The sequence below is a fragment of the Nocardia sp. NPDC003482 genome (assembly GCF_053588115.1).
Genome location: NZ_JBSFPI010000013.1, coordinates 54467 through 167599, shown reverse-complemented (window position 1 = coordinate 167599; position 113133 = coordinate 54467). Strand labels below are relative to the sequence as shown.

Below are 113133 nucleotides of genomic sequence, written 5' to 3'. Positions count from 1 at the left end.
GCTCATCGGACCTCCTCTTCGACGCAAGTACTTTTGTTGCAAAAGTATGTGCGCCGGGCGCGGATCGCAAGGCCGTGGTTTATGGTCGCCCCATGACCACCGCGATCATGATCCTGCTGGCGGTGATCGCCGTGGCCGAGGCGGTGGCCCTGGTCGTGGTCGGGATCCTGCTGGCGCACGCGCGCCGCCGGTTGCGCTCGCTGCGGCGGCGGACGGATCCGGGGCGGGTGCTCGTCGCGCGCGGACGGCAGGCGGTCAAGACGGTCTGGGAGACCGCGAACCTGGTGCGCGAGAAGGGTTTTCGCGGCGCGGTGCTCACCTCGGTGGAGGAACTCGCCGCCTGGGCCCGGGTGGAACGGCCCGATCTGGCCCGGCTCGCGCCCGACGGGAACGTCGTGATCGTCTTCTCCGACATCGAGGGTTCCACCGCGCTGAACGAGCAACTCGGCGACCGCGCCTGGGTCAAACTGCTCACCCGCCACGACCGCCTCGTGCACGGTCTGGTCGACACCCACCACGGCCACATCGTGAAGAGTCAGGGCGACGGCTTCATGATCGCCTTCGGCGAACCCCGGCACGCGGTCGAGTGCTGCCTCGACATCCAGGACGCGCTCGCCCGCGACGACCGATCACCGACCGTCCTGGTCCGGATCGGCGTCCACATGGGCCCCTCGGTCCGCCGCGGCGACGACCTCTACGGTCGCAACGTCGCCCTGGCCGCCCGCGTCGCCGCCCGTGCCGCCGGCGGCGAGGTCCTGGTCAGCGAGACCGTCCGCGACGCCCTGTCCGACGACCCCGCGATCATCTTCGGCCCCGACCGCGAGGTCGAACTCAAGGGCTTCGAGGGCACCCATCGCCTCTACCCGGCCGAACGCGACGCTCACGTCCCGAGCTGACGAAGGTGCGCGCGCACCTTCTCCGCGAGACGCACCAGGGTGTCGACCTCGTCGGGCGTGAGCGGATCCAGGAGGGCCTCGCGAATGTGGCGGGCCCGGTGGTGCTGGGCGCGCCGGAACCGGGTCAGGCCCTCGGGGGTGAGGCTCACGACGGTGCCGCGGCCGTCGTCGGGGGCGGGTTCGCGGTGCAGGAGGCCGCGGCCGACCATGCGGGTGACGTGCTGGTGCAGGCGGCTCTTGCCGAACGCGATGCGGGCGGCGAGTTCGTGGGCGCGCAGGCGGTGGCCCGCGGTGTTGCCCAGGGCGTCGAGGACGCGCCAATCCGCTTCGGACAGTTCGGCATCCGCGCGCAGGCGGCGGCCGAGCCATTGCCACAGTTCGGCCTCCATTGGAAAGAAGGAGTGCCACAGCGCCCGCTCGCGCGGGGTGGGCCGGGGCGGCCGGACCTCGTTCACGGGGCGACCGGCGTCGCGCACGGTTCGGGCCGCGCGTCCCAGACCGTCGTGGGTATCTCGGCGCGCAGCACCGGGGCGACCTCGGCGAAGAACCGTTCGAGGTAGCCCTTGGTGGTCGCGATGTCGGTGGTGTAGGTGGAGAAGAAGCCCTCCACACCGACCCCGAAGACCTGATTGCCGAACCGCGCGTGCAGGTCCAGGAGCTTCTCGACGATCTGGTCGGGCGTGCCGACCAGCGCCGAACCGTGGGCGAGGAAATCCTCCAACGAGTCGAAGGGGAACCGCCCCCGGTCCGGAAAGTGTTGCCGCACCGAGGCTTCGAAGATGGGCCGGGCGATGGCCAGCGCGTCCTGGGAGCGATCGGTGATGATCGGGGAGTGCACGCCGACCGCGACGAGCGCCGCGTCCGCGTCGTGCCCGTGGTGGGCGAGCCGTTCGCGGTAGTGGCGCACCAGCTCGAGATAGCTCTCGGTGCGGCCGAGGCCGTTGGCCGAGTAGAGCGGATCCCCCCAGCGGGCGGCCAATTCGGTGGACCGGCGGCTGGTGGCCGACCCGTGCCAGACCCGCGGCGCGGGTTGTTGCAGCGGATGCGGCTCGATCGTGGCGTCGGTCAGCGGCGGCCGGAACCGGCCCCGCCAGCTCACCCGCTCCTCCCGCCACAACCGGCGGATCAGCTCGTAACCCTCCTCGAGCCGATCCCACAGTTGCTCCTCCGCCACCCCGAACACCGACGGGGCGATCGCGTCGCCGCCCTTGCCGATGATCAGATCGAGGCGTCCGTCGCTGAGATGGTCGAGGGTGGCGTAGTCCTCGGCGGCCCGCACCGGATCGGTCAGCGACAGCACCGCGACCGTGGTCACCAGCCGGATGCGGCGGGTCCGCGCCGCGAGGTGGGACAGGATCACCGCGGGCGAGGACGACAGCAGCGACGGATTGTGCCGTTCGCCGACGCCGAACGCGTCGTAGCCGACGTCCTCGGCCCAGCGGGCCAGGGCGACGAGTTCGGTGAACCGGTCGCGCTGACTCAACGGCCGCCGATCGAGCCCGGTGCTGTGTTTGGGAACGAGCGTGCTCGCGAGAAATCTCATGCCCGCCTCATCCCGCCGAGTTGGTAAACATGTGAACCATAGTGGCCCGCCGCCGCGGCGCCGTCAATCCCGCGCGGGAACGGGCGCTGGCGCAGGGTGATTGGATGTCCTCGTGCCGGAACGGATTGCGCCGCCCCGGAATCGGCGCGGGCTCGTCGGTCAGCTGGTGCCGAAGCGGCGCTGGAAGTCGGCGGCGAGGGTGGTCCCGGCCGCGTCGACGAGGCGACCGACGATCGGGTGGACGATGAGGGTGGTGACCGCGCCCGCCAGCCGGGGGAGTTTGCGGGCGAACCACTTTCGGACATAGTCCATCGTGGACGGATCGGGTTCCGGCCCGGTGATGGTCTCCTCGAGTTCGTCGAGGCGCTCGCGGGCCTGCTCGGCGATTGCGCCCTCGGTGGGCAGCTGGGCGCGCAGGCGGTCGAATTCCGCACGGAGGGAGGCGATTTCGTGTTCGGTCACCGCCCCGGCGTCGTGTCCGGCCTGCACCCGGCTCACGGTGTTGGCGTGGCCGATCGTCACCTGTCCGTCGACGCTGCCGCCGATGTGCACGTTGTAGCGGTCTGGTGGTGTCTCGGTCATGGGGCTTCCTCAGGAGGTGGGCGGTGCGGTGGTGGCGGGCGGGGTGCTCGACGGGGGTGGGGTGCTGTTGCGGATCGTCGTCGTCGGCACCGGCATCGTGGTGGACGAACTCTGCTGCGGGGTGCTCGACGTCGACGAGCCCGCGGCGGTGCCGGACAGGGCGATGGTCACGTCCTTCTTGTTGCCGTAGACGTCGGGGACGACCAGCGTCGCGGTGTGCGAACCGGGTGAGGTCGGCGCGAAAGTCACTCGGAACACGCAGGTTCCGTCGCTGCCCGGCGGACAGGAGGTACGCACGGCGGTGAACGCGGGATCGCCCTGGACGGCGGCCGCGGTCACGTCGTCGCACGCGAGCTGGAGGAACGACGCGTCCTGCCCGACGGCCGTCCCGACGGTCACGGTGCCGAAGTCGAGGCTGTCGGAGATCGGCGGGCAGGCGCCCGCGGGATCGGTGCCGTCGCCGGGTATCGGGGGGTGCCGCGGCTTCGACACCGGCGAGGTCGGCGGCGTGGTGTGGTCGGGGGTGGTGGTCGGCTGGACGACCGTCGTCGTCTGGAAGGTCACCGTTTCCGGTGCCGCGATCCGGGTGAGCGGCGACTGCGATCCGACCGGGGCGGGCTGGCCGGTCATGAGGGTGGCCCCCGCGACCCCGGCGGCCACGACGGCGGCCGCGGCCGCTCCGATGGCGATCGGGTGCGAGGACAGCATGCCCCGCGCGGTGTGGCGGGCGGTGTGCGCGGCGACGGCGTGTCCGGCGGCCAGTCCGCCGCCGACCCCGGCGCTTCCCGCGGCCAGCGTGGTCGCGGCCGACAACGCGCGCCCGCGAATGCGCTCCTCGTGTTCGAAATAGGCGCGGTCCCCGGCGGATCCGATGGCGAGGGCGGCCTGCTCGCCGAGTTTCAGGACGCTGCGCCAGCTCCCCCAGCGCAGCGCGGTGGCGAGGACGGGCGAAACCTTGCGTGCCAGAGCGCATGCCGTCGTGTGGTGACCGGTCTCGACGGCGGCGTGCAGCACCCGGACCAGGACCGGTGCGGCGGCGGCGAGTTCGCCCGGTGTCGCGGTCCGGGTCACCCAGTCCAGCAACGGTTCGGCGTACCCGGCGGGGTGCGGCACGGGCTCGGCCCATGCGCCGGTGACGGCGTTCGGGTCGGCGGCCAGTTGCCAGTCGGTGCCCGAATTGTCGACCAGCCCAGACTCGTTCAGCGTCTCCAGCGCCGTCCGCACGTCCGGATCGGCGGTGAGCACCCGGCACAGCCCGATCGGAACCGCGATCCCCGACAGCGCGGTCAGCACCGTCAGGGCCTGTCGCGGCCGGGCGTCGAGCCCCGCGATGAGCGCCCGCTGGAGTACCGCGGGATCGGCCACCACCGCGGCCGTCCTGTCGGTGCGCAACCAGGACGCGGCCTGCACGAGGGCGCGCGGGTGCCCGGCCGCCGCCCGGCACAGCTCGCGCGCCACCGGTTCGTCGGCCCCGAGGCGGCGACCGAGTTCCCGGGTGAGCAGCGCGAGGGCCGCGGGCTCGTCCAATCCGCGCAAGTGCAGCGAACGGGCTTGGCTCCCAGCGATTCTGCGGGTCGTGGACACCACCAGATCGCTCGACGGCACCGCGTCGGCCAGCGTGGTCAGATCCTCCGCCGAGCCCTCGAAGTCGTCCACCACGATCAGCGCCTGGATCGACCCCATCAGGCGGCGCAGCCGCACCGGCTCCGGCAGATAACCGGGCGCGTCGTAACACGCCTCGAACAACTCCTGGATCACATCGGCGACCGCCAGCCCCGCCGCGTGCAGGAACACGACATCCCGCCCCGCCCGCGCCCGATCCGCGGCGAACCGCCGCAGCAACGCCGACTTCCCCACCCCCGGCGACCCGCAAACCTCGACCGGCACCCCCTCCTCCACCCACTGCCCCACCAACGCCGATTCCGTTGCCCTGCCGAACAATTCACCCCCCGCCCGCGGCAACGGCCGCCCCACCGGCCGAACCCGCCGCGTCACCGCCGGAGGCGGCCCATCCCGCACGACGACATGCGACCCGTGCGCATTGATGACCACATTGTGATCACCCACGACCACCTGCCCGAACACATCCCCACCGACGTGCGACGAAATCCCGGCTCCCCCGTCCATGCTGCCTCCCCTCGGCGACGCAGCGAGTATATCCAGGGGGTGGTGTTTATCGAAGGGAATGTGCGGAATGGTTATCGGCCCCTAGGGGGGTTCGTGTTCGTTTGTTTCGGTCGCGAAATTCATTGCGCGCGTTGGTCGATGGGGCGAACGTCCTCTGTGGGGTGCGTGAGGATAGCGGGAGACGGTTTGCGGCTCCAGGGGTATGAACCCCCGAATTCGCCGCGCCTGTGATTGTTTCGGCCTGGGAATCCTTGCCATTTTCACATTGGCAGCTTTCGTCTATTGCAACAACTTCCACATGAACTATTTCCGGAAAGAGAATGACGACTAGTCGGTTATTTTCTGAACCCCGACATTACTTTCGAGTAGATGCTGCGGAGTATCCGATCGCGCTGTAGCGTGTGCTTCGATTCGACGGGACAACCCTGTTCTGCTCTCGCATTTGCGAGACGCGTCGGCGACGACGCACTTTTCTTCAAGGAGTACGAGATGACCGAGCCGTCCCCCGCCTCGCGGCAGCGCCACCCGTCGACCGCGCCGAAGACGCAGAAGAAATGGACTCGACTGCTCGGCATCTCGATACTGGCTCTCGCCGTGGCGACGCCCGTCTGCAACAGCGCTCTGGCGGCGGCCGACGTCGCTCGGCCGGAGGCGGTCGAATTCTCCCAAGTCAAGCGAGACATCACGCCCAGCCAGCGCAACGCCATCCAATCCGCCCAGCAGTACCTCAGCTTCAGTGCCTTCTCCCGCAGCGGCCTGATTCACCAGTTGGAGTACGAGAAATTCTCCACCGAAGATGCCACGTTCGCGGTGGACAGTCTGAATGTGGACTGGAACGAACAGGCGGTACGCTGCGCCAAGCAGTACCTCGATTACACCTCGTTCTCTCGGTCCGGATTGATCGATCAGCTGGTGTACGAAGGGTTCACCCGGGCGCAGGCCGAGTACGGAGCCAACGCCGCCTATTGATCGGTCATCGGTGTCGGCGCGCCCACCCGCTCCGCGCCCACCGCGACCCCCACGATCACACAAGGCTCCGTCCCATGATTACGCCACCCATGCCGCGTCCCGTTCTGAACAACCACATCCCCCGCACGCAGAACCGTCCGCTCACCGTCGTCGAGTTCGAGGGTGACCTCGCCGGAGACGACCATGACGTAATCGATCGTGTCGGTGGTGTGCATGCCGTTGCCGCCCGGCTCCTGAACGGCCATGGCCCCCGGCATCTTTCGCTCGAGGTCGGCAAGGGCCGCGGGGAGGTCGAGGTCGGCGGGTGGGGTCGGGGTGCCAGGGGGGATCTCGTTGATCATGAAACGGGAGCCGTTGCGCGGGGGGAACCAGGTGGGGGCGTGGTGGGGTGAGCCGTCGTCGGGGAAGGTCGGGTGGTCGTCGCGGCCCCAGAGGCGGTAGGCGGCGACGCCGGGGATCAGGTCGGTGGTGAGGGGCTCGACCATGGCGTCGTCGACCACGCGCGCCTTGCCCTCGGCGTCGTGGCCGGTCACCACGCGGCGAATCCTGGTGTGTACCATCGGATTTCCTTAATACGGTAGCGTATGGATACGCCACCGTATCTCGCGCTCCTCGGTCCCGTCAATACCCTGGCGTATCCTCCTTGCGTGGCCACCGAGTCGACCCGTCTGTCCGCCCGAGACTGGGCGCTCGCCGCGCTGCGAGCCATCGCGGACGGGGGACTGGCCGCGGTCGCGGTCGAACCGCTCGCCCGCACCCTCGGCGTGACCAAGGGCAGCTTCTACGCGCACTACCGCACGCGGGACGAACTCATCGACGCCGCCCTCGCGGAGTGGGTGCGCACGCACGGGGACGGCGGCCTCGCCGAGTTCGCGGCGATCGCGGACCCCGAACGACGACTGCGCGAATTGCTCACCACCGTCGTGGAATCCGTGCGTCCGCTGGCGCCGTCGGTGCATCTGAGCCTGCTCGGCGACCGCAACGACGCGCGCGTCGCCGACGCGGTACGCGAGGTGAACCACGCCCGGCTGGAATTCCTCACCCGCACCTATCGCGACCTCGGCCTGCCCCCGGATCGAGCCGAACAGCGGGCCCACATCGCCTACGCCGCCATCCTCGGCCTGCTGCACCTGGCCCAGACCGACGACGAAACCCGCCGTCCCGCAACGCTTTCCGACGAGGCGATCGCGATCTTCCTGCCGTGACCGAAAGGGGGTGTGCCGCACCCCCGAATCCCGCGCCCTGCCACCGCGCCGCGCACGCGCCCACACTCGACCCATGCTGACCACTTCGATCCCCACGCCGGTCACGCCCGCGCACCGGACCTCGACGGTGCTGATCCCCGCGCTGTTCGGCAGTTTCCTGATCATCCTCGACGCCTCGGTCGTGAACGTCGCCCTGCCCGACCTTGGGCGGCAACTGGGCGCGAATATGGCCGGGCTGCAATGGGTCGTCGACGGCTACACGCTGATGTTCGCGGCGCTGCTGTTGTCGGCGGGCGCGCTGGCCGACCGGATCGGGGCCGGGCGCGCGTTCTGCCTCGGCCTCGGCGGATTCGCGCTGGCCTCGGCGGCATGCGGGGCCGCGCCGACGCTGGGGTTGCTCGTGGCCGCCCGGTTCGCCCAGGGCGTGACGGCCGCGCTGGTATTGCCGTCCTCGCTGGCGCTGGTCCGCCAGGGCTACGACGATCCCGCGAAAAGGGCGTGGGCCGTGTCGATCTGGGCCGTCGCGGGGTCGTCGGCGATCGCGGCCGGGCCGGTGCTCGGCGGGCTGCTGACGGCGTGGAGCTGGCGGACCATCTTCCTGATCAACGTCCCCGTCGCGGCCGTGGCGCTGTGGCGGGCGCGCCGCCTCGCGCCGTCGCCGCGGCGGGCCACGCCCCTGGACCCGGCGGGGCAGATCGCCGCCGTGCTGGCCCTGGCGGGGCTGACCTTCGCGTTGATCGAGGGCGGCCGGATCGGCTACGCGGCGTGGCCCGTGCTGATCGCGTTCGGCATGGCCGTGCTCGCCGGGACGGCGTTCGCCGTCATCGAATCGCGGGTGCGCCGCCCGATCGTGCCGCCCGGACTCGTGGCACAGCGCACGGTCGCCATCATCCTGGGCGTCGGGTTCACCTTCAACGCCGCCTTCTACGGCATCGTGTTCGTGCTCAGCCTGTATCTGCAACAGACACGCCAGCTTTCGCCCCTCGCCACCGGCCTCGTCTTCGCCCCGACCATGCTGCTCATCATCGTCGCCAACCTCGCCTCCCCCCGCCTCGCCGGACGATTCGGCCCCCGCGTGCCGATCGTGACCGGTCAACTGATCGTCGTCACCGGCCTGCTCCTGCTGCTGGCCGCCGGCCCCACCACCCCCGCCCCGCTGATCGCCGCGCTCGCCATCCCGATCGGCCTCGGCGGCGGCATCGCCGTCCCCACCCTGATGACCGTCCTCCTCGACAGCGTCGCCCCCGAACGCGCGGGCATGGCCGGCGGCATCTTCAACGCCGTCCGCCAGGTCGGCGGCGCCACCGCCGTCGCGATCTTCGGCTCCCTCCTCGCGGGCACAACCGACCCCCGCTCCGGCATGACCCTGAGCCTGCTGGTCGCGGCCGTCCCACTGCTCGTCACCGCGGGCGTGTCGATGGGGCTACGCCGCACGCGGTGACTCTCGACGCCGGGGGCTGCCGCTCATCCCTCCCATGAACACGCCGGTGACACGAGGCGGCCGCTCATCCCGGCCCACGGGCACGCCGGTGACACGCGGGCTGGCGGTGGCCCGGAAACATGCGCGCGGCGGCTGCCCTAGGATCGCGTCGTGCTGAGAGAACTCGCGGGGTCCGCCGCCGTCCTGGGTGTCGCGCTGTACGGTCCGGCCGTGGCCGGTCCGGCGCACGCCGTCGAATCCGCTTCCGGCACAGCGGGATTGGATCCCGCGCTGGCCGCCGCCTACACCCTCGCCGAGCAGGAGGCGCATGCGCAGGGGGTGCCGCTGTCGATCACCTCGGGGTACCGCACCCCGGCCGAGCAGCAGCGGCTGTGGGAGGACGGGATCGCCGAGTACGGCAGCCCGGAGGCCGCGCGGCGATGGGTGCTGCCGCCGGAGGAGTCGACCCACGTCCAGGGCAAGGCGGTCGACGTCGGACCGGAGGAGGGGGCGCACTGGCTCGAGGTGAACGGGAACCGGTGGGGGCTGTGCCGGACCTTCGACAACGAGTACTGGCATTTCGAAATGACCACCACCCCCGGCGGTGTGTGCCCGCCCCGGGTGGCCGACGCCAGCGAGCGCTGACCTTCCAGCAAACTCGGGCGGACAGCGCATTGTCCGCCCGATTCGTATGCGCGCGATCGCGCCGTTCGGCATCCTGTCGAACTGGCGGTGCTCGGCGAACGGCCGGGCGAGACGAAGACGGAGGGCCGAGTGGGACGGCGGATCTCGGGCGCGATCGAATGGTCGGTGCCGATGGACACGACGCGCGCGGAGCGCACGCGCAAACCGGCGGCGACCGGATGGGGCTCGTATTGTCCGCCGGTCTGGCTGCTGGTGGAACTACCCACCGCGCTGCTGCTGGCCGTCTTCGTCGGCACCGGCTGGCTCGGCTATGCGGGGACAGGTGATCCCGCACCCGTTCCCGCGGAGGTCGTGGTGGCGCCCGCCGACGCTCCCCACGGACCGCGCTGAGCGACCGCGCAAATCGGATGTGCCACAATCGCTTCCGTACCCCAGCCCCTCGTGGAACGGAGCCCCATGCGTGTCGGCGGATTTCTCGATGTGGTCGGCAGTCGCCGGATGGCCGTCACGGTGCTCGCGGCGATCACGGGCCTGTACTACCTGATCGTCGCGATCACCAATTGCACCGACACCGACACCAATCGGCGAGGTGTGGACGCCGTGCTATCGATGCGGCGCACCATCCATCACGGTTCGACCGACTGGCACGCGATCACCGACAGCACCGTGATCCTCATCGTCTACATCCTCATCGTCGCCTGGGAATTCCTCATCGCGCTGGTGCTGCTGTCGGCCGCGGTCGCGTGGATCCGCACCCTGCTCGGCCGCCCCGCCCAGGCACTGGCCATGAAACTGGCCACCCTCGGCTGGACCATGGTCGTGCTGCTGTTCCTCGGCGGCTTCCTCACCATCGCGGGCGAATGGTTCCGGATGTGGGCCAACAAGGAGGTCAACGCGTCGTCCGCGGCCTTGCAGAACTTCCTCGTCGCCGCCGTCGGCCTCATCCTGGTCCACCTGCCCGACCGCGACCTTCCCCCGCCGCCGAACTGAGCGCGTCCATGGGGGATCGGTCCTGTTGCCATGGCACGGCACGATGGCCGCACGATCGCGCTCAAACTGATCGCTCTCGCCGGACGTCAGCCCGAAGTGGTCCTCAATCCGAAACGTTCCAACCGGGAATCGGGATATCGACATACTCTCGCCCCGGTACCTTCGTGCTGAGAATGCCTCCGTCGTAATGAAGCGTATATCTCAGTATCGGCGATCCGAACGCCTCCCGGGGCACGCTGACGAGAAGACCCTTTTCAACCAGCGCCCGAAGCGGAACCGCGATGTCCTCGAATTCGAACGGATCGTCGATCGGAATCGCTAGCACAAGTCCGAGTCCGAGGTGGACCAGAATCGCGTCGTCCTCCTCCGTCAGGGTCAGCAGAGGAGCGATGGTGTCTGCCGGGAGCCCGACGATTGTTCCGGATTCCTCGTCGAGTAGGAAGCGCCCACGGGCCGAGAACTCCGCTCGGAGCCATCGGTGCAAATCATTCAAGACTTTGCCATGCTCGTGCATCAGTCGACGACCTCTCTCTTTCAACACTTGACAGAAGACAGGGGTCCGTAACCATTCTGGTAATTCTTCCAGGTTCGGCCGCCGACAGTAATGTACCCCTCCGCGATACCTATGTAGTCACCGGGTACGCACGGAGTGCCCTGGGCCGACATGACGGTATATTTCTTCCCAGTCTCCGGGCTCTGGACGGTGCGCTGCGCGATGCTGGAATCGACCTGTGTCACCTTGTCTCCATCTATCTTTGCGAAATAGATGATGACGTCAGCCCGGTCGATCGTACCCTGGCAGATCATTGTTCCCTTGACGTCCATCAGCTGAGGTGAACCTTTCGACTGATGCACGTTGTGCACCTGCACATCGCACGATCCCCCAGGGTCCGCGCTGGCTTGGCCGGGCCACAGTGGCGCTGAAACAATCTCGAGCGAGATAATCAAAGCGCCAGCGAAAGGCAACACCTTCATCTGATCCCCCATTAACACCGGCTCGACCGGAATGCTCGTCAGCCGCATCGAGCGACTGTGCTCGTAGGCTACCTCGAGAACGAAACCCTCGCCAGTGCTTATCACGCGGAGTATTCAGCTCCCGACTTTGATGGAAGGCTGGGAGCCGGGAGGTAGTGTAAAAGAGACCGCCCGCTCAGATATCGACCACCTTCCCAGGATTCAACAGATTCCCGGGATCCAACGCCCGCTTGATCACTTTCATGATCTCCGCGGCCGTCCCGTGCTCCTCGGTCAGATATCGCTTCTTGGCCAGCCCGATGCCGTGCTCACCGGTCGCGGTGCCGCCGACATCGAGCGCGTGCCGCACCACCAGATCCGAGAACCGTTGCGCCGCTTCGGCTGTCGCGTCGCGATACGGGACCACGACGTGGACGTTGCCGTCGCCGATGTGCCCGGCCACGCTCACCGCGAGCCCGAGTTCGGCGCCGAAGCGGGTGGCGGCGGCGACCGCGCCCGGGATCCGGGACAGCGGGACGGCGGTGTCGGTGACCAGGAAGCGGTTGCCGGGGTGGGCCGCCTTCAGCGCGAAGAACAGCGTGTGCCGGTCCTCCCAGAGGCCGTGGCGCGCGGAATGGTCACGGGCCGTGGCGATGTCGAGGGCGTCGTGGGCCCGGCACACCCGCAGGATCTCGGACTCGTCGGCGCTCGCGGCGGCCCCCGACGCCGCCTCGAGATCGATGAACAGCGCGGGCGACACCGGATACGACGTGCCCCGGAACGCGTTGATCGCGGCCATACTCGCGGCGTCGACCAGTTCCAGGCGGCTCACCGGCAGCGCCAGCCCCAGCATGTCCACGGCCGCGGCCACGGCGGCGGTGACCGTCGGGAACGAGATCCGCAGCGCGCGAAGCCATTCCGGGATCGGATGCAGGCGCACGGTCAGTTCGGTGATGACGCCGAGCGTCCCGGCCGAGCCGATGAGCAGATCCCGCAAATCGTATCCGCTGGCCGACTTGCGCACCGCCCGCCCCAGTCGCGCCACCGAACCGTCGGCGAAAACCGCTTGCAGCGCAAGCACATTCGAGCGCATTCCGCCGTACCGCACCGAGGTGGTGCCGCTGGCGTTGGTGGCCGCCATCCCGCCGAGCGACGCGTCCGCGCCGGGATCGACGGTGAACTGCAAACCGTGCTCGGCCGCGGCGGCATTGAGCCGGGTCCGGGTGACCCCCGGCTGCACGGTCGCGGTGAAATCGCCGGGCGCGAGGTCGAGAATCCGGTCGGCGGGGGAGAGGTCCACCACCAGTTCGTCCCCGCGGGCGAGCAGATGCCCCTCCAGACTCGTTCCCGCCCCGCGCGGAATCAGTGGCGTTCCCGTATCGCGCGCCCACTCCACGATCGCGCGCACCTCCTCGACACCGGCCGCCGCGGCGACGCCCACCGGGCGGCGACCCGAGCGGCCGGTCTCGTCGAGCAGATACTGGTCGAGCACCGCGCCGCGGGTGTCGACCGGGACCGGCACGGTCCTCACTCGCGCTCCAGGATGGTGGTGACCAGCATGGTGTGGTCCTCCATCCGCCGCGCCACGCTCCACCCGAGATCGGCGAAGGCGCCCTCGTACTCCTCCCGCGTCCACAGCCGCACCCCGGTGATGGAGTGGTAGATCTCGTAGGTCGGGGAGAACCACGGCTGCCCGGTCCAGTGTGGCGCCTCGAGCAGGTACCCGTCGCCGATCACCAGGCGGCGCACATTGGGGAACCAGTCCATCCAGCCGCGCAGCACGGCCGCGATGCCCTCCCCGTCGCTGGCGAGCTGATGCAGCAGGAAGAACGACATGGCCGTGGTCACCGACTCCCGGTCGACCGAGTCCAGCCACGCGGGCGGTTCGGCCTCCGGCTGCACCGATCCGGCCAGCAGCGTGACCCGGTCGGACAGCCCCATGCGCGCGAATTCCGCTGTGGCCGTGTCGATCACCTCCGCCTCGATGTCCACGCCGACGAATGTCTCCTCCGGCGCGGATTCGGTCAGCGCCATGATGCGCCCGGCGTCGGCGCACCCCAGATCGATGGTCCGGCCCGGGGTGTCCGCCGCGATCGTCCGGCCGATGGCCGCGAAGATCTCCGGCCGCCGCCGCGCGATATCGGTGCAGCCGCGCGCGACCTCCCCGGGTTCGGTTGCGGCGGGGATGTATTCGCGATGGGCGCTGTCGGACAGCTGCCGGAACGTCGGCTCCCAGCCGCGCACCGCGACCCGGACGAAGCCGCGGTTCTTGCCGACGTCGTGGCCGGTGTGGGTGAGGTGGTAGCGGTGTCCGCGCCGGGTGAGGAAGCCCGCGCGGACCAGACCGTCGGCGACGGTCTGCTGGATGCCGGTGGTGGGCGCGATGGTGTCACCGCCCAGAAGCGTTGTCCACCAGCCCCAGTCGTCGGCGGCGACGATGAGTTGCCCGGCGGTCTGACCCTCGATGACATCCCGGATGGTGAAGTCGCCGACGGCCGAGGAATGCTGGAAAAGCGGAGTCGCTGCGGTCATGATCGTTCTTCCTGATGCGGGGCGAGCGCGATCGCCTTGATTTCGATGAGCAGCCCGTCGATGGGCAGGGTCACGACGGTGGTCGTCCGCGCCGGTGCGGCCGTCGTGAAGAAGGCGGCGAACGCGGCATTCCATTCGGAAAACCAGCGCCGCTCGGCGAGAAAGCAATCCAGAGCGAGCACATCGGCCCGCGAAGCACCCGCATCCGCGAGCACCTTGTCCAACTGCCCCAACACGGCATCGACCTGTTCGCCGAAGCTCCGCGCGGAGACGGTGAGCGTATCGGGATCGACGGCCGCGAGCCCGGAGGTGAACACCAACCCCCCGCCCGCCCGCGCCGCGGGAAACGATGCGCCGCTCACGATTCGGCCCTCGTATCCCGCGCCACCCGCGTCCTACGAGGCCGCCCCCTCACGATCACGGCCTCGTGCGTCATGTGGCGTCGGTCGGGGTGTCCGCTCGTGATCAGGCCCTCGTGTACTGCACGGCGTCGGTCCGGGTCGGAGGGTCCGCTCGTGATTAGGCCCTCGTGTGCCGCGCGGCGTCGGTCCGGGTCGGGGTGGCCGCTCATGATCGGGCCCTCGTGTGCCGCGCGGCGTCGCTTCGGATCGGGGTGGACGCTCATGATCAGGCCCCCGTGTGCCGCGTGGTGCCGGTCGCCATGGCCGCTCATAGTTCGGCCGTTGTCTGCCGCGTGGCGTCGCGCCGGGTGCGAGAGCCCCCTCATGATTCGGCCCTCGTCACCCGTGCGGCATCGATGTCGGCGATGGTGTTCGCCCCGGCGAGGATCATGAGCGTGCGCAGTTCCTCGGTGAGCAGTTCCAGGACGCGGGATACGCCGGACTCTCCGGCGGCGGCGAGGCCGTAGATGGCGGAGCGGCCGATGATCACCGCGTCCGCGCCCAGGGCGAGGGCGAGGAAGATGTCGGCTCCCGTACGGATCCCGCTGTCGAGCAGTATCGGCAGTTCCGGGCCGACCGCGGCGCGGATGCGGGGGAGCATGTCCAGGCTCGCGGGGGCCGGATCCAGTTGGCGGCCACCGTGATTGGAGACCACCAGGGCCGACGCGCCGACGGAGACGGCGCGTTCGGCGGCGGCGGGGGTGAGCACGCCCTTGGCGATCCACGGCAATCCGAAGCCGGTGGCGGCCTCGGCCAGCGCCGACCAATCCCATACGGTGCCACCGTGTTTGAGCAACTGCCCGAACACCTCCGCGACGCCGGGCGCCCCGTTCTCGCCGGTCAGATTGCCCGCGAAGTGCCGCAGATCCGGATCGAACCGGTTGGCCATATTGCGGGTGCGGAATCCGCCGACCGGACAGTCGACCGTCACGCACAGCGCCTCGAACCCGCGCTGGGCCAGCCGCCGCGCGATCGCCCCGGCATGGGCGAACGGATGCAGTTGCGCGATGCGGGCGGCGCGCGGGGCGGCCGCGCGCACCCTGTCGTAGGAGTACGCGCCCGCCTCCGGCACGATCGCCAGCGCCCCGTGCCGCTCCGCGGCCCGCGCGACGGCCTGGTGCCCTTCGGGATGGAACAGCGTGTCCCCGCCGAACGGCGCGGTGAGAATCGGTGTGGCCAAGGGCATTCCGAGGAATTCGGTGCCGGTGTCGGGAGCGCCGACCCCGCTCATCGGCTCGGGCAGGATCCGCCAGCGGCCGAACGCCGCCCGATTGCCGCGCAGGGTCACCTCCTGGCCCGCGCCGCCCTCAAGGAAGTCGAACACGTCGGCGGGCAGGGCCGCGGCCGCGGCGCGATGGATCTCGTCGAGCGTGCCGTAGTCGACACGGGTGGGGTAGAAGCTGTCGAGCTGGGCGGTCATGCGACGACACCTCCGGTCGGAACCACACGATGACGACGGCCGTAGCCGAGATACAGCGCCGCGCCCGCCGCGCTCCAGATCACGAACCGCAACCAGGTCAGCGCCTCGAAAGTGGTTGCCAGCCACGCGCATCCGGCGATCGCGAGCACCGGCACGACCGGCACCAGCGGGACCCGGAACGGCCGCGGCCGGACAGGATCGGTGCGGCGCAGTACCAGCACGCCCAGCGCCACCACGACGAAGGCGAACAGCGCGCCGATATTCACCAGTTCGGCGACGGTGTCGATCGGCAGCAGCCCCGCCACGACCGCGATGACCGCGCCCATGAGCAGGCTCAGCCGCACCGGCACCCCGCGCGCGGTGAGCTGGCACAACGACTTCGGCATCAGTCCGTCGCGGCTCATAGCGAACACCAGCCGCGTCTGCCCGTAGCAGACCATGAGCAGACCCTTGGTCAGGGCCACGACCGAGGCGACCAGGATGACCTTACCGGTCCAGCCCGCGCCGATGGCCGCCAGCGCCGTCGCGACGGGCGCGGCATTGTTCAGCTCGGAGTACGGCGACACGCCCGTGAGCACGGCGCTCACCGCGACGTAGAGGGCGGTCGCGATGACGACCGAACCGATGATGCCCCACGGCAGATCGCGGCGCGGTTCGCGGGTCTCCTCGGCCGAGGTGGCGACGATGTCGAAGCCGAGATAGGCGAAGAAGGCGAGCGCCGCGCCCGCCGCGATGCCGTTGACGCCGAACGGCATGAACGGCGTCCAATTATGGGCCTGAATATGCGGTGACCCGATGGCGATGACGAGCACGAGAACACCGATCGTCAACGCGACGAGCGTTTTCACCACGCGCGCGGCTATTTTCACCTCGAATACCAGCACGCCCACCAGGGCGACGACGATCAGCACCGCGGGCAGATTCACCACCCCGCCCGCGCTCGGCCCGGCGGTGATGGCGGTCGGGAGGGTCACCCCGAACAGTGAATTCAGGGTCGCGCCGAACAGTCCGGACCAGCCGATGGCGATGGCCGCGGCGGCGACCGCGTATTCGAGCAGGAGATTCCAGCCCACGAAGAATGCGGGCGCCTCGCCGAGCGTGGCGGCCGTATAGGTATAGGCACTGCCCGATTGCGGTGTCATGGAGGCCAATTCGCTGTAACACAGCGCGACCAGGACGCAGATGCCCCCGGCCAGCACGAACGACAGCATGATGGCGGGTCCGGCCTTGGTGGCCGCGGCGATGCCGGTGGTGACGAAAATGCCCGCGCCGACGATGGCGCCGACGCCCATCGCGATCAGGTCGACGCGGCCGAGGCTGCGTTCGAGACCGCGGGATGTGGCGACCGATGTGGTTGTTGCCATGGGAGGAATCCATTCGCTGGGAATGTATTTCGGGTGGTTCGTATTCAGTGAACCAATCGCAGTTTGTGGAACGATGAACTCAAGTAACGGCTTCGTTTCGTATTCCAATGTGGCGCAATGGATTCGGAAAAAGGGCAGGCTCGAATTCCGGCGGCCCGTGTATCGGGTGCCGGAATTCGAGCCTGAATATCGTGTTGCGGCTGGTGCTGCGCCGGTCGGAAAGCTATTACGTGATGAGGGCCTTCGGCGTTGTGACGTGAATTCGAATCGGGCTGCCTTCGGGCAGTGACCGATGTGAGCAGAACGGGATGGATTTCGCTGTCGTGGAGCCGATTTCGGAACGAGTCGCTGATTACATGGTGCTGACCTTCGAGACGGCGGAATCGACAGAACGGTGCCCGGCGGGCGAGCGCCGAGCCAGCGTGGTCGCCACGGCCAGGGCGAGCAGCACCGCTGCCGCGGCGACGACCGCGTCGCGCATGGACGCCACTGTGGCGATCACGCCGAGCCCGATGGTGCCGACCGCGGCGCACAGGTAGGCGAGCGCGGCGAACCGGGCCGAGACCCGGGCGTGCTGATCCGGAGGCGTCGCGGCGCTGACGATCCGCAGCCCCGCGCGATACGCGATGCCCTGCCCGAACCCCGCGATCGCGCCGCCCAGCAACAGCAGCGGCAGACTCGGCCACCACGACACCGCGGCGGCGACCCCGACCCCGGCGATGATGATCAGCTGCGCCGAAACCGGTTCGGCCGCAAGCCTGTTCGGGGCCAGCACGCGCTGGGCGGCCCACGCGGAGATCAGATACAACGTCACCGGCGCGGCCAGCAACGCGAGGTTGGTCGTGGCCAGCAGCTCCGCGCCGTAGGACGGCAGCAGCGCCACCACGAGCCCCGCCGACATCCACGCGGCGATCCCGCTCAGATAGCCCGCGAGGGGCGACTCCGGGCGCGATACGGGGACGGTACGGGCCGAGGCCGCGGCCGCCGGGCGGACCGCGCGATCGGCCACCACGATCGCGGCGACGGCCCCGAGCAGTGTCGCGTGCACGACATACACCGTCACCCCGGGCGCGGGCAGGTACTGCGCGATCGCCGCCGCCGCGAGCGTGCCCAGCGCCGAACCCGATACGGTCGCGCTGGCCATGGCGGTGCGGCCCCCTTCGCCGCGCCGCTCCAGGATCAACCCGGCCAGCGACCCGGTCACCAGCCCGACCGACAGTCCCGCGCAGATCCGCGCCACGCACGCGAGCCACGCCGAATCCGCTTGCGCCATACAGACATCCGCGGCCACCCCGAACAGACTCCCCACCCCGATCCGCCACCACCACGCCGCGCGCGAGCCGGGCGTGCCCACCAGCACCAGGGCCGGGGTCAGGGCGAACAGGTACGCGGCGAAGATGACGGTGACCGCCAGCGGCGCCAGCGCCCAGGCATGCCGATAGAACGGCATCATGCCGGTCGCCAGATTGGGCTGCGCCATGATCAGTACCAGAAGCGCACCCGGGGCCGCTGTCCGCATCCGTCCCCCTAACCGAGGAGATCTTCTCGACTGAGCATAAGCAATTGAGAAGAAGTTCTCTACTCGAACACGGTCTCGGCCCTCTCGCTCCGCGAACGCCGTCGTTTATGCAGGATGGAGTGGTGCCCGTGAACACCCGCAGTGACGCGCAGCGCAGCCGGATGCTGTTGGTAGACGCGGTCGGCAGCCTGTTGCGCGCCGGCCGCGTCGGATTCTCGATCCCGGAACTGGCCGCCGAGGCCGGGGTCGGCGTCGCGACCGCCTACCGACATTTCGGCACCCCGCAGGACGCCATGCAGGCGTTCCACCGCCGCGCGATCGAGCGGCTGCTCGAGGCGTTCGGCACGGTCGCGGTCGATCTGGACCCGGTCGAGCGCTTCCACCGCTTCTGCCGCGTGTGGGTCGAGGACGCCATGCAGTGGGGCCCGGCCGTCCGCTACATCCGCAGCAGCAAGGGCTTCATCGAACGCCTCTCCACCGGCGACGAATTCATCACCGCCCTGCACGACATCCTCGCCGACGTCCTCACCGCCCTCGCCCGCGCGGGCAAATCCACCGAGGGCGACACCACCTACGCCGTCCTCATGTGGATCACGGTCTTCGACGAACGCGTCGTCTACGACCTCACCGAACACCGCGGGTGGTCGGCGGCCGAAACGACCGACCACCTCACGCGTGCGGTGGCGGGGGCGTTGGGTATTTCGGTGTGAAAGACGTTGCCGCTCAGGCGGAATGACCCGGGTCCAGGTGTGCGACCGCGGCGAAGCGCAGGACGCCGCCGCTCTCGGCGCGCATGTGTCCCGCCGTCGGTTCGAGGACCACGCCGACATGGTCGCCGAGGTCATAGCGGTCGATGATGCGGCCGGTGAACCAGCCCGGGGTCGCGGCCAGGATGGGTAGGCCGTCGGGGCCGGAGTACCACTCGCAGTGCGCGAATTTGTCGATGCGGTCGCCGCTTTCGGAGCCGAACAGCCGCGCCAGCGGCAGTTGCTGGGCGCCGAGCAGATGGACCGCGAGCCCCTCGGCCTCGGCCGCGACCCGGAAGGTGTTGTTGGTCTTGGACAATCCCACCAGGAAGCGGCGCGGGTTGATGCTCACCTGCGTGGTGAAACCGACCAGGCACCCCGCTCGCCGTCCGGCCGCCTCCGTGGTGACCACGACCATGGGGTTGTCCGCGGTCGCGACGAACTCGTCGAAGTACGCGTGGATCGTGTCGGTATCGCCGGACATCACTTCTCCTGCGGGGTTCGGTGCGAGTCTGCCGACGGGCAACCCGCATCATGATGCCCGGTTTGCCCGGCGGGGGAAAGCCGACGGCCGCCTCGCATGGACGCGACCTTCCGGGGTATGTCGCGACCTGCGAGGAGAGGAGTACACCGATGCGACTGCGGCGTGTCACACCCTACGGCTGCGGCCTGAGCCGGGTACGGCGGGGACGCGGGTTCTCCTACGTCGACGACGCGGGCGATCCGATCACCGATGATGAAGTCACACAGCGCATTCATGATCTGGCCATACCCCCGGCGTGGCGAAAAGTGTGGATCTGTCCGCATTCCAACGGACACATCCAGGCCGTGGGTGTCGACGCCGCTGGGCGACGCCAGTACCTGTACCACGAGCAGTGGCGACGCGACCGCGACGAGGAGAAATTCGACCGCGTGCTCGAGGTCGCCGCGAGGTTACCGGCGCTGCGCGAGCAGGTGTGCCGGGATCTGAGCCGCCCCGGCCTGGACCGCCGGCGCGTGGAGGCGGTCGCGCTGGGCCTGCTCGATCGCGGCGTGTTCCGCGTCGGCGGCGAGGAGTACGCCGAGGAGCACGGCACCCGCGGCGTGGCCACCCTGCTGCGCGAACAGGTCCGCGTCTCCGGCGACGAGATGCTGTTCGACTATGTCGCCAAGGGCGGCATCCGCCGCCGCGTCCGCATCGCCGAACCCGAACTGGCCCGCGCCGTGCGCGCCCTGCGCCGCAACCGCCACCCCAGCGGCCGCCTGCTCGTCTACGGCAAGGGCGAGGACCTGCACGAACTGCATTCCGGCGACATCAACACCCGCTTCAAGGAACTCGTCGGAGAAGACCACAGCGCCAAGGACTTCCGCACCTGGCAGGCCACCGTCCTCGCCGCCGCGGGCCTGGCCGCCGTCGACTGTCCGCCGTCCCAACGCCGCCGCAACAGCACAATCCGCCAGGTCATGGTCGAGGTATCCGAGGCCCTCGGCAACACCCCCACCGTCGCCCGCAACTCCTACGTCGACCCCCGAGTCATCGAGGCCTGGGAGCACGGCCACACCATCGAACCCGCCCTCCGCCGAGCCCGCCGCGCCCCCACCGACGACGACCGCCAAGCCATCATCGAACGCGCCGTCCTCCGCCTCCTCCGCCCCAAGTCCCGCTGACACCCCAAGCCGGGCGAACGCCCCCAGGCCCACCAACCCAGCCGCACCCTTTATTCGAATCCGCACCCCTTGTATGGCCCTGCAACGGGTGCGGATTCGAAGAAGGGGTGCGGCTGGGGTGGCCGAGCAAGGGGTGCGGAACCGCACAGAGGGTGCGGCTGGGGTGCCGGGCAATGGATGCGGATTCCGATAAGGGGTGCGGCTGGGGTCGGGGACGTTTGGGGCAACCTGCCCGGGTAATCAGGGACCATGACCGAGATCGACAACGCACCCCGGACCGAGGGCGGCTCGGTGACCGGAGACGCCGATTTGGTGGACATCCTGAGCAATGCGCGTGCGGCGCAGGCGGGGTGGGCGCGGACGCCCGCCGCCGAGCGGGCCGCGGCGCTGCACGCGGCGGCGGAGACGCTGCGGGAGCGTGCGGGGGAACTCGCGGCCGTGCTGGAGAGCGAGACCGGGAAACCGGCCGAATCGGGCCGGGAGGGGGTGCTGGCCGGGGCGGGGACGTTCGATCAGTACGCCGAACTCGGCCCGGTGCACGGCGGTCGGACATTGCAAGGAGGTTGGGGCGCAACCGATTTCATGATCCCGCAACCCCGGGGCGTGGTGGTGGCGCTGACGCCGTGGAACGACCCGGTCGCGATCGCCGCGGGCCTGGTGGGCGCGGCGCTCGTCACGGGGAACACGGTGGTGCACAAGCCGAGTGAGCGGTGTCCGCGCACGGGCGAGTTGCTGGGTCGGCTGCTCGCCGAGCACGTTCCGGCGGGCGTGGTGCAGACCGTCTCCGGTGACGGCCGCGTCGGCGCGGCGCTGGCGGGTTCGTCGGACGTGGATGTGATCGCGCACGTCGGCGGTTCGGCGACCGGACGCGCCATCGCGGCCGCCGCCGCGCGAACCGGCGCGAAGGTGCTGCTGGAGAACGGCGGAAACGATCCACTGCTCGTCGACGCCGACGTCGATCCGGTATGGGCGGCCGAGCAGGCCGCGATCGGGGCGTTCGCCAACGCCGGGCAGATCTGTGTGTCGGTGGAGCGCGTGTACGTCCATCGCGGCGTGGCCGAGGAGTTCACCCGAGCCCTGTGCGAGCAGGCCGAGCGCTGGAATCGCGACCCGCAGCCGCTGGTCGACGAGCGGCTGCGGCAGGAGGTCCACGCCCAGGTGAGCGAGGCCGTGGCGGACGGCGCGAAAGCCGTTGTGGGCGGGGTCATCTCGGGAAGCGCGCCGATCTATCCGGCCACCGTCCTCACCGGCTGCACACCCGCCATGCGGATCATGCGCGAGGAGACGTTCGGGCCGATCGCCCCGGTGCGGGTGGTGGACGACTTCGAGTCCGGGCTCGAGGAGGCGTGTGCCGACGAATACGGTTTGGCGGCAACGGTTCTCACCAATTCCATGGAACACGCCCAGGAAGCCTGGCGCGCGCTGCCGGTCGGTACGGTGAAGATCAACGCGGTCTTCGGCGGCGCGCCGGGCGGCGCCGCGCAGCCTCGGCGCAATTCCGGGAGCGGATACGGATACGGGCCCGAACTGCTCGACGAGATGACGACCACCAAGGTGGTCCACTGGGAGCCCGCGCCGGGCCGACGCTGATCGGCGGGGCGCCCTCCCCGGCGTCGCTCAGAAGTCGAGCGAGGGCACCCGCGCGTACACGCCGGGATACCCTTCCCGCGCGGCCCCCTTACCCCACGAGGTGAGACCCGCGATCTTCCCGTCGATCAAAAGCGGTCCGCCACTGTCGAATTCGGCGCTGTCGGCGGCGGGGGAGCCCGCGCAGAACGCCTCGGCGGGGTCGTAGGCCGAGTCGTAGGCCGCGGCGCAGTCGGCGTCGGAGCGGAGCGGAATCGTGGCCCGGCGCAGGACCGCGTTGGACCAGTCGTCCTCCTGGGTGACGCCCCAGCCCACCACCGTGCCCGAATCCCCGTGCGGCGTGGTCAATTCCGCGGTCGGCAGGTCGACCGGGTGGGCGAGCGTCAGGAGGGCGACGTCGTGATGGTTGGCCATATCGCCCTCGAACAGCGTGATGCCGAAATCGGGATGCAGATGCACCGACCGCACCCCGACCGTGATCCCCTCCCCGGTCCGAAGATCGGTGCGGCCGAACGTGACCCGCATGGCGGATGGGGCGACCCCCGCGACGACCGCGCAGTGTCCGGCCGTCAACACCTGGTCCGGCGCGACGAGCGCACCCGCACAGAACTGTCCGCCGGGCCGTAGCGGGAACGCCGGGGAGCCGATGGCGGCCAGCCACGGGTACGCCGACGCCGACGTCTCGGTCCCGCCGACCACGCCCTCGGCGGGCGACGCCACACCGACGGCGACGAACAGGGCCGCCGCCACGGCGGCAATACGACGCGGATGCATGATCTCGGCCTCTCTGTCGATGCTCCGCCTTACGGTACGACACATGACCACCTGGACCGAGTTCGCGGCGGCGGCCCCGCGCATCGCCGCCACCTTCCTCCGCCGCCACGCCGCCACCACCGGCCTGTGCCTGCTGGCCACCACCCGCGCCGACGGCTACCCCCGCATCTGCCCCCTCGAACCCCGCGTCTTCGAGGGCGAACTCTGGATCGGCGGCATGCCCGGCACCCGAAAATTCGCCGACCTGGCCCGCGACCCCCGCTTCTGCCTCCACACCGCCACCGTCGACACCCACGTCACCGACGGCGACGCCAAACTCTGGGGCGCCGTCCACCACGTCCCCGACCCCGCCCTCCACCAGCGCTACGCCGAATGGCTCTACGCCACAACAGGTTTCGACCTCCGAGGCCGGACCTTCGACACGTTCTACGCCGCCGACATAACCTCCGCCTCCGCCGTCGAGATCAACGAGGGCCACATGGACGTCGTCATCTGGAAACCCAGCAAGGGCGAGTACGTCGTGCGGAAGCATTGAGGGCCCACCACTTCTCTCCGCCGAGTCGCCGGACCGCATGACCTCGACCCGGCGCTGGCGCGCCGGGCCGAGGTACAGGGGTGATGCCGGGCCTGGTGCAGTGGGCTGATGCTGGCCCGGGGTGCGGGTGCAGTGGTGCCGGGGCGGGGTGTGGGTGGGCTGATGTCGGACGGCGGCGCGGGTGGGGCGATGCCGAACCAGGGGTGCGGTGAATGATTCCGGGCCGCAATGTGCGTGGGCTGATGTCAAGCCGGGTGCGGGTGGAGCGTGCGGGGTCGGGTGCGGGTGGGCTGGCGCTGGGCCAGGTGTGGATGGGTTAGCGCCGGGCCGGGGTAGGGGGTGAGGCCCCCGCCGAGGGCCTCCGCTCTGTCCCCACCGACCGGCCTTCACTCTGTCCCCGCCGACCGGCCTCCACCCTGTCCCCGCCGAGCGAAGCGAGGCTGGGGTCACACGCTGGCCGCGTGCACCGCCGCCAACCGAGCCGTCCGAATCGCGTTCCACAACGGCCGGAACAATGTCTCCTGAGCCTGCATCGCGCTCGCCGACGCGGGCGAGGACGTCGGCGTCCGCTGCGCGACGGTGAGAATGGCCGCCACATGGTCGGCCGAGTCGAGGATGCGCCGGGCGCGCAGGGGAGCCGAATCGGGGTACTGGTGGCGGGAGTAGGCGGCCAGTTCGTCCTCGATCAGTTCCCGGGGGTCGTCGTCGCCCGTGCCGATACCGGTGGTCTGGAGGCGCATGAGGGCGTCGGCGGCGTCGCGGACGGCCTCGCGCATGGCGTATTCGGCCTCGCCCAGGGCGACGTCGGGGACGGGGGTGGGGATCGCGGTGCGGTAGACGGTCCATTGCAGGGTGTCCTCGTCGACCCACTGCGGGACCAGGCCGGTGCCGTCGGAGCCGGGTGTGCCGATGAGGATGCCCTCCTCGGCTTCCATTGCGGCCGTGGCGAATTCGGAGCCGACGGGCAGGCCGCGGGGGTCGCCGGGGACCGGGAGCACCAAGCGCAGATGCGCGCCGGGCGCGCGCACGGCCTCACGAATCACCTTGAGCAGCACCATGATTCCCGAACCGGCGTCGAGCGGTTCGGCGGCGGGCCAGGGCAGGCCGGTGTGGCCGCCGGTCACCGGATCGCCCGCCGCGAGGCTCTGCCGGGAAGCCCACGCCCGCAGCGCGTCCAGCACGTCGTCGGGCGCGCTGCGGCCCGCGAGCCACGAGCCCGCCCACAACGTCAGCGTCGCACTGGGGGAACACATGTGTTCGAGCATAACTGGGTCGTTGCGTACGCACCCGCCGTGGCGAAACCCGGCTACCGCGGCTCGGTGACGAAATCGATCAGCCGTTCCACCGCCCCGATGAGCGGCGATTCCAGATCCCGGAACGAGTCGACCGCTTCGTAGACCCGCCGCCACCCGTCGCGCGGCGTGCCCCAGCCCAGCCGCGCGCACACCCCGGTCTTCCAGTCCTCCCCGCGCGGCACCTCGGGCCACGCCGCGATGCCGACGGCCGCGGGCCGCACCGCCTGCCACACATCGATGTAGGGATGTCCGGTCACCAGCACGTGCGGGCCGAGCCCGGTGGTGAGCGAGGTCTCCTTCGATCCGGTGACCAGATGATCGACCAGCACCCCCACCCGCCGCCCGGGACCCGGCTCGAACTCGGTGAGCCGTTCGGCCAGATTGTCCAGTCCCTCCAGATGTTCCACGACCACGCCCTCCACCCGGAGGTCGTGTCCCCATACGCGTTCCACCAGCGCCGCGTCGTGCACGCCCTCCACCCAGATCCGGCTCGCCCGCGCCACCCGCGCCCGCAGCCCCTCGACGCGCGTCGATCCGGAGGCCGAACGGGTGGGCTGGCGGGGCGCGGCAACCTTCGGGCGGACCAGTGTCACGGGCCGCCCGTCGATCAGAAACGCCGCCTCCCGCAACGCGAACAGCCGCACGGCGCCGTGCCGGTCCTCGAGTTTGACGAACTCCCCGTCGTAGGTGCGCTCGAAACCGACCACGGCGCCGCAGAACCCGCTCGCCGCGTCCTCGGCCACCACCTCCGCGGTCGCCTCCACCTGTGGCACCGCCCGTTTGCGGGTTCTGGCGTGTCCCGAAAAGATGTCTCCGTACTCGCGCGCACTCACCCGCACGAAAATACCTGGGGTCGTGTGTTTCCCGCCGGTCACGACACGGACACCGGCGCGCGCAACACGGCAGCGACACGGCCGCCGAATTCGGGCGAAGCGGGTACGGTAAGGGGCGTGGCCGCAATCGTGTGGCTGGTCGCGGGGATCCTGCTCGCGGCGGCCGAGATGCTCACCGGTGATTTCACGCTGCTCATGCTGGGCGGCGCCGCGCTGGTGACGGCGGGTGTCGCCGGGGTGGCGCACACCTCGCTGCTGATCGACGCCGTCGTGTTCGGGGTGTCCGCGCTCGGCCTGATCCTGCTCGTGCGGCCGATGTTGTTGCGCCGCTTCGCGACTCCGCCGCCCACGCTCACCAATGTGCACGCGCTGCCCGGCAAGACGGCCAAGGTGCTCGAGACGATCGACGGGGACCAGGGCCGGGTGAAGATCGACGGCGAGGTGTGGAGCGCTCGCCCGTTCGACCCGACGGAGGTGTACCCGGCGGGAGAGACCGTCTACATCATGAAGATCGACGGCGCGCACGCCGTCGTGTGGAAGGGACCGTAATGGCCGTACTGATCGTCGCCGTCGTCCTCATCCTGTTGGTCGCGGTGGTGGTGTTCAAGTCGATCGCGCTGGTGCCGCAGGCCGAGGCGGCGGTCATCGAACGCCTGGGCCGGTACTCGCGCACCGTGTCCGGGCAGCTGACGTTCCTGGTGCCGTTCGCCGACAGAGTGCGCGCCAAGGTCGATCTGCGCGAGCGGGTGGTGTCGTTCCCGCCGCAGCCGGTGATCACCCAGGACAACCTCACCGTGCAGATCGACTCGGTGGTGTACTTCCAGGTCACCAGCCCGCAGGCCGCGGTCTACGAGATCAGCAACTACATCGCCGCGGTCGAGCAGCTCACCATCACCACACTGCGCAACGTGGTCGGCGGCATGACCCTGGAGGAGACGCTGACCTCCCGCGACCAGATCAACTCGCAGCTGCGCGGCGTGCTCGACGAGGCGACCGGCCGTTGGGGACTGCGGGTTTCGCGCGTCGAGCTCAAGGCCATCGATCCGCCGCCGTCGATCCAGGAGTCGATGGAGAAGCAGATGAAGGCCGACCGCGAGAAGCGCGCGATGATCCTCACCGCCGAGGGTCAGCGCGAGGCGCAGATCAAGAGCGCCGAGGGCGCCAAGCAGGCGTCGATCCTGTCGGCCGAGGGTTCCAAGCAGTCGGCGATCCTGTCCGCGGAAGGTGAACGCCAGAGCCGCATCCTGCGCGCCCAGGGTGAACGCGCCGCCGCCTACCTCCAGGCCCAGGGCCAGGCCAAGGCCATCGAAAAGGTCTTCGCCGCAATCAAATCCGGCAAACCGACCCCCGAACTGCTGGCGTACCAGTACATGCAGACCCTCCCGCAGGTCGCCAAGGGCGACGCCAACAAGGTCTGGGTGGTGCCCAGCGATTTCGGCAAGGCCCTCGAGGGCTTCGCCAAGCAGTTCGGCGAGCGCGGCGACGACGGGGTGTTCCGCTACGAGTCGGCCCCCGACGGCGAGGTCGACTCCCGCCCCGAGGACGACTCGGACGAGGTCGCCGACTGGTTCGACGTCAAGACCGATCCCGCCGCCGAACGCGCCGTCCGCGCCGCCGAGGCCGCCGCCGCCACCCCCGTGGAATCCCCCCTCACCGCCCCCATCGTCCCGCGAAACCTGGCCGGCCAGACCGGAATCGCCCAGGCCCAGCCCCCGCAATACCAACCCCCCCAGCCCCCCTTCCAACAACAACCCGACCCCCAACCCCGCCCCGAACCCCAACAGCCCCCGCAACAACAACCCCGCAGCGACGTCGAGGGCCGCCCCTGGCAACCCCCGGAGTTCCCCCGCCGCTGACCACCCCCGGTCCCACCAACCCAGCCGCACCCCTTATTCGGATCCGCACACGTTGTATAGCCCTGTAGGGGGTGCGGATTCGAACAAGGGGTGCGGCTGTGTTCGTGCGCGGGGGGAGGCGGTTCGGGGGTGGTGGGGTGGGGGGATGGGTGATGATGGGGGTGATGGGGATGACGACGACGCGACGGGCGGTGCTGCGGGCGGGGGTGTTGCTGCCGGTGACGGCGGCGTGTGCGACGGGGACGGTCGGGCGGGGGGATCCGTTGCGGGTTGCCGTGTCCTGGAGTGGGTCTGAACTGGCGGCGTTTCGGGCGGTGCTCGCGGGGGTGCGGGCGCCGGGGGCGGGGGTGCCGGGGTACGCGGATCCGGTGGAGGTCGTGCCGTTGGGGGACGATATCGATATCGCGTTGAACGCGCGGGGGCGCAACGCGCCCGACATCGTGATGCTGCCCGACGCGGGGCGGGTGCAGGAGCTGGCGGGGACGAAGCTGCGGGCGGTGGGGGATTCGCTGTGGGAGTGGCAGGGGCGGCCGCGGTATCCGGGGCCGTGGTGGGATCTGTTGCGGCACGGCGCGTTCGGTGCGGTCAGCCAGTACGGGGTGCCGTTCAAGTCCGCCAACAAGTCCCTGGTCTGGTACGACCGCACCGCCTTCCTGGACGCGCGGACCGATCTCGGCCGCACCGATCCCGCGACCGATCCGCCCCGCTCCTGGACCCTCGACGAATGGCCCACGCGCATGCGCGAATTCGCCACCGACGAGCGGCGGCTGCTCGCGCTGGGCGCCGCGGACGGCTGGGTGCTGGCCGACATGTTCGCCAATGTGCTGCGCTCGGTCACCCCGGGCGACTACGAGGAGCTGGCCCGCCCGCCCGGAAACGATTCCGCCGCAAGCGTTCTCCGCCGCGACTGGCATCGCGACGGTGTCCGCGACGCGCTGACCGTGCTCGGCGAACTCTGGGGCGAGCCGACCGCGTTCCCCGGCGGCGTCGCCGCGACCCTGCGCTCCCAGCTCGCCGACTCCGTGCGCGAGGTGTTCCAGCACCGCCGCGCCATGCTGGTGGTCGCCCCGGACTTCGCGGAACCCATTGTGCGCCGGTGTCTTCGCGCGACCGGCCGCTCCGACGTGACCGTGGGCGTCATGCCCTTCCCGGCCGTGGACCGCGGCTACCGGGCGCCCAATATCGGCGGCGGCGACGTCATGGTGATCACCGCCGCCGCCAGCGAACGCGCCGAACGGCTGGTCGCCGCGCTCGCCGAGCCGACCGCGCCGCTGCCGTGGACGACCCGCTACGGCGGCTTCGTCGCCCCCAGCGACCAGACCCCGCGCCCGGCCTCCTACCAGGGCGTCTTCCGCACCGTGGCCGATCGGCTGAACGCCTGGGACATCTTCGATTTCGCCGATCTCATCGGACCCATCGGCCGGCGCAACGGCCTGTGGCGGGTGCTCACCGATTTCCTCGTCGACGTCGGCTACCGCCGCCGCGGCCGGGTCGGCGAATCCGTCGACCTGGCCTTGGCCGCGTTGGATCGGAGCGCGTCGTGAAATCCTGGCACCTCGAGGCGGACGGCCTCACCCTGGAACTCGCCCCGCGCCGCCCGGCGGGCCCGCTCGTGCGCGGCTGGTATCTGAACCGGCTGGCCGCCGCCGCGCTGCAACTGCCCGCCGCCGTGCTGATCGCGCTGCTGCTCGTCGCTCCCGGCGCGGCCACGATCGTCGTCGCGGCCCGAAATCGTTCCGGCGCGGTGCTGCTGCTGTCGTGCGCGATCGTGCTCGCCGCCGGGGCGGTGATCGACGGACTGCGCCGACGCGGCTGGCAACCCGGCCGGGCCGGGCGCTGGGCCCCGGTCCCGCTGCTCGCGGCGGCCGCGGCGACGGTCCTGCTCATCGGATATCCGTCCGGGGTGAACGGGCCCGGCGAGTGGTCCCCGCCCACCGCGTGGGCGGCCGCCGCGATCCTGCTGGCCGCGGCGGTGCTCGGCCCGCGCTGGTCCCGCGTGCCGTCGCAGTGGCGGCTGCCGGTCGCCGCCGTGCTGCTGGTGGTGCCGATGGAGTTGCTGTTCACGGCCCGGCACCGGCCGGGGATCATGGCCGCGATGACCGTATTGCTCTGTGCCGCAGTGATTTTCGCGTGGCTGTGGCGGCGGATCGCGCCGAGCCGGTCCGAACTCCCGCTCGCCGCGGTCCCGGCGCTCGCGGCGGCGCTCGCCGCGGTCGGAGTGGTGGCCGTGGTGCTCGACGACGCGGGGCGACAGGCCTACGCGGTCACGATCGTGTGGGTCCTGGTGGCGCTGGGAGTGATTCTGCCCGTGGCGGTCTGGGCCGCGCGCGGGGTGGGGAAGCGGCGCTGGTGGCCGTGGTGGCCGCTGGTCGTCCCGTTCGGGATCTCGGCGTTCGTGGCGGGTCTGGCGTTCCGGCTGATCTTCGAACCGCCCGTGCACGCCGCGGGCGACGTGCGCGTGCAGGTGCTGCTCTACGCGGCGATGCTCGCGGCGGCGTTCGTGTGGACCTGGTTCGGCGCGCTGTTCGTCCTGCTGCGCGCGGCCGTCGACAGCATCGAGGCGGATCCGGTGCGCAGCGCCTATCTGCACGACGCGGACGACGCGCGAATGTGGTTGCGGCTCATCCGATTACTGAATCCGGTGCTGCTCACCCTCGGGCTCGTGGTGGCGGTCGCCGCGGCCCGCGTCTTCGACGTGATCCTGGTCGCGGTTCCCGGACCGCAGCAGTACGTGCTCGACAGCGCGACCGTGCACTGGTGGCAGCTGACCACCGATCCGGGCGGCAGTCCGGTCGGGCCGGAGGCGTACGCCCTGCCCCTGGCCGTCGTCGTCGGCCTGGGCGCGTGGCTGCTGCAATCGGGCACCCCGTGGCATCGCACCCGCTGGCCGCGACCCGACCCGCAGCCGGTCCCGGTGCGCCTGCGGCTGCTGCGCCCGGACTGGGCGGACGAGCGCGCGGCCCGCCGCCGCGCCGAGCGGTCGAGCGCGGCCGTCGAGAGCCGCGCCCGCGTGCTCGGCGCGACGACCGCCGCCCGGCTCGGGCGGGCGACGCGCTGGCTGATCACCCGCGGCCTCACCCCGCTCGCCCTCGCCGTCCGCGCCGGGGGATTGTGGGCGCGCGTGGGAGTCGTTGCGCTGCTGATGCTTTCGCCGCTGCTGGTGCTGGCGGGGGTGAGCAGGCTCGGCCTGGACGACACGATCCTGTCCGGAACCCAGTCGGTGTGGCAGGACGGCGAACTGTGGCACGCGCTGCTGCAAACGGCGTGGGTCGCGGGCCTGTCGACGCTGCTGACGCTCACCGCCGCCCTGCCGCCCGCCTACTACGCCGCCGCGCTGGAACCCGACAGCCGCCGGTCACGGGTGCTCGTGGTGTCGCTGGTGGTGCTGGCCGTCATGCCCGCGCAGATGTACGTCGGCCGCCTCCGCGCGGTCATCGACCACTACAGCCTCGCCGGCTCGTCCTGGCCGCTGGTGCTCACCCACGCCGCGCTCGGGCTGCCGATCGCGATCCTCATCCTGCGCGGCGCGCTGCTGGCCCCGGCCGACGCGCCGACCGCCGACGCCGGGCGCGGCCCGATCGATCTGCCGCTGGCGCTGCGGCGCACGGCGGCGGCCGCCGGACCGGCCCTGGTCACCGTCGCGGTCCTGCAACTGGTGCAGGTGTGGAACGACTTCTTCGTCGGCCTGCTCGTCAGCGGCGCCGACGCCAGCCCGTGGTCGCTGCTGCTGTGGAGCGAGGCCCGCCAATTGCACGAGAACATCGGCCATCTCGCGGCCGGGGCGCTGCTGTCGGCGATCCCGCCGGTGGTGCTGTTGCTGGTGACCTGGCGGCGTTTCCTGGTGCCCGGCCTGACCGGGGGAGTGTTGCGATGACGGAGCCGAATCGGAGCGGCGAGCCCGACGCCGGGTCGGCGCTGGACGTCGTCGCGAAATCGTCCGCGTGGCAAGGCTTTCTGAGCGGCGCGTCGGTCATCGCCACCTCACTGCTGCTCGAGATCGTGAGCAAACTGCTCGAGAGCTGGGTCGGCGAGAGCCAGGTGCTGTCGTCGCTGTCGTACTGGCTGAGCCGGATCGCCGCGCTGGTCGTGCTGGCCGCCGCCGGATACGTGCTGTGGCGCAGGCTCGCCACCGTGCGCGACCGGGCCCGCGCCGAACGACGACTGCGGCTGATGGCGGAGCTGATCCCGCCCGGCCCGCGAACCGAACTCGGGGACGAGACCGAACCCTTTGCGCCGCAGGTCGATTCGAGCCTCGACGGGAACATGGTGGCGGCGATCCTGCGCGATCTGCCGTTCCGGCGCTACGAGGCCGCGGCCCTGTACGAGATGGTCACGGCCGTGCTCGCGGCGCGGCGGCGCGTGCCCGACCTCGAACGCCCCCGGCAGGAGCGCGCCACGGCCGCGGTCCTCGACGAGCTGCGCGCCGCCGGGGTGCTCGATTTCGGGCGGCAGGACCGCCGGGTGCTGGTGCGTGTCCCGCGGATCCCGACGCCGGACACCGTGCGCGCGAGCCTGGAATGGGAGGCGGCGCTCCCGGCGCTGCTCCGCCATCACGCCGACCGCGCGACGCGCTGGGCGGCGGCCCTCGATTCCCCGTCCCTGGCGTCGGGCGCGCGCCGCTGGTTCGAACAGGAACAGACGTATCTGCGCGAACTGATCATCCGAACCGCCGAGCACAGGGCCGACTTCGGCCCCTCGGACGACACGACCGCCGCCCCGCGCGCCGTGCTCGACGCGGCCGTCCCCGAACTCGTCCGCATCGCCGAGGCGCTCGACCTCTGGTCCGCCCGTGACGACCATCCCGACGCGAATACGCCTGTGTTCCAAGCGATCTCCGAGCTGACCTCGCCCGGCCGCTATCCCGTCGAACACGAACTGGCCCGCATCCGATCCGGCCGCGTCCCGCACCGGTCCGAGATCTCCTGGCTGCACCCCTACAAGGCCGCCCTCGTCGCGCGCGCCGACATCCACCGGGCGCTCGCGCTGGTGTCCGGGCGGGCGACGAGGAGGCGCTCGCGGGCCGCCGCGTGGCTGCTGGAGCGGGCGTGGCGGCGGGTGCCGCGCAAGGACGTCGCCGGGGAAGTGGCCGCGCTGATAGATCTCGGTTTGGTGTACGTGCGGGAGGGGCGGCTCGAGGCCGCGCGCGAACGCCTGGACGCCGCCCGGTCCCTGGCCGACTCCGGGCGCGATCCCGCCGGTGCCGCGCACGCGATCGAGAGCCTCGGCGTGCTGTGGTGGGCGCGCGGGGAACGCCGCCGCGCGCTGCGGTCGTGGCAGCGCGCGCTCGGCCGATATCACGATTTGGATCATCACCGCGGCGTCGCGCGCTGTCTGCAACATCTCGGTTCGGCCATGGTGGTCGCCCCCGAGTACGGCGGTCAGCTGCTGCCCGAGGCGTTCGACGCCGACGAGGTCCGCGCCCAGGCCGCGGGCTGGCTCGCCGAGGCCGAGCGCCTGCGCGGCCATCCGCTCGACCACCCCACGCCCGCCTGCCTGGCCACCCACTACCGCGACCGGGCGCGTGCCGCGCTGCCGGAACGGCCGCTACCAGCCGAGATCGACCGTTGGCCGGTGTCCGCTCCCGCGGATCGACACGCCTGACGGGGCTCAGGTACCCGGATTCGTGCGACGCGAATCACTATATATCAGTGATCTCGGCCACATAACGAACCTATAACTACAATTATGTAGTCCGCGTTTCCTCCCGTACGAACTGCGCAAACGGTGACACCCTCAGCTATCGGTCGAGGATGAGCAAAAGTTATCACCACGTGATCTGTCGTGATTCTTTCGTTACCGTCGTCTCCGGCGCCGCAGAAGCGGGCCGCGCCTCGAATCGCTGAACACCGGCAACCCTGTCCCACGATTCGAGTTCGACCCCGACACACCTGGGGACAGGGACCCGAGCGAATCTCTCGCCGGGCCGTGTGGGCGCAGGCAGGAATCGCATATGTCTCGCAACCGCAAGTTCAGCACCCGCGCATTCGGATTCGCCGCTGTCGCCAGCGCGCTCGTCGCCGTTCCGTTCGGTCTGTCGGCCACCGCCTCGGCCGAGGGCGGCCACGACTGGGACGCCGTCGCGCAGTGCGAGTCCAGCGGCAACTGGGGTGCCAACACCGGCAACGGCTTCTACGGCGGCCTGCAGTTCACCCAGAGCACCTGGAACGCCTACGGCGGCTCCGGCAACGCCGCCGACGCCAGCCGCTCCGAGCAGATCCGCGTCGCGGAGAACGTGCTCGCGGGCCAGGGCGCGGGCGCGTGGCCGGTCTGCGGCGCGTACCTGTAAGGACCGCCGCCCGGCCCGATGACGGGCCGACCACGGACGTGACGGGCCGCCCCGAACAGGGGCGGCCCGTAACCTATTCTCCGGCGGCCGAATTCAGGCGCTCACCGCCGAATTCGATGCCGCGAACCGGCTTTCCACCGGCTCGAGGCCGTAATGGCCGCGCAGCGTGTCGGCGGTGTACTCGGTCCGGAACAGGCCACGCTCCTGGAGGATCGGCACCACCCGATCGACGAAATCCGTCAGCCCGCCCGGCAGATACGGCGGCATGATGTTGAACCCGTCGGCCGCACCCGCCTCGAACCAGGTCTGCAATTCATCGGCTACCTGTTCCGGCGTACCCGCGAACGTCCGATGTCCGCGTCCGCCACCGAGTTTGGCGATCAGCCCGCGAACCGTCAGGTTCTCCTGTTCGGCCAATTCCTTCACCAGCGTGAAGCGGCTCTTACCGCCCTGGATCTCGTGTTCGGCGGGCAGCGGCGGCAGGGGCGCGTCGAGGGCGTGCTCGGTGAGGTCCACCCCCAGCATCGACGACAGCTGCCGCAGCGCGTAGTCGGGGGAGATCAGGTCGGTGAACTCCCGCTCCAGCGCCCGCGCCTGCTCGGGCGTGTCCGCGATGAACGGCACCAGGCCCGGCAGCACCTTGAGCTCGTCGGCCGCGCGGCCGTAGCCTGCCAGCCGCGCCTTGAGATCGCGATAGAACCGCTGCCCCTCCGCGAGCGTGCGCTGCGCGGTGAACACCGCCTCGGCGTAACGCGCCGCGAACTCCTTGCCGCTCTCCGAGGATCCGGCCTGCACCAGCAGCGGCCGCCCCTGCGGGCTGCGCGGGGAGTTCAACGGCCCGCGCACCTTGAACCGCTCGCCGTGATGGTCGAGGGTGTGCACCTTGGCCGGATCGGCGAAGGTGCCCCGCTCGGTGTCCAGCACGATCGCCGAGGACTCCCAGGTGTCCCACAAGCCGAGCGCGACCTGCACGAACTCCGTCGCCCGCTCGTAGCGGCGCGCGTGTTCGGGGATGGCGTCGTAGCCGAAGTTGAACGCCTCGTCCTCGTTGCCCGAGGTGACGATGTTCCACCCGGCCCGCCCGCCGCTGATGTGATCGAGCGAGGCGATTTTGCGGGCGAGGTTGAACGGCTCGTTGTAGGTGGTCGAGGCGGTCGCGATGAGCCCGACGTGCTCGGTGACCGCCGCGATCGCGCTGAGCAGCGTGACCGGTTCGAACACCGCGAGGGTGTTGCGTTCGATGCGCGGTCCCACCGCCAGGTTGTCGGCGAAGAACACCGAATCGAGCTTGCCGCGTTCGGCGATGCGGCCCAACTCCTGAAAGTGCTTGACGTCGAGCACATTCCGTTCGTCGGTGCGGGGATGCCGCCACGCCGCCTCGTGATGCCCCACGCCCATCAGGAACGCGTTGAGGTGAAAGGTTCTGCGAGACATGGCTTTCCTTCTATTGCGCGCGCCAGCGCGACAGCCGTCGTTCGGCGGTGACGAGCACCCCGTTGAACACGAGCCCGACCAGCGAGATGGCGACGATGCCCGCGTACATGTCCGGAATGGCGAAGTTCTGCTGCGCGGCGGTGATCAGATAACCCAAACCCGCACGCGCGCCGACCATTTCGGCGGCGATGAGCACCAGGATCGAGGCCGACGCCGCCATCCGCAGCCCGGTGAAGATCGACGGCACCGCGGCGGGCAGCACCACCTTCTGGAACAGCCGCACCGGCGAGAAGCCCAGGGAGGTGGCCGATTTGATCAGCAGCGGATCGACCGTGCGGACGCCGGTGATGGTGTTGAGCAGGATCGGGAAGAAGCTCGCGTACACCACCAGCGAGATCTTGGAGGTCTCGCCGATGCCCAGGATCAGGATGAACACCGGCAGCAGGGCCAGCGCCGCGGTATTGCGGAACAACTCCAGGATCGGGCTGAGGAATTCGGCGACCGGCCGGTACCAGGCGATGGCGACACCCACCGGCACCGCCGCCACCAGCGCGATCACGAAACCGACCAGCGAGCGGGTCAGGCTCGTCGAAACGTGCTCCCACATCTGGCCGTTGCGGATCAGCTCCACGCCCGCCTGGAACACCGTGGAGAACGGCGGCAGGAAGACCTCGTCGACCAGCCCGACCCGCGGTGCGATCTCCCACAGCGCCAGGAACAACGCGATCGCGACGGTGGGTTTGAACACTCGCCACGCGATCCGGCCCGCGCCCCGCAGCACCCGCAACGGCAGATCCGTTGCGGCGGGGGCGAATCGGACGCGGTCGGCGGCGACCTGCACTGCGCTAGCCATGGCTGGACCTCCTGTCGGTGGCGGCGAGGGCGGCCTGTTCGAGGGTCTGCGCCCGCTCGACCTCGTCGTGCAGCAGCGACCAGATGTGGTGGCGCAGTTCGCGGAACGGCTCGCTGGATCGGATGTCGGCGGCGGTGTGCCGGTCGAGGTCGATGTCCACCACGGCCTTGACCCGGCCCGGCCGCGAGGTGAGCACCGCGACCCGCTGCCCGAGATACACGGCCTCGTCGATGCCGTGGGTGATGAACAGGATCGTCTTGCGGGTGGTCTCCCAGATGCGCAGCAGCTCGTCCTGCAACGACTCGCGGGTCTGGGCGTCGAGCGCGGCGAACGGCTCGTCCATCAGCAGCACCTCCGGATCGAAGGCCAGGCTGCGGGCGATGGCCACGCGCTGCTTCATCCCGCCGGACAGCTCGTGCGGATACCGGTCGCCGAACCCGCCCAGCCCGACCAGGTCGAGGTAGTCGTCGGCCAGCCGCCGCCGTTCCCGGCGCTTGACTCCCTTTGCCTCCAAACCGAATTCGATATTGCCGCGCGCGGTGCGCCACGGCAGCAGCGCGTACTGCTGGAAGACGATCCCGCGGTCCAGGCCGGGACCGGTGATGGGGGCGCCGTCGAGCAGCAGCTGTCCGCCGCTCGGCCGTTCGAGGCCGCCCAGCAGATCCAGCAGCGTGGACTTGCCCGAACCGCTGGGGCCGACCAGGACCAGGAACTCGCCGTCGCGCACGTCGACGGTGACGTCCTCGAGGGCGGTGAACGACTCGCGTTCCCCGCGCACCCGGAACTCCTTGCGCACGCCCGACAGGGACAGTTTCACCGGTGTGCTCATTTGTTCACCGCCTCGCCGTTGGGCCCGCTCGTCGCGGGATAGGTACCGTTCGCGTACGGGTTGTCCTTGTTGGTGAAGACGTCCTTGGCGACGACCTTGCCCGCGGGCAGCTCGCCGTTGCGGACCAGCCAGTCGATCCAGATCTGCAATTCCCGCTCCTCGATCGCGGCGCCGGGAACCGGAATGCCCGAACTGCGGTAATAGGCGAGCAGATTCGTGTTCTCGTTGCGGCCGCGCTTGGCGATGATGTCGGCGAACCGGGCCACCACCTGATCGCGCGGGGTCACCTGCAACCACCGGGTGGCGCGGGCCGTGCCCTGCACGAAGTCGGCCACCGCGTCGCCGTGCTGCTTGATGTAGTCGTTGCGGAAAACGTATGTGCCGTAATCGAATTGGCCGAACAGATCCTTGTCGGTGTACAGCGGGTGCAGGCCGCCGCGGGCGAGCGCGGTGTCGCGGAACACCCCGCCCAGGGCCGCCACATCGATCTGCGCGTTGCGCAAGGCGTCCTCGGTGCTGGCCGGGGGCAGCACGACCAGCTGCACCTGCTTGATCTCCGCGTCCGACAGGCCCTGCCGGTGCAGCCACTCCCGGGTCACGAATTCGTGGTGCGCGCCCAGGGTGTTGACGCCGACCTTCTTGCCGATCAGGTCGCGCGCGGACTTGATGGGCGCGTCGTCGCGGACGTAGTACCCGGTGAACGACTGCTCGTCGGCGCCGTAGGAGCTGAGCACCGAGGTCACGGGCGCGCCTCCGGCGATCAGTTTGACCACGGCCCCGTTGAACGCGCTGCCGAATTCGATCTGCTTGGTCGCCGCGGCCTGGATATTGGCCGGGCCGCTGGTGGTGTCGCCCTCCCAATGGAGTTGCACCTTGGTGAAATAGCCGAGATCCGCGGCCAATTCGACGGGCGTGACCTGACCGGTCTGGCCCTGGTAACGCAGCACGGTCCGGCCGTCGGCGGTGGTGCCCGGCTGGGAGGAGCCGCACGCGGCCACGAGCGTCGCGGCGAGGGGTACGGCGAGAACGACGGCGACGCGGGGCAATCGCCGTCGGAGATACGACAACATTCTGGTGGAACTTTCGCTGATGACACGGACGGGGGCGCGGTGGCCGGTCGCCGGACCGGCGGTCAGGCGCGACAGATGCCGTGCGGGACGCGCATGAGATCGACCGTGCGGCGGCGCGTCAACGGGCGGGGACTGATCATGTCGGGGCCTTGTGTCGGTGGAGCGGGCGGAGACCAATGTTTCCCGGGGCGCGGATCTTTCCCCAGGGTGGGAATCACCGTGATCCGAATGCGACCGTGACCGGGCCGATTGACCGATATGTCGGCGAACTCGTATGGTGATGAGGCGATGAGCAGAGGAATCCGGTGAGAATCCGGAGCGGTCGCGCCACTGTGATCACCCCGCGGGGTGTGAGTCAGACCCTCGCATCGCACTGTTCTGTAGCCGACGGGGACGCGAAATCCCCCCCGCAGATAGGAGTTCTCGTGGCCACGTCCTACGCTCCGCGCTCCGGCGCCCGCGCCGTCTCGCTGTCGATTTCCGGTCGCGCGCTGTGGTTGATCGGCACGACCGTGCTGGCGCTGCTGGCCCTGTATTTCATCGGTATCGATCAGGGTGCGGTGTCGGTGTTCGGCAGCGATATGCACGTCCACGAGTTCGTGCACGACGGGCGGCACTTCCTCGGCTTCCCCTGCCACTGAGCACGGGAATCCCACACGCACAATGGAAAAGCGAATCATCGGGCTCGGCGTGCTGTTCGGCGCGCTGGGCGGACTGCTGGCGTTCCTGTTCGCCCGCGTACTGGCCGAACCGATCATCGATCGGGCCATCGACTACGAGGAGGCCCGCGGGCACGCCGAGGCCGAACTCGACCGCGCCGCCGGGCATTCGGTGCCGCACGTGCACGACGCGGAGCTGTTCACCCGGTCCGTGCAGGCCAATACGGGTCTGGGTTTCGGCGTGATCGTGTTCGGCGCGGCCATGGGCGCGCTGTTCGCGGTCGTGTACGCGCTCGCGGTGGGGCGGGTCGGCAGGCTCGCGCCGCGGCCGTTGGCGCTGCTGGTGGCCGGGGGGATGTTCCTGGTCGTGTACGCGGTGCCGTTTTTGAAGTATCCGGCCAACCCGCCCTCGGTCGGCAACGCGGACACCATCGAGGAGCGCACCGGTCTGTATCTCGGGACGGTCGTCCTCACGGCGGTGCTGCTGTTCGCCGCGATCTGGTTGGGGCGCAAACTGTCCGCCCGCTGGGGCGCCTGGTCCGCGACCGTCGCCGCGGGCGCGGCCTTCGTCGTCGTGACCGGCATCGCGCTGGCCCTGCTGCCCGCCCTCGGCGACCTGTCGGCCAACGCCGCCACCGGCACCGAGACCCCCCAGCCCCTCACCGACCCCACGGGCCGCATCGTCTTCCCCGGCTTCCCCGCCGACGACCTCTACCACTTCCGCGTGTATTCCCTTGCCGCACAAGCGATCCTGTGGACGGTCATCGGCGTCGGCGTAGCCTCGGCGACCACCCGCCTGTTCGGCCGCGAGGCCGCCCGCGGCGACACCACCCCCGCCCCCCTCGTATGACCGAGCCCACCCGCCTCACCCTGATCACCCACGCCCTCACCCCCGCCGTCCGAGCCGCCCGCTTCCCCCGAGACGAACCCCTCGACCCCCACGGCGAGCGCACAGTCTCCACCGTCCGACCCATCCCTGCCGACCTCATCCTCACCGCTCCAGAACTCCGCACCCGCCAGACGGCCGCGGCCTTCGCCCTCGGCCGCGCGCCCGCGGACCCCGCGTCGGGCGCCTTCGAGGATCCGACTCTCGCGGCTCCCAGCGCGCCCCAGGGTCTCGCGTCCACCGGTTGCGGGCCTACCGCAATCACGGGTCCCGCCCCCGCTGATCGCGCGCCCGCCGGTCCGAATCAGGGCCTCGCGAATCCCACGCCCGCTGATTCGGCGTCCGGCGCACTCATCGATCCCGCCCTCGCTGACCTGAACCACGGGGACTGGTCCGGAAAGACCATGGATGAGCTTCCGCCCGACGCGCTCATGGCCTGGCTCACCGACCCGAGTTTCGAACCGCCTGGCGGCGAATCCATTACGGCCCTCCTCGACCGCGTGGCCGCGTGGCTCATGACCCGCGCCGCGACCCCGCAACGCGTCATCGCGGTCACGCACCCCGCCGTCGTCCGCGCCGCCGTCCTCGGCACCCTCGACGCGCCACCGAAATCCCTCTGGCGCATCGACATTCCGCCCGCCACCGCGACCACTCTCCACGCCCGAGGCGCGACCTGGACCCTGCGCGCCACCGCCGTCCCCCTGTGAGAGCCCGCCGTACGGTACGGTGAGCCGGGGTGCGTCGGGATCCGTGGCCTTCGTGTCGCGTCGTCTCTCTCCCGATGTCGAATGATGATCGTGCCGTCCGGTGACACCGAAGTAATTCATGTTTCCGTCTCGTCGTGGGAGTACGGGTGTTGTGGGGAGGTTCCGCGTGTCGGCGGGATGCTGCGGGCGCGGGTGAGCGCGTTCCCGGCGGAGGAGGGGGAGGCGTTCGCCGCGCCGCCGGTGCTCGAGTGGGACCGGGAGCTGGAGGTGGTGCGGTTCGGGGTGGTGTCGGCGCGGTGGACGGGCGAATTCGGCGATCCCGAGGGACGAGCGGTGCGATTGGTCGCGTCGTGGCACGACCAGGGGCCGGTGGCTCCGGATGTCGTCGCCGATATCGTCGAGGTGTATCGGGAGTCGGTGCTGTATCGGCTTTCCGGCGGTGCCTGGCGTCCGATCGGTGGGACGGCGGAGCACACGAGAGTGCCTGTGGTGGAACGGTTCTCGGAATCGGGTGCCTTCGACCAGCCGGGCGACGGGCCGGTACGGCAGGTGTGCGGTGCCGTCCTGGGCCTGCGGGTGCGGTCGTGCGCGGAGGCGTCGGCCGCGGTCGTCGCCGAGTATCGCGCCCGGCGCGAGCGGGACGCTCGAACCGTGCATCTCACCGCGCCCGCGGCGACCTTCGGGCCGCTGGTCCCCGGGCGCGGCGAGCGGCTCACCATCGATCTGTCGGATCCTCGAATCAGCTTGTCCGGCAGGGCGATCCGCCGCTCCGGTGTGGTGAGCGGCGAGGTCGGTCAGGCAAGCGTCGTGTCCGACAGCGGGCGCGGCTGGACCACCCTCGGCGACATAGCCCCCGGCACCCCGGCCGACACGGTCGACGCACCACTGTTCGTCGCCCTCATCCTCGACCCCGACGACCCGCACCATCCCTCTGACCGGATCCCAAGGTAAGGCAGCCCCAGCCGCACCCTTTATTCGCCGTCGCACCCCCTGCAAGGTGTGCGGATCCCGATAAGGGGTGCGGCTGGGGTGCCGGGCCTGGGGGTTGTCAGGAGGCCAGGGGGTCGGCGGGTTCGGGGGAGTCGGGGTCCAGGAGGGGTTCGGGGAGGAGGGGGTCGGCGAATTCCGGTGCGGCCCAGCGGGCGTCGATGATGAGGCCGAGGATGCCGAGGGTGATGCAGATGCCGGAGAGGGCGAGGAGGGCGGGGTTGGTGCGGCCGGTGAGGGCGTCGCCGAGGACGACTATGCCGATGGTGCCGGGGATGACGCCGATGAGGGTGGCCAGGGCGTAGGGGAGCAGGCGGACCGAGGACAGGCCCGCGCAGTAGTTGATGACCGAGAAGGGGACGGGGGCGATCAGGCGCAGCGAGCCGACGGCGAGCCAGCCGCGTTTCTCCAGGCGGCGGTTCACCGCGCGCACCGCGGGGTGGGTGAGCCGGGCCGCGATCTGTTCGCGATCGAGGGCGCGGACCAGCAGCAGCGCCAGCAGCGCGCTGACCGTCGTCGCGGCGACCGCGAGACCGATGCCGAGCACCGGGCCGAACAACAGCCCGGCGCTGAGCGTGAACACGGTTCGCGGGAACGGCGCGACCGTCACGATCGTGTGCACGAGGAAGAACACCACCGGGAACAGCGGCCCCACCGACTGCGCCCAGTCGCGGATCTGCTGCGGGGTGGGATGAGGTGCCAGCGCCGCCACCACGATCAAGATCACTGCGAGCGCGAGCAACCCCAGCACGCGCGGATCGCGGAATCTCCTCAGCACGGCCCCGAGGCTACCGGGACCGGCCCGCGAGCAGGGAACGGCGTTCGGAACATCCATCGAACTCCCCGCGAAACACCCACCCTGCCACCCGAACCGCCGCTGTGGTGTGCGTAACATCGAGGGACGAGAGCGAATGAACGTTCACTTAGAGCGGTTCCGACCTGCTCGAACACCTCCGCTGCCCCACTGTGAACGACTCGCACAGCGGACTGCGAAGTCGCTGCGAAGGGTTGGGGGTGGGCGCGGGTATCCGGTAGAGCTGGAATATCGGACACAGGAGAAGAGGTAACAGCAGCGATGCCGAACGATTCGGATCCGGGCGCGGACTCCGTTCCCGGGTACGCCGCGTGGCGCCAGAGCGTGGCCGGGGTGCTGGCCAAGTCGCGCAAGGTGGAACCGGCCGAACTCGGTGACGAGCCGGAACGGCTGCTCGCGGCCACGACCTACGACGGCCTGACCGTCGCCCCGCTCTACACCCGCCGCGACGAACTCCCCGAACAGCCGTTGCCCGGCGAGTTCCCCTTCGTCCGCGGCACCGACGCCACCCGCGACGTGCACCGCGGCTGGCACGTGAGCGCTCGCTTCGGCGGCCCCGACGCCGCCGAGACCAACCGCGAGATCCTCGCGGCCCTGGAGAACGGCGTGAGCGCGGTATGGCTCACCGCCGGACAGCGGGGCGTCCCCGTGGCCGACCTCCCCGCCGCCCTGCGCGGACTGCTGTTCGAACTGGCCCCGCTGACCGTGGAGGCCGTAACCGAGACCGCGGCCGCCGCCGAGCGGGTGTTCGCGGCCCTCGACGGCTACGACGCCGCCGCCCGCCGCGCCGACATCCACGTCGTGCTCGGCGCGGCCCCCCTGACCAACCGCTTCGCGCACGTCGACGACATCGACCTCGACGCCACCGTCGAGCTCGCCCGCACCGCCGCGCGGCGCGCGGAAACCGTTCGCGCCGTGGTGGTTTCGGGCGACGTGTTCCACAACGCCGGGGCCTCGGACGCGCAGGAACTGGGCGCGTCGATCGCCGCGGGCCTCGAGTACCTGCGGGCGCTGACCGCCGCCGGAGTGGACGCGCCGACCGCGTTGCGGCAGTTGGCCTTCCGCTTCGCCGCCACCGACGACCAGTTCGCCACCATCGCGAAATTCCGTGCGGCCCGGCGCTTGTGGGCCCGCGTCGCGCACGAGCTGGGCGCGCCCTCGCTGGGCAACGCGCCGCAGCACGCGGTCACCTCGGCGGCCATGATCAGCCAGCGCGACCCCTGGGTGAACATGCTGCGCACCACCCTCGCCGCCTTCGGCGCGGGCGTCGGCGGGGCGGATCAGGTGACGGTACTGCCGTTCGACGCGGCGCTGCCGCCCGGCGAACTCGGTGTCTCCCAAGCCTTCTCCGAGCGCATGGCGCGCAACACCCAGCTGCTGCTGCTCGAGGAATCGCACCTGGGCTTCGTGCAGGACCCGGCCGCGGGCTCCTGGTACGTCGAGAGCCACACCGACGCGCTGGCCGCCGCGGGCTGGGCGTTCATGCAGGATCTCGAGCGCGCGGGCGGATATCTCGCGGCGCTGAAATCGGGCCTGCTCGCCGAGCGCGTCGCCGCCACCAAGGCGCGGCGCGATTCCGATGTGGCGCACCGCAAGACAGCGGTCACCGGTGTCAACGAGTTCCCCAACCTGGCCGAGAAGCCGTTGTCCGCGGCCGCCCGCACCCCGGGCGACGTGGCCCGCTACGGGGCGGCCTTCGAAGCGCTGCGGGACCGTAGCGATGTGTACCTCGAGCAGCACGGCGCCCGGCCCGAGGCGCTGCTGGTGCCGCTCGGCCCGATCGCCGAACACAATGTGCGGGTCACCTTCGCGGCCAACCTGCTCGCCTCCGGCGGCATCCACACCACCAACCCGGGCGCGGCCACCGTCGAGGCCATCGCCGCGACCGCCCGCGAGAGCGGGGTGCGCATGGCGGTGCTGTGCGGCACCGACGCCCGCTACGCCGCGGAAGCCGGTGCGGCCGTGGAACTTCTGCGCGCCGCCGGGGTCACCACGGTGCTGCTGGCCGGTCCGGAGAAGGCCGTCGCCGAACTCACCGGCACGCAACGCCCGGACGGATTCCTCACCCTGCGCATGGACGCGGTCGCGGCCCTGTCCGATCTGCTCGAGAAACTGGGAGCATAGATGACGACACGCGAATTCCGGCATGTCATCGGCAGTTTCGCCGAGGTGCCGCTGGACCGTCCCCGGCCCGCGGACGTCGACGCCGACCGGATCGAGGCGCACCTGCGCGCCGCCGCCGAGGCGAATCACTACGCGCCCGAGGAACTGCTGTGGTCCACGCCCGAGGGCATCGACGTGCGGCCGGTGTTCACCAAGGCCGACCGCGACGCCGTGGCGGCCGAGGGCTATCCGCTCGACAGCCTGCCCGGTCTCGCGCCGTTCGTGCGCGGACCGTACCCGACCATGTACGTGAACCAGCCGTGGACGATCCGCCAGTACGCGGGCTTCTCCACCGCCGCGGACTCCAACGCCTTCTACCGCCGCAACCTCGCCGCGGGCCAGAAGGGCCTGTCGGTGGCGTTCGACCTGGCCACCCACCGCGGCTACGACTCCGATCACCCGCGCGTCACCGGTGACGTCGGCATGGCCGGGGTGGCCATCGACTCCATCCTCGACATGCGGGAGTTGTTCGATCAGATTCCGCTGGACCAGGTTTCGGTGTCGATGACCATGAACGGCGCGGTGCTGCCGATCCTGGCGCTGTACGTGGTCGCCGCCGAGGAGCAGGGCGTCAAGCCCGAGCAGCTGGCCGGAACGATTCAGAACGACATTCTGAAGGAGTTCATGGTCCGCAACACCTACATCTACCCGCCCAAGCCCTCGATGCGGATCATCTCCGACATCTTCGCCTACACCTCCGCGAAGATGCCGAAGTTCAACTCGATCTCCATCTCCGGCTACCACATCCAGGAGGCGGGCGCGACCGCCGATCTGGAACTGGCCTACACCCTCGCCGACGGCGTGGAGTACATCAAGGCGGGCCTGGACGCGGGCATGGAGGTGGACCGGTTCGCGCCGCGGCTGTCGTTCTTCTGGGCGATCGGGATGAACTTCTTCATGGAGGTCGCCAAGCTGCGCGCCGGGCGGCTGCTGTGGAGCGAGCTGGTCGCGAAATTCGATCCCAAGAGCCCGAAATCCCTTGCGCTGCGGACGCATTCGCAGACCTCGGGCTGGTCGCTGACCGCGCAGGACGTGTTCAACAATGTCGCGCGCACCTGTGTGGAGGCCATGGCCGCCACCCAGGGTCACACCCAGTCGCTGCACACCAACGCCCTCGACGAGGCGCTGGCGCTGCCCACCGACTTCTCCGCCCGCATCGCGCGCAACACCCAGCTGCTGATCCAGCAGGAGTCGGCCACCACCCGGCCCGCCGATCCGTGGGGCGGCAGCTACTACGTGGAATGGCTCACCCATCAACTCGCCCAGCGCGCCCGCGCGCACATCGCCGAGGTCGAGGCGCACGGCGGGATGGCGCAGGCGATCTCCGAGGGCATCCCGAAACTGCGCATCGAGGAGGCCGCGGCCCGTACCCAGGCCCGTATCGACACCGGACAGCAGCCGGTGATCGGGGTCAACAAGTACCAGGTCGACGAGGATCAGCAGATCGAGGTCCTCAAGGTCGAGAACTCGCGGGTGCGCGCCGAGCAGGCCGAGAAGCTGCGGCGGCTGCGCGCCGAGCGGGACGCGACCGAGGTCGAGCGCGCGCTGGCCGAATTGACCAGGGCCGCCGCGTCTTCCGGCGGCGGCATGGCCGACAACCTGCTGGCGCTGGCCATCGACGCCGCGCGCGCCAAGGCGACCGTCGGGGAGATCTCCGACGCGCTGGAGAAGGTGTACGGGCGGCATCAGGCCGAGATCCGCACGCTGTCCGGTGTCTACCGCGAGGAGGCCGGGAAGGTGACCAACATCAGCCGGGCGATCGATCTGGTCGAGGAGTTCGCCGAGGCCGAGGGGCGGCGGCCCCGCATCCTGATCGCCAAGATGGGCCAGGACGGCCACGACCGCGGCCAGAAGGTGATCGCCACCGCCTTCGCCGACCTCGGCTTCGACGTCGACGTGGGCCCGCTGTTCCAGACCCCGGAGGAGGTGGCGCAGCAGGCCGCCGACAACGATGTGCACGTCGTGGGCGTGTCGTCGCTGGCGGCGGGCCACCTCACGCTGGTGCCCGCGCTGCGGCAGGCACTGGCCGAGGTCGGACGGCCCGACATCATGGTCATCGTCGGCGGCGTCATCCCGCCCGGCGACTTCGAGGAGTTGCGCGCGGCGGGTGCGGCAGCCATCTTCCCGCCGGGCACCGTCATCGCCGACGCGGCGCTGGACCTGTTGCGCAAGCTCGGCGCCGAACTCGGTCACGACCTCGGCGCCGCGCACGACGCCGAATGAGCGGGGGCGCGGCGAATCGCCGGGCAGTGAACGTCGACGATCTGGCCGAGCGGGTCCGCAAGGGGGAGCGGGCCGCGCTCGCGCGGGCCATCACGCTGGTGGAGTCGACGCGGGCCGATCATCGTGAGGCGGCACAGCGGCTGCTGCTGGCGGTGACGCCGGACTCCGAGGCGGTCGACTCGAATCGGGTGGGCATCACCGGCGTTCCGGGCGTGGGCAAGTCGACGTTCATCGACGCGCTCGGCATGTATCTGATCGGGCAGGGTCATCGGGTGGCCGTTCTGGCGGTGGACCCGTCCTCCACCCGTACCGGCGGCTCGATCCTCGGCGACAAGACCCGCATGGCCCGGCTCTCGGTGGAACGCGACGCCTACATCCGGCCCTCGCCCACCGCGGGCACGCTCGGCGGCGTCGCCAAGGCCACCCGGGAGACGATCGTGCTGCTCGAGGCCGCCGGATACGACGTCATCCTGGTGGAGACCGTCGGCGTCGGCCAGTCGGAGGTGACCGTCGCCAATATGGTCGACGTGTTCTGCTTCCTCACCCTGGCCCGCACCGGCGACCAGTTGCAGGGCATCAAGAAGGGTGTGCTGGAACTGGCGGATCTGGTCGCGGTCAACAAGGCCGACGGCCGCCACGAGGTCGAGGCCCGCTCGGCCGCCCGCGAACTCCAGGGGGCGATGCGGCTCATCCATCCGCGCGAATCCCTGTGGCGCCCACCGGTTCTCACCATGAGCGGCCTGAACGGCACCGGCCTGGACACGTTCTGGGACACCGTCCTCGAACACCGCCGAGTCCTCACCGAGGCAGGCGAATTCGCCGAGAAACGCCGCCGCCAGCAGGTCGACTGGACCTGGACCATGGTGCACGACCAGCTGCTGCGCCGCCTCGCCGAGAACGCCCGCGTCAAATCCCTGCGCGCGGACGTGGAGTCGCGGGTGCGCGACGGTTCGCTCACCCCGGCGCTGGCCGCCGAGGAGATCCTGCGCGCGTTCGACGAACGCTGACGACGGCCGCGGCGGCGCACCACATACGCTGCACCCATGGTCGACGATGAGGTGACGCCCGAGGCGTTGGGTCCGGTGCCGTGGGGATCGCGGTTGCTGGGCCCCGCGGACGAGGGATCGTTGCGGCGGCGAATCCGGGTGCAGGCGTTGCTGACCGCGCCGTTGATCCTGGGCAATGTGGTGGGGATCGCGGTGGCGATCGTGTTGATCGCGTTCGTGCTGCCGGGGCCGTCGGTGCTCACCTGGAAACTGGTGTTGCTGAATTTCGTGGCCGCGCCGGTGTACATCGCGCTGGCGTTGGTGGCGGGGCTGGTGTGGGGTACGACGTGGGGGTTGCGCACGCTGCGATGGGCGATCGATCCCGACCATGTGCCCACCGAGCGGGAGCAGATCGCGGCGACGGCGGTGCCGCGGCGGCTGGTGGTGCAGCAGGCGGTGCTGTGGCTGGGCGGGATGGCGCTACTGACGCCGCTGTACGCGAGCGTCGATCCGGCGTTCGTGCCGAAGTTCGTGCTGGGCGGGGCGTTCAGCGCGATCGTGGTGTGCGCCAACAGTTATCTGATCGCGGAGTTCGCGCTGCGGGTGGTGACCGCGCGGGTGCTCGACGCCGCGCCCTCCCGGCGGCGGCGCGGCATCGGCGTGTTCGGGCGGTCGGCGCTGATGTGGGTGGTGGGGTCGGCGACCCCGATCGCGCTGCTGATGGTGGTGGCGGTGCTGGCCCTGTCCGGGATGGATGTCAGCACGGCGCGGCTGGCGGTGTGCGTGCTGTCGCTGGGCGGGGCCACGCTGGTGTTCGGTTCGCTGTTGATGGCGCAGGCGCTCTCGGCCACGGTCGCCCCGATCCGCGGGGTGCGCGGCGCGTTGCGGCGGGTCGAGGACGGCGCGCTGGACGTGGCGGTCCCCGTCTACGACGGCACCGAATTGGGTGAGCTGCAAAGCGGTTTCAACCGGATGGTGGCGGGTCTGCGCGAGCGCGAACAGCTGCGTGACCTGTTCGGCCGCCACGTCGGCCGGGATGTGGCGGCCGCGGCCCTGGCCCGCAACCCCGGCCTGGGCGGTGAGGAACTCGAGGCCGCGGCGCTGTTCATCGACATCATCGGCTCGACCACCATGGCCGCCACCCGGCCGGCCCCCGAGATCGTGGCGATCCTCAATCGCTTCTTCGCCATCGTCGTCGACGAGGTCGAACGGCACGGCGGCCTGGTCAACAAGTTCGAGGGCGACGCGGCCCTGGCCGTGTTCGGGGCCCCCGCCCCCATCGCCGATCCCGCCGCCGCGGCGCTGGCCGCCGCCCGCGCCATCCGCGAACGGGTCCGCGCCACAACGGAATTCGACGCGGGTATCGGCGTCGCGGCGGGGCGCGTGGTCGCGGGCAATGTCGGCGCGCACCGCCGCTACGAGTTCACCGTCATCGGCGACGCGGTCAACGAGGCCGCCCGCCTCTGCGAACTCGCCAAACAGGATTCGGCGCGCCTGCTCGCCTCGGCCGGCACGGTCGCGGCCGCGAATCCGGAGGAGGGCGAGCTCTGGACGGTGGGGGAGGCGGTGACGCTGCGCGGCCGGGTGGAGCCCACGCGCCTGGCGCGGCCGTGAGCGCCGAGGTCTCGTTCACCCCAGGCCGAACAACCGAACGGCGTTGTCGTGACAGACCTTTCGCAACCACTCGGCCCCGAGCTCGAGGCGTTCGAGGGCATGCAGGGCGTGCGGGTACGGGTAGGGGATGTTGGGGAAGTCGCTGCCGAACAGGACGCGGTCGCCCAGGGACGCGAGGCGGGGGAGGGCCGAGCGGGGGAAGGGGGCGTCGGATTCGAAGAAGTCCGTGAAGTTCATCGTGGTGTCGAGGTGGACACCGTCGTATTCCTCTGCCAGAGCGAGGAATTCGATGTATTCGGGCGCGCCCAGATGCGCGACGATCGGGCGCAGGCGCGGGAAGCGGCGCAGGACCGCGCGCAGGGGTTCCGGCCCGGTGTGACGGCCGGGAACGGGGCCGGAACCGCAGTGGATCACGGCCGGAACCCCGGTGTCGGACAACATGTCCCAGACCGGGTCGAGCCGCGGATCGGCGGGATCGAAGCCGCCGACCTGGACGTGCACCTTGAACACCCGCGCCCCGGCCTCGATCGCGCCCGCCACGTACTTCCCCACCTCCGGCTCCGGAAAGAACGTCGCGGTGTGCAGGCAGTCCGGCGTGCGCGCCGCGAACTCCGCCGCCCACCCGTTCAGCCACGCCGCCATCCCCGGCTTGTGCGGATACAGCAGCCCCGTGAACGCGCGAACCCCGAACGCGCGCAACGTATCCAGCCGCACCCGCTCCTCGTCCCGATAGGCGATCGGCCACGGTCGCCGAGTGAGCGGCCCCGCCGAATCGAAGTACGCCCACACCTTGCGCAACACCCGCTCCGGCATGAAATGGGTGTGCACATCGACCAGCCCCGCCAACCCGACCCGCCTCCGGAACGCGGCCACCGCATCGACCTCGGCGTTCCGTGTGTCCGGCGCGCTCATCGCGCCACCGCCTCGGCGTTCCGTGCGTGCGGCGCGTTCATCGCGCTACCGCCTCCGCCTTGGCCTTGCATGCGTGCGGCGCTCATCGCGCCTCCCCGTCGTACACGGACCGCGCGTAGTCGCCCACGCGGTCGACGAGCCGGTCGAAGAAGTAGGCCGGGTCGGTCGCGATCACGATGTCCGCGTTGGGTTCTCGGCCCCACATGCCCGCCCAGTCGGCGACCGTTGTGCCGCGGGTGATGGTGCCGGTGAGTTCCACGTCCACCGTGGCGGGCCGGGTGGTGGCGAGGGCCGGGTCGAGCGCGACCGCCGCCGCGAACGGGTCGTGCATGTGCGCCAGATAGCCCTGATTCCAGGTTCGGTGGAACTCGAAGTAGAACCGGACCGCGTCGGTCACGAACCGGACGATCGGATTGCTGGCCCGTGATCGGACACCCGGCGGGTCGTCCGCCGAAACCTCCAGTGCCGGAACGCTGTTCGCCCGCTCGGCCAGCCGGACCAGATGCTCGGGCCGCATCTCGATCGTCTCGGTGACGTCCAGTCCGCACACCAGCGGCCGCCGATCCGGCGGGGCCGCGGCGAAGGCGTCGGCGACCTCCTTCCACGCCTCCGGGTCGACGTGCACGTTCCACTCGGTGGTGGGGGTGGTGTTGCCCGGATGGTTGAACGCCCCGCCCATCACCACCAGCCGTCGAAGCAGCCGCGGCAATCGCGGCTCGAGGCGCAGCGCCAGCGCGAGATTCGTCAGCGGCCCGGTGCACAGCCCCACGATCTCGCCCGGATGCGCGCGCGCCGACTCCACCCACAACTCCGCCGCCGAACGCTCCGACAGCGCCCGCGCCGACGGCGGCAGTTCGGCGTAGCCCACCCCCTGCGGCCCGTGGGTGTCCTCGGTGGTCCGCAACGGAATCGCCAGCGGCGCGGCAGAACCCAGCGCCACCTCGATCTCCGGCGCCCGGCACAGATCCAGCAGCGCCAGATTGTTCGCGGCGACCCGCGCGGCCGGAACGTTGCCCGCGGTGGCGGCGATCCCCACGATCTCCGCCTCCGGACTGGCCAGCAGATAGAGCAGGGCCAGCGCGTCGTCGATCCCGGTATCGACATCGGTCATGATCTTCTGCCGCACCGGACGAGCCTAGCGAGCCTTCGGTGCGGGTCAGTAGCTCGGCAGTACGTAATCGTCGGTCTTGCCCGCGACCATCTTCTCCATCAGCGGCCGGAACGCGCGAGAGGTCATGAGCCGCATGCTCACCCGGCCCAGCCGCACCCCGGTCCTCGACTTCGGGCACATCATCTTGATGCCGCCGCCGGGCAGCTCCTTGGCCTTGTCCAGGAACGGGGTGATCCTCTCCTCGTAGCGGGCCAGCGCGCCGGGCACATCGCCCGGGGTGGTCGCGAGCTCACCCGCGAGCACGTACGCGCCGACGATGGCCATGGCCGTGCCCATGCCGGTCATCGGGGAACCGCAGAAGCCGGCGTCGCCGAGCAGCGTCACCCGGCCCGCCGACAGGGACGGCATATCGATGCGGGCGAGTTCGTCGAAGTAGAAGTCCGGCGCGTGATCCATCGCCGCCACGATGTCATCGGCCTTCCACGGCGCGCCCGTCAACCGCTCCCGGATGAACCGCTGCTGGGCGGCGGTGTCGCGGTGCAGCGCCGGATCGGCGTCCGCGCGCAGCGTGATGATCGCCTTGGCGCTGGCCGGATCCCGATCGGGCCGAATCCCGAAGAACCCGCTGGGAATTCCGACCCCGGACATCCAGCCCGGTTCCAGATCCGCCGGGGTCGGCAAGGTGAAGAAGGCCATGTACCCGCCGAGATGGGTGGCGAACCGGTCCTCGGGACCGAACACAAGCCGCCGCGTCGCCGAATGCACGCCGTCCGCCCCGACCAGCATGTCGAACCGCTCGGTGCGCCCGGACGCGAAGGTGACGTCGACGCCGTCGGCGTCCTGGGCGATGGCCTCGATCCACTCGCCGTAGCGGTAGTCCAACTCGCCGCCCTGCTCGCGCAGCAACTCGAGCAGCACGTCGTTGAGGTCGCCGCGCTGGATCTCGATCTCCGCGGCCGGGCCCTCGCCGCCGAACATCTCCGCGCTCATCCGGGCGTAGGTCCGGCCCTTGTCGTCGAGGTACTTCCAGCCCACCTCGTGCAGCTGCAGCTTGCGGATGCCCGGCATCAGACCCATCCGCTCGGCGACCTCGCGGCTCGGCCCCCGCAGATCCACCGCCTGCCCTCCCGGGCGCGGGGTGGCGGCCCGCTCGACCACGGTGACCCGGATACCGGCCCGAAGCAGTTGCAGCGCAAGGGAATTCCCGGCGATGCCGCCACCGGAGATCAGCACGTGCGTGGTGTTCATGATGTGTCCCGTCTTGGTTCGAATGTCTTAGACAAATGTGTAACACACGGCTGGCACGAGTGTCTAGAACAAATGTCTAAGACGCTGGTAGGGTGGTGGACATGGGAAACCGAGAAGACCTTCTGGCCGGGGCCCGCAAGGCGGTGCTCGAGCGCGGGCTCGCCAAGGTGACCGCCCGGGACATCGCCGCCGCCGCTGGTGTCAGCCTCGCCGCCATCGGCTATCACTTCGGCTCGAAGGACCGGTTGATCGCCGAGGCCGTCACCGAGGCGACCGGCACCACGATCGGCGACGCCATGGAGGCGGCCATGCGCGACGCGGGGGAGGGGCGGTCGCTGTGGGAGGCGCTCGCCCCGACCTGGTACGGGATGCTCGACGTGGTGCAGAACCACCGCGAGGAGTTGCTGCTCAGTTTCGAGAACAGCGCCAATGTGATTCGTTCCCCGGAGTTGCAGACCTATCTCGCCGAGGCGAGCGACGGCGCCTACGCCGATCTGGCCGCGATCCTGCGCGAGACCCACCCCGACCTGTCCGCCGCCGAGGCGCGCGCGGTGGCCAAGTTCTATTTCGTGCTCTTCCAGGGCTATGCCATGATGTGGCTGCTCGCGCCCGCCTCGGAGCTGCTGACCGGTGACGATGTGGCGCTGGCGGTGAAGACGTTGCGCGGCAAGTGAATTCGCGCGGCAGGCGACGGACGGGAGGCGCGACGATGGTGGCGGAGAGCAGCGGAACGACCTGGCTGCGCGAACTGCGCGGCGCGCCCGCGCCCCGGGCGATACTGATCTGCTTCCCGCCCGGCGGCGGTTCGGCCGCGGCCTACCGCGCCCTCGCCCAGCACATCGACCCCGCCGTCGCCGTGCACGCCGTGCAGTACCCCGGCCGCCAGGACCGCCTCGGCGACCCGCTGATCCCCGACCTGCCCCGCATGGCCGACCTCATCGCCGCCGACCTCCCGACCTGGCCGCCGTCGGCGCGCATCGCCCTGTTCGGCCACAGCATGGGCGCCACCGTCGCCTTCGAAACCGCCCGCCGCCTGGCCGCGTCCGGCCGCACCCCCGACCACCTGTTCGTCTCCGGCCGCGTCGCCCCCGACGCCCCCTACGAGGGCGCCCTCCACAAGGGCCCCGACGAGGCCCTCATCGCCGAACTCCAACGCCTCGCCAACGACCCCGCCTCGGTCGAAATCCTCCGCACCGAACCCAGCCTCGCCGAACTGGTCCTCCCCGCCGTCCGCGGCGACTACGAGGCCGTCGAAACCTACACCTACACCCCCGCCGACCCATTGACCTGCCCGATCTCCGCCCTCCTCGGCGACGACGACCCCACGGTGAACGCCGACGACATGCGCCGCTGGCACTCCCACACCACCGCCCCCTTCGACCTCACCACCTTCCCCGGCCGCCACTTCTACCTGGACGAAACCCCTACGGCGGTGGCCCAACTCATCTCCACCCGCCTGGGCTGAACAGATTTCGATCGGTAATTCCCTTTTCGGAAGATCAATTCGGGCAGTCGGTTCTGTACCGGGGATTCAATCCACCACTTCTCGGAACACCCCGCTGAATCGCGATCGCCGACTGTATGCTTCCCCGGTATTGCCCGGCGCGGCCGGGATTCACCGAAGCAAGAGGACCGATCATGGCAGAAGTATGCCCGGATTGCGGCAAGAAGACCGGCATGGACATCGGCGAGAAGGACAGCCAGGGTTGGCAGAAGTATCAATGCCAATTGTGCAAATTCGAGTGGAAAGCGCCGAGGCCGTAGGATCGTCATGCGTCTGGTGATCAACCGCAGCCAAGCGGCCGTCAAGGGAATGCTCGGCGGCCACAAGGGCATGCAATTCACGCTGGCCTACCAATTGCAGCTGACCAGCGAGGAGCACGCGCTGGTCGAGCAGTACAAACTGCTGGAGTATCCGCTGACCTGGCAGACGTTCAACGGTACGAAGATTCCTCGCGACACCATCGGATCGTTGCTGAAAGGCGCGAGCCAAACGGTCGCGGACGTCAAGACCCTGCTGAACAACGAGGATGTGATCAAGGACGCGATCGACGAACTGCCGCCGTTGTTCGCGGTATGTCGCAGTTTCGGCGGAAACGAGGTCGTCGACTATCCCCGCGAAAAGGATTGACGCCGTAGCGCGCACCGAATCCTTCAGCAGGAATTGGTATTTCACGTGGGCCGGGGCGGCCGATGGTGCGCTGTGCGCGGCAGCCCCGGCTCGCGCCGCACCTCGGAACCACCGCACGAACGGCAGAACGGCCAGGAAGTTTTCGTGCCCCAACGCCCCCGCGTCCCCCGGCCCCGCGCGGTCACTCCTCTACGTGCACACCTGGGCTTACTACACGCGTATTATGCGAGTGTGGGGTTCGAGTGGCCGGACTGGGCGTTGGCGCATCTGACCGGTGTCGAACCCTGGGAGGTCCGCCAAGTTCTCGCGGGTGAGCGGCGCTGGCCCAGGCTCGCCGATGACGGCAGCGTGGTCGCGTTGTCGATCTGGGGACGCACGAGTGGTGGGCGTCCGCTGATCGTGGTCACGCGACGGTTCGATCAGTGGACCTGGATGATCCTCGGCGCGCGTGCGATGCGGGCCGACGAGCTGACGATCTTCGAGCAGTGGGAGCAGGAGAACCGATGAGCGACAAGGACTTTCCCTCCGACCCGGAGGAAGTGGGCGCCTTCCTGGACCGGTTGACCTTCCGTGACGATCCGGTCCCCGCGGACCAGGTTCCGCCTCGCCTGCAACCCGGCGACGACATCATGGTCACCACGTCCATCCGGCTGCCGATGCGCCTGCACAGCCGCATCAAGGAGCTCGCCGACGAGCGCGGGGTGGGGGTGTCGACCCTGGTGCGGGAGTGGGCGGAGGCGGCCGTCGCCGATCTGGACGACCGCGACGAGCTCATCTCCCGCGCCGACGCCATGCGTGCGCTGGCGCGCATCCACACAGTCCGTCACGCCAGCTGAATCACCCTGGGACACAGGCGAATCGAGGTCCGGCTATCTTTGTTCATTCCTTTACTCCGATATGCGCATCTATGCATTGAAAGCCGCACGTGTCGTACCCAAGAGAACTACAAGCGTCACCTCACAAACAGCAAAGAGGGAGAGGGCAACCCAAGCCCCGCCCCGTCACCAGTCGGCAGGCGCGTAATCCTTGAGGAAGCACCCGAACACATCGTCCCCACTCTCACCCCGCACGATCGGGTCGTACACCCGAGCCGCCCCGTCGACAAGATCGAGCGGAGCGTGAAAGCCCTCCTCGGCCAAGCGCAGTTTGGTGAAATGCGGCCGTTCGTCGGTGATCCAGCCGGTGTCGACGGAGGTCATGAGAATGCCGTCGCTGTCGAACATCTCGCGGGCGCTGGTGCGGGTGAGCATATTGAGTGCGGCCTTGGCCATATTCGTGTGCGGGTGACCAGGCCCCTTGTAGCCGCGGGCGAACACGCCTTCCATGGCGGAGACGTTGACGACGTACTTGCGGCGGGCGGGGGAGGCGGCGAGGGCGGGGCGCAGCCGGGAGATGAGGATGAACGGGGCGACCGAATTGCACAGCTGGACCTCGAGCAGTTCGGTGGCGTCGACCTCGCCGACGGTCTGCACCCAGCTGTTGGTGTGCGCGATATCGGGCACCAGGCCGCCCGCGTCGATGGCGACGCCGCGCGAAAGTCGTTCGGGGGTGGCCGAACCCGCGACGAGGGCGAGTTCGGTGACGTCGGCGGCGGACAGGGTGGGGGTGAGCGAGGCGGTCAGCGCGGTCGGGTGGGCCTGCATGGTCTTGCCGAAGCTGACGGTGTCGGGGAGTTCGCCCGCGGGCAGCGGACCATGTTCGGCCTCGACGAGCGCGCTGTAGGCGCCGGGGGAGCGCCGCACGGTCTGGGCGGCGTTGTTGATGAGGATGTCCAGCGGGCCCGCGGCGGCGACATCGTCGGCGAGGGCGACGACCTGGGCCGGGTCGCGCAGATCGATGCCGACGATGCGCAGCCGGTGGATCCAGTCGGCGCTGTCGGGCTGGGCGACGAAGCGGCGGATGGCGTCGTTGGGGAAGCGGGTGGTGACCGTGGTGTGGGCGCCGTCGCGCAGCAGGCGCAGCGCGATGTACATGCCGATCTTGGCGCGGCCGCCGGTGAGCAGCGCGCGGCGGCCGGTGAGATCGGTGCGGGCGTCGCGTTTGGCGTGATTCTGGGCGGCGCAGTCGGGGCACAGCTGGTGGTAGAAGGCGTCGACGCGGGTGTAGCGCTGTTTGCAGATGTAGCACGGCCGGGCCCGCAGCAGGCTGCCCGCGCTGGCCCCGGAGGCGTTGGAGGACAACGGGATTCCGGCGGTCTCGTCGTCGATGCGGTTCGGGGAGCCGGTCGCGGTAGCGGCGACGACGGCCTTGTCGGCGGCGGAGATCGCGTCGCGCGCCTCGGCCCGCTTGCGCTTCTTGAGCTTCTTGAACATGTGCCCGACCGCGCGTTGCACCGCGATCGAGTCGGGGTGCTCCTTGTCCAACTGCCCGGCCTGGTCCAGCACCCGCAGACACACCTCGAGGTCGGCGCGGTCGATGACCGGCTCCGGTGCGATGGTCGTCGAATCGTGGTCGGACATGGCTGTGCGCTGCGGTCTTTCGGGAGTCGGGTCGTTTGCAGCGCTCATTGTCGCATCACCCTTCCTGTGACCCCGCCCACGCCGTACGGTGGGGCGAGCGATCGGAGGATGCGGGCCATGGCCATTCGCCACATCATCACCATTCGCGTCGCGCCCGGGTGCGCGGCGGAGTTCGAGGCCGCGTTCGCGGCGCTGGCGGAGGTCGTGCGCCGGGAGCCGGGGTGCGAGCAGTACGAATTGTTCCGGGGCACAGGCGATCCCGACACTTTCGTGATGCTCGAGCGGTGGACGGACCGGGACCTGCTCGCCGCCCATCAGCGCGTCGAGCGGGCGGACAATGCCCCGCTCGTCGAGGCGCTCATGGCGCTGTGGGCGCCGGGGTCGACGCCGACGGTCGAAGCCTACGAGAGCTGATCGGTCCGCCTAGCTCGATCGGGCGAGCCCGTCCGCGTGCTCGGGTCGATCGAGTCGGCGGGCACGGTCGGCGAGGCGGGTGCGGAGCGGGTGCGGGATCTCCGCGCGGACCTCGACCAAGGCGTCCCAGACGACATCGGGGGTCTCCGGGGTGAGGGCGGTGAGGAAGTCGTCGAGATCGTCCATGCCACAAATGATTTCGAGGACTCGGGCGCGACCGGGTGGGTCCTGGGCGAGGGCGATCTCGACCAGGACGGGCAGGTCGGCGCTGCGGGCGGCGGTTCGGACGGCCGAGAGGAGTTGGGCGCGGTCGAGGTCGCCGAGGCAGGAGGCGATCGTGGGTTTCGCCGCGTCGGGCAGGGCGTCGACCAGGGGGAGGACCTCGGCCCACAGGTCGTGAGCGGCGGCGGTGTCGATGACCGCGCGCAGGATGTCGCGGTCGGCGAAGACGGGCAGACCCGCGAGGCGGCGGCGGTTGGGGTCGGACATGGCGAGGGCGATCGGGATGAGCGCGTGCCACAGGCGGGCGGCGTGGGCCTCGCGGACGAGGGCGGTGAGCTGTTGGTCGGTGCGTCCGGCGATCCGCGTGGCGACGAATCGTGTTCGTGCCGAGGGAAATTCGGCGGTGAGCGGGAGCAGGTCGAGCCAGAGGCCTTCGTCGACGGCCAGGTCGACCAGGACGCCGAAGTCGTCGCTGTCGGCGGCGGCGAGGACCGCGGCGCGGCGTTGCTCGTCGGTGAGTTCGGCGAGGCAGAGCCCGAGGGTGTGTTTGGCGGGGTCGGGCAGGGCGTCGATCAACGGCAGGACCTGCGACCACAGCTCGTGCCGGGCGCAGGTGGCGGTGATGGCGCGCAGCACCGCGGGTTCGGCCAAGACGGGCAGGCCCGCCATGCGGCGGCGGTCGGGGTCGGACATGGCCAGCGCCACGGGGATCATGGCGTCCCACAGCTCGGCCGCGTCGGCGGCGTGGACGAGGTCGGCCAGTTCGGCGTCGGGCTTGGCGGCGACGCGGGTGGCGATGAAGGCCAGGGGCTCGGCGGGGAGGTGGGGTGCGAGGGGTAGGAGGTCGAGCCAGAGGCCGTGGTCGAGGGCGACGTCCATGATCGCGGTGAGGACGGGTTCGGTGTGCACGGTCGGGCGGGCCGCGAACAGGGCGAGGCTGTCGGGGCTCATGGCGGCGGTGACCGGGAGCAGGGTGGTCCACGCGTCGAGTTCGTGGGCGGCGCGGACCAGGCCGTCGAGGACGTCGCCGCCGGAGCGCGCCGCGAGATCTCCGATCCGGGAACGGTTTTCGGGGCTGACGGTGGCGAGCAGGTCGATGCCCTCGGCCCACATGGCGTGTTCGTGGGCCGCGCGCACCACGCCGGGCAGCCGGTCGGCGACGAGTTCGAGCAGGGCGTCCATCGCGGACTTGTCCTCGATCAGGTACCCGACCCGTAGCAGATCCGCATCCGACATGGTGTGTGCGACCGCCCGCATCATCTCCTCCGACGCCACGCCCACGAACCGTCCCAGCGTGACGTGCTCACCCCTCGAGAGCAGTTCACGCGCGACGGCCACGACCAGGGGCACGGGCACCCGGGGAATGATGTCGGCGGTGCGGCGCGGATCCAGCCGGATGGTCGCCTCGGCCAGGAACGGCGCGGGCAGGGCCTTGGCGATGTCGATCGCGCGGGCGGGCTCGACCTGGGCGGCCACCGCCGCGCACAGATCCGGGCCGAAGGCGTGTTCGGCGGCCTTGGCGGCGATGGGCGTGGGCACCAGCTTCGCGGCCTGGGCGACGCGGCGCAGTTTCGCGACATCGGCGTCGAAAAGGGCGTCGGTGGCGCGTTCGCGGAAGGCGCGGATCGCCTCGGGCGGGAGCTCGGTGAGAAAGTCCAGCGCCGACGGGTCCGGAATATCCAGCAGCCGAGCGAGTTTGGTGGTCTCGGCGTGGGCGAGCAGGCGATCGGTCACAGGCCCAGCGCCTTGCGCAGGGTGGGGCGCAGCAGGCGCGGGACGTAGCGCATCGACGAATCCACCGCCTCGGCAAGGTGTTTCGCGCGGCGGGTGCGGGCCGCGCGCAGCAGGCGGTCCAGTTCGCCCAGTTCGGTATCGGACAGCCGGGTGAACTCCTCGGGCAGCGGCGCGCCGAGGGTGTCGGTGAGCGGATGAGCGGACATGATGCCTCCGGGCGGTCGGGCGGTCGGGCGGTCGGGCGGTCGGGCGGTCGGGCGGTCGGGCGGTCGGGCGGTCGGGCGGTCGGGCGGTCGGTCGGGCGGGCGGTCGGGCGGTCGGGCGAGCGGGCGAGCGGGCGAGCAGGCGAGCAGGCGAGCAGGCGAGCGAGCAGGCGAGCAGGCGGGCGGGCGGGCGAGCAGGCGGGCAGGCGAGCAGGCGAGCAGGCGGGCGGGCGAGCAGGCGGGGGCGGTCAGCGCGGGGAGTGCTCGAGGGGGCGGTTGTCGGCGCGCAGGTCGTCGACGAAGTTGGCGATGGCCTCCACGACCAGTAGCGGTTCCGTGACGGGTAGCGCGTAGTCGGCGGGTAGGCGGTAACACCACAGCCGGTCGGTCGCGTGGCGGACGTGGCGGTCGGCGGCGGGCAGTGCGGCCGCGTCGGCGCGGTCGACGATCAGCTGCACCGGGACGGTGATGTGGTGATCGCACGGATGACGCAGGCGGGGAACGAGATTCGCGGACAGGATGCGTGCGGCCGCGCGCAGGTCTGCCGGGGCGACGCGCAGTGCCGAGCGCGGGGCGCGGCGCAGCCGGGGCCAGCGCAGCAGGCGGCGTCCGAGGACCAGCCAGCCCAGGCCGGGCAGCCGCCACCACCGGATACGGGGCGGGTGCGGATCGCGTACGGCCGCGAGCAGCGGATCGAGGCCGGGGACGCCGAGCGCGGTGATCGAGGCGATGCGGGTGGCGGCGCGCGGATCGGCGGCGGCCTCCCACACCTGGATCGCGCCCCAGCCGTGTCCGGCCAAATGCGCGGGGCGGCCGGTACTGGTCGCGTCGAGGATCGCGTAAAGGTCCTCGACGAGCGCGGCGAGCCGATAATCCTGCCGCCCAGCGGGTTTCGCGGAGCGGCCGTGGCCGCGCACATCGTAGGCGACGACGTGGAAGCCGTCGGCGAGCAGCGGCGCGACCCGCTCCCACACGCGGTGGGTGTCGGTGAGGCCGTGCACGAGCACGAGGGTGTCGGCGGCGGGATCGCCGTATTCGCGGACGGCCAGGCCCCGCACGCGGCGGCGGGTGGGCAGTGGGGTCATGGGGGTTCACCTCGGGGTGCGTGGTCCGCACCGAACGTACCGGCAGTACGAATAGTGATACTGACAGTACGGCCGCCGGAAGGCAATGCCCGCGCGACCGGAAGGTCTGTGCGCTAGCTCACAGAAATGGCGGCAGCGGTGCGATCGATGTTTCCGGTAGGCGAGCGCATGCCGTGCCGTACCAGCGGTACAGGTATCCTCGCGGGAACCACGCAACCCGTATCGGAGTCGAATCCCGTGCCCCGTGCCACCAGCAGGACCACTGCGCGGATCACGCGCGACGACATCGTCGACGCCGCGTTCCGGGTGATCGATCGCGCGGGCCCGCGCCCCAGCATGGACGACATCGCCCGCGAGGCCGGGATCACCAAGCCGCGGCTGTATCGGCAGTTCGCCGACAAGGCGGATCTCTACACCGAGATCGCGAATCGGGTGTCGCGCAACGCTTTCGCCGCGACCGGCGAGGACATGACGCTCATGCTGCACCCGCCGCGGGCGGCGCTGCGGCGGGTGTTCGCGGGGTACGCCGAGGGAATCCTGGCCCATCCCAACGTGTTTCGGTTCCTGGCGCAGGCGCCGGTGGCGCAGGGCGCCGACGACCAGGTGTTGCAGTTCGATCTGGGCCGCGAGGCCGCGCGGCGGTTCACCAAGCTCGCCCGGTCGGTGGCCGAGGCGGTGCCGCTCGACACCGCGGGGATCGACTATCTGTCGCGCGCGGTCGTCGGGGTGGTGGTGGCCATCACCGATCTGTGGCTCGAGGGCGCGCCCGCCCCGGCGGCCGACGAATTCGTCGACCGGGCCACCGAACTGGTCTGGGGGCTGATCGACGGATTCCTGCGGCGGCAGGGCATCGACGCCGATCCGGAACTGCCGATCTTCACCACCTTGGCCGAGGTCAACCAGGCGCGCGGCGCCGACTGACCGATGTTGTTGACATTACGCCAATAGAGCTGCCACGCTGGTGCTCACGAAGCCGGGCACGAGACGAAGGATGCAGACGATGGCGCGCGCCGCGTGGAGCGATGACGAGGTCGAGGCCGTACGGGAACTGGCGAGGAACTTCTTCGACAAGGAGGTCGTCCCGCACGAGGAGAGGTTCGTCGCCCAGGGCCACCCGGATCGCGGACTGTACAACCGGGCCGGGGAACTCGGACTGCTGTGCGCCTCGATCCCCACCGAATACGGCGGCGGCGGTGGCACTTTCGCGCACGAGGCCGCCATCATCGAGGAACAGACCTTCGCGGGCGACGGCTCGCTGGGCATGTCGGTGCACTCATCGATCATCGCGCCCTACCTCCACCACTTCGGCTCCGAGGAGCTCAAGCGCCGCGTGCTGCCCAAGGCGGCCAGCGGTGAGATGGTGCTGTCGATCGGCATGACCGAACCCGGCACCGGATCGGACCTGCAGAACATCAAGACCCGCGCGGTGCGCGAGGGCGACGAGTACGTCATCACCGGCTCGAAGATCTTCATCTCCAACGGCTGGCTGTGCGACGGCATCATCATCGCCGCCAAGACCGATCCGACCAAGGGCGCGGCGGGCGTGTCGCTGATCTTCGCCGAAGTCTCCGACGACACACCGGGATTCACCCGCGGCCGCATCCTGTCCAAGATCGGCGGCAAGGGTCAGGACACCGCGGAGCTGTTCTTCGACGGCCTGCGGGTGCCCGCGTCGAATCTGCTGGGCGAGGCCGAGGGGCAGGGCTTCTACCAGATGATGCAGCTGCTCGCGCAGGAGCGGCTGGTCACCGCGATCCTGGCGGTGGCGATGATGGAGAAGGCGGTCGAGATCACCGTCGAGTACACCAAGGGTCGCGAGGCGTTCGGCAAACCGTTGTTCGCGATGCAGAACACCAAGTTCGAACTGGCCGAGTGCGCGACGATCGCGCGGGTGAGCCGGACCTTCCTCGACGACGCGATCGCCAAGCATCTGCGCGGCGAACTCGACATCCCGACCGCGGCCATGTCGAAATACTGGCTCACCGATCAGTTGGGTATCGTGGTGGATCGTTGTCTGCAACTCTTCGGTGGTTATGGATACATGACGGAATACCCGATCTCCCAGCTGTACACGGGCGCGCGCGTGCTGCGCATCCTGGCCGGGTCGAACGAGGTGATGAAGGATCTCATTGCCCGCTCACTCTGACACCGCGCTGACCGACGCCGACGCCTCCGCGCGCCGGCGCCGGCTCGAACCCGACGAACGGCGCGCGCAGATCCTCGACTGCGCCATCGCCATGTTCGGCGAACGCCCCTACGCCGCGGTCTCCACCGCCGAACTGGCCCAGCGCGCGGGCGTCGCCCGCGGCCTGATCAACCACTACTTCGGCAACAAACGCGACCTCTACCTGGCCGTCGTCCGCCGCATGGTCACCCTCCCCAGACCCGACCACATGACCACCCCCACCGGCACCGTCCGCGAACGCGTCGACGCCAGCGTCGCCTGGCTGCTCGACACCATCGGCGAACACGGCAGCACGTGGGTCAAGGTCACCGGCCACGAGGGCATCGGCGACGACCCGGAGGTCCAGCGCATCCTCGACGAGGCCGACGACGCCGCCGCCGACCGGCTGCTGCACATGGTCGGCCTGGGCGGCTCGAAGCACGGCGACGAACTGCGGGCGCTGGTCCGGGCGTACGGGGGGTTGGTGAAAGCGGCTGGGCGGGAATGGATTACGCGCGGGTCGCTCGATCGCGATCAGGTGCACGCGTTGCTGGCCGACATGCTGTCGACGTTGGTGACCACGTCGTTCCCGAAGATCGAGCGGGGGAGCTGACTCAGCCGATCGGGGCGGTGCTCCACCAGGCGTGCAGTCGTTCGGCGGCGCCGTCGGCGCTGCTCATCGGGCGTGCGATCAGCAGGAACGTCGCGCGGTCCGGGTCGTCTAGGAAGGTGGTCACCCGAGAGACGAACGGTTTCTGGTAGATCGAGCGGGCGTCGTGCCAGAACTCGTAGTTGGTGTAGGCCACGCCGTTGTTCACCTCGACCGTCCGGGTGTGGGGTGGCAGACCCGCCACGACCGCCCGGACGTCGTCGGGTGAGCGGTAGGCGTAGATGCTGAACGTCACCACCTCGGCGCCCAGGCATTGCCAGGCGCCGATGTACGTCTTGAAGTCGATGGTGTCGAATTCGGGATCGAAGGCCCGGAAGCCGGGCACCCCCTCGCAGCTCGAATGCCCGTATCCGGATCTGGTCGTTCCCACGGTCCGCTCCGCCGGAACCATCTTCGGGAACGCGATACTCGCCGCCCGCAACGCGGCGACGTATTCCTCTCCTTGCCGTTCCTGCTCGGGATCCGGGGTCCGGGTCGGCCGGGCCGCCACGGGCGCGGCTCCGGAGCTGTTGCTGAGAACGCTTGCGGTGACACCGACTCCGGCCCCGGCGGCGACGAGCACGGCGATGGCGGTGGGGACGACGACCTTTCGCCATCGGGACCGGCCCTCGTTGGCCGAGGCGGGCAACGCGGGTGGCGGGCTGTCGGGCGCGGGGGCGAGGACCGGCGCGGGTCGCGGCTGGGTCGCCGCCGGGGCGAGCCGAAAATCGTTCTGCGTCAACGCATACCACGCCGCGGTCGCGAACTCGGTGCACGAGGCGAACCGGTCGTCGGGATGCTTGGCCAACGCCCGCGCGAGCACCGCGTCCATCGCGGGCGGCACCCCGGCCCGCGACGCGCTCACCGCCGGGGGAGAGTGCTGGAGATGGCCTTTCACGACCGCGGCGGCATTGGGCGACTCGAACGGCGAGCGGCCGGTCAGCAGCCGGAACAACGTGCAGGCCAGCGAATACTGGTCGGAGCGGGCGGTGGACGCGACCCCGGTGAGCTGTTCGGGCGAGGCGTACCCGAGCGTGCCGTTCACGGTGCCGGTGCGGGTCAGGTGACGCGTCTCGTCGAGCAGGCGGGCGATTCCGAAGTCGGTGAGGAGGATTCGCTCGTCGCGCTGCCCGGGGCGCGCGAGGAGAATGTTGGCGGGTTTGACGTCGCGGTGCAGGATGCCGTGTCCGTGCGCGTAATCCAGGGCCTGCGCGACGTAGCCGACGATTCGGACGGCGTGCTCGGGCGCCAGGCGCGCGGGATCCAGTGCCGCCGCGGTGATTCCCTCGACGTACTGCATGGCGATCCACTGCTGATCGCCGTCGATCCCGCGGTCGTGGACGGCGACGATGCCCGGATGGTCCAGCCGGGCGACGAGTTCGGCCTCCCGCTCGAAGCGCGCGCGAATGTCGTTGTCGGTGAACAGTTCTCGATTCAGCACCTTCAACGCGACGGACCGGGGCAGGCGCGGATGGCGGGCGAGGTAGACGGTGCCCATCCCGCCCCGCCCGAGCACTCGCTCGATGCGATACCCCGCGAACGATGCGCCGATGTCCGGCATCGAATATCCCCCCGTGCAATCGATTCCATCCGTGTGCCGCTCAGGATCGTACCCATCGGCGGCTCGACGCCGCGCGGGTGCAGTAGGGTGAGCGCGCGGAGAAGGGTGGGAGGTGAGACCGGGGTGGCGCAATCGTTGACCCACGGCCAGGTTTTCGCGGGATATCGGATCGAGCGGCTGCTCGGCGTCGGCGGCATGGGCGAGGTCTATCTCGCGCACGATCGCGATCTGCCGCGCTGGGTGGCGTTGAAGATCCTGCATCCCGCGGTCGGCGACGACGCGAGCATCCGGGCGCGCTTCCTGCACGAGGCCGACACCGCGGCCCGGCTCGCGCATCCGAACATCGTCACCGTCTACGCGCGCGGGCAGGAGGGTGGGCGGCTCTGGATCGCGATGCAGTACGTCGACGGCGTGGACGCGGCGGCGGCCGTGCGCGGCGGCGGCCCGATCCCGGCCGAGCACGCCGTGCACATCGTCACCGAGGTCGCCAAGGCCCTCGATCACGCCCACGCCGCCGGTGTCCTGCATCGGGACGTGAAACCGGCCAACATCCTGCTGTCGAGCGGACCCGCGCAGCAGGTGTTCCTCGCCGACTTCGGCATCGCCAAGGCGCTCGACCAGGCCGATCAGTTCACCCGGGCCGGGGAGTTGTTCGCGAGTTTCCAGTACGCGGCGCCCGAGCAATTCGACACCCGCGCCGACGTGGATCGCCGCGCCGACGTCTACGCCCTCGGCTGCACCCTCTATTTCCTGCTCACCGGGGCGCTGCCCTATCCCGGCACGACGACCGGTCAGCTCATCCACGGCCACCTGAACCTGCCCGCGCCGCGCCCGAGTCGCGAGAACCCGGGTGTACCAAGCGGTTTCGACGCCGTGATCGCTCGGGCGCTGGCGAAGAATCGCGACGACCGGTACGCCGGATGCGGTGAGCTCGCCGCGGCCGCGCGGCGGGCGCTGCCCGCGTCGGCGCCGCCCCGGCGACGCGCCGCGCGGATCGCTCTGGTCCTCGTCGGCGCCGTCGCGCTCGTCGCCGCGACCGCCGCGGGCGCCTTCGCCGCCCACAGCACATGGACCCGCGGCCGGGTCGACAGCGCCCGGGACGCGGCGCGGCAGGCCGGATGCGAGTACGCCCGCCTCCTGGCGACCTACGACTACGACAAGCTGGACGGCTGGGAGACCGCGGTACTCGACCGATCCTCCGGCGACCTGCACGCGAGCCTGGTCTCGACCCTGCCCGACAACACCAAGGCCATCGCGACCTCGCACGGGCACTCGCACGTCACCGATATCACCTGCACCGCGCAATCGGCCGACCTGTCCAGCGCCGAGATCACCGTGGTCCTCACCCAGGTCTATCGCAACGACACCGTCAACCAGCGGGAAACGACCAAAGCCCAACAGTTTCGGCTGGTGATGGAGCGGCTCGACGGTCGCTGGCTGTGCCGGGAGACCACGATCATCGGCGGCAACAACTAGGCGCGGCCGTCATGCCTTGCGCGCCTTGCTCGGTTGCACCCGCGGCGGCTCGTTGGGCATCTTCGGGTACACCGGCGGCCAGGGCGCGTCCATCAGCCCGGCGTCCATGTCCCGCTGGGACATCTCCAGCAGCGGGTCGATGGATTGGGGGGTGCGGTCGGCCCAGGGGTCGCCCAGTCTTTCGACGCGGGCGGGGACCGTGGAGAGGGTGAGCTCGTCGGGGACGATGGTACCCAAATCGTCCCAGGAGACCGGGGTCGAGACCTGGCCGCCCACCTTCGGGCGGACGCACCACGCGCCGAAAACCGTTCGGTGCGGGGCGTTCTGGTTGTAGTCGATGAAGACGCGGCGGCCGCGTTCCTCCTTCCACCAGGAGGCGGTGAGGAGGTCGGGGTGGCGGCGCTCGAGTTCGCGGGCCAGGGCTATCGAGGCGGCGCGGACCTGGTAGCCGTCCCAGCGGGGTTCGAGCAGGACGTAGATGTGCAGGCCGCGCGAGCCGGAGGTCTTCACCCGGGCGTCGATGCCCAACTCGGAGAACAGGTTTCGGGTGCGGACGGCGGCCTCGCGGAGGTCGCCGAAGGTGATGCCGGGGGAGGGGTCGAGGTCGATGCGCAGTTCGTCGGTGACGCCGGTGGGCGGCAGCGGGTTGCCCGCGGCGTCGTGGACGACGGGGGCGGTGCTCGCCTCGGCGGCGCCCGCGTGGGTGGGCCAGACGTGAAAACCCAAGCAGCCCAGGTTGACCGCCCACAGGATGTGGGCGAGGTCCGCGGCGACCAGCGCGTCGCTGGTGGTGCCGTTGGGGGTTTCCACGGTGGTGGTCCGCAACCAGTCGGGTACGGATTTCGGGACGCGCTTCTGGAACCAGGACTTGCCGCCCGCACCGTCCGGATACCGTTCCAGCAGTACGGGTCTCGCGCCCATCGTGCGCAGGATCGGCTCGGCCACCGCCTGGTAGTAGCGGACCAGGTCGAGCTTGGTCTCGCCGCGGGTGGGGAAGTACACCTTGTCGGGATTGCTGATCGAGACGACCTTGCCGTCGGTCTCGATCTCGATCGACGCGCTCACCGCGCCGCGCCCTTCGCCTCGGCGAAGATGTCGGCCAGCTCGGCGGGCGCGACCTCGTCGAGCTGGGCGTAGGTGCACGATTCGGGGGTGCGGTCGTCGCGGAAGCGAACCAGCCTGCCGCCGTGGCGTAATCGGCCCGCCATCACATGCTCGTAGCGCACCTCGGCGACCAGCTCCGGGCGCAGCGCCTCCCACGACAGATCCTTGCCGCCGGTCCAGCGGCTCACCCCGCCGGGCATCTTGCCCTCGTTCTGGGCCTGCGCGGCGGCGTCGGCCCACTCCCGCCACGGATGGTTCTCGAGGGCGTTCTTGCGCAGCGGGGCCAGCTCCTCGACCAGCTCCCCGCGCCGGGCCGCGGTGAAACTGCTCGCCACCCCGACGTGATGCAACCGGCCCGCGTCGTCGTAGAGCCCCAGCAGCAGCGATCCCACGCCCTGCCCGTCCTTGTGCCAGCGGAACCCGGCCACCACGCAGTCCGCGGTGCGCTCGTGCTTGACCTTGATCATCACCCGCTTGTCCTGGAGATAGGGCAGATCGGTGGCCTTGACCATGACCCCGTCGAAGCCCGCGCCCTCGAATCGGGTGAACCAGTCCTGCGCCACGTCCGGATCCGAGGTCAGCGGCGTGCGATGCAGCCGCGGCACCGAGTTGTCGACCACCGTCTCGAGCAGCCGCCGCCGCTCGGCGAACGGTTCCTCGGTCAGGTCGCGGTCGCCCAGCGCGAGCAGGTCGAACGCCACGAAGCTGGCCGGGGTCTCCCCGGCCAGCTTGGTGACCCGCGACGCCGCCGGGTGCAGCCGCTGCTGCAACGTGTCGAAATCCAGGCCGTGCTCGGTGACCACCACGATCTCCCCGTCGATCACGCACCGCGGCGGCAGCGTCGCGCGCAGCAACTCCACCAATTCCGGGAAGTACCGGGTCAGCGGGCGATCGTTGCGCGAACCCAGCTCCACCTCGTCCCCGTCACGGAACACGATGCAGCGGAAGCCGTCCCATTTCGGTTCGTAGTACAGCTGCGGATCGCGCGGCAGCGCCGACGCCGATTTCGCCAGCATCGGTTTCACGGGCGGCATGACGGGCAGGTCCACACGATCCTCCTCGGGTCTCACCGATGCCGACGGCGCGGGCCCGCGAAATTCATCGCCCGCTGTCGGCAAGATCGTATTCCGGCCCGCCCGTCCCCGTCAGCTGTCGAGCCAGCCGTGTTGATCGGCGAACTCGGTCAACCGCTCCCGGATGGTGAGGATCTCCCCGGCCGTGAGCGCCGGACTCGCGTCCAACAGCAACTCGGTGATCAGCCGCTTGTGCTCGGCCGCGGTGAGCTGACCCGAACCGCGCCCGCCCCGATGCGGGCGCGGGGCGGGCGCCCCGCCGACCGCGGTCAGATTCACCGCCTTGGGCCCCCGGTCGCCCTCGGTCACCTCGAATTCGAACACCCGCCCCTGACGCAGCTCGTCCTCGTCCAATCCGATGTCGTTCACGTGCACGAAAACATCCGGGCCACCGTCTTCCGGGCGGATGAAACCGAACCCCCGAGAACTGTCGAAGGACACCAATTTCCCGATCGACACCTACACCCGCTCCTCGTCGCCGTCCCTATTCCTGCACTCTATCGACCGCTGTCGCGGCCCGTTCGGTGTTGACCGAAAGAGCCTTCCGCAGCGAATCGAACACCGTGAGCCCCTGTCCGACCATGCCGTTGACCACCTCGCTCACCCCGTCGGGCCCGTTGAGCACGGTCAGATTCGCCCCCGCCAGCCCGCGCGAGGCCTGCGCCACGATCTCGGGCAACTGCTCGATGAGCAGCTGATCGAGCGCGATCCGATTGTTCGACGCCGCCGCCTCGGCCTGGATCCGGGTGCGGTCGGCCTCGGCCTGGGCGAGGATGCGCACCCGCTCGGCCTCGGCCTGCGCGGGCTTGACCACCTCGGCCTGCAACTGCTGCTCGCGCAGCTCGGCCTGCTTGCGGGCCTGCACCGCCTGCGCGGTGAGCACCTCCTGCAACGCGTTGGCCTGCGCGAGCGGACCCGATTGCGCCGCTTCGGCATTGGCCTTGTCGATGTCGCGCTGGTACTGCGCGCGCAGAATCGCCGTCTCGCGCTGATACTCGGCCTGTTTGCGCTGCGATTCCTGTTCGGCCTTCGCGGCCTCCTGCGCGGCCTGGGACTGGGCGATCTGCGCGTCGCGCTGCACCGCGGCGTTGTGCGGGGCCGCCAGCGCCGCGATGTAGCCGAGGTTGCCGTCATCGATGGACTGGATCTGGAACGAGTCCACCCACAGCCCGATATTGCTCATCTCCACCTTCGAGGCCATCAGCACCTCGTCGGCGAGTTTCTGCCGCTCCCGGATGATCTCCTCGACCGTCATCGACCCGACGATCGAGCGCAGGTGCCCGGAGAAGATGCGCCCGGTCAGCACGCTCATCTCCCGTTCCTGTTCGGACAGGAACCGTTGCGCCGCATTGACGATCGAGGCGGTGTCGTTGGCGACCTTGAACGCGATCACCGCGCGCACATCCAGCTGGATGCCCTGCTTGGTGACGCAGCGCTCGCCGATCTCGGATTCGAACATCGCCAGCGACAGATACCGGACCTTGCGGAACAGCGGAACCACGAAGGCGCCGTGCCCGATCACCACCCGGAACGGCACGTTGTCCTTGGCGCGCCCGCCGCTGACCAGCATGGCCTCGTCGGGATCGGGCACGTGGTACCCCAGCACTGTTGTCTCCCTTACTCTTTCGGAAATTCCCCACCCGGTCCGAAGTCGAGCGGTATCCAGGGCACTACGTCCACGATCCGGCCCGGGTTCACGCCCACGACGAGCACGGTGGTGCCCGCGGCGAGCGGTTCGGTGGCTCGTGCCAGGTAGATTTCTGTGCCCCCTCGGATCGCGACCAGGACCTCCCCGAGCGTGTCCGCGCCTCGGATCGGCGATGTGAGCGTACCGGTCAGCCCGTGCACCGGGTCGGTCATCGCGACGATCTCCTTGCCCACCCTCGGGATACCGGGGAAACCTCAGCCTACTCGTCCGAAGCCCCCGAAAAATGTGCTGGTCAATCGCTCGGCGACCTGGCAGGCTGAAGCGGTGACACAACCTCCGGATATCCGGGCGCCACAGCCCGATTCGGCGTCGGACAAGCTCGACGCCGCAGTGTTCAAGGTGGCCGGCGTCGTCGTGCTCGGCGCGATCATGTCGATCCTCGACATCACCGTCGTCACGATCGCGCTGCCCGAGTTCCAGCGGCAGTTCGGGGCGAGCTACGCGGTGGCCGCGTGGTCGATGACCGGCTACACCCTCGCGCTGGCCAGCGTCATCCCGCTGACCGGCTGGGCGGCCGACCGGTTCGGCACCAAACGCCTCTACATGCTCGCGCTGACGCTGTTCGTGCTGGGGTCGGCGCTGTGCGCGACGTCGTGGAACATCGAGTCGCTCATCGCCTTTCGCATCGTGCAGGGCCTCGGCGGCGGCATGCTGATGCCGCTGGGCATGACGATCATGACCCACGCGGCCGGGCCGCAGCGGGTGGGCCGGGTGATGGCGGTGCTCGGCGTGCCGATGCTGCTGGGCCCGATCATGGGTCCGATCCTCGGCGGCTGGCTGATCGGGTTCCACTGGCAGTGGATCTTCCTGATCAACGTGCCCATCGGCATCGTCGCGCTGGCGCTGGCGTACATCGTGTTCCCCTCGGACAACCCGCAGCCCTCGGAGAGTTTCGACTTCCTCGGAATGCTGTTGGCCTCACCGGGTTTGGCGCTGTTCCTGTTCGGTGTGTCCTCGATTCCGGAGAAGCACACCGTCCTCGCCGCCCGCGTGCTGGTGCCCGCGGCGATCGGGGTGGTGCTGCTGGTGGCGTTCGTGTTGCACGCGTTGCGCACCCGGCATCCGCTGATCGATGTGCATCTGTTCCGCAACCGGTCGCTGACCTTCGCGGTGCTGACCATGCTGTTGTTCGCGGTGGCGTTCTTCGGTGCGGGTCTGCTGCTGCCCACCTATCTGCAATCGGTGCGCGGTGAGTCGGCGCTGACCGCGGGTCTCCTGCTGGCCCCGCAGGGGCTCGGCGCGATGGTGACGATGCCGATCGCGGGCCGGTTGGTCGACAAGATCGGTCCGGGCAAGATCGTGCTGACCGGTGTCGCGGTCATCGCGGTGTCGATGCTGTTCTTCGTCCAATTGCAGAGCGACACTTCGTATCTGCTGCTGGGCATCGCGTTGTTCGTGATGGGCCTGGGCATGGGCTGCACCATGATGCCGACCATGACCGCCGCCATCCAGACGCTGACCCACGAGCAGGTCGCCCGCGGCACGACGCTGATGAACATCGTCAACCAGGCCGCCGCCTCGGTGGGCACCGCGATCATGTCGGTGGTGCTGACCAACCTGCTCAACAGCCACGAGCTGGCGGGCGCGGCGATCGCCTCGCACGAGCATCCCGAGATCGCGGACAAGCTCCCCCCGGGCGCGCTGGACACCGGATTCTCCGACGCCGCAGCGGCTTTCGCGCACACCTACATCGTCGCGGTGGTCCTGGTCCTGCTCACCCTGATCCCCGCGGCGTTCCTGCCCCGCCGCAAACCCGCCCTGCCCGCGGGCGCCGACGCCGCGATGATGACGCACTGACGGCCGCGGCCCCGGATGGGTACGGTCGTCGGTATGGCAACCACATCGGACCGAAACTGGACAGGCCGGTGGCGCAACGAGTACGGCTCGCTGCTGGTGATCACCGACGACAGCGACAACCTCCTGCGCGGGAGTTTCGAAACGGCCCTCGGCGACAGCGCGTTCGCCGGGGCGTCGGTCCCCATCCAGGGCCTGCACCGGGGGCCGTGCGCGCACTTCGCGTTCACCGCCCCCGGCGACATCGCGAGCATCTGCTCGTTCACCGGCCTGCTGCGTGACGGGCGGCTGCACGCCGCCTGGCACGTGGTCTCCGACGAGGCGGTCAAGCCGCCCCGCCCGGGAGCCCCGGCGGAGCGGCTGACCTTACCGTGGGCGCACGCGGTGCTGACCAACAGCGACACCTTCGTGCGCGAGGAGTGACCCGTCAGGGGAGGGGTGCGGTTTCCGGTTGCGGCGCAACGGGTTTGCGGTCGCGGAGGAGGACCAGGCCCAGGCAGGCGGCGGCGAAGGCGAAACCGGCGCTGATCCAGGAGCCGTGGGACATGGCGGTGGTGAAGGCGGTCTTGGCGGCGTCGGCGTAGCCGAGTTGGAAGGCGGCGCCGATCGAATCGCGGGCCGCCTCGGGGGCGTTCGCGGGCATGTTGTCGGTGAACACGCCCGCCAGGACGCTGCCGAGGACCGCGATGGAGATGGCCATGCCGACCTGCTGGAGGGTGTCGTTCATGGCCGAGCCGACCCCGGCGTGCTCGAGCGGGATGGCGCTCATGATCGCCGCGTAGGCCGCCGGGCCCGCGAGGCCGCCGCCCATGCCCATCACCAGCATCGCGGCCAGCACCCAGCCGTAGCCGTCGGCCTGGGCGAGGATCGCGAAGGCCGCGGCCATCACCACCAGACCGGTCACGATGAGGGTCTTGTTGCTGAGCTTCTTGCCCAGCGTCGCGCCGAGCCCGTTGCACACCGCCGAGGACACCGCGTACGGCAGCAGCGCCAAGCCCGCGCGCATCGGCCCGAAGCCGAGCACGAACTGGAGATACTGGGTGAGCATCAGCATCACCGCGCCCATCCCGAACACCATGAGCAGCAACGTCAGACACGTGCCGGTGAAGTCGCGGCTGCGAAACACCCCCAGCGGCAACATCGGATGCGCCGAGCGCGCCTCCCACGCCGTGAACGCCACCGCCCCGGCCACCGCGAGCGCGATCACCCCGAAGTTCCACTCCCGCTCGATGATCACGTACACCGTCGCGGTCAGCGTCACGATCGACAACACCACGCCCACCGGATCCACCGGCCGCTGATCACCGGTCGTCTCCCGCATCAGCACCAGCGCCGCGCCGATCGCGAGCACCGCCACCGGGATGTTGATCAGGAACACCGAACCCCACCAGAAGTGTTGCAGCAGAAAGCCACCCAGCGTCGGGCCGAGCACGATCGACACCATCGACGTGGTCGCCCACGCGGCCATCGCGGTGCGGCGCTCGTCCTCGGCGAAGGTCGTCATCATGATCGACAGCGTCGAGGGCATGAGGATCGACCCGCCCACACCCATCGCCGCGCGCGCCGCGATCAGCTGCCACGGTTCGGTCGCCAGCACCGCGAACAGCGACGCCGCCCCGAACACCGCCAATCCCGTGATGAGCGCGCGGCGGCGGCCGAACCGATCCGACAGGCTGCCCGCGGTGAGCAGCAGCCCGGCGAAGACCAGGACATAGGCGTCGAGGATCCACTGCACGTCGGCGGGCGTGGCGTGCAGATCCCGGATCAGCGACGGGATGGCCAGATTGAGCACGGTGCTGTCGATCCCGATGACCAGCACCGCCAACGACAGCACCACCAGGACCCACCAGCGGCGAGGATCGCGCACGACCGCCTCGCCCTCGATTGCGTTCGAAGTCACTCGAACAGCGTACGAGAAACTGGAACAGTGTGCGAGTGATTTATCGTGAAGGCTGTGAGCAAACCCTTCGCCTCGGTATGGCTGCGCCCGCAACGCCAGCCCCGGACCTCGGGCCTGCGCCGCGAGCAGATCGTGGCCGCGGCCGTCGAACTGCTCGACGCCGAAGGGCTCGACGCGCTGAGCATGCGCAAGCTCGGCGCGAAACTGGGCGCGGGCGCGACCAGCCTGTACTGGTATGTCGCCAACAAGGACGAACTGCTCGAACTCGCGCTGGACGAGGCGTGGGGCGAGGTCGGCGTGCCCGACGTCGGTCAGGCGTCGTGGCGGGAGGTGGCCACGACGATGGCCTACCGGCTGCGCGCGACCATGCTCGCGCATCCGTGGATGATCGCGTTGATCGGCCGGTTGCCGAGCGTGGGCCCGCACTCGTTCGCCCTCGCCGACGGCATGCGCCGCACCTTCCTGCGTGCCGGGTTCACCGGAATGGACGTGCACTTCGCCAACAGCGCGCTGATCAGTTACGTACTGGGACAGGTGGTTCCGGATGTCGCGCTGACCCAGGCGGGCGGGCGCATCGAGGACTACGACTTCGAGACCGTCAAGGGCGCGCTCACCGAACTGGCCGGGGCGGACTATCCGGAGCTGGTGGCCGAATACGACGCCGCCGGATCCCGCGACCCGGCCACCGCGCGGGCGCTGGCGTTCGACTTCGGATTGATCTGTGTGCTGGACGGATTGAACGCCCGGTTGGCGGGCGACCCGAAAACGCCCGGCCCCCTGCCGGATTCGGTGCGCGAGTCGGCGAGCTGACCGGTCAGCGGTAGATGGTGCGGTAGGCCGTGGTGATCGCGACGATGTGATCGACGATCTGCTCCCGGCTCGCCCGCAGCGACCCGTTCAGCCACGCCGAGAACATTCCCGCGTTTCCCGAGGCCATCGTCACCGCCGCCAGCCGCCGCCGATCGGGATCGTCGATGTAGGCGAACAGGTGGTCCTGGATGAGCCGGGTGAACGCGGGCATCACCGCGATCGTGGTCTGGCCCAGGCCGGTGCTCGAATACGGTTCGACGAGGAACAGCCGCGATTTGCGCGGATCCTCGAGCACCTTGTCGACCAGCGCCCGGGCCAGCTCGCGGTCGTGTTCGGGGTCGTCGGCCGCGGCGAAGGCGGTCATCGGCGCCAGGAACTCGTCGGCCACCTGCCGGTAGAGGGTGTCGAGCAGGTGATCGCGGCTGGTGAAACTCTCGTAGAAGTACCGATCGGTCAACCCGGCCGTGCGGCACACCGCGCGCATCGTCACCGCCCCCGCCCCGGCCTCCCCGATCAGATCCAGCGCGGCCTCGAGCAACGCCGCCCGCCGCGCCTCCCGGCGCTCGGTGAGAGTGGTCCCACCCCAGATGCGGGGCTCGCCACCGGCGACATTCTGACCTTCGGACACTTAGCCACAGTAAATCCCCGGGGGCGGCGGGTGCTGCTGGGGGCTCGCGGGGCGGCGTAAATCTCTGGGCGCGGCGGGTGCTGCTGGGGGCTCGCGCGACGGATACGACGGCGCTCTGCCCACCCTGCTCGCCGCCGCTGGGTAGCGTGGAGGCATGGGTTTCATCGGTGAACTGTTTCCGGGCAACAAACTCGCCGACGAGGGCAGTGAGGACAGTGACGGGCAGACGCACCGCCCGCGCTTGGACCTCGATCTCGACGCGGGCGTCGTCCGGCTGACCAAGCCGTCCGGGGAAGCGGGCGATCAGCCCAGGATCTCGTCCACGTAGCACCAGCGCCACTTCTCGCCGGGCTCGACGCTGCGCATCACCGGGTGGCCGGTGGCGTGGTAGTGGCGGGTGGCGTGATTGCCGACCGAGGAGTCGCAGCAGCCAACGTTGCCGCAGCTCAGGCACATTCGCAGATGCACCCACGTCAGGCCCTCCGCGACGCATTCCGCGCACACCTCGGGCAGTTCGGTGAGCGCCACCCGCGGCGCGTCGGCCAGATGCTCGCAGCCCGCCGTGCCCATCGCGCGCAACGGCTCGCCCGGCTGGTCGTCGGCCTCGGCGACCCGGTCGATGGTCGACTCCTCGAGGTCGAGCGAGGCCATCACGTGTTCGAGGACCTCGTGGTCGATCGTTCCGGAATCCCGTGCGCGCAAGACGGTTTCGCGTTCGGCGCCCAGCATCACCAGCCGCAGCCGCCGGTACTCGCCGCTGGGGGTGATGCGCACCGACTCGGCCCGGCCCAGCTGTTCCCAGGCGGCGTTGGCGCGGCGGGCCACCCGCTCGCGCAGCGCGGTGACGATCTCCTCCGGCGTCTCCGGCGCGATCTCCGCCTCCAGCGCGGCCAGCCCCGCCGCGGTGGCCTGTTGCAGCAGATTCGCCTCCTGCAAGGCGTCCTCGGCGCGGCTGGGCCCGCGCAGGCGCAGCGCGCGGATCAGCCACGGCAGCGAAAACCCTTGCAGCAGAAGTGTTCCGCCCACCACGACCAACGCCAGCAGTTTGAGCGTCGCCAATTGCGGTGTGTCCGAGGGCAACAGCAGCGCACCGGCGAGGGTCACCACCCCGCGCATGCCCGCCCACGACACCACCGCCGGGCTCGTCCACGACGGGCGCGGTTTGCCGCGCGGGCGGCTCTCCACGAACCACGCGAAATAGGTGGCCGGGAACACCCAGATCGGGCGCACGACGACCACGGTCGCGAGGACCGCCGCGCACGCCAGCAGCAGCGTGGTGTGGTCGAGCCCGCTCGACCAGGCGTCGTCGACGATATGACGCACCTGCAACCCCATGATGAGGAACACCGCGTTCTCCAGGATGAACTGGATCGTGCGCCAATTGGTGCGCTCGGCGATCCGCGAGGCCGCGCTCTGCCACACGGGCGCCCCCTGCCCCAGGATCAGCCCGCACACCACGACCGAGATGACCCCCGACGCGTGCGCGGCCTCGGCGGGCAGATACGCCGCGAACGGCGCGAGGAACGACAGGCTGGTGTCGAGCACCGGATCGGTGATGCGGCGGCGCAGCAACGCCAGCACCCCCGCGGCCACGACGCCGATCACCGTGCCGCCGACCGCGGCCATGGCGAAGTCCGCGCCCGCCTGCCAGACGCTGAACGCTCCCGTCAGCGCGACGATCGCGGTGCGCAGGGTGACCAGCGCGGTCGCGTCGTTGAACAGCGCCTCACCCTCGAGCAGCGTCACGATCCGCCGCGGCATGCCCACCCGCCGCGCGATCGAGGTGGCCGCCACCGCGTCCGGCGGCGAGACGACCGCCCCGATCGCGACCGCCGCGGCGAACGGCACGTCGAGCAGCCGCCACACCACCAACGCGACCGCGAACGTGGTGAACAACACCAACCCCACCGACAGCAACGCGATCGACAACTTCTTCGGCCGGAACTCCACCAACGACGTACTGATCGCGGCCGTGTACACCAACGGCGGCAGCAGCCCCAGCAACACCACCTCGGGATCGAGATCGACCGCCGGCACGAACGGCACATACGACGCCGCGATCCCCGCGACGGTCAGAAACAGCGGCTCGGCCATCCCCACCCGCCGCGCCAGCGCGGCCAGCGCGACCGCCGCGGCGACCAACACCACCAGCCCGACTGCGATATGCACCCGGTCATCCTGCCAGTTCCGGACGGAACCAGCGCGACCGGTTCGCTGTGAGCCGACAAGTGGTGGCATCGGGATGCGCGGCCCGACACGCTGTGCACCTTGGCAGTCGATGCTGCGAGGGTGCGGCGGGCGCGGATAAGATCGCGCAATGCCTGCCACGCCGCCCGAACTCGATGCCCGCGTCGCCGCGTTGGAGGACGAGGACGCGGCGACGCGCGCGCGGACGGATGCGATCGTGCGCGCGGTGAATTCGCTCGGGCAACAGACCCGCGAGCGGTTCGACGCGGTGGAGGCGCGATTCGAGCGGCTCGGCCGCAAACTCGACGAGACCGACGCCCGGGTGCGCTCGATCGAGGAGAGCGTGGCGGAGTTGAAGGACCTCCTCGTCCGGGCGCTCGGCAACCGATGAGTCCGGCCCCCGCATACTGGTTGCCGTGAGCGCGTCTCGGGAACCCTTCTCGTCCGGGCCGATCGGCACCTCCTCGGGTCCGATCGGCCTACCCAGACCGCGGCGCACCGAGCTGGTGCTGTGTGTCGCCGCGGTGGCACTCGTCGCCGTGGCCGGTGTCGCCGTGGCGAGCGCGACCGGCGGCGACCACACCCAATTACAGTGGCCGCTGGCCGTATTCGCGGGCCTGACCCTGCTGGCGCATCTCGCGGTGCGGGTGCTGGCGCCCAAGGCCGACCCGGTGATCCTGCCGTGCGTGATCCTGCTCAACGGGCTCGGCCTGGTCCTCATCGAACGGCTCGACCGCGCCGAGGCGGCCACCGCGGCCGCGCTCGGCAAGGCCGCCCCCTCCTCCGACGCCGCGCACCAATTGATCTGGACCGCCGCGGGAATCGCGCTGTTCGCGCTGCTGCTGGCGCTGGTCCGCAACCACGGCCAGCCCGCGAAATACGCCTACACCTGCGGGCTGGCGGGTCTGGTGGCGTTGCTGGTGCCCGCGGTGCTGCCGTCGCGGTTCAGCGAGGTCAACGGCGGTAAGAGCTGGATCATGTTCAGCGGCTTCTCGATTCAGCCCGGTGAGTTCGCCAAGGTGCTGCTGCTGATCTTCATCGCGGCGTTCCTGGTCGACAACCGGGACCTGTTCGGGGCCGCCGGGTCTCGCGTGCTCGGGTTCACCGTGCCGCGGCTGCGTGATCTGGGCCCGCTGCTGCTGGTGACGTTCGTGTCGGTGCTGGTGCTGGTGTACGAGAAGAATCTGGGCTTCTCGCTGCTGGTGTTCGGGACGGTGCTGGCGATGGTGTACATCGCGACGCGGCGGGCGTCGTGGCTGTTCATCGGGATCGCCATGTTCGCCGTCGGCGCGATCATCGCCTACCAGTTGTTCGGGCATGTGCGGGTGCGCGTGCAGGTGTGGCAGGACCCGTTCGCGACCTACTACACCAACGGTTATCAGATCGCCCAGGGGCTGTTCGGTCTCGGCACGGGCGGGCTGTGGGGCGCGGGCCTGGGCGGCGGCCGCCCGCAGGAGGTTCCGTTCGCCAAGACGGACTTCATCATCGCGACCATCGGCGAGGAGCTGGGTCTGTTCGGCCTGACCGCGATCCTGCTGCTGTTCACCGTCATCACCGTGCGCGGCTTCACCGCCGCCCTCGCCACCCGCGACGCCTTCGGCAAACTCCTCGGCGGCGGCCTCGCCTTCTCCCTGGGCTGGCAGCTGTTCGTCGTGGTCGGCGGCGTCACCAAACTGATCCCCCTGACCGGCCTCACCACCCCCTTCATGTCTTACGGCGGCTCCTCCCTGCTCGCCAACTACATCATCATCGCCCTCATCATGCGCATCTCCCACGACGCCCGCACCGTGGCCACCCCCGCCGCCCCACCCCCCGCCCCCATCGCCGAGGCCATGACCGAACACATCCGCCACCCCGGCCCAGCCCGCCGCCCCAGGTAACCCACCCCAGCCGCACCCTTTATCCGTATCCGCACCCCTTGCATGGCCCTACAACGGGTGCGGATCCGAATAAGGGGTGCGGCTGGGTTGCCGTGCCTGGGGGAGTGGGCCAGGTGGAGGTGCTCCTTGCACCCCGAGGCCCGGGGGAGGGTGCTCCCCTCATGTCCCTTGCGGCCATTCCCGTCTTGTCCCTTGCGGACCAATCGAGTCCTGTCCCTTGCGGCCCATTCCCGTCCTGTCCCTTGCGGTCCATTCCTGAGCACGTCCCCCCTTGTCCCTGCCCGGTGCCCGCCAGGGCGCCGGGCAGGGCCTCAGGCGGGCCGAGAGTTATTGGACTCCAACGGCTTTCCCGAATCCCGCCACGCCACGATCCCCCCGTCCAAACTGCGCGCATCGTGCCCCGCACGCCGCGCCAGCGCCGCGAACCGGCGGGACAACTCGCCGACCGGACACACGAACACCAGCGGTTTGGTACGAGGGAAGGGGATGCCCTGCGTGAACATGTCGTCGAGTTGGTCGTCGCGGATGTTGATGGCGCCGGGCACGTGCCCGATGCGGTAGGCCATCGCGCCGCGGGTGTCGACGACGATGGGGGAGTCGAGGGCGGCGAGGTCGTCGGGGGTGACCGCGGGGACGGCGGCCAGCTCGTCGGCGGTGGGCGGCGTGGTGCGAGACGCGTTGCGCCCGAACAACTCCGGACGGCGCTGCTTGATATAGGACAGGTACGGCTCGAGGCGGTCGCACACGATGAACACCGCCACGATCGGCTCCCCGGGCTCCCGGGCGGCGAGCGTATCCAGCGCGGCCGCGTAGGACGCCCCGCTCGTCGGCCCGGCCAGCACACCGTGTCGCAACGCCAGTTCCATCGTCGCGTCGATCGCGCACCCGGAGTCGACCGGCACGATCGCATCGTAGAAGTCCGGCTGGAACAACCCCACATCCCACATCTCGGTCTCCGACCGGATACCGGGAATGAAGTCCGACCGCTCCGACACCACCGCGATCGTGCGCAGATCCGGATGATGCTTGCGCAGATAGGTCGCCGCCCCGCGCGTCGAACCTGTGGTCCCCAGCCCGCCGATCAGATAGTCGACCCGGGTGATCCCGTCGCGGAACAGATCCTCGTGGATCTCGCGCCCGGTCCCGTGATGATGCGCCTCGATGTTCTTCTCGTTCGTGTACTGCGACGCGTGATGAAAGGCCCCGGGCCGCTTGGCCATCGCCGCCTCGATGACCGAGTACACGTCGTTGGGCGTCGTCGGATCCGGGCATTCCGACAATCCGGGCAGCTCCTCGATCTCGGTGCCGAGCAGCTCGAGCAGGTCGCGCACCTCGGCCACCTTCATGCGATTGGTGACCGCCCGCAACCCGATCCCGCGCATCGCGCCCAGAATCCGCAGCGCCTTGGCGGTGTTGCCGCTCGACGCCTCGATGAATCGCTGCCCCCGCGCGGCGATCTCGTCGATCTCGTCGCGGATCATGCCCCACGCCACCCGGTCCTTGACCGACCCGAACGGATTGAAGAACTCCAATTTGGCGTACAGCTCGACATCGGCCAGCCCATGCACGGCTGGATCCAGCCGCAGCAGCGGCGTGTCGCCGATGAGTTCGGTGATGTGGTCGTAGCGCATCAGGACCTCACCAGCGCCGGTTCGTACTCCCCGTCCGGGCACATCCGAAACCCGTTGTCGGCCCGTACCACCGCCACCTTGGGTGGCAGCGGATGCATCGACGCACCGGCTGCCGACAGGTCGGTGTGGTAGGCGGCCGTATTCACGAACACCACATGATCACCCGGCCGGGGGCGGCGCGGGAACCACACCTTGTGATTGCTGATCATGTCGCGTTCCAGGCACAGCCGCCCCGCGAGGAACACCCCCACCGGCCCGCCGTCCGGCCCGTCCTCGCTCACCAGCACCGGATCCATCATCACCTCCTGATCGGCGGGAGTGACCGTATCGCGCCCGATGTCCAGATTCACCAGCACACTTCCGTCGGCGGCGCGCTTGACGAATTCGACCGTGGCGACGGTGATTCCGGCCTGGTCGACCAGAGCCTTGCCCGGTTCCAGCCACAGCTCGAGCAGATTCTCCGCGGCTACCTGCGCGAGGCCCCGCCCGGCGTGCGCGTCCAGCGGCGCGGCGAGCAGGTCGTCCAGCATGGCGGTCGCGGGAACGGCGTTGGCGTATTTGTGGAACACCGGCGTCCCGTGCACGCCGGTGTCGTCGATGTGGAAACCGAAGGTGTTCCCGCCCCACGCCATCGGCTCGCCCCGGCCCAGCAGCGCGGCCCGCAGCCGCGCCACGTACGCGTCGAACCGGTCCGGGTCGGCGGTGAAGACCTGCCGCAGCCCGCCGCCGAGATCGAGGACGGTGGGCGCGAGCCCGTGGGTGTAGGCGCGTTCGATCAGCCCCAGGCACTCCTGCGCCGCCCGTACCCGTTCCGCGGTCGCCCCGGAGTCGAGGTGGAAGGCGAAGCCCCGCAGGTTGATTCGGTCCCGATGCGCGGCGGCGATCGCCAGCGCGTCGTCCATCTCGGCCAGCGCGATCCCGAACCGGCTCACCGCGCTGCCCGGAAAACCCGACACCCGCACCAGGATCGGAACACCGTCGCCCAGCGCCGCGAGCCGCTCCAGCTCCCACAGATTGTCGACATTGACCGTCACCCCCGACCCGATCAGCGCACGCAGGAAACGCTCGCCCTTGGGCCCGGTCACCTCGATCCGCGCGGGATCGAAGCCCGCGTCCAGGGCCGCCGCCCACTCCTGCTCCGACGCCACGTCCACCGCGAGTCCCGACGCCTCGGCGGTGCGCAGGAACGCGCGCGACCGATTCACCTTGAACGCGTAGCAGATCCGGTAGTCGATCCGATGCCGGTCGAGCACGTCCCGCAACCTGCCCAGATTGTCCAGATACACCTGCGGGAACAGCAGATGCGCGGGTGATCCGAACCGCTCCACCGCCGCCTCGACCGCGCCCGGCGTGTCGAGGAACGCGCGGACCAGCGGTGGGACGGCGGCGGGCAGCGCGGGCGGCGCGCCGGTCATACAGCGGTTTCCGTCGGCTGGGCGGCGTCGGGCACCGGCCGCGCCGACACCGGGTTGTAGCCCCCGTCGCGCAGCGCCTCGAAGGCGCGGTGCCGGTTGCGCGGGCTGCGGAACTCCGCCACCACGCGTTTGCTGATCAGATCGATGTCGTGCACCCGGATGCGCATGGACTCGAGCACGCCGGTGATGGTGCGCACGCAGTGCTTGCAGTTCATGTCCGGCACGTAGAAGATCCGGTCCTCGGGGGCGAAATCGCCTGTGTCGCCGGATATCTCGCCGTCCACCTCGTCGACGGTGAGCCGCTCGACGGTCGCGACGAACTCCTCGACGAACCGCTCGGCGATCACCGGCAACAGGCTGTAGTGGCCGCCGTCGACGCGATGCGGCATCGCCGCCAGGCATGCCGGGCGCGTCCCGGGCGGCAACAGCGCGTACTGCCGCGAGATGAGATCGAGCTCGTCGTGGTATTTCGCGAGGGCCGCCGGAACCGACAACCCCTCGACGGTGGTCGCCCGGTGCATGACCGCGTGCGCGTCGGCGATGGTGGCGTCCTTCATCGCGCGCAGCGTGGCGACCGTCTCGGCGGTGTAGCGCACGGTCCGGTCCGGCTGGACGTCGAAGGCGACCGGGATCATGCCGCGCCGATACGTCGACGCCTGCAACTCCCAGTACCAGCGCGTGGCCACCGCCGCGAAGATTCCGGAATCGCGCATGCCGCAAGCGAATTCGGCCGGGCTGCGGTACGGCGTCGTGTGCGCCAGCAGGGCGTGCTGGGCCAGGGCGCGCCCGCACGCCTCGATGCCGACGCGGAAGATGTCGATCGGCTCGTGATCGGTGGTCGTCGCGGCCAGCACCGCCCGATCGTTCGCACTGAGTTCCGAAACGCGTTGTGCGAGAGCATGATTTGCTTCGAGCGCGTGCCACAGCGTCAGGACGGTTTCGCGCACGGCGATGGGGACGATCGCCCCGAGGCCGTCGGAATGCACGAATCCGGTGTTGGGCACGCCGTCGCCGTCGGTCCACGCGAGCCGGTGGGTGGCGCTGGTGACCTGATCGGGGCGGCAGGGCCGCATGAATCGCTCCAGATACAGCCGCTGCGACAGCGTCAGCTGGCTGTCCGGCTCGAAAGTCAATGGGGTGCGGACGAATTCGACGCTTCCGGGCCGCGCCGTGGGAGTATCGGCGAACAGGCCCGGACGGGCGAGCCCGGCCAGCACCCGGGAGGCGGCGCGACGGTCGTAGCCGGATGTGCTCATCGGACCTCCGAGGCGATCGTGGCGACACACCGAACGAACCGGTCGATGTCGTCGCCGGTGGTGTAGACGTGCGTACTGACCCGTACCGAATCCGCGTCCGCGAGCCCATCCGGGGCCCCGGCATCGACCGGCTGGACCCGTTCGGCACCCGCGTCGGCGGGAACGCAGTGGGCGCCGGTGCGGACCAGGAACCCGAGCTCGGCGACCACGAAACCGAGGTCGGTGGCGCCGATGCCGTCGAGGGTGAACGAGACGATCCCGTAACCGTTTTCGCACGGGGCGTGTGCGGGACCGGGCAGGAACCGCAGCCCCGGCACCGGCCGCAGACCGTCGATCAGGCGGCGGGTCAGTACCCGATTGTGCTCGGCCACCCGCGGCAGGCCCATGTCGGTGAGCACCCCGAGGGCCGCGCCGAGGGCGAGGATGCCCGGGATGTTGGGGGTGCCGCCCTCGAGTCGCCGGGGCATCTCGGCCGATTCCAGCATCGAATCAGCCACGCGCACAGCGGAATTGCCGCCGGGCAGGAACGCGGTCAGGCGATCGTGCACCCGCCGCGCGCAGTACAGCACGCCCGTGCCGGTGGTGCCGAACATCTTGTGCGCGGACAGCACCGCGAAATCCGCACCCAGCGCCCGCACATCGATCGGCAGGTGTCCACCGCTCTGGCTACAGTCGAAGCACCACAACACCCGCGGATCCACCCGGTCGCGCAGCTCCTCGAGGGTGGTGAGCGCGCCGAAGACGTGATGCAGATGGCTGACGGTGATCAAGCGGGTGCGTGGGGTGACTCGTGCGGCGAGGTCGTCGATATCGGCCTCGCCCAACGCGGTCACCCGGTAGGGGACCAAGCGGATGTGCCGGCCGAAGCGGGCCAGGGTGGTGCGCAGCTGCACCCACGGATACACGTTCGCGGCGTGATCGCGTGGGCTGTAGAGGATTTCGTCGCCGTCGTCGAGTTCGGCCAGCCCCCACGCGAGGGCGACCGCGTTCAGGCCGGCGGTCGCGCCCGGGGTGAATACGATCTCGTCCGGCCGCGCGCCCAGGAAGTCCGCCGTCCGCGCGCGGATCGACTCGATCTCGCGTTCGAGGACTGTGGCCCACCGGTAGGTGCCGCGCCCGGCGTTGGCGGTGTGGCGGCGGTGGTAGCCCTCCACCGCCTCGATCACCGGCAGCGGCTTCTGGGTGGTGGAGGCGCTGTCGAGATACACCTCGTCGGCCTCGGCCAGCGCGGGGAACAACGCGCGCACGCGGGCCGCGTCGAAGCCGGGCGCGGGCTGAACAGGACTGTGCCAAGGCGCTGGTGACCGCAACGCGACGCTCCCTCCGGCTCGTACGCTCCGACCTATCAACGATACGCATAAATCGCGGCACGGACCGAACGTTGTCGCGGGCAACGGGTTTGGCACGGTCGCGTCGGCGGGCCGGGCGTGTCCGCCGCGAATTCGACACGCCCAGGCGCGGGTTCACGCGGATGCGATGTCTGGGCGCACTCGGTAGCGTCATGCCGGTGAGCGCGGGGCGGAGCGGAGTGCGGGCGGCGCTCGGCGACCCGCGCCGCGGTGTGCCCGCCACCGCGGTCGACGACGCCGTGACCGCGCTGGCCGCGGTGTGGCTCGTCGGTGGGCTGATGCTCGACGTGTGGGGGCGGTCCTCGACGCCCGAGCCCGGCGCCTTCGCCTGGTGTTCGGCAGCGGGTTTCTCGCGCTCGCGGGATGGACGTCGTATCTGGTGTGGCGGCGCGTGCGCGAGGGGTTGCGCGGATTCGCGGCGGTGCCATGGGGATACCGGTCGGCGGTGGTCGCGGTCGGCGGATTCGTGGTGTCGGGACTCGCCGACATCGTGTGGCACGCGCGGTTCGGGGAGGCGCGCGGCATCGCGATCGTGTTCGCCCCCGGGCATCTCGGGTTGACGGTGTCGATGCTGGTTCTGGTCACCGCGCCCCTCCGCTCCGCGATCGGCCGGGTCGATATCGGCGACGCCCCGCCGCTGCGCCTGCTGTGGCCCGCCCTGCTGACCACCGGCCTCGCCGCGTCCCTCGTCATGGCCTTCCTCGACTACGGCAACGCGATCACCTACTCCGCCAACCGAATCGTCGACGCCCTCTCCGCTACCGACGACGACGCCCCCGTCCGCGAACTCGCCGCCGCCGTCCTCATCACCGCCACCATCCTGCTGACCCCCCTGCTGTTCCTGGCCCGCCGCTGGCGCCTCCCCTTCGGCGCCGCCACCCTCACCACCCTCCCCGTGGTCGCCCTCTCCGCCACGCAAACCCACGCCCACAACCGCGCCGTCCTCCTGCCCTTCACCCTCGCCGCCCCCGCCCTCGACCTCCTCATCCTCACCCTGGACCCCACCCCCACCCGCCCCACCACCTACCGCACCTTCGCCCTCACCACCTGTCCCTCTACATCGCCATCCCCGCCGCCGCCGTAGGCCACCTCCCCACGACCCCCGAACTCTGGACCGGCCTCCCCCTGATGACCACCCTCACAGCCTGGCTCCTCACCGTCGTTCTACTTCCGCTGAGCGAACCCTCGAATTCGCCGTGAGTCCCAGAACGTTCGGCACGCTCGAAGGCCCCGAAATGTTCGCCACCCTCGAGACATGGTGGCCCCAAGACGTACGCCACCCAACGGTGCAACGCCCAAGATGACGCCGCTGCGGACGGTTCGTCCCCAAGACGTGCGCCACCCACAAGGCGTGGCGCCCCAAGGCGTACGCCACCACCAAAAGCGCAACGCCCCAAGGCGACATCACCCCCGAAGGTACGGGTTCCCCAAGACGAGCGCCCTCCAAGGCCGGGCGTCCCTAGAGACGGGCGCCTCCCCCAGAGGCGCGGCACCGGAAGAGGTACGCCACCCCCCAAAAAGGCTCGACGCCCCAAGAGGTACGCCAACCCAGCCGCACCCTTTATTCGGATTCGCACCCCCTTCAGGGCTATACAGCGGGTGCGGATCCAAATAAAGGGTGCGGCTGGGTTGGTGCGCATGGGGGTGGGTGGCGTGATGTGCGGGGTTGCGTGGGATGCAGGGGGTAGCGTTCAGGGGTGGAGGTTGCGCAGGGGTGGGACAGCGTTGCGACGATTGCGGAGGGGTGGGTGTGGCGGCGGCCTCGGCGGGTGGAGGTGGGGGAGCAGTTGCGGCGGGAGAGCTTGTTCTTGCCTTGGTTGGTTTCGCGGGTGTCGGTGGCGGTGCCCGTTCCCGAGGTGGTGGGGGAGGAGCCGATCGTCGTGCGGCATCGGATGATCGTGGGGGAGGCCGTGATTGAGCCGCGGGTGGCGCATGGGGTGGCATTGGGTGCGTTTCTGCGTGAGCTGCATGATTGCTCGGTGGGCGAGGCGGAGCGGCACGGCCTTTCGGGCGCTGGGCGGACCGCGGTGGATCGGGCGGCGGCCGTGGGGCGGTTCCGGGAGGAGGTGTTGCCCTTGTTGCCGCAAAGTCGAGGTCGGCTGCCGAAGAATTGCTCGACGCGATCCCGGGGCTTCCAGCGGACACCGTGGTGCACGGCGATCTCGGGCCCGATCACGTCCTGGTCGAGGGCGACCGGCTCACCGGCGTCATCGATTTCGGGGACGCCCACGTCGGCGATCCGGCCATCGATCTGGCCTGGGCCCTGTACGGCACCCCGGCCCCGTTTCGTCACGCGCTCGCCGAGAGCTACGGCGTCACCCCGGAGGAACGCGAGCGGGCACTCCTGTGGCATCGGCTGGGCCCGTGGTTCGAGGTCGTCCACGGCCGAATGATCGCCGACGACAACCTGATTCGCGGTGGCCTCGCCGGCGTCCTCGCCCGGCTCACCACGCCACGTTCAGGTCGGCGTCGTACGGAATAGTCTGGGGCGCAGCCGAATTCGTCGCCATGCTCCGCTGCCCATGCCCCGGATCGCCGTGTTGCTGCTCCGCTGGTCGCACCTCGGGCCGTGGTGCCGGTGCTTCGCTGGTCGTGCCCCGGACCGCAGTGCCTGTGATTCACTGTCCGCGCCCGGACCGCCGTGTCGGTCCTCTACTGTTCATGCCTCGGATCGTGGCGCAGGTGGTCTGTAGTTCGTGCCCCGGATCGGTGCCAGTAATCTGCTGTTCGTCCCCGGACGGCAGTGCCGGGGATTCACTGCCCGCGCCCGGGCCGCCGTGCCGGTCCTCTGCTGGTCGTGCCTCGGGCCGTGGCGCAGGTGGTCTGTAGTCCGTGCCCCGGATCGCGGTGCCAGTGGTCTCCTGTTCGTGCCCTGGCGCCAGTGGTCTGCTGTTGCTCCTACTGTAGTGCCGATCCTCTGCTGTTCGTGCTCCGGATCGTGGAGCCGATGCTCCGCTGCCGGTGCCCCCGGATCGTGGTGTCAGTGGTCAACTGGTCGTGCCTCGGCTCGTGGTGCTGGTCTTTCGCTGCCTGTACCCCAGACCCGTGGAGCCGGCCCTCTGCTATTCGCGCCCCGGCTCGTAGCGCCGGTACTTTGCTGCCCGCACCCCGCACCCCGCACCCCGCACCCCGCACCCCGCACCCCGCACCCCGTGCCGTGGTGCCGGTGCTCTGCCGTTCGTGCCTCGGATCGTGGTGCCGGTGCCCTACGCTTCGCACCTCGGATCGTGGTGCCGGTGGCCTGCTGCCTGTCCACGGATCGAGGTGCTGATCGTCTGCTGCCCGTGCCCGGACCGTGGACCTGGAAGCGGCATCGATGTAATCGCGAACGCCATTGAACACCAACGGAATTCCCCGAATGTCGACGCAAGCGCCACGATGCGTCCCGCAAGAATCCGGAACGCCCAAGCCCCCGACCCCTCACCCCCCAGCCGGATCCGGCCCACCCGGATTACACAACGCCTGCACCGTCGCCTCATACCCCACCGCGGGCCGCCACGGCTCGAGATTCCAACTCGGCTTGTTCGGCTTCACCAACCGCGCCCACTCCCAATGACACCGGAACTGGTCGTACATCCCGGGCGAGTCGGCGTCCGGGCTCGCCGCGACGACCTCGCCCCACGCCCGATCCAGGGCGGCGGGGAAGGTGTCGGCGCGTCCGGCGGCGGTCGGATAGACATACAGCCGACGGCCGTCCGCGTCGTCGATCCACTCGGTGTGATCGATCAGCGGAACGTCGGCGAACGTGTCCACCGTCGGCAACGCCGCCGCGGGCGTCGGGCTGGATGTCGGCGCGGGCGCGATCGTGGTGGTCGGGCTGGGCGGGGCGGCGATCGGTTCGGCGGGGTCGTCCGAACCGCAACCGGCCGTCATCGGCACGAGGATCGCCGACGCCACCACACCGAATCCCAGGATGCGCAGCCGCACGGAAACCCCTTCTGTCACGGTCGTCTCGCCCCGGCCACGCTACCCGGTCGGCCCGAATGCCGGGAATTCGCTTGTCCGCGAGCGGGCCACCGCGACGCCTGTCTTGACCGAAATGCCGCCCGAACCGACGTACAGTAATACCGTGGCCGCTCAGCTGACCAGGGGACAGGTGGACCGACTCACCGTCGACGACGTCGTCGTGGCCGTCCGGCACGCCGAACCGGTCGACATCTCCGCCCTGCTGCTCGACGCTTCCGGGCGCGTGCGCAACGAGGCGGACCTCGTCTTCTACAACAAACCGAACGTCCCGGGCGTGCGCCTGCTGTCGGGGGAGATCCCCACCCTCGCGGTCGGGCTGCGCCAGCTCACCCCCGACATCGAGCATGTGCGCGTCGTGGTTACCCTCGACGACCGGCAGGCCCATTTCGGCGACTACCCGCCGCCCGTGGTGCGCATCGAGGACCCTTCCGGAAACCTGGTCTACGAGTACGTGATCGAGGGCCTCGGCCCCGAATCCACGGTCATCGCCTGCGATCTGGACCGGGTCGGCGCCGAATGGCAGGTGCGCATGCTCGGCCACGGTTACGCTGCGGGATTCGAGGCGTTGGTCAAGGCGCACGGCGTGCCCGTCGGCGGCCCGGCGGCGGAGTGGTCCTATCGCGGTCCGGCGATGCTCGATCCGGGGCAGGAGGTGTCGCTGCACGAGATCCGCAAGGGCGACCTGACCATGCTCAAGCTCGGGCTCGCCTGGGATCCGGTGAAGGTGCACGGCGCGCGCGGCTGGCGCGACCTGGAGATCGACCTGGACGCCTCGGCGTTGCTGTTCGTCGGCCACGCCCTCGCCGATTACGCCTTCTACCACCAGCTTTCATCGCGCAACGGGGCCGTGCGGCACTCCGGCGACAACGTGACCGGTGACGGCAAGGGCGACGACGAGGTCATCACCGTGGATCTGGCGCGGCTGCCGCAGCAGGTGAGTTCGGTGGTGTTCGTGGTGACCTCCTACGCCGGGCACACTTTCGAACGGGTTCGCAACGGGTATTGGCGGCTGATCGACGGCGTCACCAATGCCGAACTGGCGCGCGGGAATCTGCGCGCGGGCGGGCAGAACACCGGCATGATCGTGGCCAAGGTGTTCCGCGACGACGCGCACTGGCGGCTGGCCGCGATCGGCGCGCCCATCGTGGCCGGGCATCCGGTGGAGGCCGTGCAGCCGGTGACGCAGTATCTGTGAGCCCTGCCGGTGGCGAGCAAAGGTTTGCCGGGCGCTGGTGTTCGGGGCGCGGTGACCCTACTATGGCCTCCGCAGGGGCGGCCCGGAAATCCGGGTCTTGTTCCGGTCGAGCGGTACCTGAATCGTGGCTGTAGCCGGAAGCGTCGACGGTAGGGGAACTGATGTCGTCACGGGCTGTGAAATGCCTTGTCTGGGAAGTGGACAACACCCTGTGGGACGGGGTCGTCTGCGACTCCAGCAGCGGTGCGCTGCGACCGGACGCGTTGCGCGCGATGCGGACGCTGGCCCGGCGCGGGGTTGTGCACGCCGTCGCCAGCCGCGGTGAATGGGCCTGGACGACGGGCAAATTGCGCAAACACGGCCTCGACGAATTGTTTGCCGTGGTCGAGGTCGGGTGGGGCCGCAAATCCGCGGCGATCCACCGCATCGCCCAGCAACTCCGCGTCGACCTCGCCGCCGTCGGCTACATCGACGCCGAACCCCTCGAGCGCAGCGAGGTAGCCCACGCCCTGCCCCAGGTGCGGTGCTACGCCGCCCGCCACGTGGACGTTCTCACGGCCCTCCAGGAGTTCCGCGCGCCCACCACCTCTGCCCCGCCTCCTACCTCGCCGATGGGCTTCTCCCACATCGCCGCCCAGTAGGAGCAGCCGCACCCCTTGTTCACCGTCGCACCCCCTGCAACGAGTGCGACGCTCAATAAAAGGTGCGGCTGCGCTGTGCAAGGCAACCCAGCCGCACCGCTTGTTCACGACTGCACACCGTGCAAGGAGCGCGACGCCCGAACAGAGCAGGCGTCAATTCCTGTGGAATGCAGGCGATTCAGATTGCTCGCAGCCATTGATCGAGGGCTGTGAAGTCGCCGTCGTCGAGCCCGCGGGAGGACTCGACGTGGCGTAGGAACGCGCGGCCAGGATGGTGTGCGCGGACCCAGCCGCGGTCGGCGTCGGTGATCTCGTCGTCGATCCATGCGAACGGGCGGCTGCCCGCCCAGTCCACCAGTGTCCGGGTCTTCCAACACAATCCGAACCATCGGTCCTCGCGTTCGTGCTCGGCGGAGGAGTCGGGCCAGCGCACGACCGGCAGCGGTGGCAGTCCGATACGGGGCGCGATCTCGGCGTTCGCGTCGTCCTCCCATGTGGTGGCCCAGACCAACTCGCACGGCAGCGCTGCCAGTCGGCGTCCTAGCTCGGGGGTAAGCCGCGACAGGCGCGAGTCCGGTACGACATCGCGCGGCTGGCGTCGGGGATCCTCGCCGAACGGGAGAAGCGGCCCATCGACATCGAGGAACAGCAGCGGGCGTTGCGATCGGCCGATCATGCCTGCTCACGTTCGGCGAGAACGCTGCGGTCGAACCGCGCTCCGGCATCTCTGGTAACCATGGTCCTCCAACGCGCTGTCGCGAAAGACGATGCAACCCAGCCGCACCCATTTTCGGGATCCGCACCCTTTGCAGGGGGTGCGACGCCCAACAAAGGGTGCGGCTGAGCTTCGTGCACCAACTCAGCCGCACCCGTTATCGGGATCCGCACCCTTTGCAACGAGTGCGACGCCCAATAAAGGGTGCGGCTGAGCTTCGTGCACCAACTCAGCCGCACCCTTTGTCGGGATCCGCACACCCTGTAGAGGGTGCGACGGCGAATAATGGGTGCGGCTGGGTTGGTGGGGCTGTGAATCAGGCGCTGTCGCGGGTGATTTCGACGATGGGGAGGGTGAGGGCAGCGGGGGCCGACGCGGGTACCACCGGGTGGTTCGGGGGGATGGGGGACAGGCGGCGGTAGGCGTCGGATTGGGGTGGGCGGGTGTCGTTCTCGCCCTTGTTGGGCCAGAGGGCGGCGGCGCGTTCGGCTTGGGCGGTGATCGTGAGGGAGGGGTTGACGCCCAGGTTGGCCGAGACGGCCGCGCCGTCGACGACGCTGAGGGTCGGATAGCCGAAGACGCGGTGGTACGCGTCGATGACGCCGTGCTCGGGATCCGTGCCGATGGGTGCGCCACCGAGGAAGTGGGCGGTCAACGGGATGTTGAACACCTCGCCCCAGCTGCCGCCCGCGATACCGCCGATCTGATCGGCCACGCGGCGCGTGACATCGTTGCCCGCCGGAATCCACGTCGGATTCGGTTCGCCGTGGCCCTGTTTGGAGGTCAGCTTGCGCCCGAACAATCCACGTTTGGTGTAGGTGGTGATCGAGTTGTCCAGATGCTGCATCACCAAGCAGATGATGGTGCGCTCGCTCCAGTTCTTGACCGTCAGCATCGACACCAGCTTCACCGGATGCCGCAGCACCTCGAGCACGAATCGCAGCCACCGCGGGATCCGGCCGCCGCCGTCGACCATCAACGTCTGCAACAGACCCATCGCGTTCGAACCCTTGCCGTAGCGCACCGGCTCGATATGGGTGTCCTCGGTCGGATGGATCGACGAGGTGATCGCCACGCCGCGGGTGAAGTCCCGGCTCGGGTCCACCCGACGCGTCGCCGCCCCGACGATCGACTCCGAATTGGTGCGGGTGAGCTGACCCAGCCGCGGCGACAACCCGGGCAGAATCCCCTTGTCCCGCATGGCGAACAGCAACTGTTGCGTGCCCCGCGTCCCCGCCGCGAGCACCACGTGTCCGGCGGTGTAGGACTTCGGCGCCTTGCGCACCCACGCCCCGGTGCGCTGGGTGTCGACCTGCCACGAACCGTCCGGCAGCGGCCGCACCGCGTTCACCGTCGTCAACGGAATCACCTGCGCCCCAGCCTTTTCCGCGAGATACAGGTAGTTCTTCACCAGCGTGTTCTTCGCGCCGTGGCGGCAGCCGGTCATGCACTCGCCGCACTCCAGGCAGCCCGTGCGGTCCGGCCCGACGCCACCGAAGTACGGGTCGGCCACGGTTTCGCCGGGCTTTCCGAAGAACACCCCGACCGGAGTTTGCACGAACGTGTCACCCACGCCCATGTCCTCGGCGACCTTGCGGAACACCTCGTCGGCGGGTGTGATGTGCGGATTGCGCACCACGCCCAGCATTTTCGTGGCCTGCTCGTAGTAGGGCGTGAGCTCGGCGCGCCAATCGGTGATGTCGCGCCACTGCGCGTCGCGGAAGAACGGCTCCGGCGGCACGTAGAGGGTGTTGGCGTAGTTCAGCGACCCGCCGCCCACTCCGGCCCCGCCCAGGATCAGCACATTGCGCAGCAGATGGATCCGCTGGATGCCGAAGCAGCCCAGCTTCGGCGCCCACAGGAACTTGCGCAGATCCCAGCTCGTCTTCGGCAGCTCGTCGTCGGCGAAGCGGCGGCCCGCCTCCAGCACGCCGACCCGGTAACCCTTCTCGACCAGGCGCAGCGCGGTGACGCTGCCCCCGAAACCCGAGCCCACGACGAGGACATCGAAATCGGTGTCGCGCTGGGGCATGGCCACTCCTTGCTCACGGTCTTACTGTGACGTCCGTAACGTTACTACCGGGTAGCGTACCTGTGTCCAGCGGTATCGGTTACCAACCCGGCTCGCCCGCCAGCGGGACGTTCACCCAACTCGGCCGGGCCGGGTCGAGCTGGAGGTGCTGGGGCAGCATCCCGCTCTCGTTCAACAGCGGCCGCAGCGGCAGGCTGCGCGGAAAGTTCAAGGCGTACACGCTGATTCGCAGCCGATGTCCCGGTTGCAGCACCCCGTCGGTGGGGTTGAGCCCGATGTCGAGGGTCGTGGGCTCGCCGGGTGCCACGGGCTGGCGGGTGTCCAGGGTGAGGATCGGGTACGGGTCGGTGTAGTCCCCGTTGGGCGAGCGGGTGGCCCGGCGCTCGTCGACGGCGCGCAGCGAGGCGGCCAGTTGTCCGTAGGTCCATTCGGTGGAGGTGCCGTCGGGTGCGACGTCGTTGAGGGTGACCGCCCAGAAGCCGTCGGTCGCGTCGAGCACGGTGTTCAGATGCACGCTGATCGGGCCCGACACCTGCGTCGGCTCGGCGACCGGTGGGCTGGTGAAGGTGAGCGCCCCGGCCTCGGCGGCGCGGGAGTCGATGGTGCATTCGTTCAGCAGCGAGGTCAGACCGGCCGTGCCCGTCGCGGTGTCCTGCGAGCACAGCGTCGCGGTCATACTCGGCGCGACGGTCAGCCGGGCCGGAGCGCCGGGGGCGGTGGTCAGGCTGCCGTCGTGCGCGCTGGCCGCGGTGCCCGTGGGCGCGGCGTCGAGGTACAGTCGCCGGTATTCGCCTCCCGGACGCGGGAATCGGTCCGCGGTCGCCCAGCCGCCGCCCTGCTGCCAGGTGGTCACCGGGGCGAATCCGTCGACGCCGTTGTCGATTCCCTTGAGCCACTTGTCGAACCACGCGCGTTGCAGCACGTCCAGCCGCGGCGGCGCGCCCGCCTCGCCGAGGCCCGAACTCGAGGTGATGTGAAAGGTGTTGCCCATCATCAGCTTCTTCTCGCTGTCGGGCAACGGGATCGCGCGGTAGATCGAGGTCTGGTCGTAGCTGAAGATGTCGTGCCAGCCGCCGTAGAGGAACGTCGGCACCGCGATGTTCTCCGGATGTCCGAGCCACGCCTGCCGGACCGTGCTGTCGTCGGTGACCAGCGTGCGCAGATAGTCCGGGATCGAATTCACGTCCGGGACCGTCATGGCGGCGGTGAGCGCGTCGAAGAAGGTGAACGGGTCGGCCATCCGGTCGGCCAGCCAGCGGGTGTCGAACCGCCCTGTGAGCAGCGACTGCACATCGGGCACCAGCTTGGTCACGTCGACCAGCGCCAGCCACAGCGGCAGGAAGCCCACTCCCACCCCGCCACCGGTGGCGACGATATCGCGCAGCAGATCGCTGCCCGGCACCACGGGGAAGATCGCCTTCAGGCCCGCGGGATGCCGTTCGGCCGTTTGCAATTGGTTGATCGCCGAATACGACGCCCCCGACATGCCCACCGCGCCGTTCGAAAACGGTTGGCGCGCGGCCCATTCCACGACCTCCGCGCCGTCGGCCTGCTCGCGCTCGCCGAAGACCTGCCAGGTGCCCTGCGAGAAGCCGGTGCCGCGCACGTCGACGACCACCTGCACATACCCCGAGCGGATCAGCTCCGGATCCACCGTGAACGTGCGCGCGAATCCGCCCGTGAGCGCGCCCGCGATATCCCCGCCGTTGAGCCCGAGGCCGGTCTGGTCGAACGCCTTCAGGACGTTCACGAGCGCGTCGCGCAGCGGCGGAATCCCCAGCGCCGCATCGGCGAAGGCGGAGATGAGTTTGGTGTAGGGCGTCAGATTCACCACGACGGGCAGCCGCTCGGCCGCCGGGCCCGACGCGTCCGCCGGGCGGTACACATTGGCCTTCAGGATGGTGCCGTCGCTCATCGTGATCGGCACGTCCCAATCGACGTGCACGCCGGGATACTGTTGCGGGCCGTCGTGCAGCGCGGTCCAGTCGGCGGGGTCGCCCGCGGTCGCGGGCGTGACGGGCGCGAAGGCCAGCGCGCCGAACGTCAGCGACGACACGGTCGCGGTCAGCAGGACTCGAATTCGACGGCGTCGTCGAAACATCATGTCACCCCATGCCTTCGGCGACCGGACCCCACAGTCCGGTCTTCTACCGCCGAGTAACCGTAGTCTGTCGCACATCGGCGCACAATGGTGACCCATTTCACGGGAAGCGCTGATCTCTGTTGTATGCACTGCTCTCGCTATGGCATGCTGGTCGGATGACGGGGACCACGCCGCGGGCGCGCGCACGCGCCCGGACCATGGAGGACATCGTCCGGATCGGCCGTGAGCATCTGGCCGTGCACGGGGCGGCGGCGCTGTCGCTGCGCGCGGTCGCTCGGGATCTGGGGGTGGTGTCCTCGGCGGTCTACCGCTATGTCCGCAGCCGCGACGAACTGCTGACCCTGCTGGTGGTCGACGGCTACACCGAGCTCGCCGACGCCGTCGACGCGGCGTTGGCCGCCGGGCCGGACGATCCGGCGCAGGGCGTGCGCGTGGTGGGCCGGGCCGTGCGGGAGTGGGCGCTGGCCGAACCCGCCCGCTACGGACTGCTCTTCGGCACGCCGGTTCCCGGTTACGAGGCGCCCGCCGAGCAGACGGTCGCGCCGGGCACGCGCGTGATCTACACGCTGTTGCGCGTGATCGAAAAGGCTTATGCCGCAGGGCTGCTCACCGCGCCGGATCCGGCGCCCGCGCTGGGGGAGCCGCTGACGGGCGATATCGCCCGCATCCGCGCGGAACTCGGCCTGGAGCTGCCGGATTGGCTGATGACACGGGCGATTTCGGTGTGGACGGGGTTGTTCGGGGCGGTGACCTTCGACGTGTTCGATCAGTACGGCGCGGACACCTTCGGCGATCGCGCCCAACTGTTCGAACGGCATCTGGACAATCTGGACGGCATACTGGGGTTGCCGGTCCCGTCGCGGGAGTAGGGCGGACCCACCCGATGTGCATTTGTCGCAGACATCGTGCAGGATGTCACAACTTGTAGGAAAGGCATTCTCAGGTTCCCCTCAGCACGGTGATGTGAGACTGAACGGCGAGATGAACGATCAAACCGAACCGATTCCGGTCGTCCCGGAACCCCGCCCCGGCGGCCGCCGTGCCCGGCACGCGCGACCCGAGGACGAGGCCACGGATCGGTCCGGTGCCCCCGCCGAGCGGCCCGGCCGCGGCGAACCCGCCGGCCCGAGTCGGCGGAGAGCCGAATCGGGCGAGGCCGCGCCGCGCGGGGAGCGGGGGAGCGGCGCCGATCCGGTGGGTCGCCGAAGCCGTTCCGCCGCAACGCCTTCCGGGGAGTCGACCGGGCGTCACGGTCGGTCGGCGGGGGGACCCGCCGAGGAGTCGTCCGGGCGTCATGGGCGGTCGGCCGCGGCGTCGCCGGAAGAGTCGGCGGGGCGGCGTGGACGGACGGCTGCCGTATCTCCCGAGGAGTCTGCGGGTCCGCGCGGGCGGAGGGCTGCGGTATCTCCGGAGGAGTCGGCCGGGCGGCGGAGTCGGTCTGCCGCAGCGGCTTCCGAGGGGGTTTCGGGTCGGCGGAGCCGGGCGGCGGCCGAGGGCGATCGGGGTCGACGTACCCGGAGCATCGATGCCGATCTCGCCGACGCTCCGACCGATCGGTACGAACCGGCGAAGCCGAATCGGGCCACTCGGCGCGCTATGGCCGCGCGGCCGCCCAGCAAGGCGGCTCGTGCCGCGCGGATGGCGGGGCGGCTGGCCGCGGCGGCCACGGCCGTGATCGTGGTGTCGGGCACGGGGTTCGCCTACTACACCGAGCGCAGCGTGAACGAGGGCTTCACCCGGTCCAACGTGATCAGCGAGGCGGACGCGGCCGCCCTCGACGGTGATCTGAACATCCTGCTCATCGGCCTGGACACCCGCAAGGACCAGAACGGCAACGACCTGCCCAAGGACATCCTCGACCAGCTGCACGCGGGCGACGGCAGCGAGGGCGGCTACAACGCGAATTCGCTGATCCTGGTGCACATTCCGAAGGATCTGAAGAAGATCACCGCGTTCTCCATCCCGCGCGACGACTACGTCGCGGTGAGCGGCATCCCGGGCTACGACCACGCCAAGATCAAGGAGGCGTACGGCCTGAAGAAGGCCACGGTCGAGCAGAAACTGGAGAACCAGGGCGTCAAGGACAAGGTCGAGCTGGAGCGGCAGGGCCGCGAGGCCGGGCGCGAATCCATCGTGCAGACCGTCAAGGCGCTGACGGGGGTGCCGATCAACCGGTTCGCCGAGATCTCGCTGGTCGGGTTCTACGATCTCGCCAATATCCTCGGCGGCGTGGACGTGTGCCTCAATCACGCGGTCAACGACGAGTACTACTCCGGCGCGGTGTTCCCCGCCGGGCGGCAGCATCTGGACGCGGCCAACGCCCTGTCGTTCGTGCGCCAGCGGCACGGCCTGGACAACGGCGACCTCGATCGCACCCACCGCCAGCAGGCGTTCCTCACCTCGGTGGCCAAGCAGCTCAAGGACTCCGGGACGCTGACCAATGTCGGCAAGTTGCAACAGTTGATCACCGCCGCGCAGAACGACGTGGTGCTCTCCCAGGGCTGGAACCTGCTCGACTTCGCCCAGACGATGGGCAAGGCCGGGTCGATCCCCATCGAGTTCCAGACGCTGCCGGTGAAGGCGTACGACAATGTCGACGGCCAGGACGTCAATGTCGTCGACCCCGCCGAGATCAAGAAGACCGTGCGCGCCGCGTTCGGCGTGCAGGCGCCACAGCCGACCGCCCCCAAGACCGCGCCGCTGAGCACCGTGGACGTGCGCAATTCGGGCGCGGGCGGGGGCATGGCGGGCAAGGTGCTGAACTTCTTGGCGGGCAAGGGTTTCCATCAGGGCGACGCCGCCAACGCGCAGTACGGCGACGGCTCCAGTTCGGTGGTCTACTATCCGTCCAGCAGTACCGACGCCGACGCCACCCAGGTCGCCGACATGCTCGGCGGGCTGCCCACCGCGCCGTCGAAGAATGTGGAGGCCGGGCACGTGCGCGTCGTGCTGGGCAGCGATTTCTCCCTGCCCGACGATTCGGCGTCCTCCGGTTCGTCGACGAGCACGACGACCACGAGCGGGTCCGCCGCCACCTCCACGTCGAGTTCCGCTGCGGCGCAGGCGAGTTCGGGTATGGACGGTCTGCCCGACTCCGGTAAGCCGGTCACCACGAGCATCGGGTCCGATATTCCCTGTGTGAATTGACGCGCGGCGCGCGCTCGTTCGCGGCGGGTGCACCCGTAGGATGCCCCGGTGACCGGATACGACGACGCGTTCGACCACCTCGACACCTCGGCCCTGCCGCCGCGCCAGCAGCGCATCCTCGCCACCATCCAGGAGTGGGTGGTGCGCCACGGATATCCGCCGGGCACACGGGAATTGGGCGAGGCGGTCGGGCTGCGGTCCACGTCGTCGGTGTCGAAACATCTGAAGGCGTTGGAGGACAAGGGTTTCCTGCGGCGCGGGGAGACGGTGGCGCGGCCGATCGATGTGCGGCTGTTCCTGCGGTCGGCCGCGCCGCGCGAGCGCGACGAGGACGCGGTGGCGGTCCCGGTGGTCGGCGACATCGCGGCGGGCACGCCGATCCTCGCCGAGGAGCACACCGACGATATGCTCACCCTCTCGCGCCAGATGGTCGGGCGCGGAACGGTTTTCGCGCTGCGGGTGCGCGGCGACTCGATGATCGACGCGGCGATCTGCGACGGCGACATCGTGGTGGTCCGCCAGCAGCACGAGGCGCACTCCGGTGACATCGTGGCCGCCATGATCGACGAGGAGGCCACGGTGAAGGTCTACCGGCGGCGGGGCGGGCACGTCCTGCTCGAGCCGCGCAACCCCGCCTACGAGGTCATCGACGGCGATCGGGCGGTGATCCTCGGCCGGGTGGTGTCGGTGATGCGGCGCATGTGATCGTTTGTCTCGATTCGGGCCGGGTACGGAGTCGATATATCCCGGCACACCGAACCGAGGACCAGGTCATGACGACAGCAGCGACGAATCCGGCGGCCATCGAGCAGTGGCCGCAGCCCGCGCGGCAGGCGGCGCGACGTCTGCTCGACACCTACGGCGCCCCGCACGAGGCCACCGACAACGCCCTGACCTGGCACGGTGTCGGCCCATGGAAACGCATCACCGCCTCGCGCGCCTACGCCGAGCACAATTTCCCTGCGCCGCATACGGATTCGATCGAGGCCGTGATCGACTATCCCGTTCCGGTCGCCATGTACTCGACCCTGGCCCGGTTCGACGGCAGCCTCACCCTCGACCGCACCACCGGCGAGGTCCGCTCCCGCTGCCACGACGAATCCGCCAACCTGCTCACCCTCAACCTCATGCACGACATCGTCGAGGGCACCCGTTCCCCCGACCAGGCCCGCGCCTACTACACCAAGGAATTCCTCGACGCCCGCCGCGGCAAGCCCACCCCCTACATGACCGCCCTCCGCTTCACCCCCCACTCCGCCCCCGACCCCGACACCCCCCTCATCTCCGACTCCGACCTCACCGCCGCCGAAGCCGAGGCCACCCCCACCTGACCAACCCCAGCCGCACCCTTTGTTCGCATCCGCACCCCCTTCAGGGCTCTGCAACGGGTGCGGATTCGAATAAGGGGTGCGGCTGGGTTGCTTTGCGGGGGTGGGGGTTAGAGGCGGGTGGTGGTGAGGCCCCAGGTGGCGTAGGGGATGGTGAGGGGGGTGTCGGTGAGGGTGGTGTCGAGGGTGGTGAGGATTTCGGTGACCGTGTCGGGTGGGAGGGTGCTCAGGCCGCCGGTGGTCGGGAGCATGTCGAGGAGTTCGGGGCGGGTGTAGGTGCGGTGCCAGTCGTAGCGCCAGATCTCGGGGGCGGTGAAGCCGACCGTCTCGCGGATGGCGTCGGCGGCCCGGGTGTAGAGGGCGCCGTAGGCGTCGAGCATCGGGCGGTCGGGGGTGAGGGTGAGGGGTGAGTCGGGGGCGGCGCGGCGGAAGGCGGCGGCGAGGGCCTCGGTCAGGGCGGGTGGGAGTTGGTAGACATGGCCGAACGGGGCCAGCACACCGCCGGGGCGCAGCACCTGGGCGGCCTTGAGCGCGCCCGCGACCGGATCCACCCAATGCCAGGCCGTGCCCGAGACGATCGCGTCGAAGACGCGGCCGCCCGCGTCCCACGTTTCGAAGGTGCCGACCTCCACCTCGATTCCGGTGCCGCGCGCGAATTCGGCCATGCGCGAATCGGGTTCGACGCCGAGCACCGCGCACCCGGCGTCGCGGAATTGGCGGGCCTCGATACCCGTCCCGCAGCCGACGTCGAGGACGCGCGGGCCGGGCGCGGCCGCCACGATCCGTTCGATCATGGCGTCCGGATACGGGGGCCGGGCGCGGTCGTACCGTTCGGCATCGATTCCGAAGGACTCGGCCATGCGGCGATGGGTGTGCGGAGCGGGAGGAGTGGTCATGCGCCCACTCTAATGGGCGCGTGCCCACTGAAGTAATGTGTTCGCTCCGAGTGAAAGGAGGGACGCGTGCCAACCGGTGTGGCGCTACAAGATCCGCGTCGGCAGCTCTTCGCCGCCGCCGAGCGCGTGCTGCTGCGCGACGGGGCCGCGGCCCTCACGAGTCGTGCGGTCACCGCCGAGGCGGGCGTCGCCAAGGGTGTGCTGCACCGCTATTTCGCCGACTTCGACGCCTTCCTCACCGAACTGGTCCTCGAACGCATCGCCCGCGTCGAACTCCAACGCGTCGCCCTGCTCGACGCCGCGGGCACGGGCGCCGTCCCTGACCTGCTCACCGCCGCCCTGACCAACCTCTTCGACCCCGTCATGGTCGCGATCGTCGTCCTCGTCATCGCCCGCGACGAACTGCGCGCCCGCCTCCGCGCGGCGGGCACCGCCCGCTTTCCTTTGGTCGGTGAGGCCGCCGCCCTGATCGCCGCGTACCTCACGGCCGAACGCGACCAGGGTCGCCTCGCGGCCGACGCCGATATCGACACGCTCGCACCGACTCTCATCGGGGCGGCGCAGCTTCTGTACACGGATCGCGCCGAGGGGCCGCCGGAACCGGAGAAGATTCGCCGGGTGGTGGTCACGGTGTTGGCGGGTGTACTCCGCTGACGATCCATCGAGGCCGTTGTGCCGTACCGCGTCGGCGCTCTGAATTCACCTGTGCCGTAACGCTTCCGTAGTGTTGTCCCCGTCTGGATCGACGATGATCTGCTGTCGGAGGGCGCCCATCACAACGGCGCTGGAAAATGGCTTGCCAGCTCTCCGAGCCCGCTGGCACCTCGACCACCACGACTGAACACCGGTGACCGCGAAACCCGCGCCGCCACATCAGGATTCCAGTCGCCCCGCGGGCGCGACCACGAACTCGAACAGGTGCCTTTGTCACCAACGCGAGTCTGCCGATCAACAAGCTGAATCCGAATCAGCGGAACTACGCCTTCGTGGTCCACCGCGACACCGCTCCGCACGGGGCTGCGTTATATCGAATAGGACCCCTGTGTATCCGGCACCAATCGGGGGCAGCCAACTGGCAGCGATAGGTGTCCGCTGGACAGTTACTGTCGGATGGTCCGCTCGGTGTCGATCCTGTCGGCGTGGCGCGTGTTCGCGGCCCGCCACGCCTGGACCATTGCCGGGCCGCCATGGCCTTCGCCTTCGTCGATGATGAGTTCGCTTGCGGGCCAGGCGCGGTGTAGTCGCCAGGCCAGCACGGCGGGGCCGCTGACATCGTGACGGCCGTGGATCAGGGTGGCCGGGATGCCGTGCAGGCGCTCCATGCGGTCGAGGATCGGCGGTGTGAGGAATCCGTCGTGGGCCCAGTAGTGGGTGACCAGGGTCGCGAAGAGGTCCCGGAACTCGTCGTCTTCCCAGCGGGGGTTTCGTTGTACGCCACCGGTTCCGATCGCGATGTGGTGGTCCTCCCACTCCGTCCAGGCGCGGGATGCCGCGCTTCGGACCGCCGGATCGGCGTGGGTCATCAGCTGGGCGTAAGCCTCGATGAGGCGGCCGTTGCCGCGCCGGTAGCCGATGCCCGCCTGCTCGGCATGGGTGGCCAGGCGGTCCCAGGCTTCGGGATAGACCGCGCCCACCGTTTCCGTTATCCAATCCACGGCGAAGCGGTCGGTGGTGGTGACCGCCATCAGCACCATGCCGTGGACCCGCTCGGGATGAGCCTGTGCGTAGGCCAGTGCCAGTGTCGAACCCCACGAGACGCCGTTGACCAGCCACCGATCGATGTGGAGGTGTTCGCGAATCCGCTCGATGTCCTCGATGAGATGGGGTGTCGTGTTCTGGTCCAGGTTGTAGTCCGGAGCGGTCGCGCGCGGCGTCGATCGCCCGCAGCCGCGCTGGTCGAAGCCGATGATGCGGAACCGCGCCGGGGCGAACTTGTTTCGGTAGGCACCGGTCCCGAGGCCGCCACCCGGACCACCGTGCAGGTACACGGCGGGGATACCGTCGGGGTTTCCCGACTCCTCCCAGTAGATCTCGTGATCGTCGCCGACGGTCAACAGTCCGGCAGCCCGCACTTCCACGTTGTCGACCACAGTTCGTGACGTTACCGACGACGACGGCGTATCCCACGACAGCGCCCGGATCCACCTCGCCGACTTCTTCGGATACGCGCGAGGCTGGAATGCCCACATGGACTGGACGAAGACACCGGAGGCGTTCGAGGCGCGAACCGTGCGCGGCAAGGCGGTGCTGACGATCTGACGCGACCGCCGGGTCGGCGCGCTGAACCAGCCCGGTCCGTACCGCCTGGGCAACGCCTCGGCGGCGAGGGTGGTCGCCGAGATCCTCTGTGCTACAACGGCTCTCGTGTATCGAGGGAGGGTTGGGTGTGGCCGGAGATTGGGTCGTCCGTAATGCGCTTGATCTTGGTGTGGGCCTGATCTACTGTCCACCTCACGCTGAACGGAGGTTGTCGTGCACAAGTTGGTGGTTCTGTATCCCGAGCCCGCCGATCCCGACCACTTCCGCGAGTACTACGTGAACACCCATCTTCCGCTGGTCGCGCGGATGCCCGGACTGCTCGCGTGGCGCTACAGCTTCGAGGTGGCGGCTACGGAGGGGGAGACGCCGTACTTCGCGGTCTTCGAGGCCGAGTTCGCCGATGCCGCCGCTATGACCGCGGCGCGGGAGTCGCCGGAGGGGCGGCGGGTGGCCGCGGATGTCGCCAACTATGCCACCGGTGGGGCGGTCGTCATCCACTATCCGGTGCGGAACGGCACGCCCTGAGCGTGGCTCTAGGAAGGCACCGTCACCTCGCTCGGTGACTTGTCGTCCCGCAACCCCCGCCAACTCGGATGGCGCAGCCCATCCCCCGCGTACTCGCGATACTCGATATCCGCGACCAGTACCGGCTCGACCCAGTGCGCCACCGCGGTGACCGTGCGGGGCGGCGGGATGTCGAACGGTGTTGTCGGGCGGGCCAATTCGTCGAGGGTGCGGCGTAGGACCCGCCGGTCGGCGACCGTGAAACCGGTGCCGACATTGCCGATGTGCAGTAACTGCCCCTCTGCGTCGTGTGCGCCGAGGATCAGGGAGCCGAAGGTTGGGTGGAATCGGCCGCTGCCGGGGCTCCAGCCGGCCACCACGGCCTCGGTCGTGCGGCGCAGGGGTGTCTTGATCCACGCGGGGGAGCGGCGGCCGGGTTCGTAGATCGATGTGAGGCGTTTGCACACAATGCCTTCCAGCGCGTGGTCGGCGGCCAGCTTCAGCATCGTGTCCGCGTCGACGTCGATCCAGTACGGCGGCACCTGCACCGACGGGCCGGAAAGGGAGAGTTTGTCGAGGCGGGCGCGTCGCTCGGTGTAGGGCAGCCGTAGCAGCGAGGTTCCCTCGGATGCGAGCAGGTCGAACACGAAGAACTGCACCGGATAGTCCGCGATGAGCGCCGGGCCCGGGCGGACCACATGCATGCGGTGTTGCAGCCGCGCGAACGAGGGCGCGCCCGTCGCGGGGTCCAGGGCCACGATCTCCCCGTCCACGAGCAGGTCGCGCCGGCCCGCCACCGCCGCGACCGCCTCGGCCAGTTCCGGATACGCCCGGGTGACGTCGCGTCCGTTGCGGCTGGTGAATTGGCAGCTGCCGCCGCCGCAGCGGGTCACCGAACGCACGCCGTCCCATTTCATCTCGATCGCCCAGTCCCGCCCCGCGCCCTCCGGCGGCCGTCCCGCGACGGCGAGCATGGGCGCCGGAACCGGGGGCACGGCGGGGCTACCGTTCCACCGGATCGACCGGTTCGGTGCAGCTGTCGGGCGGATCGACCTGCGAGCAGGACACCGGCGGGCGGGTCGGATGATAGTTCGCGGGTACTCCGCCGTCGCGGGCCAGCGTGGCGTACACCTCCACCGCGTCGGTGGGATGCCGCACGAGCTGCGGATCGTCGACCACGTTCACCGTGTAGAGCCCGAAACGTGGTGTGTAGGAACCCCATTCGTAGTTGTCGGTGAGGCTCCAGTAGTTGTAGCCGATGACGTTCATGCCGTCGGCCTTGGCCCGCTGCAACCAGTAGATCGTGTCGCGCAGGTGGTCGGCGCGGGTGTAGTGGTCCGGGCGCGGCTCGTTGTTCTCCGTCGGCATCCCGTTCTCGACCACGTACAGGGGTTTGCCGGGAAACTGCCGGGCGTAGTGTCGCAGCGCGTAATAGATGCCTTCGGTTTGCAGGGGCAGATTCCACATCTCCGGCGCCCCCGCCGCGGTGGCCCCGTCCCGTGGTCCGGGGTCGGGGCCGAAGTAGTAGTCGACGCCTATGAAGTCGAGTTTGTCGCGCACCTTGTCGACGAACGGCTGATTCACCTCGGTCTCCGCGCCCGGCACGAAACCGATGTTGCTGGTGACCCACGCGCCGGGCTGGACGCGATGGATGTCGTCGTAGATGGCGTTGTGCGCCTGCGCCAGCCGGTCCATCGCCTCGGGCCACTGCTCGTCGGTGAGCGCGCCGATCCGCCGCTCGGTGCCCAGGTAGGCGCCCGGCTCGTTGATCGTCACCCAGATCGGGTCGCGGGCGGCGAAGTGCTCCACCACCTTGCGGGCGTTGGCCAGCCACGCGTCGACCATGCCCGGATCGCGCCAGCCGCCGCGGTCGGCGGCCCAGGCCGGGTACACCCAGTGATCGAGGGTGAGCATCGGGCGCATCCCGGCGGCGATGATCGCGTCGACCATCGCGTCGTAGCGGGCGAAGGCCGCGTCGTCCCAGCCGTCCGGATCCGGTTGCACCCGAGCCCATTCCACGCTGATGCGGAAGACCTTCGCGCCCAGCCGCGCGGCGCGGTCGATGTCGGCGGCGTATCGATCGAGGAACCGCACCGAATCCTGGTACGGCTCGACCGCGCCGGAGGCGATGTACCGGGTCCAATTGCTTTCGGGCGCGGCGCCTTCGGACTGGAAGCCCGACGCGGCCACACCCCAGAGGAAATCCTCGCCCAAGGACGGCAGCGCGCCCGCGCCCGGTGCGGGGGCGGCGGCCGCCACCACGCCGGTCGTCAGCAGGGAAGCCAGCGCGACCCCCGCCGCCACGAGCCGCCGATGCGTTGACTGTCGCATTCCAGCAACAGTAGCTACGCGATAGCTTCTTGCCGTGTCGCGCTTCGGCGTGTCGCGCGCTCAGGCCGAGGGACGAGCGCGGAGACCGTCCCTCCTCGCGCCGACCTGCCGGGCCACGCCCCAGGCTCGAGATCGGCGCGCGGCGTGCCGTCCCGGCCGGATCAGCAGATCCGGTCCTGCGGATGCAGGCTGCGCGGCGGCCTGCCGTGATGGCGGCGGAAGGCGGTGCTGAACGCGAAGGGATTGGTGTAGCCGACCTTCCGCGCGACCGCGGCCACCGGTTCGCCGCCCGCCAGCAGCCCGGCGGCGAGGGTCATCCGCCGACTGGTCAGATACGACAGCGGCGACTCGCCGAACAGGGCGATGAAGCGGCGATACAGCGTCGCGCGCGACACCGCCGCGTGCGCGGCCAGCGATTCGGCCGTCCACGGATGACCCGGACTGGAGTGGATCGCGTAGAGGATGCGTGCCACCACCGGATCCCCCAGCGCCGCATGCCATCCCGGCGAATCCGGCTCCGCGCCCGCCAGCCACGCCCGCAGCGTGTGCGCGAGCAACGACACCAGCAGCCGGTCGCGCACCACCTGCCGGGCCGGGCCGATGGTGTCGATCTCCTCGTCCAGCAGTGCCAGCGCGGGCGAGGTGCCGGACTCGGCTGTGACACAGACGTATTCGGGCAACGCGTCGAGCAGCCTGCGGCCGGCGAGATCGGTGCTGCCGTAGGTTCCGGCGATCACCACCGCGCGCGGGCCGTGGCCCGGCGCGGGCGCCCGCAATGTCGCGCAGTGCCCGTGCGCGCGGTCCGCGCCGCCGCGGATGAGGGCGATATCGCCCGCGCGCAACTCGTCGGCATCGGCGCCGCGGCTGAGCGACGCGTGGCCGTGCAACACCGCGTAGAGGGTCAGCGGCGCGGACCGATCCGCCAGCCACGACCACGGTGACTGGCGATCGGCCCGCCACAGCAACGATCCCTCCGCGCGGATTCCCTGGAGCATCTCCGCGAGCACATCCACGGCTACGACGCTACCGAGTGTGGCGGGCGACACGCCCGCAACCGCTCAGTGCGCGGGCGTGGTGAGGTCGTAGACCGCGAGTCCCGGCAGGTGCTGGACCGGATAGTGTGCCGCTACCCAGTCGTAGATGGCCTTGTTCCCCACCGGTCGCCACCACCCGGCGTCCGGATCCGCTTGCGCGGGCGCCGGATTCGCGTGATTCGGCACGCGCCAGGAATCGGGCAAGCGCACCTCCGGCGCGAGATAGTAGGTGATCTCGTGGTCGCGCACCATGTCCTGGAATCGCGGCAGGGTCGGCACCGGATCCTCGGAGGTGAATCCGCCGATGGCCACCACCGGTGTGCGACTGGCCAGTTCGAGTCCGGCGGCGGGGGAGGAGCGGTCGATGGCCGCCGACCATCGGGTGTGGGTCGCGCGCAACATGTCCACCAGCCTCGGATCGACCGCGCCGGTGCCGGTGAACAGCGCGATCTCCTGCCGGAATCCGCCCAATGCCCCGGGCCGCTCGGGTCGTGCCGGACCCACCGTCGGGCTGCCACCGGTATGCGCCTGCGGCAGTGTGGCTCCCGCGTACGCGGTCGACCCCGCGAGCCCGGCCAGGAGCCCCACGACGAGCGCCACCCCGGACAGTCGCCGCGGCCACGCCGACACCAGCGCGCCCAACAACCACACCGCCGCGATCACCGACACGGCGAGCACCGTCCACCGCAACCACGGCTGCCACGCCGCGTTCCGGCCGAGCACCACGAAACCCCAACCGCCACAACACAGTACGAGCCCCGCCGCCCCGAGACGACCCAGCGCGGTCGCGCGCAGCCGCCACATCTCGTGCACCCCGAGCGCGAAGGATCCGGCCACCGCCGGGGCGATGGCGAGGGTGTAGTAGGCGTGCATCCCGCCCTTCATCGCCGAGAACGCGATGCCGTCGATGAGCAGCCACAGCCCGAACACCAGCGCCGCGCCCCGCACCAGGTCGGTGCGACCGCGACCGCGCCGCGCGACGAGCACGAGGACGAACGCCAGCGCCGCGGCCGGGAGCAGCCACGAGATCTCGAACCCGATCTCCCCGGTGAACAGGCGCGTCGGGCCGGAACCGAAACCGCCGAACCCGCCGCCGCCCGGCCCCTGCTGCGGGAACCGATATCCCTCCGGCAACTGAAAAGGGTTGTGCCCCCGATGATTCTGACCGAGATACCGGGCGAACCCGTTGTAGCCGAGCACCAGATCCATGAACGTGTTGTCCTTGGACCCGGCCAGATACGGCCGCGACGACTCCGGCCACACCATGGTCAGCACCACGTACCACCCGGCCGAGATCACCAGCGACCCCGCCGCGGCCAGCAGGTGCAGGATCCGCTTGCCGAGCGTGGTCGGCGCGACGATCAGATAGGCCAGCGCCAGCGCGGGCAGCGCCATCAGACCCTCGAGCATCTTGGCCAGGAACGCGAAACCCAGTGCGGCACCGGCCAGGACGAGCCAGCCGGGGGCCGCGGTGGCCAGCGCCCGGACGGTGCAGTACGCGCCCGCGGTCATCAGCAGCACCATGACCGCGTCCGGATTGTCGAACCGGAACATCAACGCCACCACCGGCGTCGCGGCGAGCGCGAATCCGGCGAGCAGGCCCGCGCCGCGGCTGCCGGTCGCCCGGGTCACGGTCGCGTACAGCAACGCCACCGCCGCCACCGCCATGAGCGCCTGCGGCACCAGCATGCTCGCGCTGCCGAAACCGAACAGCTGCCCCGACAGACCCATGATCCATTGCGACAGCGGCGGTTTGTCGACGGTGATGAAATTGCCGGGGTCCAGCGATCCGAACAGCAGCGCCTGCCAATCCCGTGAGCCCGCCCACGTGGCGGCGGCGTAGAAGGAGTTGCCCATCCCGTTGACGGTGATGTTCCACAGGTAGGCGCCCGCCGTCGCGAGCAGCAGCACCGCCAGGCCGACCCGTTCGACGGGCCGGGCGGGCGGTAGGCCGCTCGCGGGAGAATCGGGCGATTCGGATGGCGTGGTTTCGGCGATGGTCGCTGTCACCGCGGGAGCGTCGCACGCCACCCGGTGAGCGCGCTGACCGTCGGCTGGGAAAACGCTGAGAACGCGAACCTATTCGCCGCGCACGTACCGCAACGATTCACGGATGGCCGCCATATCGATGCGCAGACTCGGATCGCGTTGCTGCGCTTCCTCGAACTCGAACATGAGATCGTCGATCGTGCTGCGGCGCGCCATCGCGACCAGTTCGGCGTGCACGTGATCGCTCAGCGTCACCCCCGCCGCGGCGGCCCGGCGCGCGAGCACGGTCCACGCCTCGACGGGCAGCTCGTAGGCCTCGATCAACGCCGTCGCGGCCGAATCGGGTTGCGCCGCAAGGTCGTCGGGCCGCTCCGCCGCCAGGAACTCGACCACCGCGTCGATCGGCACGCGACGACCGGCGAGTGCGATCAGTTCGCGGCGAACGTAATCGACCGGCGCGAGACCCGCCGCGCGGGCACGGCGGCGGAGCACGTCGACGGTGCGGGCGGGCAGATCTTCGATCTCGATGAGCGCCATAGCGGACACCGTAATGGATGAGTCGGGCGAGAACGCTCCTACCAAGGTATCGGTTTCGACTCGGACCGCGGTATGTCGTCCGCGCGCGTGGAGCCGGGTAGGGTCCGACGCGGGGAGCGAATCCGGTTGCGGCACGGGTTCATAGGCGGAGGCGACATGAGCGTGATCGAGACGGTCGAGCGGCCGACGGGGCTCGCGGCGCGGTGGGGCGAGTTCGTCGCGCGGCATCGGCGGGCGGTGCTCGCGGTGTGGGTGGTGCTGCTCGCGGCGTGCGCGGTGGCCTATCCCGCGCTCGAATCCCGCGTGCAGGCACCGGATTTCAATCCCGACCACGCCGAGTACCTGCGCGCGGGTGAGCTTGTGCGCCAACACTTTCCGAATCTGGGCGACGAACAGGATCTGATCGTCTTCGATTCGGCCACGCTGCCCGCGTCCGATCCGGGCTACCGCGCGACCGTCGACGCCGCGCTCGCCACGCTGCGCGGGACCGACGGGATCACCGGTGTCCTCGGACCGTACGACAGCGGCGGGCAGATCTCCGCCGACGGGCACACCGCCCTCGCGCTCATCGGAATGTCCGGGCCGCCGCGCGAGCGGGCCGCGCGGGTGGCCGAGATCCAGGACCGGCTGGCTCGCTCCGCGCCGCCCGGCATCGATGTCGCGGCCACGGGGTATCTGCCGTTGCAGAACGATCTCGCGGCGGTCGAACGCGGCGACCTGACCCGCGCGGAGGCGATCGGTCTGCCCGTGGCCCTGTTGGTGATGGTCGTGGCGCTGGGCGCGCTGGTGGCCGCGGCGGTGCCGGTGGGTGTGGGGCTGGCGGGGATTCTGCTGGTCAACGGTGTGCTGTTCCTGCTGTCCTTCGGGACGGGCATCGATGTGCTGATGAATTCGATGGCGTCGATGATCAGGCTCGGCATCGGAATCGACTACGCGATGTTCGTGGTCAGCCGCTACCGCGAGGAACTCGCGCGGGCCGGGGTGACCCGCCGCGACGATCCGGGCGTGGTGCGGGCCGTCGGCATCGCCATGAACACCGCCGGGCGGACGGTCCTCGCGTCGGGGGTGATCGTGGCCGTCTCGGTGATCGCGCTGACCGTCATTCGCGCGTCGACGTTCCGGGGGTTGGCCCTGGCGGTGTCGGTCGCGGTGCTCGGCACGCTCGCCGTCGCCATGGTGTTGCTGCCCGCGCTGCTCGCCGAACTGGGTCCGGCCGTCAACCGCGGCGCGTTGCCCGCCCGCCTGCGACCCGCGGCGGTCTCCGCGGAAAGCGCGGCGCGGCACGGCAATTGGTATCGCTGGGCGCGGATGGTGATGCGTCGTCCGGTGGTGTTCGGTCTGGCGGCGACGGCGGTGCTGGTGGTCGCGGCGCTGCCCCTGCTGCGGATCGACTACGGGTTGAACATGGGTATCGGGAGTCTGGCGGATCGCCGCGCGGGGGCGGCCGCGCAGACGGTCGCGGCGAAGTTCCCGCCGGGCACGATGGCCCCGATCGAGGTCGTGGTGACCGGGCCGGGGGATACGGAACTGGGTCGCGAGGGCGCGGCGCAACTGGATCGGCTCGTGGCGGGATTCCGCGGCGACGATCGGGTGGCGACCTCGATTCAGCAGCGGGCGAACGGGCGGGCGCTGGTGATCGTCGTGCCCACGGCCGCCCTCGACGATCCGCGCGCCGACAGCCTGGTGCGCGATCTGCGGGACCGGGCGCGGGAACTGCCCGCGATCGATGTCGCGGTCGGCGGGACGAACGCGGGTCTGGCGGACTTCTCCGTCCAGATCACGCGCGGGCTGCCGTGGGTGATCGCCTTCGTCCTCGTCGTGTCGTTCGCCTTCCTGGTCGTGGCGTTCCGCAGTATCGTGTTGCCGCTCAAGGCGATAGCGATGAATCTGCTGGCCACCGGTGCGGCCCTGGGCCTGACGGTCGCGGTCTTCCAATGGGGGTGGGGCGAGTCGTTGCTGCGCTTCCACAGCCCCGGCTATCTTCAGGTGTTCCTGCCCTGCATGGTCTTCGTCATCCTGTTCGGACTGTCGATGGATTACGAGGTGTTCCTCATCCGCCGGATGAAGGAGCGCTGGGACGCCGCGGGGGAGAGCGGCTCCGAGGCCAATCAGGCCGCGGTCGCCGAGGGCATCGAGCACACGGCGCGTCCCATTACCGCGGCGGCGGCCATCATGGTCGTCATCTTCGGCAGCTTCGTGAGCGCGAATGTGTTGGAGCTGAAGGAGATCGGCTTCGCCCTCGCCGTCGCGGTCACCCTGGACGCCGTGGTGGTGCGGATGGTTCTCGTGCCCGCCTTCATGCGGCTGTTGGGGGAGTGGAACTGGTGGCTGCCTGGTTTCGGGAGTAGGGGAGAGTCGGCGAAAAACCAAGTGGCCGTGCGGAACTGACGCTTGCGGCTAGAGCAAACAGGCTGCAGCGGTAGTAAATTCAATACCGATACTCACATATGCGAATCTAAACATGAAAATTCGTAGCGTGTCAGGCGAACGCGACACCCGAACCAAGGCGCCTCATAAAGAACCGCAATGAGGAGAAGGCCCTGAGCCGAGCCGCAGACGGAATTCTGGATGCTGTCCGTTTGCTGCTCGCGCGTCGGTGGAATCCTCCTGGGAGTACCCGGCGACACGCCGGGGCCGGGCGGTCGGAAGGACGGGCCCGACATGAGTCTCAGCGCAGTGCAGGACGCGGTGTTGGCGCAGTTGCCGGATCCCGAGCCGGAGGCGCCGCCCGGATCGGAGACGTCCACCGCCTTGTTGCGGTATCTGGTGTGGATTCACGTCGCGGGGACGGCGGTGGCGCTGGCGTGGTGCGTGTCGGTGGCGCGGCGGTCCGAGGGGAATCGGCGGCGGGCCTCGATCGCGGCGGCGGGGGTGTTGGCGGTGGGGTTGGTGACGACCCTGGTCGGGGTGATGATGGGGACCGCGCTGGAATAGGTCAGTGCAGGGCCATGGCGTCGTGGGCGACGCGGAGGTCGGCGGCGAACTGCCGGTAGGCGTCCT

107 protein-coding genes and 2 pseudogenes (2 of these 109 only partly in view) are annotated in these 113133 nt (G+C 69.9%); 54 read left to right on the top strand and 55 right to left on the bottom strand.

Annotated elements, in window-relative coordinates; genetic code table 11:
• Positions 1 to 6, bottom strand: partial view of a phenolic acid decarboxylase gene (locus ACWDSJ_RS21780; protein ID WP_450033862.1) — the 5' portion only. Its footprint begins 492 nt before the window's first position; 6 of the gene's 498 nt are visible here — the first part of the coding sequence; it begins with the start codon at positions 4 to 6; its stop codon lies beyond the left edge, outside the window.
• A gap of 86 nt (positions 7 to 92) precedes the next feature.
• Here ACWDSJ_RS21780 and ACWDSJ_RS21775 point away from each other — a divergent pair, with 86 nt between their 5' ends.
• Entirely contained in the window at positions 93 to 896 is an 804-nt protein-coding gene (locus tag ACWDSJ_RS21775) for an adenylate/guanylate cyclase domain-containing protein (protein ID WP_450033860.1), read from the top strand.
• Here the strand turns inward: ACWDSJ_RS21775 and ACWDSJ_RS21770 are convergent.
• From ACWDSJ_RS21770 to ACWDSJ_RS21755, 4 genes are all read right to left on the bottom strand, one after another.
• The gene (locus ACWDSJ_RS21770; protein WP_450033859.1) at positions 881 to 1351 is read right to left on the bottom strand and encodes a MarR family winged helix-turn-helix transcriptional regulator; all 471 of its coding nucleotides are present in this window, start codon (positions 1349 to 1351) and stop codon (positions 881 to 883) included. The genes ACWDSJ_RS21775 and ACWDSJ_RS21770 overlap by 16 nt on opposite strands.
• Positions 1348 to 2439, bottom strand: a complete 1092-nt coding sequence (locus tag ACWDSJ_RS21765; RefSeq protein ID WP_450033857.1) for an LLM class flavin-dependent oxidoreductase — start codon at positions 2437 to 2439, stop codon at positions 1348 to 1350. The genes ACWDSJ_RS21770 and ACWDSJ_RS21765 overlap by 4 nt, the downstream gene beginning before the upstream one ends.
• Positions 2440 to 2598: 159 nt before the next feature.
• Positions 2599 to 3021, bottom strand: a complete 423-nt coding sequence (locus ACWDSJ_RS21760) for a hypothetical protein (protein ID WP_450033855.1) — start codon at positions 3019 to 3021, stop codon at positions 2599 to 2601.
• A 9-nt stretch (positions 3022 to 3030) separates the two neighbouring features.
• On the bottom strand, positions 3031 to 5148 hold the full coding sequence (locus ACWDSJ_RS21755) for a hypothetical protein (protein WP_450033853.1): 2118 nt from the start codon (positions 5146 to 5148) through the stop codon (positions 3031 to 3033).
• A gap of 489 nt (positions 5149 to 5637) precedes the next feature.
• On the opposite strand from ACWDSJ_RS21755, the gene ACWDSJ_RS21750 reads away from it, so the two are divergent.
• On the top strand, positions 5638 to 6117 hold the full coding sequence (locus tag ACWDSJ_RS21750) for an Ltp family lipoprotein (RefSeq protein WP_450033851.1): 480 nt from the start codon (positions 5638 to 5640) through the stop codon (positions 6115 to 6117).
• Here the strand turns inward: ACWDSJ_RS21750 and ACWDSJ_RS21745 are convergent.
• A complete protein-coding gene (locus ACWDSJ_RS21745) occupies positions 6111 to 6677 on the bottom strand; it encodes a cupin domain-containing protein (RefSeq protein WP_450033850.1) in 567 nt (188 codons plus the stop codon). The genes ACWDSJ_RS21750 and ACWDSJ_RS21745 overlap by 7 nt on opposite strands.
• Before the next feature lie 87 nt (positions 6678 to 6764).
• Here ACWDSJ_RS21745 and ACWDSJ_RS21740 point away from each other — a divergent pair, with 87 nt between their 5' ends.
• The 5 genes from ACWDSJ_RS21740 (at position 6765) to ACWDSJ_RS21720 (ending at position 10377) form a co-directional block, all read left to right on the top strand.
• Positions 6765 to 7322, top strand: coding sequence for a TetR/AcrR family transcriptional regulator (locus ACWDSJ_RS21740; protein ID WP_450033849.1), 558 nt, complete (start codon positions 6765 to 6767; stop codon positions 7320 to 7322).
• 73 nt (positions 7323 to 7395) lie between these two features.
• Positions 7396 to 8763 (top strand): MFS transporter, encoded by a 1368-nt coding sequence (locus ACWDSJ_RS21735; protein ID WP_450033847.1) that lies wholly within the window; start codon positions 7396 to 7398, stop codon positions 8761 to 8763.
• Positions 8764 to 8913: 150 nt separating this feature from the next.
• Complete coding sequence (locus ACWDSJ_RS21730) at positions 8914 to 9387, top strand: M15 family metallopeptidase (RefSeq protein ID WP_387361130.1); 474 nt, start codon at positions 8914 to 8916, stop codon at positions 9385 to 9387.
• Between the two features lie 129 nt (positions 9388 to 9516).
• Entirely contained in the window at positions 9517 to 9777 is a 261-nt protein-coding gene (locus ACWDSJ_RS21725; RefSeq protein ID WP_450033844.1) for a hypothetical protein, read from the top strand.
• 66 nt (positions 9778 to 9843) lie between these two features.
• Positions 9844 to 10377, top strand: a complete 534-nt coding sequence (locus ACWDSJ_RS21720) for a DUF2165 domain-containing protein (protein ID WP_450033842.1) — start codon at positions 9844 to 9846, stop codon at positions 10375 to 10377.
• Positions 10378 to 10480: 103 nt separating this feature from the next.
• Here the strand turns inward: ACWDSJ_RS21720 and ACWDSJ_RS21715 are convergent, their stop codons facing one another.
• From ACWDSJ_RS21715 to ACWDSJ_RS21680, 8 genes are all read right to left on the bottom strand, one after another.
• The gene (locus ACWDSJ_RS21715; RefSeq protein ID WP_450033841.1) at positions 10481 to 10891 is read right to left on the bottom strand and encodes a hypothetical protein; all 411 of its coding nucleotides are present in this window, start codon (positions 10889 to 10891) and stop codon (positions 10481 to 10483) included.
• A 20-nt stretch (positions 10892 to 10911) separates the two neighbouring features.
• Entirely contained in the window at positions 10912 to 11400 is a 489-nt protein-coding gene (locus ACWDSJ_RS21710; protein ID WP_450033839.1) for a hypothetical protein, read from the bottom strand.
• 127 nt (positions 11401 to 11527) lie between these two features.
• A complete protein-coding gene (locus ACWDSJ_RS21705) occupies positions 11528 to 12862 on the bottom strand; it encodes an FAD-binding oxidoreductase (RefSeq protein ID WP_450033838.1) in 1335 nt (444 codons plus the stop codon).
• Positions 12859 to 13863, bottom strand: a complete 1005-nt coding sequence (locus ACWDSJ_RS21700) for a hypothetical protein (protein ID WP_450033837.1) — start codon at positions 13861 to 13863, stop codon at positions 12859 to 12861. Before ACWDSJ_RS21700 ends, ACWDSJ_RS21705 begins: the two co-directional genes overlap by 4 nt.
• Positions 13860 to 14225 (bottom strand): RidA family protein, encoded by a 366-nt coding sequence (locus ACWDSJ_RS21695; RefSeq protein WP_450033835.1) that lies wholly within the window; start codon positions 14223 to 14225, stop codon positions 13860 to 13862. Before ACWDSJ_RS21695 ends, ACWDSJ_RS21700 begins: the two co-directional genes overlap by 4 nt.
• A 361-nt stretch (positions 14226 to 14586) precedes the next feature.
• Entirely contained in the window at positions 14587 to 15684 is a 1098-nt protein-coding gene (locus tag ACWDSJ_RS21690) for an alpha-hydroxy acid oxidase (protein ID WP_450033833.1), read from the bottom strand.
• The gene (locus ACWDSJ_RS21685) at positions 15681 to 17048 is read right to left on the bottom strand and encodes an amino acid permease (protein WP_450033832.1); all 1368 of its coding nucleotides are present in this window, start codon (positions 17046 to 17048) and stop codon (positions 15681 to 15683) included. The genes ACWDSJ_RS21690 and ACWDSJ_RS21685 overlap by 4 nt, the downstream gene beginning before the upstream one ends.
• A 352-nt stretch (positions 17049 to 17400) precedes the next feature.
• Positions 17401 to 18567 (bottom strand): hypothetical protein, encoded by a 1167-nt coding sequence (locus tag ACWDSJ_RS21680; RefSeq protein ID WP_450033831.1) that lies wholly within the window; start codon positions 18565 to 18567, stop codon positions 17401 to 17403.
• Positions 18568 to 18695: 128 nt separating this feature from the next.
• Here ACWDSJ_RS21680 and ACWDSJ_RS21675 point away from each other — a divergent pair, with 128 nt between their 5' ends.
• Entirely contained in the window at positions 18696 to 19277 is a 582-nt protein-coding gene (locus tag ACWDSJ_RS21675; protein ID WP_450033830.1) for a TetR/AcrR family transcriptional regulator, read from the top strand.
• A 13-nt stretch (positions 19278 to 19290) separates the two neighbouring features.
• On the opposite strand, the gene ACWDSJ_RS21670 is transcribed toward ACWDSJ_RS21675, so the two are convergent.
• Positions 19291 to 19797, bottom strand: coding sequence for a flavin reductase family protein (locus ACWDSJ_RS21670; protein ID WP_450033829.1), 507 nt, complete (start codon positions 19795 to 19797; stop codon positions 19291 to 19293).
• A 149-nt stretch (positions 19798 to 19946) separates the two neighbouring features.
• Between ACWDSJ_RS21670 and ACWDSJ_RS21665 the strand changes: the two genes are divergently transcribed.
• Together ACWDSJ_RS21665 and ACWDSJ_RS21660 are read left to right on the top strand one after the other, a co-directional pair.
• Complete coding sequence (locus ACWDSJ_RS21665; protein ID WP_450033827.1) at positions 19947 to 20960, top strand: DNA topoisomerase IB; 1014 nt, start codon at positions 19947 to 19949, stop codon at positions 20958 to 20960.
• Positions 20961 to 21209: 249 nt separating this feature from the next.
• Positions 21210 to 22550 carry an aldehyde dehydrogenase family protein gene (locus tag ACWDSJ_RS21660; RefSeq protein WP_450033826.1) on the top strand — a complete coding sequence of 447 codons (1341 nt, stop codon included), beginning with the start codon at positions 21210 to 21212 and terminating at the stop codon, positions 22548 to 22550.
• Positions 22551 to 22577: 27 nt separating this feature from the next.
• On the opposite strand, the gene ACWDSJ_RS21655 is transcribed toward ACWDSJ_RS21660, so the two are convergent.
• Positions 22578 to 23321 (bottom strand): S1 family peptidase, encoded by a 744-nt coding sequence (locus tag ACWDSJ_RS21655; protein ID WP_450033825.1) that lies wholly within the window; start codon positions 23319 to 23321, stop codon positions 22578 to 22580.
• A gap of 43 nt (positions 23322 to 23364) precedes the next feature.
• On the opposite strand from ACWDSJ_RS21655, the gene ACWDSJ_RS21650 reads away from it, so the two are divergent.
• The gene (locus ACWDSJ_RS21650; protein WP_387361164.1) at positions 23365 to 23856 is read left to right on the top strand and encodes a pyridoxamine 5'-phosphate oxidase family protein; all 492 of its coding nucleotides are present in this window, start codon (positions 23365 to 23367) and stop codon (positions 23854 to 23856) included.
• A gap of 446 nt (positions 23857 to 24302) precedes the next feature.
• Here the strand turns inward: ACWDSJ_RS21650 and ACWDSJ_RS21645 are convergent, their stop codons facing one another.
• Entirely contained in the window at positions 24303 to 25109 is an 807-nt protein-coding gene (locus ACWDSJ_RS21645; RefSeq protein WP_450033824.1) for a hypothetical protein, read from the bottom strand.
• 53 nt (positions 25110 to 25162) lie between these two features.
• Complete coding sequence (locus ACWDSJ_RS21640) at positions 25163 to 25984, bottom strand: DUF3097 domain-containing protein (RefSeq protein ID WP_450033823.1); 822 nt, start codon at positions 25982 to 25984, stop codon at positions 25163 to 25165.
• 117 nt (positions 25985 to 26101) lie between these two features.
• On the opposite strand from ACWDSJ_RS21640, the gene ACWDSJ_RS21635 reads away from it, so the two are divergent.
• The 6 genes and pseudogenes from ACWDSJ_RS21635 to ACWDSJ_RS21610 all read left to right on the top strand — a co-directional run.
• A complete protein-coding gene (locus ACWDSJ_RS21635) occupies positions 26102 to 26533 on the top strand; it encodes an NfeD family protein (RefSeq protein WP_387361170.1) in 432 nt (143 codons plus the stop codon).
• Positions 26533 to 27840: an SPFH domain-containing protein gene (locus ACWDSJ_RS21630; protein WP_387361172.1), complete on the top strand. Its 1308-nt coding sequence runs from the start codon at positions 26533 to 26535 to the stop codon at positions 27838 to 27840. The genes ACWDSJ_RS21635 and ACWDSJ_RS21630 overlap by 1 nt, the downstream gene beginning before the upstream one ends.
• A 170-nt stretch (positions 27841 to 28010) precedes the next feature.
• Positions 28011 to 29384 carry an ABC transporter substrate-binding protein gene (locus tag ACWDSJ_RS21625; RefSeq protein WP_450033821.1) on the top strand — a complete coding sequence of 458 codons (1374 nt, stop codon included), beginning with the start codon at positions 28011 to 28013 and terminating at the stop codon, positions 29382 to 29384.
• Positions 29381 to 31714, top strand: a complete 2334-nt coding sequence (locus ACWDSJ_RS21620; protein WP_450033819.1) for a hypothetical protein — start codon at positions 29381 to 29383, stop codon at positions 31712 to 31714. The genes ACWDSJ_RS21625 and ACWDSJ_RS21620 overlap by 4 nt, the downstream gene beginning before the upstream one ends.
• A complete protein-coding gene (locus ACWDSJ_RS21615; RefSeq protein ID WP_450033817.1) occupies positions 31711 to 33441 on the top strand; it encodes a hypothetical protein in 1731 nt (576 codons plus the stop codon). The genes ACWDSJ_RS21620 and ACWDSJ_RS21615 overlap by 4 nt, the downstream gene beginning before the upstream one ends.
• A gap of 349 nt (positions 33442 to 33790) precedes the next feature.
• Positions 33791 to 34123, top strand: a pseudogene (locus tag ACWDSJ_RS21610) (transglycosylase family protein); the annotation flags it as partial.
• A gap of 96 nt (positions 34124 to 34219) precedes the next feature.
• Here ACWDSJ_RS21610 and ACWDSJ_RS21605 read toward each other — a convergent pair.
• From ACWDSJ_RS21605 to ACWDSJ_RS21590, 4 genes are read right to left on the bottom strand one after another with little or no spacing between them, the layout of a single operon-like run.
• The gene (locus tag ACWDSJ_RS21605; protein WP_450033816.1) at positions 34220 to 35560 is read right to left on the bottom strand and encodes an LLM class flavin-dependent oxidoreductase; all 1341 of its coding nucleotides are present in this window, start codon (positions 35558 to 35560) and stop codon (positions 34220 to 34222) included.
• A gap of 10 nt (positions 35561 to 35570) precedes the next feature.
• Positions 35571 to 36413, bottom strand: coding sequence for an ABC transporter permease (locus ACWDSJ_RS21600; RefSeq protein ID WP_450033815.1), 843 nt, complete (start codon positions 36411 to 36413; stop codon positions 35571 to 35573).
• Positions 36406 to 37242, bottom strand: a complete 837-nt coding sequence (locus tag ACWDSJ_RS21595; RefSeq protein ID WP_450033814.1) for an ABC transporter ATP-binding protein — start codon at positions 37240 to 37242, stop codon at positions 36406 to 36408. The genes ACWDSJ_RS21600 and ACWDSJ_RS21595 overlap by 8 nt, the downstream gene beginning before the upstream one ends.
• A complete protein-coding gene (locus tag ACWDSJ_RS21590) occupies positions 37239 to 38312 on the bottom strand; it encodes an ABC transporter substrate-binding protein (RefSeq protein ID WP_450033813.1) in 1074 nt (357 codons plus the stop codon). The genes ACWDSJ_RS21595 and ACWDSJ_RS21590 overlap by 4 nt, the downstream gene beginning before the upstream one ends.
• 425 nt (positions 38313 to 38737) lie before the next feature.
• Here ACWDSJ_RS21590 and ACWDSJ_RS21585 point away from each other — a divergent pair, with 425 nt between their 5' ends.
• The 4 genes from ACWDSJ_RS21585 (at position 38738) to ACWDSJ_RS21570 (ending at position 41515) form a co-directional block, all read left to right on the top strand.
• Positions 38738 to 38953 carry a CbtB domain-containing protein gene (locus tag ACWDSJ_RS21585; RefSeq protein ID WP_450033812.1) on the top strand — a complete coding sequence of 72 codons (216 nt, stop codon included), beginning with the start codon at positions 38738 to 38740 and terminating at the stop codon, positions 38951 to 38953.
• Between the two features lie 22 nt (positions 38954 to 38975).
• Entirely contained in the window at positions 38976 to 39821 is an 846-nt protein-coding gene (locus ACWDSJ_RS21580; RefSeq protein WP_450033811.1) for a CbtA family protein, read from the top strand.
• Positions 39818 to 40564 (top strand): histidine phosphatase family protein, encoded by a 747-nt coding sequence (locus tag ACWDSJ_RS21575; protein ID WP_450033810.1) that lies wholly within the window; start codon positions 39818 to 39820, stop codon positions 40562 to 40564. Before ACWDSJ_RS21580 ends, ACWDSJ_RS21575 begins: the two co-directional genes overlap by 4 nt.
• A gap of 90 nt (positions 40565 to 40654) precedes the next feature.
• A complete protein-coding gene (locus ACWDSJ_RS21570) occupies positions 40655 to 41515 on the top strand; it encodes a hypothetical protein (protein WP_450033809.1) in 861 nt (286 codons plus the stop codon).
• 97 nt (positions 41516 to 41612) lie between these two features.
• Here ACWDSJ_RS21570 and ACWDSJ_RS21565 read toward each other — a convergent pair whose 3' ends face one another.
• Positions 41613 to 42329, bottom strand: a complete 717-nt coding sequence (locus ACWDSJ_RS21565; protein WP_387361196.1) for a TVP38/TMEM64 family protein — start codon at positions 42327 to 42329, stop codon at positions 41613 to 41615.
• Between the two features lie 297 nt (positions 42330 to 42626).
• Here ACWDSJ_RS21565 and ACWDSJ_RS21560 point away from each other — a divergent pair, with 297 nt between their 5' ends.
• The 4 genes and pseudogenes from ACWDSJ_RS21560 to ACWDSJ_RS21545 all read left to right on the top strand — a co-directional run bounded on the left by ACWDSJ_RS21560 (position 42627) and on the right by ACWDSJ_RS21545 (position 49351).
• A complete protein-coding gene (locus ACWDSJ_RS21560) occupies positions 42627 to 44489 on the top strand; it encodes a methylmalonyl-CoA mutase family protein (RefSeq protein WP_450033807.1) in 1863 nt (620 codons plus the stop codon).
• Positions 44490 to 46655, top strand: a pseudogene (gene scpA, locus ACWDSJ_RS21555) (methylmalonyl-CoA mutase); the annotation flags it as partial.
• A 92-nt stretch (positions 46656 to 46747) separates the two neighbouring features.
• Entirely contained in the window at positions 46748 to 47758 is a 1011-nt protein-coding gene (gene meaB, locus ACWDSJ_RS21550; RefSeq protein WP_450033947.1) for a methylmalonyl Co-A mutase-associated GTPase MeaB, read from the top strand.
• Between the two features lie 36 nt (positions 47759 to 47794).
• Positions 47795 to 49351 carry an adenylate/guanylate cyclase domain-containing protein gene (locus tag ACWDSJ_RS21545; RefSeq protein ID WP_450033805.1) on the top strand — a complete coding sequence of 519 codons (1557 nt, stop codon included), beginning with the start codon at positions 47795 to 47797 and terminating at the stop codon, positions 49349 to 49351.
• A gap of 15 nt (positions 49352 to 49366) precedes the next feature.
• On the opposite strand, the gene ACWDSJ_RS21540 is transcribed toward ACWDSJ_RS21545, so the two are convergent.
• The 3 genes from ACWDSJ_RS21540 to ACWDSJ_RS21530 form a co-directional block, all read right to left on the bottom strand.
• A complete protein-coding gene (locus ACWDSJ_RS21540) occupies positions 49367 to 50263 on the bottom strand; it encodes an amidohydrolase family protein (RefSeq protein WP_450033803.1) in 897 nt (298 codons plus the stop codon).
• A gap of 82 nt (positions 50264 to 50345) precedes the next feature.
• Entirely contained in the window at positions 50346 to 51374 is a 1029-nt protein-coding gene (locus tag ACWDSJ_RS21535; protein WP_450033945.1) for a nucleoside hydrolase, read from the bottom strand.
• 45 nt (positions 51375 to 51419) lie between these two features.
• The gene (locus ACWDSJ_RS21530) at positions 51420 to 52622 is read right to left on the bottom strand and encodes an FAD-dependent monooxygenase (RefSeq protein ID WP_450033802.1); all 1203 of its coding nucleotides are present in this window, start codon (positions 52620 to 52622) and stop codon (positions 51420 to 51422) included.
• A 101-nt stretch (positions 52623 to 52723) separates the two neighbouring features.
• Between ACWDSJ_RS21530 and ACWDSJ_RS21525 the strand changes: the two genes are divergently transcribed.
• The 5 genes from ACWDSJ_RS21525 (at position 52724) to ACWDSJ_RS21505 (ending at position 55589) form a co-directional block, all read left to right on the top strand.
• Entirely contained in the window at positions 52724 to 53296 is a 573-nt protein-coding gene (locus tag ACWDSJ_RS21525; protein WP_450033800.1) for a TetR family transcriptional regulator, read from the top strand.
• A 35-nt stretch (positions 53297 to 53331) separates the two neighbouring features.
• On the top strand, positions 53332 to 54087 hold the full coding sequence (locus ACWDSJ_RS21520; protein WP_450033799.1) for a thioesterase II family protein: 756 nt from the start codon (positions 53332 to 53334) through the stop codon (positions 54085 to 54087).
• A 306-nt stretch (positions 54088 to 54393) separates the two neighbouring features.
• A complete protein-coding gene (locus tag ACWDSJ_RS21515; protein WP_450033797.1) occupies positions 54394 to 54753 on the top strand; it encodes a hypothetical protein in 360 nt (119 codons plus the stop codon).
• A 231-nt stretch (positions 54754 to 54984) separates the two neighbouring features.
• Positions 54985 to 55260, top strand: coding sequence for a hypothetical protein (locus ACWDSJ_RS21510; protein WP_450033795.1), 276 nt, complete (start codon positions 54985 to 54987; stop codon positions 55258 to 55260).
• The gene (locus ACWDSJ_RS21505; RefSeq protein WP_450033794.1) at positions 55257 to 55589 is read left to right on the top strand and encodes a hypothetical protein; all 333 of its coding nucleotides are present in this window, start codon (positions 55257 to 55259) and stop codon (positions 55587 to 55589) included. Before ACWDSJ_RS21510 ends, ACWDSJ_RS21505 begins: the two co-directional genes overlap by 4 nt.
• A gap of 165 nt (positions 55590 to 55754) precedes the next feature.
• Here the strand turns inward: ACWDSJ_RS21505 and ACWDSJ_RS21500 are convergent, their stop codons facing one another.
• Entirely contained in the window at positions 55755 to 57212 is a 1458-nt protein-coding gene (locus ACWDSJ_RS21500) for an SDR family NAD(P)-dependent oxidoreductase (protein WP_450033944.1), read from the bottom strand.
• Between the two features lie 117 nt (positions 57213 to 57329).
• On the opposite strand from ACWDSJ_RS21500, the gene ACWDSJ_RS21495 reads away from it, so the two are divergent.
• On the top strand, positions 57330 to 57626 hold the full coding sequence (locus tag ACWDSJ_RS21495; protein ID WP_450033793.1) for a putative quinol monooxygenase: 297 nt from the start codon (positions 57330 to 57332) through the stop codon (positions 57624 to 57626).
• Positions 57627 to 57635: 9 nt separating this feature from the next.
• Here ACWDSJ_RS21495 and ACWDSJ_RS21490 read toward each other — a convergent pair whose 3' ends face one another.
• From ACWDSJ_RS21490 to ACWDSJ_RS21480, 3 genes are all read right to left on the bottom strand, one after another.
• The gene (locus tag ACWDSJ_RS21490; RefSeq protein WP_450033792.1) at positions 57636 to 59582 is read right to left on the bottom strand and encodes a hypothetical protein; all 1947 of its coding nucleotides are present in this window, start codon (positions 59580 to 59582) and stop codon (positions 57636 to 57638) included.
• Positions 59579 to 59788 carry a hypothetical protein gene (locus ACWDSJ_RS21485; RefSeq protein WP_450033791.1) on the bottom strand — a complete coding sequence of 70 codons (210 nt, stop codon included), beginning with the start codon at positions 59786 to 59788 and terminating at the stop codon, positions 59579 to 59581. Before ACWDSJ_RS21485 ends, ACWDSJ_RS21490 begins: the two co-directional genes overlap by 4 nt.
• A gap of 245 nt (positions 59789 to 60033) precedes the next feature.
• Complete coding sequence (locus ACWDSJ_RS21480) at positions 60034 to 60870, bottom strand: alpha/beta fold hydrolase (protein WP_450033789.1); 837 nt, start codon at positions 60868 to 60870, stop codon at positions 60034 to 60036.
• 237 nt (positions 60871 to 61107) lie between these two features.
• On the opposite strand from ACWDSJ_RS21480, the gene ACWDSJ_RS21475 reads away from it, so the two are divergent.
• The 3 genes from ACWDSJ_RS21475 to ACWDSJ_RS21465 all read left to right on the top strand — a co-directional run bounded on the left by ACWDSJ_RS21475 (position 61108) and on the right by ACWDSJ_RS21465 (position 63647).
• On the top strand, positions 61108 to 61791 hold the full coding sequence (locus ACWDSJ_RS21475; RefSeq protein WP_387361224.1) for a TetR/AcrR family transcriptional regulator: 684 nt from the start codon (positions 61108 to 61110) through the stop codon (positions 61789 to 61791).
• 79 nt (positions 61792 to 61870) lie between these two features.
• Positions 61871 to 63016, top strand: coding sequence for an acyl-CoA dehydrogenase family protein (locus ACWDSJ_RS21470; RefSeq protein ID WP_450033787.1), 1146 nt, complete (start codon positions 61871 to 61873; stop codon positions 63014 to 63016).
• Positions 63000 to 63647 (top strand): TetR/AcrR family transcriptional regulator, encoded by a 648-nt coding sequence (locus ACWDSJ_RS21465; RefSeq protein WP_450033786.1) that lies wholly within the window; start codon positions 63000 to 63002, stop codon positions 63645 to 63647. Before ACWDSJ_RS21470 ends, ACWDSJ_RS21465 begins: the two co-directional genes overlap by 17 nt.
• Position 63648: 1 nt before the next feature.
• Here the strand turns inward: ACWDSJ_RS21465 and ACWDSJ_RS21460 are convergent, their stop codons facing one another.
• Positions 63649 to 65244 carry a serine/threonine-protein kinase gene (locus ACWDSJ_RS21460; RefSeq protein WP_450033785.1) on the bottom strand — a complete coding sequence of 532 codons (1596 nt, stop codon included), beginning with the start codon at positions 65242 to 65244 and terminating at the stop codon, positions 63649 to 63651.
• 123 nt (positions 65245 to 65367) lie between these two features.
• Here ACWDSJ_RS21460 and ACWDSJ_RS21455 point away from each other — a divergent pair, with 123 nt between their 5' ends.
• A complete protein-coding gene (locus ACWDSJ_RS21455; protein ID WP_450033783.1) occupies positions 65368 to 66720 on the top strand; it encodes a serine/threonine-protein kinase in 1353 nt (450 codons plus the stop codon).
• A gap of 9 nt (positions 66721 to 66729) precedes the next feature.
• On the opposite strand, the gene ACWDSJ_RS21450 is transcribed toward ACWDSJ_RS21455, so the two are convergent.
• From ACWDSJ_RS21450 to ACWDSJ_RS21430, 5 genes are all read right to left on the bottom strand, one after another.
• A complete protein-coding gene (locus tag ACWDSJ_RS21450; RefSeq protein WP_450033782.1) occupies positions 66730 to 67785 on the bottom strand; it encodes a DNA polymerase domain-containing protein in 1056 nt (351 codons plus the stop codon).
• Positions 67782 to 68873 carry an ATP-dependent DNA ligase gene (locus tag ACWDSJ_RS21445; RefSeq protein ID WP_450033780.1) on the bottom strand — a complete coding sequence of 364 codons (1092 nt, stop codon included), beginning with the start codon at positions 68871 to 68873 and terminating at the stop codon, positions 67782 to 67784. Before ACWDSJ_RS21445 ends, ACWDSJ_RS21450 begins: the two co-directional genes overlap by 4 nt.
• Positions 68874 to 68969: 96 nt before the next feature.
• Positions 68970 to 69356: a cold-shock protein gene (locus ACWDSJ_RS21440; protein WP_387361238.1), complete on the bottom strand. Its 387-nt coding sequence runs from the start codon at positions 69354 to 69356 to the stop codon at positions 68970 to 68972.
• A 25-nt stretch (positions 69357 to 69381) separates the two neighbouring features.
• Entirely contained in the window at positions 69382 to 70503 is a 1122-nt protein-coding gene (locus tag ACWDSJ_RS21435; RefSeq protein WP_450033778.1) for an SPFH domain-containing protein, read from the bottom strand.
• A gap of 11 nt (positions 70504 to 70514) precedes the next feature.
• A complete protein-coding gene (locus ACWDSJ_RS21430) occupies positions 70515 to 70757 on the bottom strand; it encodes a hypothetical protein (protein WP_387361242.1) in 243 nt (80 codons plus the stop codon).
• A gap of 112 nt (positions 70758 to 70869) precedes the next feature.
• Here ACWDSJ_RS21430 and ACWDSJ_RS21425 point away from each other — a divergent pair, with 112 nt between their 5' ends.
• Positions 70870 to 72402 (top strand): DHA2 family efflux MFS transporter permease subunit, encoded by a 1533-nt coding sequence (locus ACWDSJ_RS21425; protein WP_387361244.1) that lies wholly within the window; start codon positions 70870 to 70872, stop codon positions 72400 to 72402.
• A 33-nt stretch (positions 72403 to 72435) separates the two neighbouring features.
• Positions 72436 to 72822: an avidin/streptavidin family protein gene (locus tag ACWDSJ_RS21420; protein WP_450033777.1), complete on the top strand. Its 387-nt coding sequence runs from the start codon at positions 72436 to 72438 to the stop codon at positions 72820 to 72822.
• Between the two features lie 4 nt (positions 72823 to 72826).
• Here ACWDSJ_RS21420 and ACWDSJ_RS21415 read toward each other — a convergent pair whose 3' ends face one another.
• Positions 72827 to 74299 (bottom strand): MFS transporter, encoded by a 1473-nt coding sequence (locus ACWDSJ_RS21415; protein WP_450033775.1) that lies wholly within the window; start codon positions 74297 to 74299, stop codon positions 72827 to 72829.
• A gap of 54 nt (positions 74300 to 74353) precedes the next feature.
• Between ACWDSJ_RS21415 and ACWDSJ_RS21410 the strand changes: the two genes are divergently transcribed.
• Positions 74354 to 75109 (top strand): TetR/AcrR family transcriptional regulator, encoded by a 756-nt coding sequence (locus ACWDSJ_RS21410; RefSeq protein WP_450033774.1) that lies wholly within the window; start codon positions 74354 to 74356, stop codon positions 75107 to 75109.
• Positions 75110 to 75113: 4 nt separating this feature from the next.
• On the opposite strand, the gene ACWDSJ_RS21405 is transcribed toward ACWDSJ_RS21410, so the two are convergent.
• The gene (locus ACWDSJ_RS21405; protein ID WP_387361252.1) at positions 75114 to 75737 is read right to left on the bottom strand and encodes a TetR/AcrR family transcriptional regulator; all 624 of its coding nucleotides are present in this window, start codon (positions 75735 to 75737) and stop codon (positions 75114 to 75116) included.
• Between the two features lie 154 nt (positions 75738 to 75891).
• Here ACWDSJ_RS21405 and ACWDSJ_RS21400 point away from each other — a divergent pair, with 154 nt between their 5' ends.
• Positions 75892 to 76065, top strand: a complete 174-nt coding sequence (locus ACWDSJ_RS21400; protein WP_387361253.1) for a hypothetical protein — start codon at positions 75892 to 75894, stop codon at positions 76063 to 76065.
• On the opposite strand, the gene ACWDSJ_RS21395 is transcribed toward ACWDSJ_RS21400, so the two are convergent.
• A complete protein-coding gene (locus ACWDSJ_RS21395; protein WP_450033772.1) occupies positions 76041 to 77906 on the bottom strand; it encodes a Na+/H+ antiporter in 1866 nt (621 codons plus the stop codon). The genes ACWDSJ_RS21400 and ACWDSJ_RS21395 overlap by 25 nt on opposite strands.
• 148 nt (positions 77907 to 78054) lie before the next feature.
• Here ACWDSJ_RS21395 and ACWDSJ_RS21390 point away from each other — a divergent pair, with 148 nt between their 5' ends.
• Together ACWDSJ_RS21390 and ACWDSJ_RS21385 are read left to right on the top strand one after the other, a co-directional pair.
• Positions 78055 to 78315 carry a hypothetical protein gene (locus tag ACWDSJ_RS21390; RefSeq protein WP_387361257.1) on the top strand — a complete coding sequence of 87 codons (261 nt, stop codon included), beginning with the start codon at positions 78055 to 78057 and terminating at the stop codon, positions 78313 to 78315.
• Between the two features lie 13 nt (positions 78316 to 78328).
• Complete coding sequence (locus ACWDSJ_RS21385) at positions 78329 to 79804, top strand: FtsW/RodA/SpoVE family cell cycle protein (protein WP_450033942.1); 1476 nt, start codon at positions 78329 to 78331, stop codon at positions 79802 to 79804.
• A gap of 311 nt (positions 79805 to 80115) precedes the next feature.
• Here the strand turns inward: ACWDSJ_RS21385 and ACWDSJ_RS21380 are convergent, their stop codons facing one another.
• From ACWDSJ_RS21380 to ACWDSJ_RS21365, 4 genes are read right to left on the bottom strand one after another with little or no spacing between them, the layout of a single operon-like run.
• Positions 80116 to 81435 (bottom strand): pyridoxal-phosphate dependent enzyme, encoded by a 1320-nt coding sequence (locus tag ACWDSJ_RS21380; protein WP_450033770.1) that lies wholly within the window; start codon positions 81433 to 81435, stop codon positions 80116 to 80118.
• Positions 81435 to 82850 carry a decarboxylase gene (locus ACWDSJ_RS21375; RefSeq protein ID WP_450033769.1) on the bottom strand — a complete coding sequence of 472 codons (1416 nt, stop codon included), beginning with the start codon at positions 82848 to 82850 and terminating at the stop codon, positions 81435 to 81437. Before ACWDSJ_RS21375 ends, ACWDSJ_RS21380 begins: the two co-directional genes overlap by 1 nt.
• Positions 82847 to 84106 carry a heavy-metal-associated domain-containing protein gene (locus ACWDSJ_RS21370; RefSeq protein ID WP_450033767.1) on the bottom strand — a complete coding sequence of 420 codons (1260 nt, stop codon included), beginning with the start codon at positions 84104 to 84106 and terminating at the stop codon, positions 82847 to 82849. The genes ACWDSJ_RS21375 and ACWDSJ_RS21370 overlap by 4 nt, the downstream gene beginning before the upstream one ends.
• Positions 84103 to 85416 (bottom strand): aminotransferase class V-fold PLP-dependent enzyme, encoded by a 1314-nt coding sequence (locus tag ACWDSJ_RS21365; RefSeq protein ID WP_450033765.1) that lies wholly within the window; start codon positions 85414 to 85416, stop codon positions 84103 to 84105. Before ACWDSJ_RS21365 ends, ACWDSJ_RS21370 begins: the two co-directional genes overlap by 4 nt.
• A 328-nt stretch (positions 85417 to 85744) precedes the next feature.
• Here ACWDSJ_RS21365 and ACWDSJ_RS21360 point away from each other — a divergent pair, with 328 nt between their 5' ends.
• Both ACWDSJ_RS21360 and ACWDSJ_RS21355 read left to right on the top strand, forming a co-directional pair.
• On the top strand, positions 85745 to 86539 hold the full coding sequence (locus ACWDSJ_RS21360) for a hypothetical protein (protein WP_450033763.1): 795 nt from the start codon (positions 85745 to 85747) through the stop codon (positions 86537 to 86539).
• 1026 nt (positions 86540 to 87565) lie between these two features.
• A complete protein-coding gene (locus tag ACWDSJ_RS21355; RefSeq protein WP_450033761.1) occupies positions 87566 to 87937 on the top strand; it encodes a phosphotransferase in 372 nt (123 codons plus the stop codon).
• Between the two features lie 938 nt (positions 87938 to 88875).
• Here ACWDSJ_RS21355 and ACWDSJ_RS21350 read toward each other — a convergent pair.
• Positions 88876 to 89382 (bottom strand): DUF2599 domain-containing protein, encoded by a 507-nt coding sequence (locus tag ACWDSJ_RS21350; RefSeq protein ID WP_450033759.1) that lies wholly within the window; start codon positions 89380 to 89382, stop codon positions 88876 to 88878.
• 142 nt (positions 89383 to 89524) lie between these two features.
• Between ACWDSJ_RS21350 and ACWDSJ_RS21345 the strand changes: the two genes are divergently transcribed.
• Together ACWDSJ_RS21345 and ACWDSJ_RS21340 are read left to right on the top strand one after the other, a co-directional pair.
• Positions 89525 to 90616 carry a TerD family protein gene (locus ACWDSJ_RS21345; RefSeq protein ID WP_387370236.1) on the top strand — a complete coding sequence of 364 codons (1092 nt, stop codon included), beginning with the start codon at positions 89525 to 89527 and terminating at the stop codon, positions 90614 to 90616.
• Positions 90617 to 90777: 161 nt separating this feature from the next.
• Positions 90778 to 91257, top strand: a complete 480-nt coding sequence (locus ACWDSJ_RS21340) for a hypothetical protein (RefSeq protein WP_387370234.1) — start codon at positions 90778 to 90780, stop codon at positions 91255 to 91257.
• A gap of 178 nt (positions 91258 to 91435) precedes the next feature.
• On the opposite strand, the gene ACWDSJ_RS21335 is transcribed toward ACWDSJ_RS21340, so the two are convergent.
• The 3 genes from ACWDSJ_RS21335 to ACWDSJ_RS21325 all read right to left on the bottom strand — a co-directional run bounded on the left by ACWDSJ_RS21335 (position 91436) and on the right by ACWDSJ_RS21325 (position 96105).
• Entirely contained in the window at positions 91436 to 91933 is a 498-nt protein-coding gene (locus tag ACWDSJ_RS21335) for an HAD domain-containing protein (RefSeq protein WP_450033756.1), read from the bottom strand.
• Between the two features lie 355 nt (positions 91934 to 92288).
• Positions 92289 to 94004, bottom strand: coding sequence for a GMC oxidoreductase (locus ACWDSJ_RS21330; RefSeq protein ID WP_450033754.1), 1716 nt, complete (start codon positions 94002 to 94004; stop codon positions 92289 to 92291).
• 79 nt (positions 94005 to 94083) lie between these two features.
• Positions 94084 to 96105 carry a CocE/NonD family hydrolase gene (locus ACWDSJ_RS21325; RefSeq protein WP_450033941.1) on the bottom strand — a complete coding sequence of 674 codons (2022 nt, stop codon included), beginning with the start codon at positions 96103 to 96105 and terminating at the stop codon, positions 94084 to 94086.
• Between the two features lie 158 nt (positions 96106 to 96263).
• On the opposite strand from ACWDSJ_RS21325, the gene ACWDSJ_RS21320 reads away from it, so the two are divergent.
• The 4 genes from ACWDSJ_RS21320 to ACWDSJ_RS21305 all read left to right on the top strand — a co-directional run bounded on the left by ACWDSJ_RS21320 (position 96264) and on the right by ACWDSJ_RS21305 (position 100586).
• Positions 96264 to 96977 carry a TetR/AcrR family transcriptional regulator gene (locus ACWDSJ_RS21320; RefSeq protein ID WP_450033752.1) on the top strand — a complete coding sequence of 238 codons (714 nt, stop codon included), beginning with the start codon at positions 96264 to 96266 and terminating at the stop codon, positions 96975 to 96977.
• A 727-nt stretch (positions 96978 to 97704) separates the two neighbouring features.
• The gene (locus ACWDSJ_RS21315) at positions 97705 to 99255 is read left to right on the top strand and encodes an LCP family protein (protein ID WP_387370223.1); all 1551 of its coding nucleotides are present in this window, start codon (positions 97705 to 97707) and stop codon (positions 99253 to 99255) included.
• Between the two features lie 48 nt (positions 99256 to 99303).
• Positions 99304 to 99960 (top strand): transcriptional repressor LexA, encoded by a 657-nt coding sequence (lexA, locus tag ACWDSJ_RS21310; protein WP_450033749.1) that lies wholly within the window; start codon positions 99304 to 99306, stop codon positions 99958 to 99960.
• A gap of 68 nt (positions 99961 to 100028) precedes the next feature.
• Positions 100029 to 100586 carry a hypothetical protein gene (locus ACWDSJ_RS21305; protein ID WP_450033748.1) on the top strand — a complete coding sequence of 186 codons (558 nt, stop codon included), beginning with the start codon at positions 100029 to 100031 and terminating at the stop codon, positions 100584 to 100586.
• A gap of 107 nt (positions 100587 to 100693) precedes the next feature.
• Here ACWDSJ_RS21305 and ACWDSJ_RS21300 read toward each other — a convergent pair whose 3' ends face one another.
• The gene (locus tag ACWDSJ_RS21300) at positions 100694 to 101479 is read right to left on the bottom strand and encodes a class I SAM-dependent methyltransferase (protein WP_450033746.1); all 786 of its coding nucleotides are present in this window, start codon (positions 101477 to 101479) and stop codon (positions 100694 to 100696) included.
• A 66-nt stretch (positions 101480 to 101545) separates the two neighbouring features.
• On the opposite strand from ACWDSJ_RS21300, the gene ACWDSJ_RS21295 reads away from it, so the two are divergent.
• Positions 101546 to 102133: a TetR family transcriptional regulator gene (locus ACWDSJ_RS21295; protein ID WP_450033745.1), complete on the top strand. Its 588-nt coding sequence runs from the start codon at positions 101546 to 101548 to the stop codon at positions 102131 to 102133.
• Between the two features lie 446 nt (positions 102134 to 102579).
• On the opposite strand, the gene pip is transcribed toward ACWDSJ_RS21295, so the two are convergent.
• Positions 102580 to 103569: a prolyl aminopeptidase gene (gene pip, locus ACWDSJ_RS21290; protein WP_450033744.1), complete on the bottom strand. Its 990-nt coding sequence runs from the start codon at positions 103567 to 103569 to the stop codon at positions 102580 to 102582.
• Here pip and ACWDSJ_RS21285 point away from each other — a divergent pair.
• Complete coding sequence (locus ACWDSJ_RS21285; protein WP_450033743.1) at positions 103559 to 103738, top strand: hypothetical protein; 180 nt, start codon at positions 103559 to 103561, stop codon at positions 103736 to 103738. The two genes, pip and ACWDSJ_RS21285, sit on opposite strands and share 11 nt — an antisense overlap.
• Positions 103739 to 103951: 213 nt before the next feature.
• Positions 103952 to 104263: an EthD family reductase gene (locus ACWDSJ_RS21280; protein WP_387370206.1), complete on the top strand. Its 312-nt coding sequence runs from the start codon at positions 103952 to 103954 to the stop codon at positions 104261 to 104263.
• Between the two features lie 8 nt (positions 104264 to 104271).
• On the opposite strand, the gene ligD is transcribed toward ACWDSJ_RS21280, so the two are convergent.
• The 5 genes from ligD to ACWDSJ_RS21255 form a co-directional block, all read right to left on the bottom strand.
• Positions 104272 to 105216 carry a non-homologous end-joining DNA ligase gene (gene ligD / locus ACWDSJ_RS21275; protein ID WP_450033939.1) on the bottom strand — a complete coding sequence of 315 codons (945 nt, stop codon included), beginning with the start codon at positions 105214 to 105216 and terminating at the stop codon, positions 104272 to 104274.
• A 28-nt stretch (positions 105217 to 105244) separates the two neighbouring features.
• Complete coding sequence (locus ACWDSJ_RS21270) at positions 105245 to 106573, bottom strand: family 1 glycosylhydrolase (protein ID WP_450033741.1); 1329 nt, start codon at positions 106571 to 106573, stop codon at positions 105245 to 105247.
• A gap of 161 nt (positions 106574 to 106734) precedes the next feature.
• Positions 106735 to 107586, bottom strand: coding sequence for an AraC family transcriptional regulator (locus ACWDSJ_RS21265; protein WP_450033740.1), 852 nt, complete (start codon positions 107584 to 107586; stop codon positions 106735 to 106737).
• 45 nt (positions 107587 to 107631) lie between these two features.
• On the bottom strand, positions 107632 to 109617 hold the full coding sequence (locus tag ACWDSJ_RS21260) for an ArnT family glycosyltransferase (RefSeq protein WP_450033738.1): 1986 nt from the start codon (positions 109615 to 109617) through the stop codon (positions 107632 to 107634).
• 69 nt (positions 109618 to 109686) lie between these two features.
• On the bottom strand, positions 109687 to 110133 hold the full coding sequence (locus ACWDSJ_RS21255; protein WP_450033737.1) for a hypothetical protein: 447 nt from the start codon (positions 110131 to 110133) through the stop codon (positions 109687 to 109689).
• Positions 110134 to 110289: 156 nt separating this feature from the next.
• Here ACWDSJ_RS21255 and ACWDSJ_RS21250 point away from each other — a divergent pair, with 156 nt between their 5' ends.
• Together ACWDSJ_RS21250 and ACWDSJ_RS21245 are read left to right on the top strand one after the other, a co-directional pair.
• Complete coding sequence (locus ACWDSJ_RS21250) at positions 110290 to 112521, top strand: MMPL family transporter (protein ID WP_450033736.1); 2232 nt, start codon at positions 110290 to 110292, stop codon at positions 112519 to 112521.
• A gap of 273 nt (positions 112522 to 112794) precedes the next feature.
• Positions 112795 to 113067 carry a hypothetical protein gene (locus tag ACWDSJ_RS21245; RefSeq protein WP_450033735.1) on the top strand — a complete coding sequence of 91 codons (273 nt, stop codon included), beginning with the start codon at positions 112795 to 112797 and terminating at the stop codon, positions 113065 to 113067.
• A 1-nt stretch (position 113068) separates the two neighbouring features.
• On the opposite strand, the gene ACWDSJ_RS21240 is transcribed toward ACWDSJ_RS21245, so the two are convergent.
• Positions 113069 to 113133 carry the end of a UdgX family uracil-DNA binding protein gene (locus ACWDSJ_RS21240; RefSeq protein ID WP_450033734.1) on the bottom strand. Its footprint extends 544 nt past the window's final position, so 65 of the gene's 609 nt are visible here — the last part of the coding sequence; the start codon falls outside the window, past its right edge — the gene reads right to left on this strand; the stop codon is at positions 113069 to 113071.

Bases quoted from the DNA above. Each gene is read 5' to 3' on its own strand.
- ACWDSJ_RS21765 (WP_450033857.1), bottom strand. From the start codon at position 2,439: ATGAGATTTCTCGCGAGCACGCTCGTTCCCAAACACAGCACCGGGCTC.
- ACWDSJ_RS21535 (WP_450033945.1), bottom strand. From the start codon at position 51,374: ATGACCGATGTCGATACCGGGATCGACGACGCGCTGGCCCTGCTCTAT.
- ACWDSJ_RS21650 (WP_387361164.1), top strand. From the start codon at position 23,365: ATGACCACCTGGACCGAGTTCGCGGCGGCGGCCCCGCGCATCGCCGCC.
- ACWDSJ_RS21470 (WP_450033787.1), top strand. From the start codon at position 61,871: ATGGCGCGCGCCGCGTGGAGCGATGACGAGGTCGAGGCCGTACGGGAA.
- ACWDSJ_RS21710 (WP_450033839.1), bottom strand. From the start codon at position 11,400: ATGCGGCTGACGAGCATTCCGGTCGAGCCGGTGTTAATGGGGGATCAG.
- ACWDSJ_RS21245 (WP_450033735.1), top strand. From the start codon at position 112,795: ATGAGTCTCAGCGCAGTGCAGGACGCGGTGTTGGCGCAGTTGCCGGAT.
- ACWDSJ_RS21560 (WP_450033807.1), top strand. From the start codon at position 42,627: ATGCCGAACGATTCGGATCCGGGCGCGGACTCCGTTCCCGGGTACGCC.
- ACWDSJ_RS21380 (WP_450033770.1), bottom strand. From the start codon at position 81,435: ATGCGCTACGACCACATCACCGAACTCATCGGCGACACGCCGCTGCTG.
- ACWDSJ_RS21335 (WP_450033756.1), bottom strand. From the start codon at position 91,933: ATGATCGGCCGATCGCAACGCCCGCTGCTGTTCCTCGATGTCGATGGG.
- ACWDSJ_RS21330 (WP_450033754.1), bottom strand. From the start codon at position 94,004: ATGCCCCAGCGCGACACCGATTTCGATGTCCTCGTCGTGGGCTCGGGT.
- ACWDSJ_RS21430 (WP_387361242.1), bottom strand. From the start codon at position 70,757: ATGACCGACCCGGTGCACGGGCTGACCGGTACGCTCACATCGCCGATC.
- ACWDSJ_RS21375 (WP_450033769.1), bottom strand. From the start codon at position 82,850: ATGACCGGCGCGCCGCCCGCGCTGCCCGCCGCCGTCCCACCGCTGGTC.
- ACWDSJ_RS21715 (WP_450033841.1), bottom strand. From the start codon at position 10,891: ATGCACGAGCATGGCAAAGTCTTGAATGATTTGCACCGATGGCTCCGA.
- ACWDSJ_RS21270 (WP_450033741.1), bottom strand. From the start codon at position 106,573: ATGCGACAGTCAACGCATCGGCGGCTCGTGGCGGCGGGGGTCGCGCTG.
- ACWDSJ_RS21575 (WP_450033810.1), top strand. From the start codon at position 39,818: ATGACCGAGCCCACCCGCCTCACCCTGATCACCCACGCCCTCACCCCC.
- ACWDSJ_RS21530 (WP_450033802.1), bottom strand. From the start codon at position 52,622: ATGAACACCACGCACGTGCTGATCTCCGGTGGCGGCATCGCCGGGAAT.
- ACWDSJ_RS21545 (WP_450033805.1), top strand. From the start codon at position 47,795: ATGGTCGACGATGAGGTGACGCCCGAGGCGTTGGGTCCGGTGCCGTGG.
- ACWDSJ_RS21460 (WP_450033785.1), bottom strand. From the start codon at position 65,244: ATGCCGGACATCGGCGCATCGTTCGCGGGGTATCGCATCGAGCGAGTG.
- ACWDSJ_RS21420 (WP_450033777.1), top strand. From the start codon at position 72,436: ATGGCAACCACATCGGACCGAAACTGGACAGGCCGGTGGCGCAACGAG.
- ligD (WP_450033939.1), bottom strand. From the start codon at position 105,216: ATGCTCGCCGTCGCGGGACGGCCGCCGGAGGGCGCGGGGCGGGACTGG.
- ACWDSJ_RS21615 (WP_450033817.1), top strand. From the start codon at position 31,711: ATGACGGAGCCGAATCGGAGCGGCGAGCCCGACGCCGGGTCGGCGCTG.
- ACWDSJ_RS21480 (WP_450033789.1), bottom strand. From the start codon at position 60,870: ATGACCCCACTGCCCACCCGCCGCCGCGTGCGGGGCCTGGCCGTCCGC.
- ACWDSJ_RS21495 (WP_450033793.1), top strand. From the start codon at position 57,330: ATGGCCATTCGCCACATCATCACCATTCGCGTCGCGCCCGGGTGCGCG.
- ACWDSJ_RS21645 (WP_450033824.1), bottom strand. From the start codon at position 25,109: ATGTGTTCCCCCAGTGCGACGCTGACGTTGTGGGCGGGCTCGTGGCTC.
- ACWDSJ_RS21680 (WP_450033831.1), bottom strand. From the start codon at position 18,567: ATGCGGACAGCGGCCCCGGGTGCGCTTCTGGTACTGATCATGGCGCAG.
- ACWDSJ_RS21515 (WP_450033797.1), top strand. From the start codon at position 54,394: ATGCGTCTGGTGATCAACCGCAGCCAAGCGGCCGTCAAGGGAATGCTC.
- ACWDSJ_RS21600 (WP_450033815.1), bottom strand. From the start codon at position 36,413: ATGGCTAGCGCAGTGCAGGTCGCCGCCGACCGCGTCCGATTCGCCCCC.
- ACWDSJ_RS21525 (WP_450033800.1), top strand. From the start codon at position 52,724: ATGGGAAACCGAGAAGACCTTCTGGCCGGGGCCCGCAAGGCGGTGCTC.
- ACWDSJ_RS21720 (WP_450033842.1), top strand. From the start codon at position 9,844: ATGCGTGTCGGCGGATTTCTCGATGTGGTCGGCAGTCGCCGGATGGCC.
- ACWDSJ_RS21500 (WP_450033944.1), bottom strand. From the start codon at position 57,212: ATGTCCGACCACGATTCGACGACCATCGCACCGGAGCCGGTCATCGAC.
- ACWDSJ_RS21580 (WP_450033811.1), top strand. From the start codon at position 38,976: ATGGAAAAGCGAATCATCGGGCTCGGCGTGCTGTTCGGCGCGCTGGGC.
- ACWDSJ_RS21590 (WP_450033813.1), bottom strand. From the start codon at position 38,312: ATGTTGTCGTATCTCCGACGGCGATTGCCCCGCGTCGCCGTCGTTCTC.
- ACWDSJ_RS21370 (WP_450033767.1), bottom strand. From the start codon at position 84,106: ATGAGCACATCCGGCTACGACCGTCGCGCCGCCTCCCGGGTGCTGGCC.
- ACWDSJ_RS21300 (WP_450033746.1), bottom strand. From the start codon at position 101,479: ATGACCACTCCTCCCGCTCCGCACACCCATCGCCGCATGGCCGAGTCC.
- ACWDSJ_RS21315 (WP_387370223.1), top strand. From the start codon at position 97,705: ATGGCCGCGCGGCCGCCCAGCAAGGCGGCTCGTGCCGCGCGGATGGCG.
- ACWDSJ_RS21305 (WP_450033748.1), top strand. From the start codon at position 100,029: ATGACGACAGCAGCGACGAATCCGGCGGCCATCGAGCAGTGGCCGCAG.
- ACWDSJ_RS21630 (WP_387361172.1), top strand. From the start codon at position 26,533: ATGGCCGTACTGATCGTCGCCGTCGTCCTCATCCTGTTGGTCGCGGTG.
- ACWDSJ_RS21685 (WP_450033832.1), bottom strand. From the start codon at position 17,048: ATGGCAACAACCACATCGGTCGCCACATCCCGCGGTCTCGAACGCAGC.
- ACWDSJ_RS21660 (WP_450033826.1), top strand. From the start codon at position 21,210: ATGACCGAGATCGACAACGCACCCCGGACCGAGGGCGGCTCGGTGACC.
- ACWDSJ_RS21700 (WP_450033837.1), bottom strand. From the start codon at position 13,863: ATGACCGCAGCGACTCCGCTTTTCCAGCATTCCTCGGCCGTCGGCGAC.
- ACWDSJ_RS21340 (WP_387370234.1), top strand. From the start codon at position 90,778: ATGTCGTCACGGGCTGTGAAATGCCTTGTCTGGGAAGTGGACAACACC.
- ACWDSJ_RS21665 (WP_450033827.1), top strand. From the start codon at position 19,947: ATGCGACTGCGGCGTGTCACACCCTACGGCTGCGGCCTGAGCCGGGTA.
- ACWDSJ_RS21505 (WP_450033794.1), top strand. From the start codon at position 55,257: ATGAGCGACAAGGACTTTCCCTCCGACCCGGAGGAAGTGGGCGCCTTC.
- meaB (WP_450033947.1), top strand. From the start codon at position 46,748: ATGAGCGGGGGCGCGGCGAATCGCCGGGCAGTGAACGTCGACGATCTG.
- ACWDSJ_RS21400 (WP_387361253.1), top strand. From the start codon at position 75,892: ATGGGTTTCATCGGTGAACTGTTTCCGGGCAACAAACTCGCCGACGAG.
- ACWDSJ_RS21775 (WP_450033860.1), top strand. From the start codon at position 93: ATGACCACCGCGATCATGATCCTGCTGGCGGTGATCGCCGTGGCCGAG.
- ACWDSJ_RS21750 (WP_450033851.1), top strand. From the start codon at position 5,638: ATGACCGAGCCGTCCCCCGCCTCGCGGCAGCGCCACCCGTCGACCGCG.
- ACWDSJ_RS21625 (WP_450033821.1), top strand. From the start codon at position 28,011: ATGACGACGACGCGACGGGCGGTGCTGCGGGCGGGGGTGTTGCTGCCG.
- ACWDSJ_RS21755 (WP_450033853.1), bottom strand. From the start codon at position 5,148: ATGGACGGGGGAGCCGGGATTTCGTCGCACGTCGGTGGGGATGTGTTC.
- ACWDSJ_RS21595 (WP_450033814.1), bottom strand. From the start codon at position 37,242: ATGAGCACACCGGTGAAACTGTCCCTGTCGGGCGTGCGCAAGGAGTTC.
- ACWDSJ_RS21670 (WP_450033829.1), bottom strand. From the start codon at position 19,797: ATGTCCGGCGATACCGACACGATCCACGCGTACTTCGACGAGTTCGTC.
- ACWDSJ_RS21320 (WP_450033752.1), top strand. From the start codon at position 96,264: ATGACGGGGACCACGCCGCGGGCGCGCGCACGCGCCCGGACCATGGAG.
- ACWDSJ_RS21485 (WP_450033791.1), bottom strand. From the start codon at position 59,788: ATGTCCGCTCATCCGCTCACCGACACCCTCGGCGCGCCGCTGCCCGAG.
- ACWDSJ_RS21390 (WP_387361257.1), top strand. From the start codon at position 78,055: ATGCCTGCCACGCCGCCCGAACTCGATGCCCGCGTCGCCGCGTTGGAG.
- ACWDSJ_RS21540 (WP_450033803.1), bottom strand. From the start codon at position 50,263: ATGAGCGCGCCGGACACACGGAACGCCGAGGTCGATGCGGTGGCCGCG.
- ACWDSJ_RS21655 (WP_450033825.1), bottom strand. From the start codon at position 23,321: ATGCATCCGCGTCGTATTGCCGCCGTGGCGGCGGCCCTGTTCGTCGCC.
- ACWDSJ_RS21250 (WP_450033736.1), top strand. From the start codon at position 110,290: ATGAGCGTGATCGAGACGGTCGAGCGGCCGACGGGGCTCGCGGCGCGG.
- ACWDSJ_RS21605 (WP_450033816.1), bottom strand. From the start codon at position 35,560: ATGTCTCGCAGAACCTTTCACCTCAACGCGTTCCTGATGGGCGTGGGG.
- ACWDSJ_RS21745 (WP_450033850.1), bottom strand. From the start codon at position 6,677: ATGGTACACACCAGGATTCGCCGCGTGGTGACCGGCCACGACGCCGAG.
- ACWDSJ_RS21735 (WP_450033847.1), top strand. From the start codon at position 7,396: ATGCTGACCACTTCGATCCCCACGCCGGTCACGCCCGCGCACCGGACC.
- ACWDSJ_RS21255 (WP_450033737.1), bottom strand. From the start codon at position 110,133: ATGGCGCTCATCGAGATCGAAGATCTGCCCGCCCGCACCGTCGACGTG.
- ACWDSJ_RS21760 (WP_450033855.1), bottom strand. From the start codon at position 3,021: ATGACCGAGACACCACCAGACCGCTACAACGTGCACATCGGCGGCAGC.
- ACWDSJ_RS21690 (WP_450033833.1), bottom strand. From the start codon at position 15,684: ATGACCGCCCAGCTCGACAGCTTCTACCCCACCCGTGTCGACTACGGC.
- ACWDSJ_RS21325 (WP_450033941.1), bottom strand. From the start codon at position 96,105: ATGTTTCGACGACGCCGTCGAATTCGAGTCCTGCTGACCGCGACCGTG.
- ACWDSJ_RS21520 (WP_450033799.1), top strand. From the start codon at position 53,332: ATGGTGGCGGAGAGCAGCGGAACGACCTGGCTGCGCGAACTGCGCGGC.